Origin of the sequence: Nocardia sp. CA-084685 (genome assembly GCF_050955785.1) — a bacterium.
Taxonomy (GTDB): domain Bacteria; phylum Actinomycetota; class Actinomycetes; order Mycobacteriales; family Mycobacteriaceae; genus Nocardia.
Genome location: NZ_CP192094.1, coordinates 2353323 through 2465316, shown reverse-complemented (window position 1 = coordinate 2465316; position 111994 = coordinate 2353323). Strand labels below are relative to the sequence as shown.

At 64.7% G+C, this 111994-nt stretch carries 108 protein-coding genes and 4 pseudogenes (2 of these 112 only partly in view); 52 read left to right on the top strand and 60 right to left on the bottom strand.

The features are described from left to right. The 6 genes in view from ACQP2U_RS11115 to ACQP2U_RS11090 are tightly spaced (each overlapping or abutting the next) and all read right to left on the bottom strand, a layout consistent with a single transcriptional unit that may run on beyond the window. A protein-coding gene (locus tag ACQP2U_RS11115; protein WP_433714600.1) for an FAD-binding oxidoreductase crosses the window boundary here: on the bottom strand, positions 1-866 show its 5' portion. Its footprint begins 484 nt before the window's first position; only the first 866 of its 1350 coding nucleotides appear in the window; its start codon is at positions 864-866; its stop codon lies off the left edge, out of view. Further along, positions 863-2416, bottom strand: coding sequence for a styrene monooxygenase/indole monooxygenase family protein (locus ACQP2U_RS11110; protein WP_433714599.1), 1554 nt, complete (start codon positions 2414-2416; stop codon positions 863-865). Before ACQP2U_RS11110 ends, ACQP2U_RS11115 begins: the two co-directional genes overlap by 4 nt. Further along, positions 2398-3303, bottom strand: a complete 906-nt coding sequence (locus ACQP2U_RS11105) for an aminotransferase class IV (protein WP_433714598.1) — start codon at positions 3301-3303, stop codon at positions 2398-2400. Before ACQP2U_RS11105 ends, ACQP2U_RS11110 begins: the two co-directional genes overlap by 19 nt. Then, positions 3300-4376 (bottom strand): GNAT family N-acetyltransferase, encoded by a 1077-nt coding sequence (locus ACQP2U_RS11100; RefSeq protein ID WP_433714597.1) that lies wholly within the window; start codon positions 4374-4376, stop codon positions 3300-3302. Before ACQP2U_RS11100 ends, ACQP2U_RS11105 begins: the two co-directional genes overlap by 4 nt. Beyond that, the gene (locus ACQP2U_RS11095; protein WP_433714596.1) at positions 4373-4786 is read right to left on the bottom strand and encodes a DUF4440 domain-containing protein; all 414 of its coding nucleotides are present in this window, start codon (positions 4784-4786) and stop codon (positions 4373-4375) included. The genes ACQP2U_RS11100 and ACQP2U_RS11095 overlap by 4 nt, the downstream gene beginning before the upstream one ends. Then, on the bottom strand, positions 4779-5819 hold the full coding sequence (locus ACQP2U_RS11090) for a cupin domain-containing protein (RefSeq protein ID WP_433714595.1): 1041 nt from the start codon (positions 5817-5819) through the stop codon (positions 4779-4781). The genes ACQP2U_RS11095 and ACQP2U_RS11090 overlap by 8 nt, the downstream gene beginning before the upstream one ends. Positions 5820-6505: 686 nt before the next feature. Here ACQP2U_RS11090 and ACQP2U_RS11085 point away from each other — a divergent pair. The 8 genes from ACQP2U_RS11085 (at position 6506) to ACQP2U_RS11050 (ending at position 14153) form a co-directional block, all read left to right on the top strand. Continuing rightward, positions 6506-7483, top strand: a complete 978-nt coding sequence (locus ACQP2U_RS11085; protein WP_433714594.1) for a transcriptional regulator — start codon at positions 6506-6508, stop codon at positions 7481-7483. A gap of 95 nt (positions 7484-7578) precedes the next feature. After that, complete coding sequence (locus ACQP2U_RS11080) at positions 7579-8517, top strand: LLM class F420-dependent oxidoreductase (protein WP_433716424.1); 939 nt, start codon at positions 7579-7581, stop codon at positions 8515-8517. Positions 8518-8848: 331 nt separating this feature from the next. After that, positions 8849-10051, top strand: coding sequence for a 2-deoxy-scyllo-inosose synthase (locus ACQP2U_RS11075; RefSeq protein WP_433714593.1), 1203 nt, complete (start codon positions 8849-8851; stop codon positions 10049-10051). A gap of 195 nt (positions 10052-10246) precedes the next feature. Continuing rightward, positions 10247-10384 carry a hypothetical protein gene (locus ACQP2U_RS11070; protein ID WP_433714592.1) on the top strand — a complete coding sequence of 46 codons (138 nt, stop codon included), beginning with the start codon at positions 10247-10249 and terminating at the stop codon, positions 10382-10384. Beyond that, entirely contained in the window at positions 10384-11193 is an 810-nt protein-coding gene (locus tag ACQP2U_RS11065) for an SDR family oxidoreductase (RefSeq protein WP_433714591.1), read from the top strand. The genes ACQP2U_RS11070 and ACQP2U_RS11065 overlap by 1 nt, the downstream gene beginning before the upstream one ends. Further along, positions 11190-11810, top strand: coding sequence for an HAD family hydrolase (locus ACQP2U_RS11060; protein ID WP_433714590.1), 621 nt, complete (start codon positions 11190-11192; stop codon positions 11808-11810). The genes ACQP2U_RS11065 and ACQP2U_RS11060 overlap by 4 nt, the downstream gene beginning before the upstream one ends. 54 nt (positions 11811-11864) lie before the next feature. Then, on the top strand, positions 11865-13082 hold the full coding sequence (locus ACQP2U_RS11055; protein WP_433714589.1) for an acyl-CoA dehydrogenase family protein: 1218 nt from the start codon (positions 11865-11867) through the stop codon (positions 13080-13082). A 15-nt stretch (positions 13083-13097) separates the two neighbouring features. Further along, positions 13098-14153 (top strand): phosphotransferase family protein, encoded by a 1056-nt coding sequence (locus ACQP2U_RS11050; protein WP_433714588.1) that lies wholly within the window; start codon positions 13098-13100, stop codon positions 14151-14153. A gap of 108 nt (positions 14154-14261) precedes the next feature. Here the strand turns inward: ACQP2U_RS11050 and ACQP2U_RS11045 are convergent, their stop codons facing one another. From ACQP2U_RS11045 to ACQP2U_RS11025, 5 genes are all read right to left on the bottom strand, one after another. Continuing rightward, positions 14262-14714 (bottom strand): MaoC family dehydratase, encoded by a 453-nt coding sequence (locus ACQP2U_RS11045; RefSeq protein ID WP_433714587.1) that lies wholly within the window; start codon positions 14712-14714, stop codon positions 14262-14264. A 10-nt stretch (positions 14715-14724) separates the two neighbouring features. After that, a complete protein-coding gene (gene fabG / locus ACQP2U_RS11040) occupies positions 14725-15486 on the bottom strand; it encodes a 3-oxoacyl-ACP reductase FabG (protein ID WP_433714586.1) in 762 nt (253 codons plus the stop codon). Between the two features lie 34 nt (positions 15487-15520). After that, positions 15521-16504: an NADPH:quinone oxidoreductase family protein gene (locus ACQP2U_RS11035; RefSeq protein ID WP_433714585.1), complete on the bottom strand. Its 984-nt coding sequence runs from the start codon at positions 16502-16504 to the stop codon at positions 15521-15523. Next, on the bottom strand, positions 16501-17256 hold the full coding sequence (locus tag ACQP2U_RS11030; protein WP_433714584.1) for an SDR family oxidoreductase: 756 nt from the start codon (positions 17254-17256) through the stop codon (positions 16501-16503). Before ACQP2U_RS11030 ends, ACQP2U_RS11035 begins: the two co-directional genes overlap by 4 nt. Positions 17257-17369: 113 nt before the next feature. Continuing rightward, a complete protein-coding gene (locus tag ACQP2U_RS11025; RefSeq protein WP_433714583.1) occupies positions 17370-17948 on the bottom strand; it encodes a TetR/AcrR family transcriptional regulator in 579 nt (192 codons plus the stop codon). Positions 17949-18208: 260 nt separating this feature from the next. Here ACQP2U_RS11025 and ACQP2U_RS11020 point away from each other — a divergent pair, with 260 nt between their 5' ends. The 3 genes and pseudogenes from ACQP2U_RS11020 (at position 18209) to ACQP2U_RS11010 (ending at position 20853) form a co-directional block, all read left to right on the top strand. After that, on the top strand, positions 18209-19750 hold the full coding sequence (locus ACQP2U_RS11020; RefSeq protein ID WP_433714582.1) for a long-chain-fatty-acid--CoA ligase: 1542 nt from the start codon (positions 18209-18211) through the stop codon (positions 19748-19750). Next, positions 19747-19887: pseudogene (locus tag ACQP2U_RS11015) on the top strand (phosphotriesterase-related protein); the annotation flags it as partial. The gene ACQP2U_RS11020 and the pseudogene ACQP2U_RS11015, both read left to right, overlap by 4 nt. 63 nt (positions 19888-19950) lie before the next feature. After that, positions 19951-20853: an SCO6745 family protein gene (locus ACQP2U_RS11010; protein ID WP_433714581.1), complete on the top strand. Its 903-nt coding sequence runs from the start codon at positions 19951-19953 to the stop codon at positions 20851-20853. Here the strand turns inward: ACQP2U_RS11010 and ACQP2U_RS11005 are convergent. The 4 genes from ACQP2U_RS11005 to ACQP2U_RS10990 form a co-directional block, all read right to left on the bottom strand. Beyond that, on the bottom strand, positions 20846-21778 hold the full coding sequence (locus ACQP2U_RS11005) for an alpha/beta fold hydrolase (protein ID WP_433714580.1): 933 nt from the start codon (positions 21776-21778) through the stop codon (positions 20846-20848). The genes ACQP2U_RS11010 and ACQP2U_RS11005 overlap by 8 nt on opposite strands. 190 nt (positions 21779-21968) lie before the next feature. Beyond that, positions 21969-23417, bottom strand: a complete 1449-nt coding sequence (locus ACQP2U_RS11000) for a phytoene desaturase family protein (RefSeq protein WP_433714579.1) — start codon at positions 23415-23417, stop codon at positions 21969-21971. 34 nt (positions 23418-23451) lie between these two features. Next, entirely contained in the window at positions 23452-25263 is a 1812-nt protein-coding gene (locus ACQP2U_RS10995; protein WP_433714578.1) for a DUF3556 domain-containing protein, read from the bottom strand. Between the two features lie 73 nt (positions 25264-25336). Beyond that, positions 25337-26830, bottom strand: coding sequence for a class I adenylate-forming enzyme family protein (locus ACQP2U_RS10990; RefSeq protein ID WP_433714577.1), 1494 nt, complete (start codon positions 26828-26830; stop codon positions 25337-25339). A 129-nt stretch (positions 26831-26959) separates the two neighbouring features. On the opposite strand from ACQP2U_RS10990, the gene ACQP2U_RS10985 reads away from it, so the two are divergent. After that, complete coding sequence (locus ACQP2U_RS10985) at positions 26960-28201, top strand: PucR family transcriptional regulator (RefSeq protein ID WP_433714576.1); 1242 nt, start codon at positions 26960-26962, stop codon at positions 28199-28201. Between the two features lie 569 nt (positions 28202-28770). Here ACQP2U_RS10985 and ACQP2U_RS10980 read toward each other — a convergent pair. The 4 genes and pseudogenes from ACQP2U_RS10980 to ACQP2U_RS10965 all read right to left on the bottom strand — a co-directional run bounded on the left by ACQP2U_RS10980 (position 28771) and on the right by ACQP2U_RS10965 (position 31091). Then, complete coding sequence (locus tag ACQP2U_RS10980) at positions 28771-29214, bottom strand: nitroreductase/quinone reductase family protein (RefSeq protein WP_433714575.1); 444 nt, start codon at positions 29212-29214, stop codon at positions 28771-28773. 171 nt (positions 29215-29385) lie between these two features. Then, the gene (locus tag ACQP2U_RS10975) at positions 29386-29553 is read right to left on the bottom strand and encodes a hypothetical protein (RefSeq protein ID WP_433714574.1); all 168 of its coding nucleotides are present in this window, start codon (positions 29551-29553) and stop codon (positions 29386-29388) included. Between the two features lie 231 nt (positions 29554-29784). Continuing rightward, a complete protein-coding gene (locus ACQP2U_RS10970; protein WP_433716423.1) occupies positions 29785-29988 on the bottom strand; it encodes an ATP-binding cassette domain-containing protein in 204 nt (67 codons plus the stop codon). A 77-nt stretch (positions 29989-30065) separates the two neighbouring features. After that, positions 30066-31091 (bottom strand): annotated as a pseudogene (locus ACQP2U_RS10965) (PLP-dependent transferase). A gap of 193 nt (positions 31092-31284) precedes the next feature. On the opposite strand from ACQP2U_RS10965, the gene ACQP2U_RS10960 reads away from it, so the two are divergent. The 10 genes from ACQP2U_RS10960 to ACQP2U_RS10915 all read left to right on the top strand — a co-directional run bounded on the left by ACQP2U_RS10960 (position 31285) and on the right by ACQP2U_RS10915 (position 40180). Further along, on the top strand, positions 31285-31881 hold the full coding sequence (locus tag ACQP2U_RS10960) for a YbhB/YbcL family Raf kinase inhibitor-like protein (protein ID WP_433714573.1): 597 nt from the start codon (positions 31285-31287) through the stop codon (positions 31879-31881). Between the two features lie 857 nt (positions 31882-32738). Continuing rightward, on the top strand, positions 32739-33560 hold the full coding sequence (locus tag ACQP2U_RS10955; protein WP_433714572.1) for a CoA transferase subunit A: 822 nt from the start codon (positions 32739-32741) through the stop codon (positions 33558-33560). After that, positions 33557-34339: a CoA-transferase subunit beta gene (locus tag ACQP2U_RS10950; RefSeq protein WP_433714571.1), complete on the top strand. Its 783-nt coding sequence runs from the start codon at positions 33557-33559 to the stop codon at positions 34337-34339. Before ACQP2U_RS10955 ends, ACQP2U_RS10950 begins: the two co-directional genes overlap by 4 nt. Continuing rightward, a complete protein-coding gene (locus ACQP2U_RS10945) occupies positions 34336-35517 on the top strand; it encodes a thiolase family protein (RefSeq protein WP_433714570.1) in 1182 nt (393 codons plus the stop codon). The genes ACQP2U_RS10950 and ACQP2U_RS10945 overlap by 4 nt, the downstream gene beginning before the upstream one ends. Then, the gene (gene pcaH / locus ACQP2U_RS10940; protein WP_433714569.1) at positions 35514-36236 is read left to right on the top strand and encodes a protocatechuate 3,4-dioxygenase subunit beta; all 723 of its coding nucleotides are present in this window, start codon (positions 35514-35516) and stop codon (positions 36234-36236) included. The genes ACQP2U_RS10945 and pcaH overlap by 4 nt, the downstream gene beginning before the upstream one ends. After that, positions 36226-36771 carry a protocatechuate 3,4-dioxygenase subunit alpha gene (pcaG, locus tag ACQP2U_RS10935; protein WP_433714568.1) on the top strand — a complete coding sequence of 182 codons (546 nt, stop codon included), beginning with the start codon at positions 36226-36228 and terminating at the stop codon, positions 36769-36771. Before pcaH ends, pcaG begins: the two co-directional genes overlap by 11 nt. A gap of 68 nt (positions 36772-36839) precedes the next feature. Next, positions 36840-38192, top strand: a complete 1353-nt coding sequence (gene pcaB / locus ACQP2U_RS10930; RefSeq protein WP_433714567.1) for a 3-carboxy-cis,cis-muconate cycloisomerase — start codon at positions 36840-36842, stop codon at positions 38190-38192. After that, positions 38189-38965: a 3-oxoadipate enol-lactonase gene (gene pcaD, locus ACQP2U_RS10925; protein WP_433714566.1), complete on the top strand. Its 777-nt coding sequence runs from the start codon at positions 38189-38191 to the stop codon at positions 38963-38965. Before pcaB ends, pcaD begins: the two co-directional genes overlap by 4 nt. Then, on the top strand, positions 38962-39348 hold the full coding sequence (gene pcaC / locus ACQP2U_RS10920; protein WP_397032778.1) for a 4-carboxymuconolactone decarboxylase: 387 nt from the start codon (positions 38962-38964) through the stop codon (positions 39346-39348). Before pcaD ends, pcaC begins: the two co-directional genes overlap by 4 nt. 22 nt (positions 39349-39370) lie before the next feature. Next, positions 39371-40180, top strand: a complete 810-nt coding sequence (locus tag ACQP2U_RS10915) for an IclR family transcriptional regulator domain-containing protein (protein WP_433714565.1) — start codon at positions 39371-39373, stop codon at positions 40178-40180. On the opposite strand, the gene ACQP2U_RS10910 is transcribed toward ACQP2U_RS10915, so the two are convergent. Beyond that, on the bottom strand, positions 40164-41084 hold the full coding sequence (locus tag ACQP2U_RS10910) for a LysR family transcriptional regulator (RefSeq protein WP_433714564.1): 921 nt from the start codon (positions 41082-41084) through the stop codon (positions 40164-40166). The two genes, ACQP2U_RS10915 and ACQP2U_RS10910, sit on opposite strands and share 17 nt — an antisense overlap. A 311-nt stretch (positions 41085-41395) precedes the next feature. Between ACQP2U_RS10910 and ACQP2U_RS10905 the strand changes: the two genes are divergently transcribed. Further along, positions 41396-42571, top strand: a complete 1176-nt coding sequence (locus ACQP2U_RS10905; protein ID WP_433716422.1) for a 4-hydroxybenzoate 3-monooxygenase — start codon at positions 41396-41398, stop codon at positions 42569-42571. Between the two features lie 19 nt (positions 42572-42590). Next, the gene (gene xylA, locus ACQP2U_RS10900; RefSeq protein WP_433714563.1) at positions 42591-43769 is read left to right on the top strand and encodes a xylose isomerase; all 1179 of its coding nucleotides are present in this window, start codon (positions 42591-42593) and stop codon (positions 43767-43769) included. A gap of 77 nt (positions 43770-43846) precedes the next feature. Here xylA and ACQP2U_RS10895 read toward each other — a convergent pair whose 3' ends face one another. Together ACQP2U_RS10895 and ACQP2U_RS10890 are read right to left on the bottom strand one after the other, a co-directional pair. After that, a complete protein-coding gene (locus ACQP2U_RS10895) occupies positions 43847-44380 on the bottom strand; it encodes a DUF3145 domain-containing protein (RefSeq protein WP_397032788.1) in 534 nt (177 codons plus the stop codon). Positions 44381-44500: 120 nt separating this feature from the next. Then, positions 44501-45331 carry a serine hydrolase domain-containing protein gene (locus ACQP2U_RS10890; RefSeq protein ID WP_433714562.1) on the bottom strand — a complete coding sequence of 277 codons (831 nt, stop codon included), beginning with the start codon at positions 45329-45331 and terminating at the stop codon, positions 44501-44503. Between the two features lie 85 nt (positions 45332-45416). On the opposite strand from ACQP2U_RS10890, the gene ACQP2U_RS10885 reads away from it, so the two are divergent. Continuing rightward, on the top strand, positions 45417-46604 hold the full coding sequence (locus ACQP2U_RS10885) for a serine hydrolase domain-containing protein (protein ID WP_433714561.1): 1188 nt from the start codon (positions 45417-45419) through the stop codon (positions 46602-46604). Between the two features lie 112 nt (positions 46605-46716). On the opposite strand, the gene ACQP2U_RS10880 is transcribed toward ACQP2U_RS10885, so the two are convergent. The 3 genes from ACQP2U_RS10880 to ACQP2U_RS10870 all read right to left on the bottom strand — a co-directional run bounded on the left by ACQP2U_RS10880 (position 46717) and on the right by ACQP2U_RS10870 (position 49724). Beyond that, on the bottom strand, positions 46717-47847 hold the full coding sequence (locus ACQP2U_RS10880; RefSeq protein WP_433714560.1) for an NDMA-dependent alcohol dehydrogenase: 1131 nt from the start codon (positions 47845-47847) through the stop codon (positions 46717-46719). A 174-nt stretch (positions 47848-48021) separates the two neighbouring features. Beyond that, positions 48022-48597 (bottom strand): DinB family protein, encoded by a 576-nt coding sequence (locus tag ACQP2U_RS10875; RefSeq protein ID WP_433714559.1) that lies wholly within the window; start codon positions 48595-48597, stop codon positions 48022-48024. A 77-nt stretch (positions 48598-48674) separates the two neighbouring features. Continuing rightward, positions 48675-49724: a phosphotransferase family protein gene (locus ACQP2U_RS10870; protein WP_433714558.1), complete on the bottom strand. Its 1050-nt coding sequence runs from the start codon at positions 49722-49724 to the stop codon at positions 48675-48677. Positions 49725-49804: 80 nt separating this feature from the next. Between ACQP2U_RS10870 and pabB the strand changes: the two genes are divergently transcribed. Then, positions 49805-51889, top strand: a complete 2085-nt coding sequence (gene pabB / locus ACQP2U_RS10865) for an aminodeoxychorismate synthase component I (protein ID WP_433714557.1) — start codon at positions 49805-49807, stop codon at positions 51887-51889. Positions 51890-51921: 32 nt separating this feature from the next. On the opposite strand, the gene ACQP2U_RS10860 is transcribed toward pabB, so the two are convergent. Beyond that, positions 51922-52410, bottom strand: a complete 489-nt coding sequence (locus ACQP2U_RS10860; protein ID WP_433714556.1) for a hypothetical protein — start codon at positions 52408-52410, stop codon at positions 51922-51924. A gap of 148 nt (positions 52411-52558) precedes the next feature. Between ACQP2U_RS10860 and ACQP2U_RS10855 the strand changes: the two genes are divergently transcribed. Both ACQP2U_RS10855 and ACQP2U_RS10850 read left to right on the top strand, forming a co-directional pair. Continuing rightward, positions 52559-54502: a TerD family protein gene (locus ACQP2U_RS10855; protein WP_433714555.1), complete on the top strand. Its 1944-nt coding sequence runs from the start codon at positions 52559-52561 to the stop codon at positions 54500-54502. Between the two features lie 130 nt (positions 54503-54632). After that, entirely contained in the window at positions 54633-55397 is a 765-nt protein-coding gene (locus tag ACQP2U_RS10850; RefSeq protein ID WP_433714554.1) for an SDR family oxidoreductase, read from the top strand. On the opposite strand, the gene ACQP2U_RS10845 is transcribed toward ACQP2U_RS10850, so the two are convergent. Both ACQP2U_RS10845 and ACQP2U_RS10840 read right to left on the bottom strand, forming a co-directional pair. Next, positions 55387-56112, bottom strand: coding sequence for a TetR/AcrR family transcriptional regulator (locus ACQP2U_RS10845; protein WP_397032805.1), 726 nt, complete (start codon positions 56110-56112; stop codon positions 55387-55389). The genes ACQP2U_RS10850 and ACQP2U_RS10845 overlap by 11 nt on opposite strands. Before the next feature lie 8 nt (positions 56113-56120). Further along, complete coding sequence (locus ACQP2U_RS10840) at positions 56121-57350, bottom strand: cytochrome P450 (protein WP_433716421.1); 1230 nt, start codon at positions 57348-57350, stop codon at positions 56121-56123. Positions 57351-57623: 273 nt separating this feature from the next. On the opposite strand from ACQP2U_RS10840, the gene ACQP2U_RS10835 reads away from it, so the two are divergent. Then, positions 57624-58094 (top strand): group II truncated hemoglobin, encoded by a 471-nt coding sequence (locus tag ACQP2U_RS10835; protein ID WP_433714553.1) that lies wholly within the window; start codon positions 57624-57626, stop codon positions 58092-58094. Here ACQP2U_RS10835 and ACQP2U_RS10830 read toward each other — a convergent pair. The 3 genes from ACQP2U_RS10830 to ACQP2U_RS10820 form a co-directional block, all read right to left on the bottom strand. Further along, positions 58075-58794, bottom strand: a complete 720-nt coding sequence (locus ACQP2U_RS10830; protein WP_433714552.1) for a hypothetical protein — start codon at positions 58792-58794, stop codon at positions 58075-58077. The genes ACQP2U_RS10835 and ACQP2U_RS10830 overlap by 20 nt on opposite strands. 213 nt (positions 58795-59007) lie before the next feature. After that, positions 59008-60405 carry a DUF1254 domain-containing protein gene (locus ACQP2U_RS10825; protein ID WP_433714551.1) on the bottom strand — a complete coding sequence of 466 codons (1398 nt, stop codon included), beginning with the start codon at positions 60403-60405 and terminating at the stop codon, positions 59008-59010. Positions 60406-60519: 114 nt separating this feature from the next. After that, on the bottom strand, positions 60520-60816 hold the full coding sequence (locus ACQP2U_RS10820) for a hypothetical protein (RefSeq protein WP_397032813.1): 297 nt from the start codon (positions 60814-60816) through the stop codon (positions 60520-60522). A 157-nt stretch (positions 60817-60973) separates the two neighbouring features. Here ACQP2U_RS10820 and ACQP2U_RS10815 point away from each other — a divergent pair, with 157 nt between their 5' ends. Further along, positions 60974-61249 (top strand): hypothetical protein, encoded by a 276-nt coding sequence (locus ACQP2U_RS10815; RefSeq protein ID WP_397032815.1) that lies wholly within the window; start codon positions 60974-60976, stop codon positions 61247-61249. Between the two features lie 31 nt (positions 61250-61280). Here ACQP2U_RS10815 and ACQP2U_RS10810 read toward each other — a convergent pair whose 3' ends face one another. The 4 genes from ACQP2U_RS10810 to ACQP2U_RS10795 all read right to left on the bottom strand — a co-directional run bounded on the left by ACQP2U_RS10810 (position 61281) and on the right by ACQP2U_RS10795 (position 65844). Further along, positions 61281-62516: a vWA domain-containing protein gene (locus tag ACQP2U_RS10810; protein WP_433714550.1), complete on the bottom strand. Its 1236-nt coding sequence runs from the start codon at positions 62514-62516 to the stop codon at positions 61281-61283. Between the two features lie 46 nt (positions 62517-62562). Next, positions 62563-63447: a DUF5995 family protein gene (locus ACQP2U_RS10805; RefSeq protein WP_433714549.1), complete on the bottom strand. Its 885-nt coding sequence runs from the start codon at positions 63445-63447 to the stop codon at positions 62563-62565. Between the two features lie 77 nt (positions 63448-63524). Next, a complete protein-coding gene (gene glpK / locus ACQP2U_RS10800) occupies positions 63525-65030 on the bottom strand; it encodes a glycerol kinase GlpK (protein WP_433714548.1) in 1506 nt (501 codons plus the stop codon). 49 nt (positions 65031-65079) lie between these two features. Then, complete coding sequence (locus ACQP2U_RS10795; RefSeq protein ID WP_433714547.1) at positions 65080-65844, bottom strand: IclR family transcriptional regulator; 765 nt, start codon at positions 65842-65844, stop codon at positions 65080-65082. A 148-nt stretch (positions 65845-65992) separates the two neighbouring features. On the opposite strand from ACQP2U_RS10795, the gene glpK (ACQP2U_RS10790) reads away from it, so the two are divergent. Both glpK (ACQP2U_RS10790) and glpD read left to right on the top strand, forming a co-directional pair. After that, complete coding sequence (gene glpK, locus ACQP2U_RS10790) at positions 65993-67513, top strand: glycerol kinase GlpK (protein ID WP_433714546.1); 1521 nt, start codon at positions 65993-65995, stop codon at positions 67511-67513. Between the two features lie 41 nt (positions 67514-67554). Beyond that, complete coding sequence (glpD, locus tag ACQP2U_RS10785) at positions 67555-69234, top strand: glycerol-3-phosphate dehydrogenase (RefSeq protein ID WP_433714545.1); 1680 nt, start codon at positions 67555-67557, stop codon at positions 69232-69234. A 46-nt stretch (positions 69235-69280) separates the two neighbouring features. On the opposite strand, the gene ACQP2U_RS10780 is transcribed toward glpD, so the two are convergent. Continuing rightward, positions 69281-69439, bottom strand: a complete 159-nt coding sequence (locus ACQP2U_RS10780; protein ID WP_327096614.1) for a hypothetical protein — start codon at positions 69437-69439, stop codon at positions 69281-69283. A 116-nt stretch (positions 69440-69555) separates the two neighbouring features. On the opposite strand from ACQP2U_RS10780, the gene ACQP2U_RS10775 reads away from it, so the two are divergent. Both ACQP2U_RS10775 and ACQP2U_RS10770 read left to right on the top strand, forming a co-directional pair. After that, positions 69556-70311, top strand: a complete 756-nt coding sequence (locus tag ACQP2U_RS10775; protein ID WP_433714544.1) for a hypothetical protein — start codon at positions 69556-69558, stop codon at positions 70309-70311. 57 nt (positions 70312-70368) lie between these two features. Then, positions 70369-71355 (top strand): potassium channel family protein, encoded by a 987-nt coding sequence (locus ACQP2U_RS10770; protein ID WP_433714543.1) that lies wholly within the window; start codon positions 70369-70371, stop codon positions 71353-71355. 38 nt (positions 71356-71393) lie between these two features. Here ACQP2U_RS10770 and ACQP2U_RS10765 read toward each other — a convergent pair whose 3' ends face one another. The 8 genes from ACQP2U_RS10765 to ACQP2U_RS10730 form a co-directional block, all read right to left on the bottom strand. Further along, the gene (locus ACQP2U_RS10765) at positions 71394-72614 is read right to left on the bottom strand and encodes a cytochrome P450 family protein (protein ID WP_433714542.1); all 1221 of its coding nucleotides are present in this window, start codon (positions 72612-72614) and stop codon (positions 71394-71396) included. Positions 72615-72679: 65 nt separating this feature from the next. After that, the gene (locus tag ACQP2U_RS10760) at positions 72680-73942 is read right to left on the bottom strand and encodes a cytochrome P450 (RefSeq protein ID WP_433714541.1); all 1263 of its coding nucleotides are present in this window, start codon (positions 73940-73942) and stop codon (positions 72680-72682) included. A 489-nt stretch (positions 73943-74431) separates the two neighbouring features. Further along, positions 74432-74779 carry a hypothetical protein gene (locus tag ACQP2U_RS10755; protein WP_433714540.1) on the bottom strand — a complete coding sequence of 116 codons (348 nt, stop codon included), beginning with the start codon at positions 74777-74779 and terminating at the stop codon, positions 74432-74434. 274 nt (positions 74780-75053) lie between these two features. Further along, the gene (gene cyaB, locus ACQP2U_RS10750) at positions 75054-75620 is read right to left on the bottom strand and encodes a class IV adenylate cyclase (RefSeq protein ID WP_433714539.1); all 567 of its coding nucleotides are present in this window, start codon (positions 75618-75620) and stop codon (positions 75054-75056) included. An 8-nt stretch (positions 75621-75628) separates the two neighbouring features. Further along, positions 75629-77008 carry a hypothetical protein gene (locus ACQP2U_RS10745; protein ID WP_433714538.1) on the bottom strand — a complete coding sequence of 460 codons (1380 nt, stop codon included), beginning with the start codon at positions 77006-77008 and terminating at the stop codon, positions 75629-75631. Between the two features lie 51 nt (positions 77009-77059). Further along, positions 77060-77278 (bottom strand): hypothetical protein, encoded by a 219-nt coding sequence (locus ACQP2U_RS10740; protein ID WP_433714537.1) that lies wholly within the window; start codon positions 77276-77278, stop codon positions 77060-77062. Beyond that, positions 77275-77607: a hypothetical protein gene (locus tag ACQP2U_RS10735; RefSeq protein ID WP_433714536.1), complete on the bottom strand. Its 333-nt coding sequence runs from the start codon at positions 77605-77607 to the stop codon at positions 77275-77277. Before ACQP2U_RS10735 ends, ACQP2U_RS10740 begins: the two co-directional genes overlap by 4 nt. A gap of 749 nt (positions 77608-78356) precedes the next feature. Continuing rightward, entirely contained in the window at positions 78357-78533 is a 177-nt protein-coding gene (locus ACQP2U_RS10730) for a hypothetical protein (protein ID WP_433714535.1), read from the bottom strand. Between the two features lie 394 nt (positions 78534-78927). On the opposite strand from ACQP2U_RS10730, the gene ACQP2U_RS10725 reads away from it, so the two are divergent. From ACQP2U_RS10725 to ACQP2U_RS10710, 4 genes are all read left to right on the top strand, one after another. Next, positions 78928-80205, top strand: coding sequence for a hypothetical protein (locus ACQP2U_RS10725; RefSeq protein WP_433714534.1), 1278 nt, complete (start codon positions 78928-78930; stop codon positions 80203-80205). After that, a complete protein-coding gene (locus ACQP2U_RS10720) occupies positions 80202-80759 on the top strand; it encodes a GNAT family N-acetyltransferase (protein ID WP_433714533.1) in 558 nt (185 codons plus the stop codon). Before ACQP2U_RS10725 ends, ACQP2U_RS10720 begins: the two co-directional genes overlap by 4 nt. Before the next feature lie 278 nt (positions 80760-81037). Further along, on the top strand, positions 81038-81379 hold the full coding sequence (locus tag ACQP2U_RS10715) for a hypothetical protein (protein WP_433716420.1): 342 nt from the start codon (positions 81038-81040) through the stop codon (positions 81377-81379). Between the two features lie 619 nt (positions 81380-81998). After that, the gene (locus tag ACQP2U_RS10710) at positions 81999-82886 is read left to right on the top strand and encodes an MHYT domain-containing protein (RefSeq protein WP_433714532.1); all 888 of its coding nucleotides are present in this window, start codon (positions 81999-82001) and stop codon (positions 82884-82886) included. Positions 82887-82893: 7 nt separating this feature from the next. On the opposite strand, the gene ACQP2U_RS10705 is transcribed toward ACQP2U_RS10710, so the two are convergent. From ACQP2U_RS10705 to ACQP2U_RS10675, 7 genes are all read right to left on the bottom strand, one after another. Next, complete coding sequence (locus tag ACQP2U_RS10705) at positions 82894-83631, bottom strand: glutamine amidotransferase (protein WP_433714531.1); 738 nt, start codon at positions 83629-83631, stop codon at positions 82894-82896. Positions 83632-83656: 25 nt separating this feature from the next. Further along, a complete protein-coding gene (ehuA, locus tag ACQP2U_RS10700) occupies positions 83657-84421 on the bottom strand; it encodes an ectoine/hydroxyectoine ABC transporter ATP-binding protein EhuA (protein ID WP_433716418.1) in 765 nt (254 codons plus the stop codon). 4 nt (positions 84422-84425) lie between these two features. Continuing rightward, positions 84426-85094 (bottom strand): ectoine/hydroxyectoine ABC transporter permease subunit EhuD, encoded by a 669-nt coding sequence (gene ehuD, locus ACQP2U_RS10695; RefSeq protein WP_433714530.1) that lies wholly within the window; start codon positions 85092-85094, stop codon positions 84426-84428. Next, positions 85094-85819 (bottom strand): amino acid ABC transporter permease, encoded by a 726-nt coding sequence (locus ACQP2U_RS10690; RefSeq protein ID WP_433714529.1) that lies wholly within the window; start codon positions 85817-85819, stop codon positions 85094-85096. The genes ehuD and ACQP2U_RS10690 overlap by 1 nt, the downstream gene beginning before the upstream one ends. A gap of 4 nt (positions 85820-85823) precedes the next feature. Next, positions 85824-86711 carry an ectoine/hydroxyectoine ABC transporter substrate-binding protein EhuB gene (gene ehuB / locus ACQP2U_RS10685; protein WP_397032848.1) on the bottom strand — a complete coding sequence of 296 codons (888 nt, stop codon included), beginning with the start codon at positions 86709-86711 and terminating at the stop codon, positions 85824-85826. Between the two features lie 98 nt (positions 86712-86809). After that, positions 86810-87934, bottom strand: coding sequence for a tartrate dehydrogenase (locus tag ACQP2U_RS10680; RefSeq protein ID WP_433714528.1), 1125 nt, complete (start codon positions 87932-87934; stop codon positions 86810-86812). After that, positions 87931-89403, bottom strand: a complete 1473-nt coding sequence (locus tag ACQP2U_RS10675) for an NAD-dependent succinate-semialdehyde dehydrogenase (protein ID WP_433714527.1) — start codon at positions 89401-89403, stop codon at positions 87931-87933. Before ACQP2U_RS10675 ends, ACQP2U_RS10680 begins: the two co-directional genes overlap by 4 nt. Positions 89404-89525: 122 nt before the next feature. On the opposite strand from ACQP2U_RS10675, the gene ACQP2U_RS10670 reads away from it, so the two are divergent. The 3 genes from ACQP2U_RS10670 (at position 89526) to ACQP2U_RS10660 (ending at position 92362) form a co-directional block, all read left to right on the top strand. Then, a complete protein-coding gene (locus ACQP2U_RS10670) occupies positions 89526-90773 on the top strand; it encodes an aspartate aminotransferase family protein (RefSeq protein ID WP_433714526.1) in 1248 nt (415 codons plus the stop codon). Between the two features lie 16 nt (positions 90774-90789). Continuing rightward, entirely contained in the window at positions 90790-91284 is a 495-nt protein-coding gene (locus ACQP2U_RS10665) for a DUF3830 family protein (RefSeq protein ID WP_433714525.1), read from the top strand. Positions 91285-91516: 232 nt separating this feature from the next. Further along, on the top strand, positions 91517-92362 hold the full coding sequence (locus tag ACQP2U_RS10660; RefSeq protein WP_433714524.1) for a glycosyltransferase family 2 protein: 846 nt from the start codon (positions 91517-91519) through the stop codon (positions 92360-92362). Here ACQP2U_RS10660 and ACQP2U_RS10655 read toward each other — a convergent pair. From ACQP2U_RS10655 to ACQP2U_RS10635, 5 genes are all read right to left on the bottom strand, one after another. Continuing rightward, positions 92359-93741, bottom strand: coding sequence for a radical SAM protein (locus ACQP2U_RS10655; RefSeq protein ID WP_433714523.1), 1383 nt, complete (start codon positions 93739-93741; stop codon positions 92359-92361). The two genes, ACQP2U_RS10660 and ACQP2U_RS10655, sit on opposite strands and share 4 nt — an antisense overlap. Beyond that, on the bottom strand, positions 93738-94982 hold the full coding sequence (locus ACQP2U_RS10650) for a radical SAM protein (RefSeq protein WP_433714522.1): 1245 nt from the start codon (positions 94980-94982) through the stop codon (positions 93738-93740). Before ACQP2U_RS10650 ends, ACQP2U_RS10655 begins: the two co-directional genes overlap by 4 nt. A 72-nt stretch (positions 94983-95054) precedes the next feature. Further along, positions 95055-95267 (bottom strand): hypothetical protein, encoded by a 213-nt coding sequence (locus ACQP2U_RS10645; protein ID WP_433714521.1) that lies wholly within the window; start codon positions 95265-95267, stop codon positions 95055-95057. Between the two features lie 7 nt (positions 95268-95274). Continuing rightward, the gene (locus tag ACQP2U_RS10640) at positions 95275-95595 is read right to left on the bottom strand and encodes a hypothetical protein (protein ID WP_433714520.1); all 321 of its coding nucleotides are present in this window, start codon (positions 95593-95595) and stop codon (positions 95275-95277) included. Between the two features lie 740 nt (positions 95596-96335). Then, positions 96336-96494 (bottom strand): hypothetical protein, encoded by a 159-nt coding sequence (locus ACQP2U_RS10635; RefSeq protein ID WP_433714519.1) that lies wholly within the window; start codon positions 96492-96494, stop codon positions 96336-96338. Positions 96495-96713: 219 nt separating this feature from the next. Here ACQP2U_RS10635 and ACQP2U_RS10630 point away from each other — a divergent pair, with 219 nt between their 5' ends. Next, complete coding sequence (locus ACQP2U_RS10630; RefSeq protein WP_433714518.1) at positions 96714-97964, top strand: helix-turn-helix domain-containing protein; 1251 nt, start codon at positions 96714-96716, stop codon at positions 97962-97964. Here ACQP2U_RS10630 and ACQP2U_RS10625 read toward each other — a convergent pair. Continuing rightward, entirely contained in the window at positions 97961-98308 is a 348-nt protein-coding gene (locus ACQP2U_RS10625) for a hypothetical protein (protein WP_433714517.1), read from the bottom strand. The genes ACQP2U_RS10630 and ACQP2U_RS10625 overlap by 4 nt on opposite strands. A gap of 292 nt (positions 98309-98600) precedes the next feature. Here ACQP2U_RS10625 and ACQP2U_RS10620 point away from each other — a divergent pair. Together ACQP2U_RS10620 and ACQP2U_RS10615 are read left to right on the top strand one after the other, a co-directional pair. After that, positions 98601-98723: pseudogene (locus ACQP2U_RS10620) on the top strand (aminotransferase class III-fold pyridoxal phosphate-dependent enzyme); the annotation flags it as partial. After that, positions 98714-98989 (top strand): annotated as a pseudogene (locus ACQP2U_RS10615) (DUF3830 family protein); the annotation flags it as partial. The pseudogenes ACQP2U_RS10620 and ACQP2U_RS10615, both read left to right, overlap by 10 nt. A gap of 360 nt (positions 98990-99349) precedes the next feature. Here the strand turns inward: ACQP2U_RS10615 and ACQP2U_RS10610 are convergent. Then, positions 99350-100741 (bottom strand): amidase, encoded by a 1392-nt coding sequence (locus ACQP2U_RS10610; protein ID WP_433714516.1) that lies wholly within the window; start codon positions 100739-100741, stop codon positions 99350-99352. 88 nt (positions 100742-100829) lie between these two features. Continuing rightward, positions 100830-101795: a D-2-hydroxyacid dehydrogenase gene (locus ACQP2U_RS10605; RefSeq protein ID WP_433714515.1), complete on the bottom strand. Its 966-nt coding sequence runs from the start codon at positions 101793-101795 to the stop codon at positions 100830-100832. An 85-nt stretch (positions 101796-101880) separates the two neighbouring features. Here ACQP2U_RS10605 and ACQP2U_RS10600 point away from each other — a divergent pair, with 85 nt between their 5' ends. The 5 genes from ACQP2U_RS10600 to ACQP2U_RS10580 all read left to right on the top strand — a co-directional run bounded on the left by ACQP2U_RS10600 (position 101881) and on the right by ACQP2U_RS10580 (position 107230). Further along, a complete protein-coding gene (locus ACQP2U_RS10600; RefSeq protein WP_397032862.1) occupies positions 101881-102621 on the top strand; it encodes an Asp/Glu/hydantoin racemase in 741 nt (246 codons plus the stop codon). A gap of 10 nt (positions 102622-102631) precedes the next feature. Beyond that, on the top strand, positions 102632-103363 hold the full coding sequence (locus ACQP2U_RS10595; RefSeq protein WP_433714514.1) for a maleate cis-trans isomerase family protein: 732 nt from the start codon (positions 102632-102634) through the stop codon (positions 103361-103363). Next, the gene (locus tag ACQP2U_RS10590; protein ID WP_433714513.1) at positions 103350-104030 is read left to right on the top strand and encodes a GntR family transcriptional regulator; all 681 of its coding nucleotides are present in this window, start codon (positions 103350-103352) and stop codon (positions 104028-104030) included. The genes ACQP2U_RS10595 and ACQP2U_RS10590 overlap by 14 nt, the downstream gene beginning before the upstream one ends. A 705-nt stretch (positions 104031-104735) precedes the next feature. Continuing rightward, positions 104736-106139 (top strand): cellulase family glycosylhydrolase, encoded by a 1404-nt coding sequence (locus ACQP2U_RS10585; protein WP_433714512.1) that lies wholly within the window; start codon positions 104736-104738, stop codon positions 106137-106139. Positions 106140-106339: 200 nt separating this feature from the next. Beyond that, positions 106340-107230, top strand: a complete 891-nt coding sequence (locus ACQP2U_RS10580; protein ID WP_433714511.1) for a MurR/RpiR family transcriptional regulator — start codon at positions 106340-106342, stop codon at positions 107228-107230. Between the two features lie 13 nt (positions 107231-107243). On the opposite strand, the gene ACQP2U_RS10575 is transcribed toward ACQP2U_RS10580, so the two are convergent. After that, entirely contained in the window at positions 107244-108626 is a 1383-nt protein-coding gene (locus tag ACQP2U_RS10575; protein ID WP_433714510.1) for an amino acid permease, read from the bottom strand. A 147-nt stretch (positions 108627-108773) separates the two neighbouring features. Between ACQP2U_RS10575 and ACQP2U_RS10570 the strand changes: the two genes are divergently transcribed. The 3 genes in view from ACQP2U_RS10570 to ACQP2U_RS10560 are tightly spaced (at most 2 nt apart) and all read left to right on the top strand, a layout consistent with a single transcriptional unit that may run on beyond the window. Beyond that, positions 108774-109547, top strand: coding sequence for an enoyl-CoA hydratase/isomerase family protein (locus ACQP2U_RS10570; protein WP_433714509.1), 774 nt, complete (start codon positions 108774-108776; stop codon positions 109545-109547). A 2-nt stretch (positions 109548-109549) separates the two neighbouring features. After that, positions 109550-111718, top strand: coding sequence for an acetate--CoA ligase family protein (locus tag ACQP2U_RS10565; protein ID WP_433714508.1), 2169 nt, complete (start codon positions 109550-109552; stop codon positions 111716-111718). Continuing rightward, positions 111711-111994, top strand: the 5' end (the start) of a protein-coding gene (locus ACQP2U_RS10560; RefSeq protein WP_433714507.1) for a crotonase/enoyl-CoA hydratase family protein. Its footprint extends 517 nt past the window's final position; the window shows 284 of its 801 coding nt (coding positions 1-284); its start codon is at positions 111711-111713; its stop codon lies off the right edge, out of view. The genes ACQP2U_RS10565 and ACQP2U_RS10560 overlap by 8 nt, the downstream gene beginning before the upstream one ends.

Here is a 111994-nt window from a genome sequence, read left to right as displayed (position 1 = left end):
GTCCCCATCTCCCGCACGGAGTCGTGTTGTGGGATTCCGAGCGGCGCGAGCGGCGCCAGGATGTTCGCCATGGCGTCCGCGGCTCCACTGTGGCACAACCCGATTCCGACGCTGTGGCTGCCGTCCGGGTTACCGGAGTAGTAGAAGTGGGTCACCAGTTCGTCGCTGGCGCGGGCGGTGATCTCGCGATAGGCCTGCAGGACGGCGCGGGCCTTCGTGGCCGGGTAGAGCATGACACCGGCCACTACTCGGTCGACCGGGTGCAGCCGCAACGTCAGCGCGGTCACCACGCCGAAATTCGATCCGGCTCCGCGCACCGCCCAGAACAGATCGGGATCGGTATCGGTGTCGACGGTGCGCAGTCGTCCGTCGGCGGTCACCATCTGCACTGCCTGGACGTTGTCGCACGCTGTCCCGTAGCGGCGCATCAACCAACCGAGACCGCCGTGCAGGGCGAATCCGGCGACGCCGACGGTCGCGACCGAGGCGCCGGTGGTGGCCAGCCCATAGCGGGCCGCGGCGGAGACGAGACTGCCCCAGCGCACTCCTGCCCCGACCCGGGCGAGGCGGCGGTCCGGGTCGATGCTGATGCCCGACATAGCCCCGGTGGATGCGACGAGCGCATTGTCGGGCATCGACCGGGCCGCCACATCGTGACCGGCGCCCACGACCGCGAGCGGGATGCCGGCACCGGCGGCGAAGTCGACGACGCAGCGGACATCGGTGGCGTCGGCGCAGTCGGCGATGAGGGCGGGATACCGACTCAACCCCTTCCATATCCGTCGCCTGTCGTTGTAGGCCGGGTGGGTCGGATCGACGATGCGTCCCCGGAAGAATGCGGTCAGTTCGGCCGTAGGGACGGTCATGGGGCCTCCACGGGTGCGGGAGAGCGGTGGTGGACTACTGCCGCCCAGTTGTCGTGTTCGCGATGCCACAGCGTCGAGCAGTACAGCGTGCGGAGCCGATAGGTGATCAGCTGTGCGCTGTCGCTCAGTGGCAAAACCGTTGCCTCGGTCACGCTGGCTGGTGCGCCGGCTGTGTATTGGTCACCCGGCCAGGTGTCCAGGGTGTGGCATCCCTGCGCCGTGACCAGCAGTGCGTCCGGAGCGAGCAAATCGCCGGAATCCGCGCGACCGAGCAGCTCGAGCAGGCGCCGCTCCCGCTCGACGATCATGAGATCCGCGGCGCGCTTGGTGATGCCCGGGGGCTTTCGGCGGATGAACGCGGCCGCCTGCTGCGCCGTGGCCAGCGAACTCCACATCGCTGCCGGGTCATCGAAGTTGTCGAGGAACGCATCGGCGAGGTCCTGGCTGCCCGCGGCCGCCCGGAGCACATCGATGACATGGTCCGGTGGTGGACCGAGCGCCGATCCCGTCCATTCGGTGACATCGCGGGCGAGGTCCCAGAGCCGCTCCTCCCATCGATGACAGAACTGCTCGTCGAATGCGGTGTCGGCGTCGATCATCCGGCCGAGTTCCCACGCCGCGGCCACGGCGAGGTTTGCTCCCTGCCCGGTGACCGGATCATTGAGTACCGCGGCATCACCGACCGCGATCGCGAAGCGGTGGGTGCCCAATCGGGTCCAGGGCCTGCGGACCGTCGGTGTGATCGCCCCTTGCAGCAGATCCAGCGGGCGAGTGAGGGCGAACCTGCGGGTATCAAGGCGTCCGAGAATCTCGGAATCGACCTCGCGCAGTAGCTCTAGTACCACCCGCGCGCACCCCGACGGATCGTCGTAGTACCGCGGGCGCAGGCGGTTCGCCCACGGGCCGTCGCAGACGGCCTCGAAGGTGATACCGGCAACCCGGCCGGCGACGGAGTGCACCGGTGTCTGGAAGATCTCGCCGGCTCCGGGCACGATCTCGAAATGCATACCCAGCGGATCCGTATGCGCCACACCGTGGAACAGCCCGGCGAGGATCAGTCGAGCGGGGTGCTCGGCGGAGCGGGATGCGACACGTGGAAACAGGGAATCCACGCTCCGGTGGCCGGTGGCAACCACCGTCGAGCCATGTTCGGACGCGGAACGGGACACCGCGACCTCTGGGTCCGGAACCGGCACGATCGTGCCGCCGCGTTCCTGATAGTCGGCCAGCAGCCGTGGCAGGTAGAGGCGGAAGTCGACGTAACTGGCCTGGTGGGAAAGGTTCCCGCAGAAGGCGATCGGCGGATCGGTGTGTACGCGCACGTGTGCGCAATTCATGCCGAAGTCGGGAAAGTTCCAATGATCGACGCCGAGCGTCTGCTCGCGGGCCCTGGTCCGGCCGAACCGGCAGACGTTGTTGGGCAGCCGCCCCGCCCGGATCTGTTCGGGGCTCTTGTCGGCATAGAGCGTGGTCGAGATGCCGCGCTGCTGGAGCTGCAGGGCCAGATGCAGCGCGGATATCCCGGTGCCGACTATGCCGATGCCGTACATGGCGACTCCTCCCCCTGCTCGGCACCGACCAGTTGGGTGTAGGCATTCGCCAGCATCCGGGTGAGGATGCCGTCGGCGTGAAAGGCGGTGTCGCGGAACCAGCCGACCGAACGTACGCCGACCGCGGTTCCGGTCACGAACACCTCGTCGGCGATCACCAGATCGTTCGGGGTCAGCCGAATCTCGCGCGTCACGATGCCGTTCCGTGCGGCCAGCCGGAGCACGGTTTGCCGGGTGATTCCGTTGAGGAACGTGTGCGCCGGCGGCGTTACCAGTTCACCTCGGTGCACGAGAAAGATATTGGAACCCGTGGTTTCGGCGATCCCGCCCGTATGATCGAGCAGCAGCGCGTCGTCGAATCCGCCGGCCCGGGCTTCGGCCAGCGCCAGTGATCCGACGAGGTAATTCGCCGAGGTCTTCGCCTGCACCGGCGCCATGGTGGGGGTCGGCCGGGTCCATCGAGACAGGCCGAGCCGCAGCGGTTTTCCGTCGTCCAGCGCCTGCTTCGGCCATGCCAGCACAGCGATGGCGAGATGCACGGTGGTGCCGGTCGGATCGATGCCGATCACTTCGTCCCCACGCCAGACCACGGGCCGGATATACGCCTCGGCGAAGTCGGCAGCAGCGACGGCGGTTTCGATCGCGTCCGCTATCTCCGTCGAGTCCCATGGCAGTGCGATCCCGATCGCCTCGGCCGACGTGCGCAGGCGGTTCACATGGGCCGACAGCGCGAAGGGGCGACCGCCGAAACTCCGGATCCCCTCGAAGACGCAGGCCGCATTGTGCAGACCGAAGCTCAGCACCGGCAGATGCGCCGCGGCGGGGTCTACCAGCGCCCCGTCCATCCAGACAGCGCCGACCCGGCCCGCAGTGGTCAATCCACTCATACCCGTGCCTCACCGACGCTTCCTTGCGCCAACAGCACGCTGCGCACGCCGTGGCGATCGATGGCGGCGCGCAGCATGGCGACGGCCGTGCCGATCGAGGCCCGCGCCGCCGCGCGCACCGCGTCGAATTCCCTTGTCGGTGTTCCAGCAACGGATCCGATGTGGTTGCTGACCACATGGAAGCGGTTGGCGCCCAGCTTCAGCTTCGTCAGCTGCGCACCACGGCCGAGGTTGAACCGGTTGACGCCGTGCGCCGAACCCCAGTGATAAATCCGATACAGCGCCGTGGCATAAAGGTTCTGCGCCGCCGGCAGTGCCGCATGATCGATGCCTTGGACCAGGGCTTCCACGGTATTCGACTCGGGCTGGTGCAGCGCGAGCACGGCCTGTACAGGTGTACCGTCGCGGCGACGGTGCAGGAATACGCACATCCGTTCGCCGAGTGAAGATTTGGCGAGGTGGCGCAGGATCGGTAGGGCGAAGTGATTGCGGGTGTGCCCGTACTTCGCCAGATTCATCCGGTGCAGCCGATCGAAGGCCATCAGGATGTCCTCGTCGATCGCCGAACCGGTCACCACATCCCACTCGAACTGCTCGTCCGCGCGTCGGACCAATCGGCGCAGTTCCCGAAAACGTGTCCCGCCCAGTAGCTTTCGCAGATCGTGATCGATGTCGTCGGCGGCGACGAACTCCGCTTCGATGAACCACGGCAGGTCGACGAAGCCGTGCCGAGCCAGCACCCGGCCGGCGTCGTCATCGCGAACCACCGGGTACAGCAGCCATCGGGCGCCACCGGCGGCGCCCTCGTGACGGGCGGCGTCGAGTTCGGACTCGCTGGGAGCAGACGTATGCGGACGGTAGAAATAGCCACCGGTGAGCAGCGTGGCGTCGGCCGTCGATTCGATGCCCAGTGCCTCGACCACGGCCCGCCAGTGCAGGATCTCTCCCAGCGGGACAACGAGGTTCGGCGTCTCATAGAGCTGGCATGCCGCCTGCCGCCACGGTCGAGTGTCGGCGCAGGGCTGCTCTGTGCTGACCCCTCCTGCCGGACCGCGCACGAGGGAGCGGGTCATGTCGACTCGCCCTGTTCGCTATCGCCAGGCGCCCGTGGCGTTTCGTGATGAAATACCGCCTGCCAACTACCCTGTTCGAGGCGCCACACGCTGCTGCAGTACACGACTCCCGGCAGCGGTTTGCCGTCGAATTCGCCCCATTGCCGCAGGCGATAGGTCAATGCCGCGACGTTCCCACCAGCCGGCACGACCCGAAGCTCGTCGACCATGAAACCTGCGCCATGGTCGAGCGCATCGAGGGCGTCGATGAGATCCCGTTGCCGCACCAGGCCCATCGTGGCGTCGAATCCGAAGCCATCCGGGTGCATCAGCTCGGACAGGGTCGCCTTATCCCGGCCGAATACCGCCGCGAGCACGCGGAGTTCGCGCTCCTCGAACCGGCTGCGCAATTCGTAGTGGGTATCAGACATGGCCGACCAGAGCCGCGCGCTGTGCGCACTCGGCGATCCGTTCGCCCAGCAACTCCATCATCTGCCATCCTTTTCGCAACATCTCGCCGACCTCGTCGGGAGTCCAGTCCCGTTGCTCGGCCAAGGCCCGATAGCCCATGTCCATGTGTTCGGCGTCCGCACCGTCGTGCAGCTGGAAATACCGGCTCTCCGGGAACGACGACAGCCCGGCTGCGTGGAAGACCAGCCCGCTGCCTTCGAGCACCAGATGCGACAGGACCGAGCGCTCCACACTGGATGCCGAGGTCATGCGGTCGAGGAACCAGGAGGAGATTGCGGCAATCACCGGGTCCCAGCTGGCCGGGCGGTTGTCACGCAAGCGCGCCAACAGTCGGTTGTGCCCGATCTCCTCACCGAGATGTTCGTCCGCGAGTGCACGCCCAGGGCCGTCACCCTCGCCGACCACCCGGGCAGCGATCACCCGTTGGAATGCGTCCGACCAGCCCTGCAGATGGTCCAGCAGGCGGTCACGCACCTGCGGCGGGTGCGCGCCGATCTCGCTGATCAGGCGCACCAGCGCATTGTTCTCGAAGGTCCGCAAGTGCGAATCGTTCTCGGCGCGCACGGCCGCGATATCCGGGCGGTCGCCCGCGAACGACACCCGCGCATCGTCCGGATTCTCGTACAAGCCCGCGCCTTCGAATTGGATCGACAACGCCCAGAACCCGGTCGGCGGGGTGCCGATGAAGCCGTGCCGTGCGCCCGAAGGCACCACGACGATATCCCCGGCGCGGATCTCGGCACTGATATCGCCCAGCGTCCGGCCGGTTCCTTCCGCGATGACGATCATGCTCTTGGTCGGGTGCTGGTGCACAGACAGCTCTTCACCCGGCTGCAGCCTGACCCAACTCAGTGACAGCCGGGAGAATTCGGGGACGAATTTCCGAAGTGCGGGATTTCGATGGAAATCCTTGAGCAAGCCTATGTCATGGACCGTGCCGTCGACGACCACGGATGTGATTTCAGGTATCGCCTCACGCGCGACAACTTCCATGTAATTCCTATTCCACACTGCGCGGCGATCCCGGCAGAAACCTGCCGCGGGCGGATGTGCCCGAGTCCGCGACGCCGACTTCCCTCATACTGTGTCGTTGTCGGTCGCACCGGACCGTACCGATTCCGGCTGACGGTGAATTTAGGACAGCTGCTCGCAGGGAACATCCGCCAATCGGTACGAGAATATCCGCATTGGGTGGGTGCACCATCGCGCCGGTTGATGTCCGTGCGGGTGATCGTTTCTCTGCGAGGAACATTTCGTTACAGGGACATTACAGAGCTACGGCTTTCCGTGTCTGTCACAGAGCCGCTGACCCGATGTTCCGGAGCGACTCCCACCAAATCTCGTCTCGAACGGGGTTGGATTCCTCAATTCCGTCCCGAGATTGCGGTCCGCAGCCGAAGGTGCGGATGTTTCTGCTCGAGCTGGCGGATGTTCTGCGGGCGCATCCGCCATAACGTGCCAAGTGTCGGGCGGTGGGCGATACACGCTCTAGAACTGCATGCATCGAAGGTCGTCGAACAGATGCCATCGCCCCAGGGCAGAGTAACGATACATTAAACTGGAGGTTCTTCCGGCATAAGGATAATACACACAGCTTCTCCGGCGGGTCGTTACGGCATCAACTCCGGAGTTGATCTTCCGCGCATACGACAGTCTTCGAACAGGTGCTGGAGCAGAAGATGGGTGTCGAGAAAAGTCAGCGCAAGGGACTTTCGGAAAAGGTTGTCGCAGTCGGTGTCGAGCGAATTCGTATTTCGGGGACCATCCGGGTCGGTGGTGTGAGTTCCCGGCACCTCGGTGTGCTGGCGCAGCTGCCCGGTCCATTGCCGCCGATCGTGGTGCACCGCGCGACGATGGAGGTGATCGACGGCGTCCATCGTCTGGTGGTCGCCCGCCGACGGAAGGCGGTGTCGATCGATGTCGTCTTCTTCGATGGTGCGCCGCAGGAAGCGTTCGTGCTCGCGATCGAACTCAACAGCGCTCGCGGACTCCCGTTGTCGCTTGCGGACCGCAAAGCCGCAGCCGGACGGATGCTCGCGGATTTTCCCGAATGGTCGAACCGGCGGCTGGCCGAGCTGGCCGGATTGTCCGACAAGACCATCGCCGCGCTGCGACGTGGGTCGGGTGCGGAATATCCGCACCCGACCCGGCGGATCGGGCGTGACGGCACGGCATACCCGATGGATGCGAGCGCACGCCGGCGACGGGCCCGAGAATTCTTGGAAGCCGATCCGGCGGCATCGACTCGCGAGATCGCGTCGGCGGCAGGTATCTCGCCGACTACCGCGAAGGATGTCCGGCGGCGTCTGCGGGTGCAGCTCGGTGCCGCATCGCAGTATCGGCGCCATGGCGAGGTGGCACCGGAAGCGTCGCCCGCTGGCCTCGTCAGCGGGTCAGCGAAACCTCTTCATTCGCCCGATCGCACACTGATGGTGCGCCGTCTGCGCGCCGATCCGTCCTTGCGTTTCACCGAGGTCGGCCGAAAGTTGTTGCGGTTGTTGGCGATTGCCGATCCCGCGCCGGAGGAATGGCAATCGATGGCCGACAGTGTGCCGCCACACTGTGCGTCCGCGGTTGCCGAACTTGCGAGGTGCTACGCGGAAAGCTGGCTGTCGCTGGCGGACTCGGTAAGTCGTCACCTCGGCACCGACACCTGACCCACTACGAGGGCAACTGCCGGGCCCGCGCCATCGAGATACTCGACACCTGGATGTGAAACATGAACACGAGCACCGGCGCTTCGTCCGACCGGGTGGACCTACGCATCTTCACCGAGCCCCAACAGGGGGCCGACTACAGTCGGCTGCTCCGCGCTGCGACAGCGGCCGAGGACGCCGGTTTCGACGCATTCTTCCGGTCCGACCACTATCTGAGGATGGGGATGGCGTCCGGGCTCCCGGGATCTAGCGATGCTTGGATCACGCTCGCCGGCTTGGCACGGGAAACGACCCGGATCCGGCTCGGCACCCTGGTCACCTCCGCCACCTTTCGGCATCCATCCGTGCTGGCCATCTCGGTGGCGCAAGTGGATCAAATGTCCGGCGGCCGTATCGAAGTCGGCCTCGGCTCGGGCTGGTACGACGCCGAACACATCGCCTACGGTATCGAACTGCCCGATTTCGGTACGCGCTTCGACCGCTACGCTGAGCAATTGGAGATCGTGACCGGCCTGTGGGAGACCCCCGCGGGTGCGACGTTCAGCTTTCACGGCAAGCACTATCGACTCGAAGACGCTCCAGCCCTGCCCAAGCTGACGCAGCGTCCGCGCCCGCCGGTCATCATCGGCGGTGTCGGCAAGAGACGCACCCCGGCGCTGGCGGCCCGCTTCGCCGACGAATTCAACCTACCCTTCGTCGACTCCGCCACGGCCGCGGCGCAATTCGAGCGAGTGGACGCGGCGGCCAGGAAGTTGGGGCGCGACCCGAAGGAGATCATCCGCTCGGTCGCCCTCACAATGTGTGTGGGCCGTGACGACGCCGAGGTCGCCCGCCGTGCCGATACCATCGGCCGCGAGCTCACCGATCTGACGCGGCGCAACGAGCTGGTCGGCACCCCCGCCGAGGTCGTCGACAAGATCGGCCGATATCGCGAGGCGACCGGTATCACCCGTCTGTACCTGCAGTACTTGGATCTCTCGGACCTGGACCACCTGGACCTGGTCGCCGCAGAGATCGCACCGCAGCTGGACTGATCCCGGCGACACACGGCGGCGATCAACCCTGGCGGGGACCCCGCCGCCGCACTGGCCAAACCAATCTGTGGCCCTTTTCACATAATCGCGCTGGTATCGTGCATTATCGAGATGTCGCACCCGAATTCGCCATTCCTGACGCTGGGAATATCTAGCCCAGCGGCGGAGGCTCTTATATCATCGCGCTGATCTGAAATCACAGGAATTTCCCGGCGTGGCTTTCGGTCGACGATGATCGAGCCGATTTGCGCGCGAAATTCATGGACTATGGGCCGGCCATCGCTCGCTTATCGTGCCGCCGTCCGTCGTAGAGTTAGCAGGAGTAGAACCGATGGTCTCGATCGCACAAGAACTCGTAACGCATCCGCGCATGCAACAGCGCCACATACGGATCGGCGAGTCCTCGTTTCCATATCTGTTCGGCAGCAATTGTCTCGATGCCATCGGCGAGACCCTCGATAAGCTCGACGCGGACAGATTCATAGTCGTTACCGACAACCATGTCTTCGGGCTGCACGGGCAGACATTGCTGCGCGCCCTCGGAACCGAGACACCCGTGACGGTTCTCGGCCATGAGCCAGGCGAATCGATGAAGACCCTTTCCTGCCTGGGTGAGCACATCGAGCAAGCCTTGCGAGATGGCGCCACGCGGAGATCGGTTGTCGTCTCCTTCGGTGGTGGCGTACCGGGAAATCTGGCCGGGCTCATGGCCAGTCTGTTGTTCCGTGGGGTCCGCCTCGTTCATATACCGACCACAACTGTCAGCGCGATGGATTCGGTGCTGTCACTCAAGCAGGCGATAAATAGTCAGGTCGGCAAGAATCATGTGGGAAGTTACTACACGCCGACCGCAGTCCTGACCGACGTCGAACTTTTCACCACGCTATCTGCCCGGGAACTCCGCTCCGGACTCTGCGAGATGACCAAGAATTGTCTGGCCATCAAACCCGCAATCATTTCCGAGCTGCAGGAAATCTTGGCCACAGCGAACCTCGCCGCACCGGAGTCGCTCCTGTGGCTGTTGGATGCCAGCATCAGCGCGAAGGGGCAGGTAACAAAGAACGACACATACGAACGGAAGGACGGCCTCGTTCTCGAATACGGCCATACGGTCGGGCATGCCATCGAATTGCTGGACCATCGGCAACGCGATGCCGATGGGCTCTCACACGGGGAGTCCATCGCACTCGGCATGTTGATTGCCGCGCGAATATCGTTCGCGCGCGGGTGGCTGACGGACACCGACGTCAGCATCCACGACGAACTCGTGACATCCCTCGGCGTGCGGACGACGATCCCGGACGGCGTCACGCCGGATGGCATCATCGACACGATTCGTGACGACAACAAACGGGGATACCTGCCACTGGCGGACGACGCCGCGGCTTTCGTGCTCCTCGAACAGCTCGGCCGCCCCGCACGATCGGGTGGCCTGCCGCTGGTTCCTGTTACCTTCGACGAGGTATATGACGCTTTGGAAGCGTTCGAAGCAGCGGGAACCGAGATGGCAACCCTCGGGGTTACCGGCCGATAGGCTGCCGTCGTGGCCGTCGCCTCAGCCCGGAACTCGCGGCAGGCGGCGGCCAGAAGCAGGCTCTTCCCCGGCTGAGGTATCGGCGACCCAACATTGAATCCGACGTCAACTTCAACTAACCTCTGAGCCATCCGGCAACCGGCGCTCGAACACGGACGCCCCGGTCAGCGCGCATGGACATGGAGGTTTCTTGTCGTGAAGAGCCGAGAGGTGCATCTGGTGGCCCGGCCCACCGGCGAGTCCACACCATCCGATTTCCGGATGGTGACCACGGATGTTCCGGCTCGAGGCAGCGGGCAGTCGCTGGTACGGCTGAATGCCGAGGCGAACTGATGCGCGTGCAGAACGCGGTCGCGATCGTGACCGGCGCCGCGGGCGGCATCGGTGCGGCCATCGCGCAACGCCTACTCGAGCACGGCGCCCGGGTGCTGATCACCGACCGCGACGCGGACCGGCTCGCGGCGACGACCCGACAATTGACCGATGCATTTCCTGGCACAGTGTCAGGACAGGCCGGTGACGCCGCATCCGAGTCCGACCTCCGCAAGCTGATCGAGACGGCTACAACAGAATTCGGCCCGGTCGATATGTTCTTCGCGAACGCCGGTGTCGGTGGCGGCCCCGGCCTCGACGCGACCGACGCGCAGTGGGAGCAGGCACTGGAGGTCAACGCCCTGGCCCACGTGCGGGCAGCGCGCTTGCTGATCCCCGGGTGGCTCGAGCGCGGCAGCGGCTACTTCGTGAGCACCGCATCGGCGGCGGGACTACTCACTCAACTCGGTTCGGCCACCTACACCGTGTCCAAGCACGCGGCCGTCGGCTTCGCCGAATGGCTGGCGGTGACCTACGGGGATCTGGGTGTGCGGGTCAGCTGCCTGTGCCCGATGGGTGTGGATACCGCCCTGCTCACCGGACTCGGCACGGACGGCGGATCCGTCGGCGATCTGGCCACCCGGGCCGTCACCGGAGCCGGGGCCGTGCTGGCGCCACTCGATGTGGCCGATCGGGTGATCGAGGCGATCGAGGCCGAACGGTTCCTCGTGCTGCCACACGAGGAAGTCCGAGAATTCCTGCAACGCAAGGTGTCCGATCACGACCGGTGGATCGCGGGCATGCAGCGCTATCGGGGGTCGCTGTCGTGAGCGGGCGCACTGCCGTGCTGTTCGATTTCGGCGGCGTGCTCACCACCGCCGTGCTCGCCGCCTTCGCCGAGTTCGGCGCGGAGATCGGCGACCCGCGGCTGCCGCTGCGTTTGCTCGCGCGCGATCCGGAAAGCAGTGCGCTGCTGGTGGATCACGAGGAGGGGCGCATCGGCCAGCGTGAATTCGAGATCGGGTTCGCGCGGCGACTGCGCGCGCATGGGGTCGATATTGCCGATGAGGGCCTTATCGATCGCATCCAGTCCCGGCTGCTTCCCGACCCGGCAATGATCGAGTTGGTCGCCGGTGTCCGCGCGGCGGGTTATCGCGTTGGCCTGCTGTCGAATTCGCTCGGCGACGACTGCTATGCGGGCTTCGACCTACCAGCCATGTTCGACGCGGTGACCATCTCCGCGGAGATCGGCACCCGCAAACCGTCCCGCCGGGCCTATCTCATCGGCTGCGAACGGCTCGGCGTCACGCCCGAGCAGACCGTCATGGTCGACGACCTCGAGCAGAACATCACCGCGGCCGAACTGCTCGGACTCGGCGGCATCGTGCACCGCGACGCCGCATCGACGGCCGCCCAGTTATGGCCCGCACTACAAACCCCCAGCTGACCCACTTTGCGGCGCGGTCGCTTTCGACCGCCCGCACCGACGATCGGAGCCTCGATGGACCTGTTCAGCACGTCCGAGCGCACCCAGCAGTACCAACGAGATCTGCGCGCCTTCATGGACGAATGCGTATATCCGGCCGAGTCGGAATACGAAAAGCAGATGGCGGCCTCCGGCGATCCGCACCACCATCCGCAGATCGTCGAGGACCTCAAGACCGAGGCCCGCGCCCGGGGCCTGTGGAATCTCTTCCACCCGCACCCGGAGTGGGGTCCGGGCCTGACCAATCTGGAATACGCCCCACTGGCCGAAATCATGGGCCGCAGTGCGCATCTCGCGCCTGAGGCGTGCAATTGTTCGGCACCCGACACCGGCAATATGGAGGTGCTCACCCTCTTCGGCACCCAGGAGCACAAGGAGCGCTACCTGGAGCCGCTGCTGAACGGCACCATCCGCTCCGCCTTCGCCATGACCGAGCCCGCCGTCGCCAGCTCCGACGCAACCAATATCCAGCTGCGCATGACGCGCGACGGCGACCACTACCTACTCAATGGCCGGAAGTGGTTCGCCTCCAACGCATTACACAAGAACTGCAAGGTGCTCATCGTCATGGGCAAGACCGATCCGGACGCACCCAAGCACCGCCAGCAGTCGATGATGGTCGTGCCCATCGACGCGCCCGGTGTCACGGTCATGCGTAATCTGCCGGTCTTCGGCTACGCCGACCGCGAGGGCCATGCCGAGATCGATTTCACCGATGTACGGGTGCCGGTCACCGATGTGTTGAAGGGCGAGGGTGAGGGTTTCGCGATCAGTCAGGCCCGGCTCGGTCCGGGTCGCATCCACCACTGCATGCGCGCCATCGGCATGGCCGAACGCGCGCTGGAGCTGATGTGCGTCCGCGCCGAATCGCGAATCACGTTCGGGCAGAAGCTGAGTGAGCGCGCCAATATCCAGGACTGGATTGCCGAGGCCCGCATCGATATCGAGCAGGCCCGGCTGCTGACACTCAAGGCCGCCTGGATGATGGACACCGTCGGCAATAAGGCGGCGCAGGTCGAGATCGCCGCGATCAAGATCGCCGCGCCGGAGATGGCGCTGCGGATCGTGGACCGGGCCATCCAGGTGCACGGCGGCGCTGGTGTCACCGATGACTTCCCGCTCGCCAGCATGTACGCGCACCTGCGCACATTGCGTCTGGCCGATGGACCGGACGAAGTGCACAAACGCGCCATCGCGCGCGCCGAACTCGGTAAGTTCAGGGCCGGGGCGTAGGACGGACAGGAATTGATGCAGACAAGTAACGGGCTTATTCAGCCCAACGCGGACGCGACCGGCTTCGATATCGATGCGGCCGCGTTCGCGGACTGGGTGTCCTCGCTCGGCTCGGCCTGTACCACGCCGGTGCGGGCCGAACGGGTGGGGATCGGCCAGTCCAATCTGACCTTCCTGATCACCGACGCGAACGGGCGGCGGTGGGTATTGCGCCGTCCGCCACTCGGCCACCTGCTGGCGTCCGCGCATGATGTGGCGCGGGAAGCTCGCGTCATGTCGGCACTTGCGCCCACCGATGTCCCGGTGCCGCGCGTCCACGATGTCCGGCAGGAGGGCGATATCGCGCTCGTGCTGATGGAATTCGTCGACGGGCTGGTCATCGACGGGATCGAGACCGCCGAAGCACTCAGCCTCGACCTGCGTCGCAGTGCCGGGCTGTCACTGGTACGGACGCTGGCCCGCATCCACGCCGTCGATCTGGAAGCTACCGCGCTGATCGACCTTGCCAGTCACAAACCGTATGCGCAGCGACAGCTCAAACGGTGGTCGGCACAGTGGGAGAAGTCGAAAACGCGGGACCTGCCACTGGTGGACCGTCTCACCGAACGGCTCCGGGCCGCGGTTCCCGAACAGCGCGAACTCGCGCTCGTGCACGGCGATTACAACCTGCGCAATGTGATCACCACACCGGAGACGGGCGCGATCGCCGCCGTACTCGACTGGGAATTGTGCACCCTCGGCGATCCGCTGGCCGATGTCGGCAGTCTGCTCGCCTATTGGCCGATGCCTGGCGAAGCGGCGATTCCGGGTACCGAAATGGTCATGCTCCCTGGTTTTCCGTCCCGCGCCGAACTGGTCGAGGAGTATCTCGCGATCACCGGGCGCGATCGGTGGGCGCTCGGGTTCTGGCATGCGCTCGGTCTGTGGAAGCTCGCGGTCATTGCCGAGGGTGTGTACCGTCGCACGCTCGACGACCCCCGCAATCGTGCGGCCGCGGGTATTCCGACTACCGATATGGTGGACGGACTCGCCGAAACCGCCGATCGGATCGCCACCGAAGCCGGGTTCTGAGACGACAACGGCCTGTTTCGGCGATATCACCGCCGGAGACAGGCCGTTCGCATATTCACTGGAAAGTAGTCACCGCCGGGTACAGGACGTCCGGCGGTCACACTTGACTCAGGGCACGAGTACCGACAGCGCTTCGGCAATGCAGGCGGGCTTGTCCCCGCCCTCGCGTTCGATGGTCACCAGAGCCGTCACCTGGACCCCCGCCTTGGTCGGCTCGAGCTTCACCAGCTCCACTCCCGCCCGCACGCGACTGCCCGACGGCACCGGCGACGGGAAGCGAACCTTATTGCTGCCGTAGTTGATTCCCATCTTCACCCCGTCGACGCGATACACCTGCCAGACCAGCTGCGGCAATAGCGACAGGGTCAGATAGCCGTGGGCGATGGTGGTGCCGAACGGTCCCTGCGCGGCCCGCTCCGGATCCACGTGAATCCACTGATGGTCACCGGTCGCCTCGGCGAACAGGTCGATCTGCTCCTGGGTCACGGTGTGCCATTCGCTGTAGCCGAGATGGGTACCGACGGCCTGCTCGAGTTCGCCGACCCCATTGAATACCTTCATTATTCGCTCCTCAGACCGTCGGCGCACCGGCGACGTAGAGTACCTGTCCGGTCACATACGACGCGCCCTCACTCACGAAGAAAGACACCGTGTGCGCGATATCCTCGGGCTTGCCGACACGTCCCACCGGAATCCGCGCCACCAGGGTCTTGCTGAACTCCTCGAACGAAACACCCATGCGCTCAGCGGTGGCGACGGTCATCTCGGTTTCGATGAAGCCGGGCGCGACGGCGTTCACGGTCACCCCGAATTTGCCGAGCTCGATTGCGAGAGTCTTGGTGAATCCCTGCAATCCGGCCTTGGCGGCGGCGTAGTTGGCCTGACCGCGATTGCCGAGTGCCGAAGTGCTGGAGAGATTGACGATGCGGCCCCAGCCCGCATCGGTCATGTACTTCTGTGCCGCGCGGCTCATCAGGAAGGATCCGCGCAGGTGGACGCCCATGACCGCGTCCCAGTCGTCGACGCTCATCTTGTAGAGCATGTTGTCGCGGATGATGCCCGCATTGTTCACCAAGACGGTCGGCGCGCCCAGTTCGGCGGCGACCCGCTCGACCGCCGCGGCGACGGCCTGTTCATCGGCGACGTTCGCGCCCACCGCGAGCGCCCTGCCACCGGCCGATTCGATCTCGGCGACAACGGTTTTACAGGCCTGCTCATCGAGGTCGAGGACGGCGATCGCGAATCCGTCCGCCGCCAGCCGCTTGGCGACGCCCGCGCCGATGCCGCGGGCGGCGCCGGTCACGATGGCGGTCCGGGTTGTCTCACTGCTCATTCGGTTCTCCCTTGTCGAATTCGGTTGGTACCGCTTACGCTTCGAATACCACGCGGCCGACGGTCTTGCCGTCGGCGAGGCGCTGCAGTCCGGAAGCCACGCTATCCAGTGGCAGCCGCTCGCCGATCAGGGGTTTTACCGAACCGCGCTCGGCCAGCCCGGTCAACTCCAGATGGCAATCGCGGACCGCCTGCGGATCCTTGGCACGGTAGAGGCCCCAGTGCAAGCCGAGGATCGAATAATTCTTCACCAGTGCGTGATTCAGTGCGGTGGATTGGATCTGCCCGCCCGCGAAACCGACGACCAGGATGCGTCCCTCGAAGGCGATGCACTTGGTGGACCGCCGATACACCTCACCGCCGACCGGGTCGTACACCACATCCGCACCGCGACCGTCCGTCGCGTCCCGCACGACCGAGACGAAATCCTGTGCGCTGCGATCGACCACGATGTCCGCGCCGAGCGCCCGTGCGACTTCGGCCTTGGCCGCGCTGCCGACCACGCCGATCACCGTGGCCCCGGCCGCCTTACCCAATTGCACTGCGGCACTCCCGACGCCACCGGCCGCCGCATGTACCAGCAGCGTCTCCCCCGCCCGCAGACCGGCGCGCCGATGCAGACCGAACCAGCCCGTCTGGTAACCGATGAAGAGGGCGGCGGCTTCGGCGTCGTCGAGCGCCGCAGGGGTGGGAAAGACATCCGCGGCATCCATGACCGCCAGTTCCGCGAATCCGCCCCACGGCAGCGCGGTACTGCCCAGGACTCGGTCACCGATCGCGATGCCGTCGACGTCGGCGCCGACCGCGACCACCTCACCGCACAGTTCCACGCCGGGGGTAAACGGGAGTTCGGGCTTGATCTGGTACTCGCCCCGGCACATCAGCACATCCGGGAAGTTCGCGGCCGAGGCGCGGGTCCGCACCACCACCTGGCCTGGACCGGGTTCGGGCTCCGCCAGTTCGACCAGCCGCAGTACCTGCGCCGGTTCGCCTAATTCCGTTACCCGCCAAGCCTTCACGCCACACCTCCGGTAAGAGTCACACCGCCGTCGACGACGATCAGTTGGCCGGTCAACCACGCCGCGTCCTCGGAGAGCAGGAAAGCGGCGACACTGCCGATGTCCTCGGGTACGCCGAGGCGCTTCAGCGGATAGGCCGAGGCGACCTGCTCCTCGCGGCCGTCATAGAGCGCGGTAGCGAATTGGGTCTTGACCACGGCGGGTGCGATCGCGTTCACCCGGATCGACGGGCCGAGTTCGACCGCCAACTCCTGGGTGATGTGCACCAGCATCGCCTTGGTCGCCCCGTAGAACCCGATACCGGGCGCGGGCTTGATTCCGGCCACCGACGCGAGATTGACCACCGAGCCACCGTGTTCACCCAGCCATGCCTTGTGCGCTTGCTGCACCCAGGAGATCGCCGCCAGGCAGTTCACCTCGAAGACTTTACGGGCCGCGGCCAGGTCGAGTTCGACCATTGGGCCATACACCGGGTTGATACCGGCATTGTTGACCAGGAAGTCGACCGAACCGAAGGTCTCCAGGGTGCGTTCGATGGCCTCGGTCTGATGTTCGACGTCATCGGCTCGTCCCGCGACACCGATGGCGCGTTCGGGTCCGCCGAGTTCGGCGACCACCGCGTCCAGCGCGTCCTTTTTGCGGGCGGTCACGCAGACCCGCGCACCATCGGCCACCAGCCGCTGCGCGATGGCCAGCCCGATACCGCGGCTGGCCCCGGTGACAATCGCCGTCTTTCCGTCGAAACGACCCATTACGTAAGCCTCTCCTGATGCCCGATCTGCGTGACCAGACTCACCGAACTTGATTCCGACGTCAAGTTCAAGAGCGGCTCCGCGTCACGTGAGACAGGTCACACGAACGTCGCTCAGTGAGCTTCTTTCAACTGAAGAGCGTTGAACCACAACTGATTCAACGTTTTCACCAACTTCTCGAAGGAGACCTTGCGCCCCTCGACGAATACGAAATACGCCATGCGGCTCACCATGCTCGACAAGGCCAGCGAGGTGACCTCGGCATCCAACTCGGCATCCACCAGCCCACGGTCCTGCAGATTCCGGATCATCACGGCATTGCGATCAACGAATGCCAGCGCGCGTTCGAAGCGCAGGACCCGGAACTTCTCATCAATCTTCGACACCTGCTCGAGCACGGCCATCAACCGAGCATTACGCCGATACGAGAGCAGATACTCGCGATTGGCGGCGGCGATCAGCTCGCGGGGATCGTCGATGCCGACCCGTTCTCGGACGTGCGGGTGCAGCATTTCCTCGCGCACCTGCTCGACAACCGCGGCGAAGACCTCTTCCTTGCTGTCGAAATAGGTGTAGAACGATCCGGAGGCGACCCCGGCCGCCTTGGAGATATCACTGATTCTGGCATCGAGGAAGCCGTCGCGTTCGAACACTTCGCGCGCCGCGGTCACCAGCGCGGACCTGGTGCGCATGCCACGCTTACTCCGTGGGGGCACCCGACCTGGCTGGTCCTCGGCGGCTTGCTCGTTCACTGCCTCACTCGCTGTCGTACGGCTCGCTGACGTGGTGGATCGTAACAGCGCGCGCCGCTCCCGCGACCCTACGACGCCGCAGGACAACCAGGATCGGCACAACATCTATTGAACATGACGCCAAATTCAAGTAGCGTCCGACCCACTGACGTGGCCTGGGTCACATCAGTTCTCGCCTACTCATGGATCTGGAGCAAGCCATGCCTGCGAATCAGGCTTCCCCGACCGCATCGGATCAGTCGAGCAATGTCGCCGACCGATGCTGGCAGCACGCCATCGAACGCCCCGACGCCATCGCGCTGCTCACCGCGGACGCACAGCTGTCCTACGGCGAATTGGCCAGGCGCAGTGCGGCTTACGGCGGCCTGCTGCGCGAATCCGATATCACCGCGGGCGACCGGGTGCTGCTGGTCGCGTCCACCGTCGGTGAATTCGTCATCGCATATCTCGGCGCGCAGCTCATCGGCGCCATCGCCATCACCATGAATACCATGGCCACCGCGCCCGAAATCGGTTATGTACTGGATGATTCCGGCGCCCGGATCGTCATCGTTTGGCACAGTGCGCAGCAAGCCGCACAGGAGGCGGCCGCCGAACGGAATCTGCCGTTGCTCGTACTCGCACCGGGCGCGCACGCCGAGCCGTCGCGGCCCGTGGCCGAACCGGTGCGCCGCCGCACAGACGACACGGCGGTGCTGCTCTATACCTCCGGAACCACGGGCAAACCGAAGGGCGTCGAGCTCACCGTCGCCAATCTGACCGAGACCGCGCGGATCTTCACCGACCAGCTGCAGCTCGGCCCGGACGATCGCTTCGGCACCGGGCTTCCGCTGTTCCATGTCTACGGGCAGGCGGTGTGCCTGCTCACCGCACTGCATGCGGGGGCATCGTTCGCCATGGTGACGCCCTTCGAACCGCAGGCCATGATCGCGATGATCCGCGATCGCCAGCTCACTCACGTCGCCGGTGTACCGACCATGTGGAATGCGATGCTGCACGCGGCTGGTGACTATGGTGCGGCGGATTTCGCGAGCCTGCGGCTTGCGGCATCCGGCGGTGCGTCACTGCCCGGCGAGGTGATCCGGGCCTTCTCGGAACGCTTCGGCTGTACCATCCTCGAGGGTTACGGACTTACCGAATCCACTGGCGCGGCGACCTACAATCCGCTCGACCGCGAACAGCGGGTTGGATCGGTCGGCGCTGTCCTGCCCGGGACATCGATCGAAGTTCGCGATCCCGACGGCAAGGTGTTGCCTGCCGATACCGTCGGCGAGATTTTCCTGCGCGGCCCCAGCATCATGAAGGGCTACTGGAACCGGCCCGACGCCACCGCCACCGATTTGTCCGACGGGTGGTTGAAGAGCGGCGATCTGGGCCGCGTCGACGCCGACGGCTATGTCTATATCGTCGACCGCGCAAAGGACCTCATCATCCGCGGCGGATACAACGTCTACCCGCGTGAGGTCGAGGAAGTGCTCTACCAGCATCCCGACATAGTCGAGGTGGCGGTTGTCGGCATTCCGGACGAGCACTACGGCGAGGAGGTCGGCGCGGTCGTCGCCGCCACGCCGGGGGTCGAACTCGATCCGACCGATCTGCGGTCCTGGGCCAAAGAGCGGCTCTCCGCATACAAGGTGCCGCATCGCTTCGCCTTCACCGACCAGCTCCCCAAGGGGGCCACCGGCAAGATCCTCAAGCGCGCCCTCGACCCGGACCTCTTCACAGACAAGGCTTCCCGATGACCGCGATCCCCACCGCGACCGGAACCGTCGACTCCGCCGAACTCGGCCGCGTCCTAGTGCACGAGCACGTCTTCGTACTCGGCGAGGAATTCCGGCAGAACTACGCCGACACGGACGAGGACGCCCGCGTCGACGAGGACGATATCGATACGATTCTGGTGCGCAATCCGCGCCGGTACTTCGAGAAATGATCCGAATAGATGCCGTTGACTCCCGTCTCCCCGCACAGCGCCCATCTGACATTCCGCGCCCTCGAGCCGATCCACGGAATGATCTACTTCACCCCGCACGGTCCGGATTCCTACCGCGAGTTGGGCATCACGGATCCGCGCATGATGTACTTCGCTTCCCGATCCGCCGCGTTCGGGCCGGTGACCGCCGAGGTCACCATCGCAACGTTCTTCAATTTCAATCCGGCCGCGGTGCGGGCGGTCATCCCCGCCGCCTGGGAAATCGTTTCGCCCGCGGAAATTTTCCGAGCTCGTATGCGTGCCGTCGATCGCTCGCTTCGGCAGGCATGGGGCGATGACCTCACCAGCCCTGAGGTGCGTGAAGCCGCCGAGCTTGCCCGGCGCGCCGCTGAACGTGCTTGCGAACGGCCGCAGGGGCGCGCGTTGTTCGCGGCGCATGCGGCGCTGCCGTGGCCCGATGAACCGCATCTGGTGCTGTGGCATGCGCAGACACTGTTGCGCGAGTTTCGCGGCGACGGACACGTCGCCCTGCTGCTGACGGAGGGGTTGGACGGAATCGAGGCATTGATCACGCACAGTGCGACCGGTGAGATCTCGCCGGAAGTGTTGCGCGCCAGCCGATCCTGGAGCGAGCAGGACTGGGCCGACGGTATGCGACGGCTTCGTGAGCGTGGGTGGTTGTCAGGCGATGGTGTCGCGCTGAGCGAATACGGCTCGCAGCGGCGTGGCGTGATCGAGAGCCGGACGGATGAACTCTCGGTCTACCCGTATGAAGCGATCGGCGAAGCCGGATGTACGCGCCTACGTGCGCTGGCTGCGCCGCTGGCGATCCGGGTTATCGAAGGCGACCTGGGATTCCCGCCGACGCTGTCAGCACGCTACCGGCAGGTGGTCGATAGGCCGGTCAGCTGACGCTGCGGGCGAAATCGATCAGTGCGGCGCTGACTTCGGCGGCGCGTTCCTGTTGAATCCAGTGTCCCGCCCCATCCAGGACAATGGACGCCCGCAGGTCGGACAGTATGGCGGCCATCTTGGTGGTCGGAGTGAAGCGGATGACAGCATCGTCGGACCCGGCGATGAACAGCGCGGGCTGGTGGATCTTCGCATCAGCCAGGTGCGCGCTCTGTTCCCAGTTGCGGTCCAGGTTGCGGTAGTAATTGAGTCCACCGGTGAATCCGGTGGTCGTGAAAGTCGCTATGTAGTAATCGAGTTCGGCCTCAGTCAGCCAGGCCGGAGTCGCTATCTCGGAACCATCACCGCTCGTCAGATCCCGCGCACTGACGACATCATCCTGCAACAGGGTGCGACGTACGTCCGACGCGAGCTCCGCGTCCGCACGACCCGGCTCCTGGAACCAGCACATATAGAAGTCGTCACCCAGCCGGGACCGCAGAATCGGCAACGGCGGCGCGACCGACCGCGGCGTAGCTGGAACACTCAACCCCGCGACGGCCCGTATTCGATCCGGATGCCGAAGCGCCAACTGCCACACCACCGACGCACCCCAGTCATGACCGACGAAGATCGCATCCTCGATACCGACCTCATCAAGCAACCCGACAAGGTCACCACACAGCGCGACCATGTCGTAATCCTCGATCCGGCCCGGCCGAGAACTGCCGCCGTATCCACGCATATCCGGCGTCAACGTCCGAAAACCCGCTTCGGCAAGCGCGAAAACCTGGTGCCGCCAAGAGAATCCGAGCTCGGGAAAGCCATGACAGAACACCACCACGGGGCCCGCACCGTGCTCGACAACCCGCAACTCGATCCCATTGGTCGCGACCTGCCGACTACCCAGCCCCAGCCACTCGTCCAGCAGATTACGTGATTGCATGGGGCACCTCGTCTACCACGGCAATATAGATCGCCACCGTATTCGATTCTGACGTCGAGTTCAACTTCCGGTGACCGATGCGGGCGTGACCAGTCGAAGCCGAGTTGCTACTCATGGCGAGACGGCCGGCCGAGGCTGATCAGAGTGGAGCCGCCGTCGATATCGAATTCCGATCCGGTGTCGAAGCCGCTCAACGGTGTAGGCACCGCAAGGCGCGGTCGGCGGCGTTGGCGCCGCACATGCCGTGAGCGCCGGGGCCGGGTGGGGTGGCCGCGGAGCACAGGTAGTGGCCGGGGATGCCGATATCATAGGGATGCAGCGTTTTTCGGGGTCCGAAGAGGAGTTGGGGTAGGTCTTTGGCACCGGTCATTATGTTGCCGCCGACGTAGTTGGGGTTGTATTCGGCGAGACCGGGGGCGGTGCGAGTGCTGGTGCCGACAATGCGGTCACGGAAGCCCGGGGCGAAGGCTTCGATCCGGGCGCTGATCGCTTCGGTGGCATCGCCGGTAAAGCCGTGCGGGACATGGGCATAGGTCCACACCGGGTGCACGGTCCCGACCGAGCGCTTGGAGTCGGCGAGATATTGCTGTCCGACGAGGACGAACGGTCGCTCGGGCATGCGTCCGGCATGGATTTCTCGTTCGCTCGCCGCGATTTCGGCGAAGCGGCCGCCGAGATGGACCGTTCCCGCCCGGCGGGCGGGTTCGGCGGTCCAGGGAATCCCGCCCTCGACCGCGAAGTCGACCTTGAAAGCCGCCGGTCCGTAGCGGAATCGCCGATATGCCTTGGCAATTCGTGATGGAAGGCGGTCAGCGAGGATTTCGGCGATCGCGGTCGGCGCCAGGTCCCACATGGTGATATCGCTGGGCGGCAACTGCCGCGGCGACCGTACGTGCACACGGGTTTCGATCTTCCCCCCGAGGTCGAGCAGCAGCGCGGCCATCGCGTCGGTGATGCGCTGTGACCCGCCGACGGCAACCGCCCAACCGTACCGATGCCCCGCCGTGAGAATGCCGAGCCCGATACTGGCGCTCAGCGGACGATGCAGCGGGTGGAACGCGTGCGCGGCGACCCCGCCGAACAATGCGCGCCCCTGCTCGGTGCGGAAGATCTCCGCCAGTAGCGACGCCGGTGCCAGCGCGGGAATTCCGAAGCGGGCCAGGCTGATCGGATGGCGAGGCAGCCGCAGTAGCGGGCGCATGATGTCCGCGCCGAACCTGTCATAGGCGGCGACCGGTCGGTCGAACAGCAGCCGCCAGGCCCGCCCATCGGTCCCGAGACCGGCGGCGGTCTCGGCGACCGAGCGATACAGCACCCCGACGGTCCCATCGTCGAGCGGGTGGGCGCAGTCGATCTCCGGCCACGCCCACCGCAGCCCGTAGCGCTCCAGATCCAGGCTGCCCAGAAACGGCGATCCGACCGCCATCGGGTGGATGGCCGAGCAGTGATCGTGCACCAGCCCGGGCACGATCGCCTCGCCCGAGCGGGTCCCGCCGCCGATCTCGTCGGCCGCCTCCAGCACGGTCACCTCGACACCGGCCCGTGCGAGGGTGATCGCGGCGGCCAGGCCATTCGGTCCACTGCCGACGACGATGGCGGTACGCCCCTGCACCGAATCGCTGCGCGATTCTGCACTCATCGATGTCCTCCTGGAGACTATTGGGGCACAGGCACTATGAAACCATTTCCGACTCCGGCTCCGCCCTGCCGGACAAAGCGCGGAACGCTTCCTCCCGCCGCCAGCTGACCTGCAGCGGAATCGGACCGTCCGGCAGCCACGGTTGGGCTGCTACCGCATCGCGGACCCGCCAGGTGCCGCGTTCGATGACGCCGAGCGCGGCGTCGATCACCTGATATTCCTGGGTTCCCCGATGGATCGGCTGTGATTCGACCCAGACGATGATCCATTCGCCGGGTTCGAATCCGACCCTCGCCTGGACGGCATTGACCAGATCCAGGTTGTGCAGGTGGCCATCGCCGAAGTTGAATCCGATCAACGAATTGCAGCCGAACTCGGCCTCGCGCACCGTCCAGCGGTCGATATCGCGAATGTTCTTCAGCAGCAGGGAGAACAGTCCGCGACCCTGGCTGTGCATGGACCGCCACGCGATGGTCTGCTGCATGGTGATCTCGGCGATCGCGGGCGGATAGCCCATTGCCCGCAATTGGTCGATCTGGTTCTCGGTCGGGCGATGCGGCAGTGTGTTCAGCTTCTCCTCGGCACCAGGTGCGAACGCCCACAGCGCCGAGGCCCAGTTTCCGGCGTACTGACGCATCGACGGCAGGAACGACACCAGATCCGGACGCAGATTGCCCAGGATCGGGAAGGCAACCAGCACCGCGACGATCGCGACGGTCAACCAGGGCGAGGACATATCGGTGACCGCGTACCCGTCCCCGGCCGGGAATCCCAGGAACAGGAACACCGTCACATAGGCGAAGATGACATTCCATTCCTGCGGCACCGCCAGCGCGAACATCGAAATGATCGTCAGGTGGAACACCACCATGAGCGCCACCGCTGCCAGGATGACCCACCGATTGGTGGCGAACAGCAGCACCAGCGGGGTGGCGATCTCCACGGCCGAACCGCCGACATGCGCGGTGAGCGAGGCAAGTTTCGAGGGCCGGATATCGCGCGGGAAATCGCGGTAGTACCGCCGCTTGATGTTCTTGAATGGAACACAGGGACCGTTCGAGGCCATCGCCGATACGACGTTGCTGAAGTGATAGCCGTACTTCGAGATTCCGGCCCCGATCCACACCACGCAGATCAGCAGTTTCGCGGCAATGATCATGTCGACGAACGGCAATACCGCGAAGAACACCAGCGCGGGCAGGTACTGCTCACCGCGGGCGCTCAGAAAGATCGTCTTGTCCCGCAACCCGCACAGCACGTACAGCACAATCGGCGCGATCAGCAGTGTGGGCTGCACCAGTCCGGAGGTGTTATCGGGCACCGCGGCGGTCAAAGATGAGCTCGGAACTCCCGGCAGGAGAATCGGCACCAGCAAACTGGCCAGGAAAGCCAGATACAGCAGCACATCCACGCCCGTGCGGTCATCACCGCTGGTGAACGGAACCCGTCGCCACGGTCGCAGCCGGATGGCGCCGCGCCGGGCATAGAACAGGATGCCGCCGATCATCGGCTTGAATTTGCCCGCGATCGGTCCCCATGATCCGGCGATGCCGACGGCCTCGAGCAGCACCGTCCACAGAATCAGCTTCTGATACACGATCGGTTGGTTCCACCAATTCGCCACATCCCAGAACGGGCCGACACCGGACGTCCAGGTCACCAGGGCGGTGCCGCCGATAATGTAGAGGATCAGCACCTTGACCATATAGATGGTGTGGATAATTTTCGGCGTGCCGAAGCCGTATTCCACCCAATGCAGGGCGAGTGTTTTCATGCGCTCCATGAGCGGCTTGTCGAGAAATGTCTCGGGGTCGACGGCCGGGAAGTCCGCCTCTTTGAATCCCATTGTTCGCACCTTTCAATGGCAGGATTTCGGGCATGGGCGAGCCGCGCCCGAATCGGAAAATTAGGAAGATCCGTTATGCAGTCGCCGTGCGGGCGCGGAGTTTTCGTTTATCGATCTTGCCCACCGGATTTCTGGGCAAGCCATCGGCGAGGAAGATCGATACCGGCACCTTGATACGCGCCAGTGACCGCCGACAGTGCTCGATCAGCTCGGCATCGGTGACCACCGAACCGGGCAGCGGCACGATATGGGCGACCGGAACCTCGCCGAGGACCGGATCGGGCGCACCGACCACGGCCGCTTCCAGCACGCCCGGGTGGGCATGCAGGACATTCTCGATCTCCTTGGGATAGATGTTCTCCCCACCGCGGATGATCATGTCCTTGATCCGGTCCACCAGCACCAGATAGCCGTCGGCATCGAAGCGCCCGACGTCCCCGGTACGCAGCCAGCCCTCGACGATCGTGCGCGCTGTCGCCGCCGGCTGGCCGAGATAGCCGCGCATGACATTCGGTCCGCGCACCACCACCTCGCCGGGCGATCCGTCCGTGATCAGGTTGCCGTCAGGATCCATGATCGCGACGGTCTGCCCGGACAGCGGCAGCCCGACCGTACCCGGCTTTCGATGCCCCGCAAGCGGATTCAGCGTCGACGCACAGGTGCCCTCGGACAGCCCATAGCCCTCGACGATCGGCACACCGAACCGGGTTTCGAAGCGTGCGATCAATTCGGCGGGCATCGGTGCCGCGCCGCAGATCGCCCGGCGCAGGGACGAGGTATCCGGGCCCAGCTGGTCCGGTTGGGACACGAGCATGGCGTAGATCGCGGGCACCGCGGAGAAATAGGTCGGCCGGACACGTGCGACGACATCGAAGAATGTCGCCGCGGAGAACCGCCCGGCGATAGTCGCGCGACCGCCCGCCAGCAGCGGCGACAGCACGCTCACCACGATCCCGTTGACATGGAACAGCGGCAGGATCAGCAGACTGTGCTCGGATTCGTCCAGACTCAGCGCGCTGATGATCATCGCGCACATCGCGGCGATATTGCCGTGGTCGAGCATGACGCCCTTGGGCCGCCCGGTGGTGCCACTCGTGTAAATAAGCAGGGCAAGACCATCTCCGACAGCCACTGGATCGAGCATGGCGTCCGGATTTGTCGATGGCCCGGCCACGTCGGCCACATCCAGTGTTCCGATGCCGCGACCGCCCTCGGTAATCACCACCCGCGCCGCGGAATCCTCGATCTGGTAACGCGCTTCGTCGAATGTCAGGTCCGGATTCACCGGCGTTACCGCGGCACCGAGACGCCAGGCGGCGAAAAGAATTGTTACCAATTCCAGTCGATTCGGCAGCACCACCGCAACGACGTCCCCGGAACGAATTCCGTGCCGATACAGAACAGCGGCGGCCGCGCGTACGCGGTTCGCGAAGGCCTGATTATCCAACTGCTCACGATCATCCGCGATACAGGGACCGGTCGGATTCCGTTCGGCTCTGAAATCCGGTAATTCGGCGATATGGTGCACGATTTCCTCACCATCAGACGTGATCGGTATTACATTCATACGGTAAGCGCATCACCGACCCCCGACTACGGGCCGCGATCCCAGAATTCGCCGACGGCTTTGTACTGCGGGCACAACAGGCTTCCGAATACCACCGATTCCGACCGCGCCGTCGGTTACTGTCCGGCTATGAGTGCCGGCGTGGACCCGATCGTGCGCGAGGTCGCGGGACGTATCAAAGCCGATCTGGAGCGGCTGACCGTCGAGATGACCTCGATGTTCGTCGACGTCATCCCGGAGTTCCGGCACGATAGCGAGGTGCGACGGCTGATGGTCGCCAGCACCTCGTCCAATCTCGTCGCCATTATCGACATGCTGGCGCTGAGCATCTCCCTCGACGACATCACCGTGCCACCGGCCGCCGCCGAGTACGCCCGCCGATTCGCTCAGCACGATCTGTCCCTGGAAGGACTCCTGCGTGCCTATCGCCTCGGCGAACACATGTTCCTGCAGCAGGCGATGACGATCCTGCGCACATTGGATCGTTCCGCCGATGAGGCACTGGCGACCATGAGCCGGATCGCCCTGTTGGTCAATAGCTACATCGACCAGATCATCGAGGGCATCATCGACATCTACGAAAGCGAACGCCGCCGCTGGGACACCCGCTCCGATGCCACTCGCGCCGCACAGATCCGCGCGGTACTCGACACCGACGAACTCGATCTGGCCTCGGCCGAACAGATGCTGGCGGCCTCGCTGCGCGGCTGGCACCTCGCCGCCGTCATCTGGATTCCACCGGGCTCCCCCGATCCGGCCGGTCTGCTACGCGCGGGCGCGGCGATGCTATCCGCGGCTACCGGAAAGACCGCACTGACAGTCACTGTCGATGAACAGAACTGCTGGACCTGGATCTCCTCCACCGGCAAACCCGCCCTCGATGCCGACCGGCTCGACAACGAACTGCGCACGCGGCCGACCCTCCGCATGGCGGTCGGGGAACCCGGCACCGGACTCGATGGATTCCGACGCACCTTCCGCGACGCACAGCGCGCCCGCGGCGTAGCCATCGCCACCACCCACCTCGACCGTCAGCTCACGCTGCATTCCCAAATCGCCTTGGCCAGTTTACTGTTCGACCATCCCGCCGATGTCCGAACCTTCGCCGGTCGCGTGCTCGGCGATCTGATGCGCGACGATGAGGCGACCGCCCGATTGCGCGAGACGGTGCAGATCTTCCTCGATACACGCGGCAGTTTCACCGATGCCGCCGCCCGCATGCACGTCCACAAGAACACCGTCCACTACCGCGTCCGCAAGGCCGAGGAAATCCTCGGCCATCCGGTAACCGAGAACCGGCTCGAACTCGAGGTCGCGCTGCTGGCCTGCGCCCAGCTCGGATTGGAGCCACCGCAGCGCCGTCGCAGCTGAGCTCGGTCTTACGCCAACTCCTGCGCGGACTCTTGGCCCGCCAGGCCGGTTCGCCGTAGGAAGTCGGCGATCACCTCGAGTTCGGCTTCGGAGTAGCGGGTACAGAGTTCATCCATGCGGTCATCCATGCCGAAGAATAGCTCGACTAGTTCCGAATTCCACTCGCGCACAGCGTGTAAGGTGACCTGCGGCGGTCCATGGAGTCCGGGTCACGTTCGCGGACGGTCCATCCGCCCTTCTGCAGGCGATCCAGGATTCCGGTCATGGTCGCGGCGCGGCGCGCCAACGCCGTCGGGATATGGGGCCGTGTTGGTTGATCAGGTCGAGGCAGGTCCAGTCGACGCCCTCGAGTTCGACCCGGCCACCGAAACGGCGATTGAGCAGCGGTAACTGAATGTTCGAGTCATGCAACGCTTTCCGCACATCGGCCGTCGATCTCCGACGGCTGCGCGTCGAAGTACGACCGGTTGCTGAATTCATCGTCCGGCAACTCGCCTACGTATATACGGTTTTCATATTTACGTAGGCGAGGAGCAGTTAGGGCTCGGCAACGTGCGCGACCGGCTCGGTCAGACCGGAACGACGCGGAAGATCGCGATTCGATGCGCCGATGCGGCCACGCCGTCGGGCGTGGCGGCCTCGGCCAGTCCGGTGGTGACGAAACGCTTGCCGACGCTCTTCGGACTCGTCGACACCAATTCGTGCAGCAGCGGCGGACGCTCGCCTACCGGCACCTCGACCAGGCGCGCCGTCGATGACTTTCGGCCCCGGGTCAACGTAACCGTCTCGGCGGCACGCGCATTCACGACCCACGCGGCCTTCGGGAACGCCTGGAAGATGAATCGGCCGCCGTCGAGCTTGTTGACCGCGATCGGAAACGTGCGCAACTGCCCGCTGCGCCGACCAGCGACCGTGAGCAGTTGCATCGGACCGAAGGCGATGCCTATCCGCTGCAGCCCGACGATGACCTTGTTGATGGTGTTGGTTGTCCGACGGTAACTATCTGCACTCATGCCCACAATCATAGTGCTAGATTATATGAACCTCATATCTTCTACTCCGCATATCAGCACCCGGCCTCCGAAACCTCCTGAAGGCGGCCGGTTTCGGCGACTATTGCTGCCTGGGCAGCTCGGCCACGCGGACCTCGGCGTATTCGAGGGAACGGCCCCACGGCGAATGTGTCATCTGCTGCCCACCGCCGATTCGTCGCCGACGTAGGCCGACCACAGCCTGCGGTACGGGCCGTCGACTTCGAGAAGTTCGCTGTGGCGGCCGGTTTGGCGCAGGCGGCCCTCACCGACAACGAGAATGAGGTCGGCAGCGGCCGCGGTGGCCAGGCGGTGGGCCACGACGAGGGTGGTGGTGGTGGTGCGGTCCGCGGTTAGCGAGTGGACTTGCCCGCACCGGTTTCGCCGACCACGGCCACCTTCTCACCGGGCGCGATCGTCACATCGATATCCGACAACACCCGCGCACCGGTACCGTCGTAGGCGAAACCTACCCCGCGGAACTCGATTTCGCCCGCGAGCCGGTCGACTGCGCCGGCACCGGATGTGTCGGTGTGGTGACGGGTTCGCGCATCAGCACGCCGATTCGCTCGACACCGACAACCGCCTGCTGATAGCTGTCGAAACCTGCGACAGCTGCTGGATCGGCACGAACAGCAGATCGATGTAGAGCAGTCCGGCGATGATCCGCAGTAGTGTCGATTTCCCACTGCCGGACGGACCGACCAACGCGATCACCTCACCCGGTGCGATCTCCAATTCGATATCGCGTAGCACGGTATGGGCGCCGAAACTGCGGCCGAGGCCGCGCAATGCGACCCCGGCGGCACGACTGGCAGTGGATGACACGTCGACTACTGAGCGGCCGCGAATCCGGCGCGCAGATCGGCGAGGATATCGTCGATCCCCTCGATGCCGACCGCGAGGCGGACCAGGCCCGGGGTAACACCCGCCGCCAACTGCTCTTCCGGAGTCAGCTGGGGAATGGGTAGTCGAGGCCGGATGGATAACCAGCGAACGCACATCGCCGATATTGGCGACGTGGCTGTGCAGCCGCAGCGCCTCGACGAAACGCTGACCAGCATCGACCCCACCGGCCAATTCGAAGCCGATCACCGCGCCGACGCCCTTGGGCGCGAGAGTGCGACCGCGCTCGTACCACGGCGAGGACGGCAGCCCGGCGTAGGACACCGAGGTCACCTCCGGACGTGCCGCGAGGAAGTCCGCGACCGCTTGCGCGTTCTGTACATGCCGTTCGATCCGCAGACTCAGCGTCTCCAGACCCTGGCTGATCAGGAAGGCATTGAACGGTGAGACCGCCGAACCGAGATCGCGCAGCAGTTGCACCCTGGCCTTGAGGGCGTAGGCGGGAGCGCCGAGGTCGGCGTACACCACACCGTGGTAGCTGGGGTCCGGTGTGGTGAAGCCCGGGAACCGGCCGCCGGTCCAATCGAAGGTGCCGCCATCGACGATCACGCCCGCGATGGCCGCGCCGTGGCCGCCCAGGTACTTTGTCGCCGAATGCACGACGATATCGGCGCCGTGGGCCAGCGGCTGGATCAGGTACGGCGTCGCGACGGTGTTGTCGAGGATCAGCGGAACGCCTGCGGCATGGGCGATTTCGGCGATGCCGGAGATGTCGAAGATATGGTTCTGCGGGTTGGAGATCGTTTCGCCGTACAGCGCCTTGGTATTGGGCCGGATCGCCGCCACAGCGCCGCAGCGTGTGCGGTATCCCGGAAGGTGTAGGAAGTGGTCTGGTAGATCGGCAGCGCGCGGGCGTTGGTCGTACCGTCCGGCACCTGTCCGACGTGGATCTGCTTGGTTTCGAAGCTCCAGTCGGCGCTCGGGTCGGCCTGGGTCTCGTCGCTGGTGGTCACAGCAACGGACACTAAGAAGCGCCCGGCATGGTGTCGAGGATTACATTCAACCGGAACCGAATCGGCTCGCCCGCTACCTCGGCGACGCCTTCGATGAACTGGAAAGCCCCGACGACACCGCGATCGCGATCTGCGCCAACCGGCCGGAGATCGGATCACGAGTCCGGGTAGCCACGGTTTAGCGGACGGGCCAATGGCAACCCGCACAGTGATGCTGCTCGGCGAGTACGAGGATCAGCGCGTAGCTCAGCTCTCCGGCCAGCTTCGACTCAGCAAGCCCGTCGAGCGGAGGAACATGATGCCGAATCCCACCAGCCACCAGCACGTGCGCAGGACGCCGGTGCGCGCGGAACTGCACAGTGCCGCATTCACCGACCACTCGACAATTCCGGACCGCTACTCCTACGACGGCGGCAATGTCGCTCCGCCGCTCGAGTGGAGCGGTATCCCCGACGACGCGGCGGAGCTCGTCTTGCTGTGCGAGGACGAGGACGCTCCGGGCGGACCGTTCACCCATTGGCTGCTCACCGGCATCGCGCCGAACGCGACCAGTATCCGGGCGGAGGCGCCACCGCCCAGGGCCGTCGCGGGTCCCAATGACTTCGGTGAAGTCGGCTGGAGCGGTCCGCGACCACCGGTCGGCGACCAAGCGCACCGGTACTTCTTCCGCCTCTACGCCTTGGACCAACCCGCCGGATTCACCAAGGACACCACGGCCGACGTGGTCCGCCAGGCCATCAGGGACCACGTCATCGCGAGCGGCACCCTGGTCGGCCTCTTCGCCGCCTGATCCCCGCACCGCGCATTCCTTACGTCGCGATTGCCTCGGCGCGCAGGCGCGAAAAGTCCTCGCGCGATAGCGGAGTCGCATCCGGTGCGCCGAGGTGTTCGAGGGCTCTCTACGGCGAATGTGCTGATCTCGGCCGAATTCGCCTGATGCTGTGCGGTGCGGTGCTGTTCAACAGGACGCGCACGCCGCCTTTGCTGCCACAGCTGTACCGGCTCTCCGGTGTCGGTAAACCTATGGTGGACAACGTTTCCCCGATCTGACTCCAGTCGCGCCATCGACGCTGAACTCGATGAGGGCGTGGCCGCGTAGCTGTTGCGCGGCGATATCGGCCGCGGGTCCACCGTGTTGATCCTGTACCCCAGCAGTGACCGCATCGCGTCACAGGCGGTACGGACCGGACCGCGGAACACATCATCGAACACTTCGAGCGACATCGGTCCGGCGTCTCCGGCATCGAGGACATAGCCGACGAACGCGGGCAGCTCGAAGGCCCCTCGCCGGGAACAGCCGCTAGTGGCGGCTCCACTGCCGGCACATCCATGGTCAGGCGCCAACAAGCCGCTTTTGCTGGGGACTGCCAATCGCACCCGTTCCACCACGGCATCGATCGATACATGGGACTTGAGTCACCATCGAATGCGTCCTACGATGTTCGCATAACAACCAATTGTACGGAATGCGCACAAAGGAGGCGTGGTGAAGGCGGCTACCTCGAGCGCGCCCGAGCGGGTCCTGGAGATGCAGCTGCCGGAACCGGTACGCAGGACTGGCGGTGTCCCCGGTGCGCATACCCGGCGCGGGACGGATCGGCCAGCGGGTCGCGATCGAGCCGTCCACAATTTCGAATGAGGAGTGATATGGCCAGGATTACCTCCTTGGCGGATGCGGTCGGCGAACTCGTCCGCGACGGCGATACGGTCGCGCTCGAGGGGTTCACGCATCTGATCCCGGTGGCCGCCGGGCAGGAGATCATCCGCCAGCGCAAACGGGATCTGTCGCTGGTCCGGATGACGCCAGATATCGTCTACGACCAGCTCATCGGGGCCGGTTGCGCTCGCAAGCTCATCTTCTCCTGGGGCGGCAATCCCGGCGTCGGCTCGCTGCACCGGTTCCGCGACGCGGTTCAGCAGGCCTGGCCCGCGGCGTTGGAGATCGAGGAGCACAGCCACGCCGGTATGGCCAATCGATATGTCGCGGGAGCATCCGGATTGCCGTTCGCCGTGCTGCGCGGATACGTCGGCACCGATCTGCCGACGGTTACCGACACCATCAAACCGATCACGTGCCCGTTCACCGGTGAACAGCTGACCGCGGTTCCGGCGATCAATCCCGACGTCACGGTCATCCATGCCCAGCGTGCCGATCGGGCCGGAAATGTGCAGCTGTGGGGGCTACTGGGGGTGCAGAAGGAGGCGGTGCTCGCCGCGCGGCGCAGCCTGGTCACGGTCGAGGAGATCGTCGACGAACTGACCCCGGTGCCCGGTGCGATCGTGCTGCCCGCGTGGGCGGTGACCGCGGTCGCGCAGGTGCCCGGTGGCGCGCATCCGTCCTATGCGCAGGGCTATTCCGAACGCGATAACGACTACTACGCGGCCTGGGACGCGATCAGCCGAGACCGAGACGCCTTCACCCACTGGCTCGACGAGAACGTGTACACCGCCACCACGGAGACAGTATGACCATCGCCGAAACCCGCACCGCCACAACAGAAAAGACATATACCGCCGATGAGATGATGACGATCGCCGCGGCCAGGGCACTCGGTGCGGGCAACCGGTGCTTCGTCGGGATCGGGCTGCCGTCGACGGCGGCCAATCTCGCGCGCAATACCCATGCGCCCGATCTGGTGCTCATCTACGAATCCGGCACATTGGGTTCCAAGCCGGATCGGCTGCCCGCGTCCATCGGTGACGGCGTGCTGGCCGAGACCGCCGATGCCGTGATCAGTGTGCCGGAGGTATTCAATTACTGGCTGCAGCCGGGTCGCATCGATATCGGGTTCCTCGGTGCCGCGCAGCTGGACAAGTACGGCAATATCAATACCACCGTCATCGGCGGTGACTACACCGATCCCGAGGTCCGCCTGCCGGGAGCGGGTGGCGCACCCGAGATCGCCGCCTCCTGTGGTGAGGTGTTCGTCGTCATGCGCCAGTCGCGGCGCTCCTTCGTCGACAAGGTCGACTTCATCACCTCCTTCGGGCACGGCCGGGGTAACGGCGAGCGCGCGCGACTCGGCCTGCGCGGCGCGGGCCCGACCCTGGTGATCACCGACCTCGGGGTGATGCGTCCCGACGAGACCGGCGAGTTGATCCTCGTCGCGGTCCATCCGGGAGTGCGCGTCGAGCAGGTCCGCGAGGCCACCGGCTGGCAGCTGCGGGTCGCGCCGGATCTCGAGACCGGCGAGCCGCCGACAGCCATCGAACTCAGCACCCTGCGAGCATTGAAAGCTGCCTCATGACCAGCGCATTTCTGTACGACGGGGTGCGCACCCCGTTCGGCAAGTACGGCGGGGCGCTGAGCGGTATCCGGCCCGATGACCTCGCCGCCGCCGTGCTGCGCTCGGTCGCCGGCCGCAACGATCTGGACCCCGCGACAGTGGACGAGATCGTCTTCGGGGCGGCCAACCAGGCGGGCGAGGATAATCGGAATGTGGCACGCATGGCGGCGCTGCTGGCGGATTGGCCCACCTCGGTACCCGGCACGACCGTGAACCGGCTGTGCGGGTCGAGTATGGACGCCGCGATGCAGGCCGCCCGGATGATCGAAACCGGTGATGCGGCAACGGTTGTCGTCGGCGGCGTCGAATCGATGAGCCGGGCGCCGATGGTTATGCCCAAGCCCACCAGGGCATTTCCCGCAGGGAACGAAACACTGCACTCCACGACGTTGGGTTGGCGGCTGGTGAATCCGGCGATGCCCGCGCAGTGGACGGTGTCCCTGGGTGAAAGCACCGAGATCCTCGCGGGCCGTTACCGAATCGAGCGCGCGGCGCAGGACGAATTCGCCGCGCGCAGTCATCAGCTCACCGCGAAGGCATGGGACAACGGCTTCTACGACGATCATGTCGTCGCCGTCCCTGGCACCGAGCTGGTACGCGACGAGTCGCTGCGGGCGGAAACGACCGTCGAGCGGTTGGCGAGTTTGAAACCGTCGTTCCGGCCGGATGGCACCGTCACCGCCGGAAATGCCTCACCGCTGAACGACGGCGCCTGCGCCCTGCTGCTCGGTGACGAAACCATGGCCGCTCGACTCGGCCGCGCCCCCTTGGCGCGGATCGCGGGACGCGGTGCGGCCGGGGTCGATCCGGATGTGTTCGGCATCGGTCCGGTCGAAGCGGCGCGAATCGCACTGCGACGCGCGGGAATCGGCTGGGACGATCTCGACGTGGTCGAAATGAACGAGGCCTTCGCCGCGCAATCCCTTGCCTGCCTCGCCAATTGGCCGGAACTGGACCCCGATATCGTCAATGTCAACGGTGGCGCGATCGCGATCGGCCACCCGCTCGGCGCGTCCGGGGGACGCGTCATCAACCAACTCGCCCGCGAAATGCGGCGTAGCGGCAGCCGGTGGGGACTGTCCGCATTATGTATCGGCGTCGGCCAGGGGCTGGCCGTTGTTCTGGAGGCGACATCATGAAAACACGTGCGCTGCAAGGTTATCGAAAGGATCCCGCAGGCACCCATCCGTCGCTGGATGCTCCGGACTACCGGTCCACCGCCCTGCGTCATCCGAAAGAGCCGCTGGTACTGCTGCCGCAGCGGCTGACCGAACTCACCGGTCCGGTGCTCGGCGCGGAGCGGCTCGCCGAGACGGATAACGACCTGACCGCGCAGCACCGGGCGCAACCGCTCGGACAGCGCATTATCGTGCACGGCCGACTGCTCGACGGTGACGGCAAGCCGGTCCCGAACTCCCTGGTCGAGATCTGGCAGGCCAATGCCGGTGGCCGGTACCGCCACGACCGGGACCGTTGGGACTGCCCGTTGGATCCCAACTTCGACGGTGTCGGGCGAACCCTCACCGACAGCGCGGGCCGCTACGAGTTCACCACCATCAAGCCCGGCGCCTATCCGTGGCGCAACCACCACAATGCCTGGCGGCCCGCGCACATCCACTTCTCGCTGTTCGGGCGCGCCTTCACCCAGCGGCTGGTCACCCAGATGTATTTTCCGGACGATCCGCTGTTCGCCCACGACCCCATTTTCAACTCGGTGCCCGAGGCCGCTCGCCCACGACTGATCAGCCACTTCGATCTGGACCGCAGCGAACCCGAGCGGGCGCTGGCCTTCGAGTTCGACATCGTATTGCGTGGACGCGATGCCACGCCTTTCGAGGACGACGAGGATGATGACTGATCTGCCCACCACGCCTTCGCAGACCGTCGGCCCCTACCTGCACATCGGACTCACCTGGGACGACGGCCCATACGCCGTGCCGCTGGGGACGCCTGGGGCCACATGGATTCGCGGCCGGGTGCTCGACGGCGTCGGCGCGCCGCTCGATGACGCCATGGTCGAGATCTGGCAGGCCGACCCGGGCGGGCATATCGCCCACCCCGACGACGGTCGCGGTGTCCGGGAAAACTTCCGCGGATTCGCACGCAGTGACACCCGAGCGGGCGAATTCGCGGTCTACACCGTCGTTCCCGGTGCGCTCGGCGATGGGCAGGCCCCGCATATCGACGTCTCGGTATTCGCCCGTGGTCTGCTGCATCGAGTGGTCACCCGCATCTACTTCCCCGAGCACGCCGATCAACACGTAAGCGATCCGGTGCTGGCCGCCGTGCCACCGCAGCGGCGCGGCACCTTGATCGCCGTGCACGGTCCCGATGGATATGTTTTCGACGTGCACCTGCAAGGCGAGCACGAGACGGTGTTCTTCGATGTCTGAAAGCCGCACCCGGCAGCCATGGGCACCGGGACGCTACTGGCCCGGAGCACCCGAGAAAGAAGGTCGGGATGTCTGACGGGTTGTTCGACAGTGTGCTCGCGGCCGGACCGGCCGCAACACAGGTCGGCGACCGGGCCTGGGTGCAGGCAATGCTCGACTTCGAAGGCGCGTTGGCGGCCGCATCGGCCGCGGCCGGAGTCATTCCATCCGACGCCGCTGTTGCGATCCAAAGCTGTTGCGATGCAGATGATTACGACATAGCCGCGCTCGGTGCACAGGCCATCGGCATCGGCAACCCGGCCGGGCCGCTGGTGCGGGCACTCACGGCTCGTGTCGCGGGAGATGCGGCCGGATATGTGCATTTCGGCGCGACCAGCCAGGACGTGATCGATACCGCCGCCATGCTGGTGACGCACCGGGCGCTGACCGTGCTCGATGACGACCTGCGTGCGTGCGCCGCCCGGCTGGCAAACCTCGCCGAAACTCACGCCGACACCGTGCTGGCCGGGCGCAGCCTGCTCCAGCAGGGACCGCCGGTCACCTTCGGGCTCACCGCGGCAGGCTGGCTCAGTGGTATCGCCCCAGCGCGGGATCGGCTCGACGACATCCGGCGACACAGCTTGGCGGTTCAGTTCGGCGGGGCGGTCGGCACGCTGGCGTCATTGGGCGACAACGGGATTGCCATCCTGAACGGACTCGCGCGACACCTCGGATTGGCCGAACCGGCCCTGCCGTGGCATACCGAGCGCGGACGCATCGCCGAGATCGCGGGGGCGCTCGGCCAGACCTGCGCGGCGGTGGCCAAGATCACCCGCGATATCACACTTCTGGCGCAGACCGAGGTCGCGGAGGTCTACGAGGAGGGCCCGGCGGGTACGGGCGGCTCCTCGACCATGCCGCATAAACGCAACCCGGTCGCCGCCATACTGGCCACCGGATCCGCCGGGCAGGCGCCGGGATTGGTTGCGGCACTGCTCGGCGCGGCCACGCACGAACATCAGCGCGCGGCGGGCTCATGGCATGCGGAATGGCGGCCGTACATCGAATTGCTGCGCACCACCGGTTCCGCGGTGCACTGGCTGCGGATCAGCCTCCAGCGGCTTCGAATCGACCCAGCGCGCATGCGCGCCAACCTCGACCTCACCGGCGGCCTGGCGCTCGCGGAAAATGTTGTGACCGAATTGGTTTCGACCTCGCATGGCGAGGTCGGCAGACACACGGCTGGCGAGGTCGTCGCGCAGTGCTGCCAAGCGGCCCTTACCGGCGTTGGGCCTCTCCCTGATCTGCTCGCCGCCGATTCGGTAGTCGGAAAGTATCTGGATCGAGCGCACATCGAGCGGCTGCTCGATCCGGCGCTCTACCTCGGGTCGACGCGCGAGTTCATCGAACGAGCCCTCGATGATTGGCAGGATCGGTCATGAGCGCCGTCGAGGTGAACTGTGTCATAGATGGCCCCGACGACGGCGAACCGGTCGTATTGAGTGGATCTCTCGGCAGCGACGTGCGGATGTGGGATCCACAGATCACCTCGCTGACCACTGCCGGATACCGGGTACTGCGCTACGACCACCGCGGCCACGGAGCATCCCCGGTACCCCCGGGCCCGTACACACTGACGGACCTGGGCTCCGACGCGATCGGGCTGCTCGACCGATTCGGGATCGGACGAGCGCACTTCGTCGGACTCTCACTCGGCGGCATGGTCGGCATGTGGCTCGGCGAACACGCACCGCACCGGCTGCGCACCCTCACCCTGTGCTGCACCTCCGCCGAACTGGGCCCGCCCAGCGGTTGGGCCGAGCGCGCTGCTTTGGTCAGAACCGAAGGGACCCAGGCGGTTTCACACGCGGTTGGACAACGTTGGTTCACCCCGCAATGGCGAGCGGACCATCCCGAGCGCATCCGCTATTACGAGGACATGGTCGCCGCCACCAACCCCGACGGTTACGCATCCTGTTGCGCGGCAATCGAAACGATGAATATCGCCGACCAGCTGTCGTCCATCACCGTACCCACCCTCGTGATCGCCGGTGCCCAGGACCCGGCAACCCCACCGATGCACGGACAGCGCATCGCGCGCACGATCCCGCACGCCCGCCTCGACATAGTCAGCCCAGCTGCTCATCTGGCCAGCGCGGAGGCACCGGAGGCGATCAACGCTCTGATTCTGGCTCACCTGAAGGAGAACGCATGAACGAACGAGCCGATAGCGGCATGGCGGTCCGGCGTGAGGTACTCGGCGATGATCATGTCGATCGTGCCGTCGCCAGGACCACCGAATTCACCAGGCCGTTCCAGGAATACATCACCGAGTCGGTATGGGGCTCGATCTGGACCCGCGATGGCCTGGATCGGCGCACCCGCAGCTGCGTTACCCTTGCGGTGCTCACCGCCCTCGGGCGGCACGAGGAGATCGCGATGCATGTGCGCGCCGCGATCACCAACGGTCTCACCGCCGCCGAGATCGCCGAAGTATTGCTGCACACCGGCGCCTACGCGGGCGTGCCGGCCGCCAATGCGGCCTTCGCGATCGGGCAGCAGGTACTGGCCGAACTCGGGGACGATACCGCCCTGTAGCACCCTGTCGAGGAGGACGACGATGACGACCGGCGGTAACGACGACGACGGCCAGCGCGGCACCCATTATGTACAGTCCCTCGAACGCGGCCTCGCGGTCATCAAGGCATTCGACGCCGAGAACCCGCAGCTGACGCTCTCCGATGTCGCGCGCCTGACCGGACTCACCCGCGCCGCCGCACGCAGGTTCCTGTTGACCCTCGCCGATCTCGGCTATGTCCGCACCGACGGCAAACGCTTCTCGCTCACCGCCAAGGTGCTCGAACTGGGCTATTCGTATCTGTCCAGCATGAGCCTGTCCGAGGTGGCCCAACCGCACCTCGAGCAGCTCTGCGCCGACGTGCACGAATCCAGCTCGGTATCGGTGCTCGACGGTCCGGATGTCGTCTACATCGCCCGTGTCGCCGCATCCCGGATCATGACCGTCAGTATCAATATCGGCACGCGTTTTCCCGCCTACGCCACCTCCATGGGCCATGTCCTGCTTGCCGGACTCCCAGCGGCCGAACTCGATGCCTACCTGGCGCACACGCCACTGACCCGGCTGACCGCCAACACCATCACCGATCCGAACGCGTTGCGTGCCGCCTTGGAAACGGTACGCGCACAGGGCTTTTCCATCGTCGACCAGGAATTGGAGGAAGGTCTTCGGTCGGTCGCGGCCCCCATCCGGGACCGGTCGCGGGTGATCGCCGCGATCAATATTTCCACGCACGCCTCCCGTCGCAGCATCGAATCCATTCGGGCCGAACTGATTCCGCGCCTGCAAACGGCCGCCCACCGAATCGAAGCGGATCTCACCGCCGCGAAACCGGTTACTCGACTGGGCTGACCGACGACAGATTCGCCAGCGCCGCCCGGATCACCTCCAGGAACCAGCCCTGTGCCGCCGTACGGCCGGGTGCGCGCCGGGTATAGGCCGCCACCTCCACCGGCTCGATCGGCCACGGGAGGGTGAACACGCGCACGGGGTGGGTACGCGCCAACGCGTGCGCCACCCGTTCGGGCACGATGGCGACCAGTTCGCTGTCCTGCACCACATAGGGCAGGGTGGCGAATCGGGTGACGCGCACGGCGACGCGATCTCCGAGATGGTGCTCGCGCAGCGCCTCGCGCGGACCCGGATGCCCCGTCACGCCTTCGACGACGATATGCCGCTCACCATCCAATTCGGCTTCAGTGGGTGCATCACCGCGCAACCGAGGGTGCCGCGCCGCGACCAATCCCGCATAGCCCTCGGTGAACAGTGGTGTCCGAGTCAGCCGGGTCGAGTCGAGTATTGGGCTGGCCACCATCGCGTCGACCTCGCCGCGGGCCAGCCGGTCGGTCGCGGTATCCACATCGAAAGCCTCGATCTGCAATGTCACTCGCGGCGCCCGCACCGCAAGTTCCGCGAGCACCAGCGGCAGCACCGTCACCTCGCCGAGATCGGAGAGCCCGAGCCTGAAGCGGGCCGCTCGGCTCGGGTCGAATTCTGCTGCGGCACCGATTGTTTCATCGATATCGGCGATGGCCGCGCGTAGTGGCGGATACAGCCGCTCGGCCTCCGCGCTCGGCACGAGACCACCCGGACCGCGCACGAAGAGTTCATCGCGCAGCCGCCGCCGCAACTTGCCGAGCCCGTAACTCACCGTCGGCTGGGTGACCCCGAGCAGGTCGGCCGCGGCGGTGACACTCCTGGTCTCGTACAGCAGCACAAATGTCCGCACCAGGTTCAGATCGAACTCGGCGGCCATAGATCTCCTCTATGTGAATCGAGAAAAATATCAATTGGATTTCTGATTGCCGGTCATTTTAGCGTGAGAGCCATCACAATCAGGGTCCGCTATGACCGGCCGAATCTGCAGAAGTGAATCATCATGAACAACTGTCCTCGTGGCCGACCGCACTGTGCTGGCTCATCGTCCTGCTCGAGGGCTACGACCTGGTCGTGCTCGGCGCCGTCATTCCCACTCTCATCGAGCATCACCACATCGGATTCACCGCGGCCGGTACGACTTTCGTCGGTAGAACCCGCCACCCTCCACACTTCGAAGAGGCTCGCACTATGAGGAATACACGCACACAGGTCGCCATTGTCGGCGCGGGTCCGGCGGGTCTGCTGCTGTCACATCTGTTGCACCGCTGCGGAATCGACTCGGTCGTCATCGATATCCGCACGCACGAACAGATCGCGACCACCATTCGCGCGGGCATCCTCGAGGCGGGTTCGGTGCGCATGCTGGTGGATTCGGGCGTCTCCGATCGCGTACTCACCGAAGGCGACCGGCACGACGGCGTGGTGCTGCGCTTCGACGGAGACAACCATCGGATCGATTTCCGGGAACTGGTCGGCGAATCGGTGTGGCTGTATCCGCAGACGGAGGTTTTCATCGACCTCGCCGACCGCCGCAAGAACGATGGCGGTGATGTCCGCTATGGGGTCCGGGATACCGAGGTCCGCATCGATCCTGCGGTGGTGACGTTCACCGAGGCGGATGGCCGCCCGGCACGAGTGGAGGCCGAATTGATCGTGGGGGCAGACGGTTCACGTTCGATCTGCCGTCACGCCTATCCGGATGGCCTGCGCACCGAATGGTTTCGCGAATATCCCTTCGCCTGGTTCGGCTTCCTCACCGAGGCGCCGCAATCGCATCCTGAGCTGATCTACGCGCGCTCGGAGCACGGCTTCGCCCTGGTCAGCCAGCGCACATCGACGATGCAGCGCATGTATTTCCAATGCCCGCCCAGCGAGCGACCCGAAGACTGGGATGACGAGCGGATCTGGGCCGAGATGCGCCGCCGCGTCAACGGCAATGGTTTCACCCTGCAAGAGGGCCCGATCAGCGCAAAGACGGTGCTGCCGTTCCGCTCGTTCGTCACCGCGCCGATGCGCCACGGCAGCCTCCTGCTGGCAGGCGATGCCGCCCACACAGTCCCGCCGACTGGTGCGAAAGGCTTGAATCTCGCACTCGCGGACGTACGCGTGCTGCACGAAGTCCTCGTCGCCTACTTCGCCGGCGGTGGCGAGGAATCCTTGGGGCACTACACCGAGCGCGTACTCGACCGAGTGTGGAAGGCACAGCACTTCTCCTACTGGGCGACCACCCTGCTGCACTCGGCCGAGGGGGCATCCCCGTTCGATCTCGAGCGCCAACACGGGGAACTCGCGATGCTCACCGGATCCCAACGCGGCGCGGCATACTTCGCTGAGGCGTACACCGGAAGCTGGGCCCCTTCCTAGACACACCTGGAGGCATCGCGTGACCCGTCAGCCCACCATCGACGACAAATTCTCCTTCGGCCTGTGGACGGTCGGTTGGACGGGTACCGACCCGTTCGGTCTGCCGACCCGACCGACCCTCGCACCGTGGGAGTACGCCGAACGCCTGGCCGAACTCGGCGTCTGGGGAATCACCTTCCACGACAACGACGTATTCCCGTTCGATGCCGACGACGCCACCAAGGAGCGCAACCTCGCACGCCTCAAAGACACAACCGATAGCTGCGGTCTCACCATCGAGATGGTCACGACCAACACCTTTACCCATCCGGTTTTCAAGGACGGCGGGCTGACCGCCAACGACCGCTCGATCCGCCGCTTCGGTCTGCGCAAAATCCTGCGCGCGGTGGATCTGGCCGCACAGGTCGGCGCCACCACCTTCGTGATGTGGGGCGGGCGCGAGGGCAGCGAATACGACGGATCCAAGGACATCTTCGCCGCGTTCGAACGCTACAAGGAGGGGCTGGATACGGTCGCCGGATATATCAAGTCACAGGGTTACGACCTGCGAATCGCATTGGAGCCCAAGCCCAATGAGCCGCGTGGCGATATCTTCCTGCCCACCATCGGCCACGCACTTGCCCTCATCGCCGAATTGGAGCACGGCGATATCGTCGGCCTCAACCCGGAAACCGGCCATGAACAGATGGCCAACCTCAACTACACGCACGCCCTCGGCCAGGCCTTGTGGAGCGGCAAGCTGTTCCATATCGACCTCAACGGTCAACGCGGTCTCAAATACGACCAAGACCTGGTCTTCGGACACGGCGATCTGATCTCCGCATTCTTCACCGTCGATCTGCTGGAAAACGGCTTCCCGGGCTATCCGAACGGCCCGCGCTACATCGGACCACGGCATTTCGACTATAAGCCGTCGCGCACCGAATACCTCACCGGCGTATGGGAATCGGCCAAGGCCTGTATGGCGACCTATCTGATGCTGGCGGACAAGGCACGAGCCTTCCGCGCCGATTCCCGCGTGCAGGAGGCAATGGCCTACTCCGGCGTCCTCGACCTGGCCCAACCCACCCTTGACGACGGCGAGTCGATCGAGGCATTCCTACGTGCGGACGACGGTTTCGACCCGGATAAGGCCGCCGAACGAGACTTCGGTTTCGTCCGACTGCAACAACTCGCACTCGAATACTTGATCGGCTGAGAACCACCCTGCGCCGTCATCCCCGCCGCGAATGCGTCTGCGGCGGTAAACCCGAGAGCCCCTTCACCAGCACTCGATCAACCGACGTCGCGGCGCAGCCAGGTCACCTCCGCACCCGATTCGGTGCCATAGCGATAGACCTCGAGATCTTCATCCCACGCGGTGCCGAGTGCGCGGTCGAGTTCGGTAGCCAGGTCATAGCCGGTGTAGTTGCCGAGTTCCCGGTTGGCCTGCAGCATTGCGCGCAGACGCATTTCGCCGATGGTGACATCGCCGTTGGCGGAGGTGGAGCCGTGCCAGAGGCCGAGGGTCGGGACGAAGCTGTAGCGCTCACCGTCGACGCCATCGCTGGGGTCCTCGGTGACCTCGAAGCGCAGCACCGGCCAAGACCGCAAGGATTGGGCAATTCGCGATGCGGTGCCGACCGGACCGATCCAGTCGGTGGTCGCACGCAGCTGACCATCAGCGGGTTGCGCGGTCCAACGCAATTTCGCGGGTGAGCCGAGGGCCGAGGTGAGTGCCCATTCGATATGTGGGCACAGCGCAGCCGGCGATGAGTGGATATAGACCACACCCGCCGTCGCGTCGGCGAACTGACTCGATGCGCGCACCACTGACACCTCCAGCTTCGACGAGAAACGTCTTCCCCAACGATCCGTCGTACTGGCGTTGCCCGAGTGTACTGGAGTGCCCCGAGTTACACATGTTACTTCGGAGGCGTGTCCGACCTGTTACTTCGCGACCGAGCTCCGAGCCAGGATCACCTCGGCGATCACCGCATCGGAAAAGACGGGCCAAGCCTCCCGTGCCCAGTCGCCGAAATTCTCGTCGCTCAAAGCGATACTCGCCACCCCTAATTCGGGATCGACCCAGAGAAATGTGCCGGACTGCCCGAAATGGCCATAGGTACCTGCGGAATTCGATCCGCCGGTCCAGTGCGGTGATTTCCCGTCGCGAATCTCGAATCCGAGTCCCCAGTCGTTGGGACGCTGCGATCCGTAACCCGGTAGCACACCGTTGAGTCCGGGAAACGCGACCGTGACCGCCTCGGCGTGGGTCGGCGGCGAAAGCAGCTGGGGATCGAGCAGCTCCGCACCGAAGCGCACCAGATCCGTCACGGTCGACCGGCCCGCATGTCCGGCCGGACCCGCCAGCACCGACGCCGTCATGCCGAGTGGCTCGAATACGGCTTCGCGCAAGTACTCCGGGAACGCGATCCCCGTCTGCTCCGCGACGAAGGCCGCGAGAATTTCGAATCCGGCACTGGAGTAAATGCGTCGCGTACCGGGCGCGGCGATCACCTCGGTGGTATCGAAGGCGATGCCGGAAGTGTGCGCGAGCAGATGCCGGACGGTAGCTCCCGGCGGCCCGGCGGGCTGATCGAGTTCGATCGCGCCCTCCTCCACCGCGACGAGCACCGCGTAGGCGACCAGCGGCTTGGTTACCGAGGCGAGTGGAAATACACGCTCGGTGTCACCCGACGTCCGCGCCCCGTCCCGGGTGACGACACCCACCGCCGCATGCCGAACCGGCCAGTCCTTGATCTGCTCGAATGCACGCACGAAATGAGCGTACGAGACGCCCGATCCCGGCGTGTCCGCACCGTCCGCACGGAAATGTCGGTACCGCCGGTACCATCAACCGATCATGAGCGCACCCACCATCCACGGCGATGTGGCGGCCGGTTTCGGCCCCGTTGCCGACGCCTTCCGTCGCAATTTCGTCCAGCATGGCGAAATCGGCGCTGCCGTGGCCGTTTACGCTGGCGATCGCCCGGTCGTCGACCTGTGGGCCGGTTATCGTGACCGCCGCCGGACCCTGCCGTGGGAACGCGACACGATCGTGCCGGTCTTCTCCTCCACCAAGGGCATGGCCGCGTTCGTCGTCGCCACGATGGTGTCGAAGGGACTGCTGGACTACGAAGAGCCGGTCGCGAAGTACTGGCCGGAGTTCGCCGCGCAAGGCAAGGGCGCGGTGACGGTGCGTCAGCTGATCGACCATCAGGCCGGACTGTCCGGCCTCGATACCGTGGTGCGTCTGCGCCAGATCGCCGACCTCGACGGTCTCGCAACGATTCTCGCGGCGCAGCGGCCCGCGTGGCGGCCGGGCACACGGCACGGCTACCACGCCATAACCCTCGGCCTGTATCAAGGCGAACTCGTGCGCCGCGCCGATCCGCAACACCGCACACTCGGCCGGATCTTCGCCGAGGAGATCGCGAAACCGCTGGACTCGGACTTCTTCATCGGCCTACCCGCCGAACAGAGCATGGACCGGATCGCCACCTTGGCCGCCACCGAGGGCATGGACATCCTGCGCTACGAGCGCGACATTCCGGTGCGCATCGGCGCGGGGATCTTCGCCAAACGCGGACTTTCCCATGCGGCACTGACCAATCCACGCATCGGCGCACCGGCGCGGGCGAGCAGGCGCGAGCTGCTCGAGTTGGAGATGCCCGGCTCCAATGGTGTCGGCAATGCCAGGTCACTGGCCAAAACGTACGGCGCGGCGGCGGGCCGAACTGGCGCGCTGCCGATCGAGGACACGGTGCTCGATCGGCTCGCCGCCACCGCCGCCGACGATGTGCCCGCCGACGATCTGGTACTGCACACCAAATCCCGCTACCACCTGGGCTTCCGCAAATCCCGCGGCTCGTTCCGCTTCGGCTCGGATAAACGCGCCTACGGCACCACAGGCCTAGGCGGCTCCTTCGGCTTCGCCGACCCCGCAACCGGCCTAGGCTTCGGCTACTCGATGAACCGCCTTGGCCTCGCCGTCCTCGACGACGTCCGCAGCCGCAACCTCCGCACGGCCCTGCTCCGCTGCACCCGCTGATGCCGCGCATGTCTTGGTACGCCACGCACCGATTCGCCGGGCAAATTCATGCGCGGCATGCGAATTCGTGCGCGGCATGCGAATTCGTGCGCGGCACACCAGCTCGAGCGGGTTACCAGTCGGCCTCGGTGTACTTGATGATGCCGCGGATGTTTTTGCCGTCGAGCATGTCCTGGTAGCCCTCGTTGATTTGTTCGAGGGAGTATTGGCGGGTCACCATATCGTCGAGGTTCAGTTGGCCCGACTTGTACAGCGACAGCAGGTGGGGGGCGTCCTGGCGGGCGTTGCCGCCGCCGAAGATGCAGCCTTTGACGGTCTTCTGCAGCATGGACAGCAGGAAGCTGTTCAGCTTGACGTCGTTCTCGTCCATGCGGCCCATGGAGGTGACGACCAGGGTGCCCGCCTTGGCGGTGAGGATGAGGCCCTCTTCGATGTATTCGCCGTGCATCTCGCCCATGGTCAGGATGACCTTCTGCGCCATCCGGCCCTCGGTGGCCTCCATCAGCGGCATAATAGCGGCGGCCATGCTCTCGTAGGTGTGGGTCGCGCCGAACTTCTGCGCCTGCTCGCGCTTCCACGGATTCGGGTCGATGGCAACGACTTTGGACGCGCCGGAGAGCACCGCACCTTGCAGCGCGCTCATGCCGACGCCGCCGATGCCCGCGATCACCACGGTCTCACCCGGAGCGACCTCGGCAACGTGGGTGGAGGAGCCGAAGCCGGTGGGGACGCCGCAGCCGACGAGGCAGGCAACCTCGAACGGAATACTCGGGTCGATCTTGACCACCGAGGTGTGGTGCACCGTCATATACGGCGAAAAAGTGCCGAGCAGGCACATCGGGATGACATTCTCACCACGCGCCTGGATGCGGTAAGTGCCGTCGCTGATGGCCTGACCCATCAGCAGGCCCGCGCCCAGATCGCACAGCGCCATATTGCCGCTCACGCAGGCCGGACAGCGACCGCAGGCCGGGATGAACGACAGGATCACGTGGTCGCCGACCTGCAGGTCGGCGGGGCAGTTCGGCCCGAGCTTGGTGATCACGCCGGCGCCCTCGTGGCCGCCCATGACCGGGAATGCGGGCATCGGCGTCGCGCCGGTCACGATGTGGTGGTCCGAGTGGCACATACCGGCGGTTTCCATCCGGATTTGCACCTCACCGGATACCGGATCGCCGACCTCGATCTCCTCGACCGACCACGGCTGGTCGGTCCCCCACAGGATCGCGCCTTTCGTCTTCATTCGTGTCGACCTCTCGCATGCACGGGCTTCTATGTGACTGCACCCACACTACGAGAAAACTGGAACGCGTTCTAGTACCGGATCGAAAATTCGTCGACACGGATTGACAGAAACCCCGAACGAGTTCCAGTTCCGCCTGCCCGCCAACCCGTCCCGGAGTGATACTGCCCGACTTCAGCCGCGCACGTCGTGCACATGATGGATTACGTCGTGCAGGAAATAGACGGCCAAGGATTCGAGCGTGAAAACCGAGCCGTCGCTGCGTCTGGCATGGTTGCCGAGTGCGGCTTCGGGGACCGATTCGAAGGCGCGCGCGACGGCCTCGGCCGCCTCGGTCAGCTCCGCGGCGACCTTGCGCGGATCCTGCTTGTCATATTGGTCGATGACAGCGGTGACGTCCTGATCCCAGTTGGAGAACACCGGGACACCATCCGCGGACTCGAGGCCGTTCGCGTCGAACCCGGGAACCTTCGGATCCACCGCATCGGTGCGAGCCGCGATGGCCGCGCGGTAGCTGAAGATTCGGCAGACGTCGCGCACGTGGGCGGCATACTCGAGCGCCGACCAAGTGGATTCGTCCGGCCGTACGGCCGAGTCGGGACGCTCTAGCGTGGCCGCCAGACGGCCCGCGTATTCGCGGGCCAGATCGGGCACCGCCGCGTAGGTGATCGGCTCCGGGTCGAATCCGCATTCGGGACACGAGCGTTCGAGGACCCAGGTCCAGTTCTTGACGTCGGGAACGATCGACATGCGCCTACCCTAGATTGGCTGGATATCCTCAGCGATAGATATTCAGCCAGCTATCGGCAAGATCCCGACAGGCGGTTTCACTCCATCAGCCGATGCGCCCTTTCGAAGAGCTCGAGCGTGATGGCATGCAGGAAGTCACCGACCTGCTTGGGCGCTTTCCCCGCGAAGGCGCGAGCATGCGTGCCCTCCAGCACAATTCCCAGCTTGAAACAGGCGAGCACGGTGTACCAGGTGACATTGCTCAGGTCGCGACCGGAGAACTTGCCGTAGTGCCCGACCATCTCCTCCGGCGTCGGCAGACCCCCGACCGCGCCGAGCTTGCCGATCAGCGCCGCCCCCGTTGTGCCCGGCTCCGGACGAGTCGCGATCTGCCAACCGAGGTCGAGCAGCGGGTCGCCGATGGTCGACATCTCCCAGTCCACCATCGCGGCAACGTCCGGGCCGTCGTAGGAGAACATCATGTTGGCCAGGTGGCAGTCGCCGTGCAGGATGCCGGGCGTCCACTGCGCGGGCCGATTCCGATCCAGCCACTCCCCGACCTGCCGCACGCCAGGAATCTCCGGGCCCGGATACCCCGCATTGGCGGAATAGGACTCGAGTTCGCCGAGCCAGCGCGGCACCTGACGCTCCAGGAAGCCGTCCGGTTTCCCGTAGTCCTGCAGGCCGAGCGCCTGATAGTCGAGCGAGCCGAGACGGGCGATGGCCTCCACCGCCGACAGACCCATCTGCCGCCGGATCTCCGAGTCGCCCGCGTGCAGGCCCGGCAGTTCGTTCTGCGGATTGAAGCCGGTAATGGGCTCCATCAGGTAGAACACCGCGCCGAGAACGGATTCGTCCGGGCAGGCGGCGATCACCTTCGGCGCGCGCACACCGGTTCCGTCGAGCGCGCCGAGCAACCGGGCCTCGCGCCGGATGACGTCATTGCTCTTGGCGCGCAGATGTTTCGGACCGCGACGCAGCACATAGTCGCGACCCCCGCGTGCGAAGCGCAGCATGATGTTCTGCGTGCCGCCGCCGAGCGTGGTCACATCCTCGAACTCACCGGCAGGCAGGCCCTGCTCATCCATCCATTTACCGACGACGGCGAAGTCGACGATCTCGCGGTCCACCTCTGACATGTTCCACATTGTGCACCACGCGCCGAACCCAACTGAAGGCGCGTGACAACAGTTTATGCCGACCGGCGCGGCGTAGGGTTCGTGGCACGATGCGCACGCTCTTGATCGACAATTACGACTCGTTCACCTACAACCTGTATCAGCTGATCAGCGAGGTGAACGGGGAAGAACCGACGGTCGTGCGCAATGACGAGGTCGACGATATCGCCCGGCTGCGACTGGAACGCTTCGACAACGTCGTCATCTCCCCCGGACCGGGTCGCCCGGATGTCGGTCGGGATATCGGCATTTCGGCCGCGGTGATTCGCGAGACCGAACTGCCGCTGCTCGGTGTCTGTCTCGGACATCAGGCCATCGTCGTCGCGGCGGGCGGCATCGTGCGGACCGCGCCCACCGCGCGGCACGGCTATCTCGATCACATCGAGCACGACGGCGACGAACTGTTCGCCGGGCTGCCCGAGGGTTTCACCGCGGTGCGATACCACTCGCTGTGCGCGCAGCGGCCGTTACCGGACAGTCTCGAGATCACCGCCGTCGCGGCCGATGGTGTGATCATGGGAGTGCGGCACCGGAGCAGACCGCAGTGGGGGGTGCAGTTCCATCCCGAATCGATCGCCAGCGAGTACGGTGCGGCATTGCTCGGCAATTTCGCGAAACTTACTGCGGGCCAGCAGATTAGATCGAGCATTATCGCGCCGTTCGAGAATGCCGAGCCGCTCACGGGTAGACACGAGTTCCGCGAATCCCGGCGCTCCTGGCAGCTGCGGCATGCCGTGATCGAGCGGGCGATCGATACCGAGGCAGCGTTCCTGCGGCTATACGGCAACTCCCCCACCGCATTCTGGCTCGACAGCGAACATGTCGAACCGGGACTGGATCGGTTCTCCTTTCTCGGGGATGCCAGCGGGCCGCTGGCCGAGGTGATCCGCTACCGGGTCGGTGAGAACAAGGTGACGGTCGAATCCTCGGACGGGAATCGGCGGACCGTACCCGGCGGAATTCTCGACTATCTCGCCGGACAGCTACACCTGAGACATACCGAACTCCTCGATCTGCCTTTCGATTTCGCGTGTGGTTACGTCGGATACCTGGGCTATGAGGTGAAGGCCGATTGCGGCGCGAATGCCGCGCATCGTGCCTCGACGCCGGACGCGCAGTGGATCTTCGCCGACCGGATCGTGGTCGTGGACCATGTCGGTGGTCGCACCCATCTGCTCGCACTCACCGATCCAACACCGGAAGCCCTTCGGGCCGGCGCGGATTGGTTGCGCGATACCCGCGAGATCCTGGAATCCCTGCCGACGTGGGCCAATCCGCCGACACTCGAGGCGCGCTCCGATACCGCCGCCGTCGCACCGCTGTTCACCCGCGGGCGGGAGCGGTATCTCGCCGATATCGCGGTGTGCCAAGAGCGGCTGCATGCGGGCGAGTCCTACGAAATCTGCATTACCGACACCGCGTCCATGGCGGCCGGCGAATCGGACGGGCTCGACTTCTATCGCACGCTGCGCCGCTGCAATCCCGCGCCGTACGCGGCGTATCTGCGCTTCGACGATCTCGAAATCGCCTGCTCCTCACCGGAACGCTTCCTGAAGGTGGACCGCGCCCGCACCGTGGAGAGCAAGCCGATCAAGGGCACCGCGCCGCGCGGGGACACGGCCGCCGAGGACGAGCGGCTGCGGCGCGAACTGGCCGACAGTCCGAAGACCAGGGCCGAGAATCTGATGATCGTCGACCTGCTGCGCAATGACCTGGGCCGGGTCTGCCAGGTCGGCAGCGTGCACGTGCCGAAATTGATGGCCACCGAGACGTATTCGACCATGCACCAACTGGTTTCCACCGTGCGCGGCACACTGCGTCCGAATGTCGACGTGATCGATTGTCTGCGTGCGTGTTTCCCTGGCGGCTCGATGACCGGGGCGCCCAAATTGCGCACCATGGAGATCATCGACGAACTGGAAACCGAAGCGCGCGGTATCTATTCGGGCACCATCGGCTTCCTCGGACTGGCGGGCACCGCTGACCTCAATATCGTCATCCGCACCGCGGTCCGCCACGACGGGCACTGGCGCATCGGCGCGGGCGGCGCGATCGTCCTGGACTCCGACCCCGCGGACGAATACCACGAAACCCTACTCAAGGCCGCCGCCACCCACCGCGCCGCACCCCACTGAGCACCCGTCATGGCTGCCCGCACCGGGTGCCGCTATTTGCGTCGGCGGCGTTTCGGCGGTTCGGGTGGCGGCGGCGGTTCGGCTGATTTGCCGGTGAACCGGCCGAGGAGGGAGACGCCAGGGAGTTTGGCGAGGGCCATGAAGAGGTCTTCGCCGAGGCCGATCATTGCCTCCAGGCGGGGCAATAGTCGGTCGTAAGCGGCGAAGGCCGGATCCGCCAACGACAGCGTGCGGTCCAGGCGGTCGATGGTGGAGTTGAGCCGGTCGATGGCGATCGAGAGCCTCTCGATCAGATCCGGTAGCTGCGCCGCCAGCTGAGCCGAGGCGGGTGGCAGGCGCACCGCCGCATCGAAGGCCTGGCCAGCTGTGAGTTGTGCGGCATCCAATACTTGACTCGCCGCCGACTGTGCCGCCTCCACCGCCGATTGCGCGGCCGCCAGAACATCGCCGGGACTCGGCACTCGCCCACCCGGCACCTTCGGAGTCGAGGCCTTGCGGCCGCCTCCCTTCGGGGTAGTCATCCCTCCACTCTGCCGCACCCTTGGCGCGCTGGGCCGGATATCCCCGACCGATCGGTTTGTGTCGCGTCGACGGGCACTCGCTCGCATCGCCGAAGGTATGGACCGCCGGATTCGGCGTGTCGGTGGTTCGTGGCATAGTTCGAGCACGATGAAACTGAGTAAAGGGGCCAATGCGGCGGTGCCGACTTCCCTTCTTGCCGTGGTTGTTTCATGGCGGTCGGGGCACGCGGTGGATGCGCATGCGCTGTTGCTGGCGGAGGCCGGGACCGTGCGCACCGATCGGGATCTGGTGTTCTTCAATGCACCCCGACATATGTCGCAGGCGGTAACGCTCGATCAAGAACCGGCACCCGGAACGGCTCGACTGAGCGTGTCGCTACCGCGCACCGAATCGGATGTGGCGCGGATCGTGGTCGCCGGATCGATCGACGACGGCACCTTCGGCGATATCGCGGATCTGACCCTCACCATCGAGGCCGCGCACGGGCCGATCGCCCAATTCGAGATCACCGATCCCGATGCGGTCTCCGCGATGATGTTCGGCGAGTTCTACCGCCGCGACGGCCAGTGGCGCTTCCGCGCGATCGGCCAGGGTTGGGACAGCGGACTCCCCGGCCTGGTCACCGAATTCGGCGTCACCGTCGACGGCCCCGCTGAACCGACATCCGATCGCTCGCACGCGGACCGGATACCCGCTTACCCAGTGCAGCAACGTGTTTCGACTGGCACGGCGCTGACCGGCTCGCCTGGTCCTAACCAGCTCGACACTGCGCCGTGGGACCAGGAGGGCACCCACCCAGCCCCCACCCGACAGCATGATCGGCCCGATGAAGGACCGGCCCGACCACGCACGCTCGGCGCGAACCGCGCAGATCAGGCTTGGCGCCACAGCGCCGCCACAGAGCCCCGCGACCGAGCCGCCCATCGCCCGGACCCGACGGACGAACGGCCTGCTCGGCCGCGGCCCAACAGGCCAGTGGACCTTCAGCGCCAGCGGCACGAGGTGGAACCGCCTATACCAGCACCGCCGAATCCCGAACGCGCCGACTGGCATTCGGACCCCGAGAACCCCGCGCGCATGCGTTGGTGGGATGGGGCCGAATGGACCAGTGCCACATTCGAACAGCTACGGCCTGGTCCGCGCAGTTGTCAACGGTGCGGAAACCCCCGGCGCCGCAAGCTGTTCGGTGGGCTCGCGCCGTGCCAGAGCTGCGACCACGAGATCGAGGAATTCCTCACCCACTGGCATACCCAGGCCTGGCGGGCGCTGACCGCGGCCGGGCCGCGCGGTGCGGAGTGGGATGCGCTGTGGGCGTCGTTGCGGTATCAGCGAATCGACGAGGGTCTGGGCCGGGCGGCGCTACGGGATGTGGCACTGACTTACGTCGAGCGGCTGGTCGCCTTCGCCTTCGCGGATGGCGAGATCGAGCAGCGCGAGTTCGAGGCGTTCGAGTACACGATCGAGGAATTGGCGCTCAGCGGACCTCTGGTCGAGGATCTGCGCAGGCGGATGTATCGCGGGCGCACGCTGTCGCGGTTGCGCGGCGGTGATCTGCCGGTGGTGCGAACGCCGGGCCTGCATCTGGATCCGGAGGAGAAGGTGCATGTCGATCTGCCCGCCGTGCACGTCCGCCAGCTCGCGAAGGGACCGAAACTCACCGACGGCAGACTGATCGCCAGTAATAAGAAATTGAGGTTCGTCGGTACCGATACCGGCACCGAATTGCCATGGAACCGGGTGGTTTCAGTGCATGTCGAGCAGCGTTGGGTGGTCGTCGCGGCGACCTCGTCCCGCGGTGGGGCCACCTTCGATGTCGAGGATCCGGATTACGTCGCGGCCGCCCTGGAAGGGGCGCTTCGGGTCGCCAAACGCCTGGTCCTCACCCCTGGCCAGCGCGACACACGCAGCATCCCCCAGGAGGTCAAGGCCGAGGTGTGGCAACGGGACGGCGGCAAGTGCGTCGAATGCGGCGATGGCCACTACTTGGAATTCGATCACATCATTCCGCTGAGTCGCGGTGGTGCGACCAGTGCGACCAATCTGCAGATTCTCTGTCGCGCCTGCAACCGCGCAAAGGGGGCGCGGATCTGATCCGGATACCGCACGCCATCGCGCACCGGAACACCGATGTGGCGAACAATGCATATGTGATGAAGCACGTTGAGCGCTCCGGCGTGTCACCGTAGCGTCCAATACCGAACAGCGTCGTTTGGGAGGATCAATGCAGGTAGCGGTTATCGGCGGGACCGGGGTACTAGGGGCCTCGGTGGTACGCGAGCTGAATGCGCGCGGACATCGGGTTCGCGTGGTGAGCCGGACCGCCCCGGCAGATCAGACCGTGGAACACCACGCCGCGGATCTCGCCACCGGCTCCGGCCTGGAGCCCGCACTGGAGGGCTGCGACACCGTCGTCGACGCGGTCAGCGCGCGCAGCCGAACCCGTTCGGTGATGGTGGATGGCGTGCGTCGCCTCCTTGCGGCCGAGCAGCAGGCAGGTATCGGCCACCACGTCGAAATCTCCATCGTCGGTTGCGATCTCGTCCCCTTCGGCTATTACAACGCGAAGGTGGAGCAGGAACAGGTGGTCACCACCGGCGAGATTCCCTGGACACTATTGCGCGCCAGCCAATTCCACGAACTCGTCACTGGAATCCTCGCCGCATCGGCACGCTGGCGGATCGCACCGCGCTCGACGGCGAAGATACAGCCGATCGATGTCGACGCTGTCGCGACAAGGCTCGCCGATGCGGTGGACAACGGCCCGGCCGGACGCGTCCCGGATATCGCCGGTCCGACCGTGCATACCCTCACCGAACTCGCCGACATCTACCGCGAACACACCGGCCGCACGTTGCTTGCGCTTCCGGTGCCGATCCCGGGACGCGCTGGCCGCGCCCTTCGGTCCGGCGCCCTCTGCCTGGACGGCAACGGCGACGCGATCGGCATCGGCTACGCCGAATGGCTCTCCCGCCGACCTACTCGCTGATCAACCCTGCCGTGCGTCCCAGATCGGCCAGCATCGCATCGAACAGGATCTCCGGATTCGACAGCGGGATCGGATAATTCCCGAACACCTCGAGTGTGACGTGCCCGTAGAGCCGGGCCCAGATCTGAATCATCAGATACGTCACACCGAGGTCGAGCTTTTCGGCTGGAAATTTCTGTCCGGACTCCGAAAGCGCTGCCAGCAGCTCGGTTTGGAACAGTACGAGGTCCTCGCGCAGCTCCGCCGGAATCACGTCGGTCGGCGGTGTCACGACATCGTAGGTGGCCAGCAGCCGTCCGGCGGCAGCGAGGAAAATCCGCCCGAACGGCTCGTCGAACCGGCGCAGCATGCGCGCGCGGCCCGCACCCGGCGAGGCGAACACCAGGGTGAATTCCCTGGTGTGCGCCAGCGCCCAGCGCCGGAATCCCTTGCAGATGGCGAAGAACTGCACCGCGCCGTCATCGGGCAGCATGGCGATCTGCTCGGACAACTCGGCGGCGAGGTCCTCGCAGAACTCCAGGCGCAGACTCTCCAACAGGTCCTCGCGCGAGTTGTAGTACCGGTACAGCGCGGGCGCGGTAATGCCGAGTTCGCGCGCGATCGCCCGCAGCGTGACCGCATCGGGACCGTGCTCGACCAGCAGTGCGCGGGCCACCCGGCGGATATCCGCATCCGAAACCACCGGTGCCCGCCCGCGCGGCTTGGCGCTGTTCATAGGGGAATTCAAGCGTATTCGACCTCCCAGCGCTTGATTCCGTTCAACCAACCCGAGCGCAGTCGTACCGGATCGGAGACCTGACGCAGGTTCGGCATCACGTCGGCGATGGCATTGAACATCAGATCGATCTGCAGCCGGGCCAGGTTCGCACCGACACAGTAGTGCGTGCCGGTGCCGCCGAAACCGACGTGCGGATTCGGGTTGCGCAGCACGTTGAAGGTGAACGGATCCTCGAATCCGTCCTCGTCGAAATTGGCCGAGCTGTAGAACAGCCCGATGCGCTGTCCCTTCTTGATCTGCTGGCCGCCGACCTCGGTGTCCTGGGTGGCGGTGCGCTGGAATGCGGTCACCGGGGTGGCCCAGCGCACGATCTCATCGGGCGCGGTGCGGGGCCGCTGCTCCTTATAGAGCTCCCATTGGTCCGGATTGTCGACGAAGGCCTTCATGCCGTGGGTGATCGAATTTCGAGTGGTTTCATTGCCCGCGACCGACAGCAGGATCACGAAGAACGCGAATTCGTCCGAGCCGAGCTGCTCACCGTTGATATCGGCATTGATCAGCTGGGTGACGATATCGTCGGCCGGGCATTTGCGCCGCTCTTCGGCCATATTCCAGGCGTAGCCCATCACCTCGGCGGTGGCGGCGTGGTGATTACCGTCGAACTCCGGATCGTCGTAGGAGATCATCTGGTTGGTCCAGTCGAACAGCTTCTTGCGGTCGTCCTGCGGCACCCCGATCAGTTCGGCAATGGCCTGTAGCGGCAGTTCGCAGGCGACTTGTTCGACGAAGTCACCGCGCCCGGTCTGCTTGGCCTCGTGCACAATCCGGGCCGCGCGGTCGGTGAGCGCCGCACGCAGGCTCTCCACCGCACGCGGGGTGAACCCCTTGGAAATGATGCGGCGGGTCTTGGTGTGCTGCGGCGGATCCTGGTTGAGCATCAGCATATTGCCGAGCATGTCGATCTGCTCGCGGGTGGTTTCCTCGTTGAACCGGATGATCGCGGTGTTCTCGTGTGAGGAGAACACCTCCGGGTTCTTCGAGATCTCCTTGATGTGGTCGAGCTTGGAGATGACCCAGTAGCCGCCGTCATCGAAGCCGCTGGCCCGGCCGGACTGCGCGCACCACCAGACCGGGGCGGTCCGGCGCAACTCCGCGAATTCCTGGATGGGCAGGCGGGTGGACAGCAGGTCCGGGTCGGTGAAGTCGAATCCCGCGGGAATCGACGGGGTGGTCACGGTCACGGCTATCTCCTACCGGTCTGGCATGGGCTGCAGACCTCACGACGTTGTGGGGACACGTTCCGAAGCCGATAAAACCACATATCGAGTAGTTTGTGAATACCGTTTAGTAAACCCCGTTAACTTCAGTCGCGACAGCGGTCCGGCCACTCATCGAAGATAGCGATCAGCTATAAATAACTCTGTTGATCGCTTATCCACGAAACCGTGGACGCGACCGAGCGGACCAGCATGTAATGGGACCAACATGTCACCGTTCGGAGGTCCCCCATGCCCAGCCTGTACGAGCACGCCGGTGGCGACGAGGCATTGCATCGCGTCGAAGAAGCCTTCTACGACAAGGTGCTGGCCGATCCGGTGCTGAAAACCCAGTTCACCGAACGCCACCCCACACACGTCGACCATCTCACCTGGTTCACCGCCGAATCCTTCGGCGGCCCGGACCGTTTCACCCGCAACCTCGGATTCGACTACATCATCGCCGTACACCGCGGCCTCGAAATCACCGACGAACAGCGCGAGCGCTTCGCCAAGCTGTATCTGGAGGCGTTCGAGGAGGCGGGGCTGTTCGACGATCCGGCCTTCCGGGACGCGGTGCGCGAGCATGCCGAATTCGGCGCGCGAGTGGCACAACAGAATTCGCATGCCACATCAGATGCCGAACTGCATCCGATCCGCGCGGTGCCGCACTGGACCTGGGACGGCGACGACCGACCCCCGACTATCCCGTCAGGCGCTTGACCAGAGCCAGTAGCAGAAACGGCACGGTGGCGGAGACATCGGCCGTCTGCTCCTCTGGTGTGCCGCGGGTATGGGCCGCGACCGCGAAAGTTTCGCCGAACGATGCCGAGGCCACCTCCAGCGGTCCGCTGTCCGACCAGCCCCATTTGCTGCCCTGGACACCGGGCAGCCGCGCGGTCCCCCAATCCTGTGCGGTGCCGTCGGCCGCCTGCGCACCCGCCGCGGCCATCCAGCCGAAGATCGGCGAACCGGGTTCGGTGCGCTTCTTGGTCGCCAGGAAGGTGGCCACATCCGCGGTGCTGGTGTACGACATGCCCCAGGCCGGGCCCGATTTGGTAGCGGTCAGATGGTATTCCGCGGCGATGGCATCGATCGCCTGTGGGTACTTCGCGCCGAGTGCGTCGGCCGCGGAGTCGTCGGAATAGCGAATCATCCGTTCCGCCAACGCGAGGTCCGTCGCCGAACCGTCACCTCGATGCAGCGCGTAGTCGACCATATAAAGCTTGACCAGTGACAAGCCGGTGCGCATCTCGTATTCGTTGCTGGTGCCCCACTGCACGCCCGGCAGCACCGAACGGAAGGAGAACGCGGTTCGCGACGGCACACCGTCCTCATCACCCACCTCGGCGGCGGCGACGGGCGCGGCGAGTACCAGCACCGCCGCGACGGCGAACGAGATCGGGAAAGTCAAGCGGCCCATGGTTGCTCGCCTCCTACGGCACTACGGTTGGGACAGGCGGTAGCGAATGCCCGTCGATGGCAATATCTTTCGGCGCATACCGCCCAGTGGTCAGCGAGAACTGGCCGGATGCTGGAATAGGCAGCCAGTTGCCCGGTACGCTCACACCCGGATCCTCATGCTGCACAGTGAGTTCGACCGATCGGTTCTGCGCGCGACCTTCATGAATCTCCTTCATCCGACTCGGTTCAGACTGGGCGGCTGCCAGCGACCATCGAGCGCGCGCTCCTCGGGCACATACAGGCGAAGCGCCAGCCGGAAGGTGCCGGTTTCCGGGATCGGCAACCAATTGCCGTACGGCACATCCCTTCCCGGTTCGGCAGCCTGGATAGCGAGTTCCACCGAGCCGTCCGGCAGCGGTACGACGGGACGCTGATGACCGACCGAGTAGATGCCCGCAGGGTTCGGCACCAGAAGGCGCTCGGCCGTGTAGGCGGTCAGCGACCAGAAGGCCCGCGCGGGCGGCGTCTGGCCTGGGGGAAAATGCAACCGGTACGAGCGCGGCGCACCCAACTCCCCCGCATTCGCGCTGATCTCCGGATAGACGATGTCTTCCGGCAGATTCGCTCCGAGTGCGGTCCACGCAGTCGAGGCACGCAGTGCGTAATCGGTGCCGTAGGTGCCGAGATTCGTCGCGAAACCCCAGCCGTTCTCACGTCTGGCTTTGGGATTGGCGTAGTCCGGAATGCGCATCTGGCCAGCCGCCACCGCCGCGTTGAGATCGGCGACCGGAGCATAAGCCGTGCCGCCCGGCTGGATGCCGACCTTCGAAAACCGCTGCAACGCGGGGGCATCGTCGCGGGTCGGCGGGTTGGTGAGCATCAGTGCGCAGAGCCGGTCGAAGAAGGTGCGCCCGTCCATCCGCGCGACCTCCTGCGGAGGTGCGATCGGCGCGGTCATGACTGGGTTGATCACCGGGGTCGGCCGGTCACCGCGCAACCAAGCGCTCAACGGTGCGAGCAGCACCTGCCGCTGCACACTCTCGGCGGTAGCGAAATCGGCCTCGCCGCGCAGTTCGACGCGCCCGATCAGCCATGCGGTCGCGGTGGGCATCGCCAATCTGGTCAGGTTATCCGGCAGCGCACCAGCCCAATTGGGGCCGGTGATCACATAGCCGTACGGCGGATCCTGCCCGGCGCGCACCCCAGGTGCGACGCTGCTGGGATTGTGGGCGGTATTGGTCCAGGCATCCAGTATCTGCATGAGCCAGTACCGGTCACCGTCCATCGGCGGAACCTGCAGCACCACCGGTTCGGTACCCACGTCGAGCCAGGCCGTGGCATAAAGGGTGTCGATATTCGGCATAACCACCGTATTCATCCCGGGATTCACCGGGCTGACGGCCCAGATCCGATTGGCGGGTACGGCGGCGGTATTCGACTGCAGCGTGACATCCATTAACACCAACGGATATCCATAGATATAGGCGTCGGTCGCGATCGAACGCGGATCACTCGGCGGCACACTACTCGAACTCGCCACGTTATCGGAGTCCGTGGATTTGCCGCACGCGACCAAGCCCGCGCCCGTTACGGCACCGGCCAGCAGCACAGATCGCCGCGACATACTCATGCCTTCTCCCTACTTTCCCGATCAGGTCGGACAACTTCGAGAGAGATCAGCCGGAGTATAGCCACATATTTGCCATAAGTCGGTCAAGCGGCGATGCGGCCGGGATTTCGCCGATCAGCCGGTGCCGAGAATCGAATTCATAATGGTGCCCGCACTGGTGGCCACGAGACCGCCGATCATCGCTCCCGCCACCATCTTCGGCGATTGCATCGCACTGCCGCTCCATTTCTCCCAGGCGAACCGGCCGCCCGCATAGATGATGCTGATTATTCCGGACAGCAGGGCAAACCAGGTCAGATAGCGCACCATCTGCAGCAGCTTGTCCGATAGCGGCGGAGCTTGCGGCGTCGGATTCTGGATCTGCGCCAACGTCGCATAGGCATCGCCGATCGACATCAGATCGATGTTCATCGTCTACTCCTCGACTATCACGCCCTTTCCATGATCCGCACAACGAGTGTTCTCGCAAGCGCGCAGGCATCGTGACTGCGCGGTCGCCGAGAAACCGATACCATCGCTCGCAGAGCGCGTTAACCCCCTGTCCCGCATCCAGAATGAGCTACACGAGATGATCCTGGCCACCGTTTTCGACACTTGGGCGCAGATCGGCAACCCCACCCCCGAGGCCCCTCCGGTGTCCGACAAGATTCTTCAACTGGTCCGCTACTTCACTTGGTTCGTGCTGCTCGCCGGCATTTGCGCCATCATCTACGCGGGTGGTCGCTTCGCGTGGGAGAAGTGGAGCGGCGGCGGTCTGGAATCCCCGAAGATGGTGGCCGGGGCCATGATCGGCGGTGTGATCGCCACCAGCGCGGGCACCATCATGAACGCCGTCATCGGCTGAGTCCGCGACTTCGGCTGCGGGCCGGCAGCATTCAGCCCAGAATGCCCGCCTGCCCGGCCGCGCGCAGCCAGTCCGGGAATTCGCCCAGCAACCGGGCATACAGCTGCGCGTCGTCCACCTGGTCTATGTCGTCAAGGGCGAAGAAGCCCGCGTTGTCCACGACCCGGTCCGACATCTCGTCGATGGTGCGCAGCAGGCCATAGTTCGCCCTGCCGAGGCCGACGAACTGCCAGAAGGCGGGCAGTCGGGACGCATCGCGCATGAGTGCGGCGATCTCGCGCTTCTTCGCGAAGCCGCCATCGGTGAAGAACAGCACCAGCGTCGGCGCATCCCGGTGTCGCAGCGAGGCGACGATCTCGCGCATGATCGGCAGTTCGTCATTGCGGCCGCCGATCCTGGCGTAGTCGATGCCCTGGTGAATGCCGGTGAGGTGCAAGAAGGTCTTGGCCCATGCCTCGCCGTGCTCGACGGTGATGTCCGGCAGTTTCGCGAAGGACAGAGCGTAGAGGTAGGCCGCCAAGGTGCCGTCCTCATCGAGCTGGGTGGCCACCGGGATCATCCGCTGCACAACGCGATGCACGACCTGCTTGCTGTATTGCCTGCTCATGCTGAGGGTCTTATCTATGACCAGGATAACGCGGGCGCGAATCCCGAAGGCGTTTTTGTTGATAAGAACCTTGGCTACTTCGCGTTTGCGCAGGTCGAGTTCGGCGCGCTTCTCGAAGGAGAGTCCGGCCTCACCGGGTACGGTGCGAACCTCGGCAGCGGGCTCGTCGTCGACGCTCACCCCATGGTCGGTGACCAGCGCGGCGAACCCGCCCGCATAGCCTTGCCCGACCGCGCGGACCTTCCACTCGGAACTACGGCGATAGAGCTCGAGTGCGATAACAACAGATTCGCTGTCGAGTCCGTCGATCACGTACTCGTAGAGCGCATTTCCGGCTCCATCGGCGATAGTCGCAACCGGCGGCGCGAATTGCCCGAAAGTCGCCCCGGATTCGTCCACAGTGATGACCATCCGGATCTGGGCAATATCGGCCGGTACCTGCGGCATGGAAACGGCCAGCGCCGCAGGCGTTCCCGATCGCAGCTCGACACCGGGTGCCTGTGGCTGATTGAAGAAGACGAAATCAGCGTCGGTGCGAACGCGGCCCGATTCGGTCACCAGCAATGCCGAGACATCGGCTGGGGCGATGGATCGCACCGAGACAACGACATTCGACACCGCGAGCGGACCGTTCTGTCCCTTGACGAGTGAGATGCCCACCGCGACTCCTTGCCGTATCCGATCGAACCCGTACTGACAAGGCGTCTCACAGACCCCGGAGCAGTGTCAATACATCCAATGCCGTTTCGACGGAATCGCTGAGCAGCCGGATCTCGGCCGTGGTCGGATCGTGCAGGAGAGGATCCTCCAGAGCCAGGCCATTGCCGTAGATCACCACGTTGTATCCGAGATCGGCGGCCCTGAGCAGCGGCCCGGTCGCCACGCCCGCACCGAGCAACAGGTCCAGACCCTCGCCGACGAAATAGAACCGCCACAGCGGACCGAGATCACCGTTGTAGATCTGCTTGGTCCAATCAATGATCACCTGGCCGGAGGCTGCGATGGCGTCCACAATCTCGAAGTAGTCGGGCGCGTTCTCCGGCATACTCGCAACCGTCGCGACCGAATACGCGAGATCAACGCTCAAATGGGCGTTGTAGCCCGCCATGGCGACGCGGGCAGGTGATACCTCGCACCGGCCAGCGAGTTCGAAGTACCGCGCCCACTGCGGCTCGACCGGCGCGCCGGTGAATGCCGCATGCACATTGACCAGGAATCGCCGCAGCAATTCCAGGCTGATCGCATGCGCGTACTCGCGATCCTGGAACGCACCGGGGTCGCGCTGCAATGGCATTACCGCCACCTGCTCCACACCGTCGAGTCCGAGCGGAAACAGTCCGCGCCGATCCCGGTGCGCGACCAGAATTTCGGTGATCTCATGGTGGCGCGTGACCGCGGTCTCCAAGCGCTGCGACGCATCTCCGGTCAGCGTGCTGGTATCGGAGAGTTGCGCGATGGTGTCCAGTTCGCCGACCGACAGCGCAGTGCCACAGAACGCCGGATCAACCGGCTGCGCCGTAGCCCTTGGCATCAGCACGACGGTCATCGCGGTAATCAGTCCGAAGACGGCCGTGCGCAAGGAAGCTCGCATCGCCGAAGTCTAAGCGTGATTCAGGTTTCCGCTGAGTCGTGACACGTCACCCCGACGGATTCGCGGTCACCGTAGTACTACCGCCTCGAGCGTGACCAGCCGAAGGTCAGGGCTACGGCGCGTTGCCAGTTGTCGTATTCGTCTTCGCGGTGAATAGGGTCCATGTGCGGGATCCATTGACCGGCGAGGCGCCAATTGCTGCGCAGGCCTTCGAGATCGGGCCAATAGCCGACGGCCAGTCCGGCGGCGTAAGCGGCTCCGAGCGAGACGGTTTCGGCGACGAAGGGGCGCATGACGGGGATATCGAGGACGTCGGCGACGATCTGCATGAGCAGGTTGTCGGAGGTCATGCCGCCGTCGACCCGCAGGTTGCGGGCTTGGAGTCCGGAGTCGGCGTTCATGGCGTCGACGACTTCGCGGGTCTGCCAGGCGGTGGCCTCCAGGACGGCCCGAGCGAGGTGGCCCTTGTTGATGTAGGAGGTCAGGCCGATGACGAGGCCTCTTGCGTCACTGCGCCAATGCGGGGCATACAGGCCGGAGAAAGCGGGCACGATATAGCAACCACCGTTGTCTTCGACTGTGCGAGCGAGAGTTTCGATCTCGGGTGCGCTCGACACCAGACCGATATTGTCGCGCACCCACTGCACCAGCGAGCCGGTGACCGCGATCGGTCCCTCCAGCGCGTACACCGGTTCGGATTCGATCTGATAGCCGATGGTGGTGAGCAAACCGTGCGAGGATTGCACCAGCTCACGCCCGGTATTCATCATCAGAAAGCCACCGGTGCCGTAGGTGCACTTGGTTTCCCCACGGTTGAAACAGGTTTGGCCGAACAGTGCGGCGTGCTGATCGCCGAGCGCGGCGGCGATTCGGATGCCGGGCACCACCCGGCTAGTCGTCCCATAGGACGCGGTCGAGGGCTGAATGCTGGGCAGCATCGCGGCCGGAATTCCGAAGAACTCCAATAGTTCTCGATCCCAGGCGAGTGAGGCGATATTCATCAAGAGCGTGCGGCTGGCATTGGTGACATCCGTGCGATGTACACCGCCGTCCGGTCCGCCGGTCAAATTCCAGATCAGCCAGGTCTCCATGGTGCCGAACAGCACCTCCCCGCGCTCGGCCCGTTCCCGCAGGCCCGCAATGGTATCCAGCAGCCAGCGCAGGCGCGGCGCGGCGAAATAGCCGGCCAGCGGCAGGCCGCACAGTTCACGGATCCGTTCCGCACCAGGCTTGCGCTCGAATTCGCGCACCAGCTCGTCGGTGCGCACGTCCTGCCAGACGACCGCCCGCCGAATCGGCACACCGGTGCGGCGATCCCACACCACCGTGGTCTCGCGCTGATTCGCGATGCCGATGGCGGCAACCTGTGCCGCGGCGATGCCGGAATCCCGCAGCGCCTGCGGCACGATCCGCTCGACATTGCGCCAGATCTCCAGCGCATCCTGTTCGACCCAGCCGGGCCGCGGATAGTGCTGCTGGTGTTCGCGCTGTGCGACGCCGACCAGGCGAGCGCGCTGATCGAACAGGATGCACCTGGTGGAGGTGGTGCCCTGGTCGATCGCCAGCACATAGCGTTGCGACATCGGTTACTTCCTGTCGGAGGGCGATTCGGTTGGTCGAGCCGGGCGAAATTCAGTGTCCCGCACCGAGATCCCGCGATACCGCATGCGCGGCGTCGCGGACGTGCCCGACCAGCGTCGGCCGGTGCCGCAGTTGCGGATCACAGAGCCGATCGACCGGTCCGCTGATCCCGATCGCACCGACCACGAGTCCGCCGTGTGTCCGGATCGGCGCCGCTATACCGGCCACCCCGGACCGGAATTCTTCGGTCTCCCCCGCCCATCCAGCCTGCCGGACCGCGGCAAGCGCCCGGGTGAGGGCCGCCCGATCGACAATGGTGCGTCGGGTGAGCGACGCCAGTTCAGCACCGCGAACAGCGTCGGCGAGCTCGGCATCATAGGCGAGCAGCACCTTGCCGAGCGCGGTCGCATGCGCCGGCAAGAGTTCACCGACCTCGAGCGCCTGTTCGGTGTGGTCCGGCCGGAAGACGTGATGCACGACCACCACGCTTTCGTCCGCCGCGGCACCGATTCGCACCGACTCCCCGGTCCGCGCGGCCAGGGCATCGGCCCAGTTGATCGCCCGCGAGCGCAGTTCATTGTTGTCGAGATAACTCGTGCCGAGATGCAGTACGGCCGCGCCGAGCTGGTACTTGCCGCTGACCTGATCCTGTTCGACGAATCCGACACCATGCAATGTGCGCAGGATGCCGTGCGCGGTCGGCTTGGCAAGCCCGAGCGCACCCGCGATTTCGCCGACCCCGAGACGGCCGGAACCCCGAGCGAGCAGCTGCAGGACGGCCGCCGCTCGTTCGATCGATTGGATCGGACCGGGCATACGCGGAAACCTATCCTCGCGATTCGACGATGTCGAACGCCGTGACCATCACAACCGTTCGGCATTGTCGAACGCACGCTATGTCCGTTTCGGAAATCCGGCCGTAACGTCGCCTCCGGTGGCCGCAACCGCGGCAGAAAGGACGGCGATGAGCCAGTATGTCGGCGCCATCGATCAGGGCACCACGAGCACGCGCTTCATGGTGTTCGACCACGGCGGCAATGAGATCGCCCGGCATCAGCTCGAGCACGAGCAGATCCTGCCGCGAGCGGGGTGGGTGGAGCACAACCCGACCGAGATCTGGGAGCGCACCCGCTCGGTCATCGTGTCCACCCTGAACAAAGCGAATCTCGTCGCGAGCGATCTGGCCGCGGTGGGCGTGACCAATCAGCGCGAAACGACCGTGGTGTGGAATCGCCGGACCGGGCGGCCGTATTGCAATGCCATCGTCTGGCAGGACACCCGTACCGACAAGATCGCCGCCGAAATCGAACGCGCGGGTCACGGCGAAATCATCCGCCGCAAAGCGGGTTTGCCGCCGGCCACCTACTTCTCCGGCGGCAAGTTGCGCTGGATCATGGACAATGTGCCCGGCGTCGCCGCCGACGCGGACAAGGGCGAGGCGGTCTTCGGCACCACCGACACCTGGCTGCTGTGGAATCTCACCGGCGGCATCGACGGCGGCGTGCACGTCACCGATCCGACCAATGCCAGCCGCACCATGCTGATGGATCTGGAAACCTGCGACTGGGACGACGAGCTGTTGTCCCTGTTCGGAATTCCGCGCACCATGCTGCCGACCATCGCACCATCATCGAATCCGGAACTGTTCGGCAGGACCCGCGCCGACGGACCGTTCGGCGGTGCGGTGCCGCTGGCGGGTGTGCTCGGTGACCAGCAGGCGGCCACCGTCGGTCAGGTGTGCTTGCGTCCCGGCGAGGCCAAGAACACCTACGGCACCGGAAACTTCCTGCTGCTCAATACCGGGACCGAACTCGTGCGCTCCCGACACGGACTGCTCACCACCGTCGCCTACCAGTTCGGCGCCGAGAAGCCGGTCTACGCGCTGGAGGGTTCGATCGCGGTCACCGGCTCGGCCGTACAGTGGCTGCGCGATCAGCTCGGCATCATTTCCGGTGCGGCACAAAGCGAATCGCTGGCCAGGCAGGCAGAGGACAACGGCGGAGTCTACTTCGTGCCCGCCTTCTCCGGCCTGTTCGCACCGTATTGGCGTTCGGACGCACGCGGTGTGATCGTCGGGCTGTCGCGCTACAGCACCAATGCCCATCTCGCACGGGCCACGCTGGAGTCGATCTGCTATCAGACCCGCGATGTCGTCGAGGCCATGGAGGCCGATTCCGGTGTGCGCCTCGACACCCTGCGCGTGGATGGTGGCGTCACGGCCAACGAACTGTGCATGCAATTGCAAGCCGACTTCCTCGATGTGCCCGTCTCGCGGCCGGTGGTCGCCGAGACCACCGCACTCGGCGCGGCCTATGCCGCCGGATTGGCCGTCGGATTCTGGAGCGGCACCGACGAACTCGTACAGAACTGGCGCGAGGACAGGCGCTGGACCCCCACCGGGACCCAGGAGCAGCGCGAACGCGGTTACGCCCGTTGGAAAAAAGCGGTCTCGCGCACGCTCGACTGGATCGACGTCGACGACTGAACACTCGCAGACTCAGTAGTACCGAAACAAGGAGACATACCGTGTCCGCACGCTTGGACTCGAACTATCGCACCAATGCATTGAACACATTGGGCGACAACGAAATCGACGTACTTGTTATCGGCGGCGGTGTGGTCGGCGCCGGCGCCGCCCTCGATGCCGCCGCGCGTGGCCTGACCGTCACTCTGGTCGAGGCAAGGGATTTCGCGGCAGGCACCTCGAGCCGCTCGAGCAAGCTCATCCACGGCGGCCTGCGCTATCTGGAGCAACTCGACTTCTGGTTGGTGCGTGAGGCTTTGAAGGAGCGGGGGCTGCTGCTGCACCGACTCGCCCCGCATCTGGTGCGCCCGGTGTCGTTTCTGCTGCCGCTGCAACACCGGGTCTGGGAGCGCGCCTACATCGGCGCGGGAGTCGCGCTGTACGACACCATCGGTGGCGCCAGGGCGCTGCCCATGCACCGGCACCTATCGCACAGTCGCGCAATGGAATTGGCGCCCGCGCTGCGCGATGACGCGATGATCGGCGCGATCCGCTACTTCGACGCACAGGTCGACGACGCGCGCCACACCATGACCATCGCCCGCACCGCCGCCCAGCACGGCGCGACGGTACTGACCCGCACCAAGGTCACCGGTCTGCTACGCGACGGTGAGCGAGTGATCGGCGCGCATGTCACCGATGTGGAGACCGGTCGCGAATACACCGTGCGCGCCCGCCGGGTGATCAGCGCGACCGGCGTCTGGACCGACGAGATGAACAAGATGACCGGCGTGGATTTCCCCTTCCACGTACGCATGTCGAAGGGCGTGCACATCCTGGTCCCGCGCGAGCGGCTCGACCTGGATACCGGCCTGATCATGCGCACCGAGAAGAGCGTGTTGTTCGTTATTCCGTGGGCCCGACACTGGATCATCGGCACCACCGATACCGATTGGGCGCTGGACAAGAATCATCCGGTGGCCAGCGATGCCGATGTGCAGTACATCCTCGACCACATGAATGCGGTGCTGCGAGAGCCATTGACCCGCAACGATATTGTCGGCACCTACGCGGGTCTGCGGCCGCTGCTGTCGGGCGCGTCCGCCGATACTGCGACGCTCTCGCGCGAACACGCGGTCGCGGAACCGGTTCCGGGTCTATTCGTGATCGCGGGCGGTAAGTACACCACCTACCGTGTGATGGCCGCCGATGTGGTGGACGCGGCCGTCGAGGGGCTGGGTCGCGCGGCCGCCCCGTCGGTGACCGAACACCTGCCGCTGCTCGGCGCGGTCGGATACCAGGAGCTGGCGGCCGATGTGAACAGCGTCGCGCAGCGGGCCGGTCTACCCGTGACGACCGTCGAGCATCTGCTCGGTCGCTATGGCTCGGGCATCTGCGACTTGTTCGATCTGATCGCGGCCGAACCGGAGTTGGCCGAGTCGCTGCCCGGTGCCGGTGCATACCTCGGCGCCGAGGTCGTCTACGCGGTGACCCATGAGGGCGCACTGCATCTCGACGATGTCCTGACCCGCCGGACGCGCATCTCGATCGAAACCGCCGACCGCGGCCTGACCGCCGCACCCGCGGTGGCCTACCTCATGGGTGCCCGACTCGGCTGGGATGCCGTGACCATGGATCGGGAGATCGCCCGCTACCGCGAGCGGGTAGAGGCGGAGTTGGCCGCGAACAAGGCGGCCGACGATGAGTCGGCCAATGCCGCGCGCTTGATCGCCGTCGCCTGAGCCCCCTGGGCGCGCGGTATGGATTCCTACCGCGCGCCCGTCGGCGTCAGATGTCCGAGCCGCCGTAACCCTCGGGTGTCGATTCGTCGGTTTCCAACTGCTCCTCCTGCGGATGTTCGTCGGCATGCGTTGGTTTGCTGTGCTCGTCCGCGAAGTCACCCTCGGCGTTCTCGGTCGTCCGCGGATCGATCTTTCGTCCGGTCATGCTCGTCGTATACCCCGGCGCCGGCTCCATAAATTGCCACATCGCAGATTCATCCGGAAGATCGGCTGTTCCGAATGTAGGTAAGTAACAATCCCAAGTTCGGAATGAGGTTATTTATGGGCAAACATCGAGCGCCCGCGCGGATCCGACCCATAGGTCGACGAACCGCTGCACTCACCTTGGCAAGTGCGGCACCGCTATCCGCCATCCTGATCAGCGCCGCACCCGCGACCGCTGACCCGCAACCACTGGGCAATAGGTTCGGCGTCGAGCCATCGGCTCCGGTCGGCGACAACATCGCATTCGCACCCTTGCCGCTGTGGAGCGCCACCGCACTGGTGGCCGATCCGGACTCCGCCGCGCCCGCCCCCACTGACAGCGTGGACGCGACACGACCCGACCAGGACCCACAGACGCCTGTCCTCGACAATCGCATTCATATCGGCAATCTGCAGATGGAGCGCCCAGACTGGCTGCCGCCCGAATACGCCGCCCAGATCAACGATGCGTCCGGTGATGCTAAAACCGCGCTGTCGCAGGGAATTCAGTCGGGTGGTACCGACCGCGCCCGCTCCGACCATGTCGCCGATACGATGATCGGCGACGCCGTCATCGGCGCGTCGGCGGGTGCCACCCTAGCGTCCCCGCTCGCCGCCACCAGTGCGCTCGTCGGCGCGGCCACGGGTTTCATCGCCGGAATCCCCTTCCTCCCCGCGGGACTGGTAGTCGTCCCCGTCATCGGGGCGGCCATCGGCTACGGGGTGATCGCCGTACCGGCGGCGGCGGCCGGCGCAGCCGTCGGTGCGGCGGTCGGCGCGATCGAAGGTGCAGTCACCCCGATACCGCTCCAGGAGCAACCGGCAATCGCATAACGTACGTTGCGCGGCAATTGCCAGGTAGGACCGTTGCCGCGGGTGGACAATCCTCGCGTGAGCCCGTTACGCCGAATCAGCCGAGCCGTGCTGGCGTTCCTGCTGGTATTACTGGCCGGCACCGTCGGCTACCTGATTCTCGGGTTCGGTTTGCTGGATGCGCTCTATCAGACGGTCACCACGATAACGACCGTCGGCTTTCGCGAGGTCCACCCGCTCAACGCCGCAGGTCAGCTATTCACGATGGTGCTCATTCTCGTCGGCGCGGGCACCGCGCTGTACATGTTCGGTGTCCTGCTCGAGGCGCTCATCGAAGGACATCTGCGCGAACACATGGAAAGGCGACGGATGGACCGGCGCATCGACCGGATGTCCGGTCATATCATCGTGTGCGGCTGGGGCCGCGTCGGCCGCGCATGCGTGCAATACCTCAGCGGCCTGGGTAAACAGATCGTCGTCGTAGATCGCGATCCGGCGCGGCTACAGAATCTCGAATATCCCAATGTGCTCGGCGATGTCACCGATGACAGCGTGCTCGAGACCGCGGGTATCCAACGCGCCCACGCTTTGATCGCGGCGCTGGACGCCGATGCCGACAATGTCTACGTGACCTTATCGAGCCGGGCGCTGCGACAGGACCTGGTCATTATCGCCAGGGCGCGCACCGAGAGTTCGAAGTCGAAACTGCTTCGGGCCGGAGCGAATCGGGCGGTGAACCCACAGTTGATCGGCGGTCGCCGAATGGCGGCGTTCGCACTGCAACCCAATGTCGCCGAATTCCTCGACGTGGTCATGCACGACGAAACACTCGACTACCGGGTCGAGGAGTTCGATATCGTCTCGGACTCGCCGTTGGTCGGCCGCACACTGAAGGACATCGCATTGCGCCAGACCACCGGCGCACTCGTGCTGGCCATTCGCACATCCAATGGGCAGTTCATCGCCGACCCCATCGGCGAAACCGTACTCGCGGCGAACTCGATTCTGATCGTGTTGGGCACAGCCGCCCAACTCGATGCGATACGCGGGCTCGGCGACGAATAGTTCGAGGGGGTGCCGCTGTGCGGCACCCCGACAACGCTCTAGTCCAGCAGAACCGGCAGCGTGCGGTGTCCGTTCGAAATGAAGCTGCCGACCGGCGCCAATTCCGATGGATCCACCGCCAACCGCATATTCGGGAAGCGCTCGAATATGGCCGGAAGCGCGATCGTCGCCTCCAGGCGAGCGAGCGGGGCGCCGATGCAGTGGTGCGCGCCGTGCCCGAAGGACAGGTGTTCCTTATTGACCCGCTGCAAGTCGAACGTCGCGGCGGTGGCACCGTGCAGGTTCGGATCGCGCCCCGCCGCGGCGTAGGATGCGAGAATCGCCTCGCCCTTCGGAATTCGGATCTCGCCGAGCTCGATATCCTCGACCGCGTAGCGCAGCGGCAGATGCGCGACCGGCGCCTCGTAGCGCAGCGTCTCCTCCACCAGGTCCGACCACGGGACTCGGCCCTCGATCAGATCGGCGCGCTGCTCCGGATGGGTGAGCAGGATGAAGATCGCCTGGTCGAGCAGATTGACCGTGGTCTCGTGACCGGCATTGATGACCAGCATCAGGGTGTCGACGAGTTCCTTCTCGCTCAGCTGCGAGCCGTCGTCCTCGTCGCGGGTGGCGATGAGGACGCTGGTGACATCGTCGCCCGGAGTCTCGCGCCGGTAGGCCACGAGTTCGCTGACCAGCCGGTACATCTCGAGGTAGTTGGCCTGTGCTTCTTCTGGGCCGAACGAGGTGTCGAAGAAGCCGTCGACGCATGTACGCAGGCCGGGACCGAGATGTTCGGGCACACCCATCATTTCGGTGATGATCTCGATCGGCACCGGATAGGCGTAAGCCTCACGCAGATCGGCGATCTCGCCCTTCGGCGTGGCCGCCAGCGCGTTCAACAGCCCCTCGGTGATCGCCTCGATACGCGGACGCAGCGCCGTGGTACGGCGGTGGGTGAATGCGGGCGAGACCAGTTTGCGCAGGCGACGGTGGTCGCTACCGTACGCGGTGAACATATTGTCGACCGCGACCCACGGCAGCAGCGGCCACTCCTCGGTGATCTCGCCATTGATGAACGAAGCCCAGTGCTGTCGTGCGTCTTTCGATACCCGCGGATCGGCGAGCAGACTCTTGAGCACGGCGGCATCGGTCACCGACCACGCGGGCACCCCACCGGGCAGGGCGACCAGCGCGACCGGCCCGCGCTCCCGGATCCGCTCGTTCTCGCCTTGGATATCGGCGCCGGTCAGATCCAGGACCAGCGGTTCATGCTCCATCGTTATCTCCTTTATGGCAAGGCTCCGGTACGACTGAAGTTTCGGCGAGTTCACAGACGCGCTGCTTAGAAGACGGGCAGCGGAGGGGACTTGGGGAAGACGACCGGCAGTGCCGCAAGTGCCCGGTGGAATGGTCCGGGCCGCCACGTCAATTCGTCCGCGGGCACGGCCAGTTCCATTTCGGGAAGCGCGTCGAGCAGCTGATCGATGGCGTCCTGAACGACGAGGTAGGCAACGGATCTCGCGGGGCAGGCGTGCGGCCCGGCGCCCCAGGCCAGATGCGAGCGGTTGCCGGTGCGATCGCCGCCGCGGATCGCCGGATCGTTATTGCAGCCCGAAAAGCTGATCACTACCGGCTGATGGGCGGGCAGCCAGGTGTTGTCGATGAGGATCGGCTGGCGCGGGTAGGTGATGCTGAAGTTGGCCATCGGCGGGTCGTTGAACAGCACCTCGTCGAGCGCGTCGCGGGTCGAGAGGCTACCGCCGAGCATCTCACCACCGAACCGGTCGTCGGTGAGCATCAGCAGCAAGGTGTTGGTGATCAGATTCTGCATCGGTTCGATGCCCGCACCGTAGAAGCTGATCAGCTGGCATAGCATTTCGGTGTCGTCCAGCTTGGACGGGTGGTGGGCCATTCGCGAGGTGACGTCGTCACCGGGCTCGGCCCTGCGTAGCTGCACCAACTCCAGCAGCGCCTCGCTGAGCATCGCCATACCGGCGGCCGCCTCGATGGTGTCGAAGAGCATCGCCATACCGGTCGCGACCCGCTGCCCCACTTCGGTTGGGCAGCCGACCATCTGGTTGATGACCTCGAAGACAACCGGCAGCGCGTACTGGGTGACCAGGTCGACCTCGCCTGCCTCGCAGAAGCTGTTGATCACCGGGATGGCGATCTTCTCGACCGTCGAATGCAGTTCGTGCAGATCGATTCCGTCGATGCTGACGGAATAGGCCTGCCGGTAGCGGGCATGCGCCGCACCGGTATTGCGCAGTGCGTTCGGGTACCACATCATCATCGGCTTGATCGGCGAGTCGTCGGGAATCGTCTGCTCCCAATGCCGCGGATCCGCCGGAAAGTGTTCCGGATCATTGAGGATTCGCACCGCGGTCTGATACCCGACCACCAGGGTGGCGGGCACACCCGGCGCCAACTCCATCGGCACCAGCGACCCGTACTGGCTGCGTGCCTCCCGATAGGCCCGATGCGGATCGGCCGCGAACTCCGCAGTATGCAACAACACTCGGGGTTCGCCGGGGTCGAGTGGTGAGCCGTGCCCGGCGGGGCATACTCCGGTCGCGGTGGCGCGGGTTGACGATGGCGTGGTCAAAGGCGTGACTCCAGACGTTGGATCAGCAAGGCGGCCAGGATCAATGGAAGCACCGCGGCGATAACACAGCCTGCGGCCACAGCATTCAGTTCAGCCCTCCTTGCGACGCCGACCGTATGTGACCCCGGCCATGAGGTCCGCGTCGAGAACTCGAACCCTGGCGAGGCAACCACAGCCGACTGCGGTCACCCCACAGTCCCTGCAGGACAGGCGATTTCGACGCACAATCACCGGACGCCCTACCAGCCGTCGAGAACTCGACGACTCGCCCACGTTATCAGCATCCGGAAGAACTCTCTCCAGATCCGTCCGCAACGCTCGCACGCCTTGCATAAACCGTCAGCTACCGGCAAATATGTTGAGCTGCTATGGCTCTCGTCGCTCATCGAAGCGCGGCGAACAGTCGTTCCACACTCGCTAGGGCAATTGCACACCGGCTGTACCGGATGTGCAGCTGGTGCGTATCCGAAACATGCTGCTCGGGGCCGCTCAGTCGGCGCTGGGAAGTTTCGCTCGCCTCGCGGGCTGGCGGACCGCGGTTTCGACGAGTTCGGTGAGGTGGGTTGCGGGGACGGGGATGCCGGGGGTTCGTCGGGTCCACTGGAGAAAGGCGTCGACATCCATCGCTGGGATTTCGCCGAGGTAGGGGCGGATATATGCCGGGGTGTTCGGTTCGGTGCGCCAACTGTCGGTCAGCGGACCGATATCCACCACGTCATGGCCGAGAAGGTGCAGAAGGTGGGTGGCCTCGGCTTTGGCTGCCACGTTGTCGCCTGCGATGGGCAGGGCGCTGCGGCGCGAGATCATGTCGGTCCGGCGCGGCTCACCATCGTCCACAGCTCATGCAATGAGGAGTGCAGAGGTGGTATGACTCGATGGGGTCACATGTCGGTTACGCACTCCTTAATGCGGAGGTTGCACCCAGATCCGGCGACGCACCCCGGCAGGCACCTCCGGGGCAGGGCTCCAGATTGGGAGAACCAAATCCGGCACGGCGAACTGCCACATGCTAAGAACCTGGGTATCCAAGGGCGCTGGACTGACACCGGGGGTCTGCCGTTCCCGCACTCGCGGAGAGGGTGCGTGTGCGGGAGATCTCGCCGGGTTGCGGTCAGTGGGCGGCGGCCATGACCAGATCACGGTAGGGCAGGCCGACGACCAAGTAATCGGCTATGCCCAGTTCGGTTTCGACCTCTTGGAGATGGATGGTTGCGGCGTCGGTGTCTGCGGCGGTGACTTCGGTTTCGACGAAGGTTCCGGCGTGGGTGACGGTGTCGATAGCGACGATGATGTCGTCGTGTTCGGGGTGTTCGTAGATGGTGCGAGTTTTCTCGACGCGGACGAGTTCGACCATGCCGATTGCGGCGAGCAGTTGGTTTGCCGCCGAGGCTTGGTCGGGACCACTGAGGGTTACGTTGGTTTCGCGTTTGGCGATCACGTCGGCGTTGCTGTGGGTGCTGGCATTTGACGGTGGCTTGTAAGTGATTTCGGCGAACCCGTCTCTCTGTCGAACGCGGAGGCACTCAACCGTTTTCATGTAGTCGACGTCGGGGCGGCTGTAGTAGGTGTCGACTTCGGTGAGGTGTCCGGCCTCGCGGTAGCCGAGTTCGGTGAGCCGCTGGCGGAGGGTACTGGGGTCGGGGAGTTCGCGTTTACGCTCGACCTCGATCAAGTGCATGGGTTGGATCATCCTCTCGTGTGGATGGCGGTGTGGACGCGGGCAAGGCTGGGTTTGGAGCAATGTTGGCGGATGGTTCCGAGTGCCTGCTGTAGGGCGTCGGAGTCGGTGACGGGGATGTTCTGGAACAACACCATCTGCTTGGCGTCGCTGAGTGCGTTGGCGAGGTTCTTGCCGAGGAACCGGTTGTAGTAGTGGCGTTCTCGGACGAAGACATCGGTGGGGTGGACCGGCATGAGAACGGACGGCATGCCCGTGTCGGTCTCGGCGGAGTGGGCGGCGAATGCCGTCAGTAGCTCGTCGGCGGTGAGGTAGGCGTAGGTTTCGCGGCCTTCGCGCTCGAGCCAGCTACTCCAGATCTGGCCGCAGTCGTTGTTGCCGCGTTCGACGGCTGCGAGGAACAGGTTCAGCGCGACATCGGTGACAGCGTCGAAGATGTCACCGTCGATCACGTGATGGTCGCCGTAGGTTTCGCTGACCGCCTGGATGTTGGCGCGGTCGTTGGTCGACATCCACGCGCTGTCGGTGAATGCGAAGTGCACGCGCTTGTGACCTGTGCGGAAATCTATCCAGTCCCCCGAGAGTTGGCCGTCGAGTATGGGTGTGAATCCCAATATGCCGGAACGCCATACGTGGTCGCGCAGGGTGATGTAGTGGCGTTGTGCTTCACGGAACAGCCCGATCGGGGCGTGGATGACGGCGCAGACGTGCGGGTCGAGTTCCGGGGCGGTGACGATGCGGGAGTTCTGGCGGACGATGACCTCGTCGTCGTGGTGGTGGTAGGGGTGGGTGCCGTGGTGGAGGTAGTGCGGCAGGAACAGGCGCAGGAACTGCAACCATGATGGGGCACTGTAGGACTGGACCGCGGGCTCGTGCAGGGAGGGCGCGTCGACGGCGTACACGTCGCGGTAGACGAAAAACCCATAGGGTTTCAGCACACTCGGGAAGGTCCGGATCATCGTGTGCAGGCCGCTGTAGGCACCGCCGTAGGAGTAGACCTCGTGCAGCAGCGCCGACGCGCTGATGACATCGACGGGTTCATTGACCAACGTCGCGATGTCTTGCGCCCACCCGCGTATCAGTGCGCATGTGCCGACAGTATTGAAACGGTCAATGGCCTGGGTGAGAGTGTGCGACGTTATGCCAGGTGCCTCGATGAGGGTGAGACGAACATCGCGGGGCGCGGCCTCGAGTTGGGATGCCAGGAACGTGACGGCCGCGCCGCCACCGGGGCCGATCTCGACGACGTGCGGGTCGGCATCGGCAATCCGAGCAAGGGCGCGTTGAACGAGTAGCCCCTTCTCCTGGCCGTGGTCGTTGGCGGCCAAGTCGAGGTAGGTTGCTTCGGATTTCTGTTGGTGGGCAAAGGAATTCGATGTACCGATCATTGCGCACCGCTGGCCTTTGGTCGGGGAGTGGGTCGGTCGAGGTGAGGGCGGCTACGGCTCGAGATAGAGGCGTTCATTGGGCAACCTAGATAGTCCAGCGGTGTCGCCAGGGATGACTTGCACCGCATCTGGGTAGTGGTGGGCGCGGAAGTCCTGAATGAACAGGAGTGCGGCGGTGAGGCAGGCGGCGAAGTCGAACCGTGCACCATGCAGGTACACGCTCAGATGAACGTCTGGATCGTCCGGTAGCGGGGAAGCCTGTTCACTCATGACGTCTCCCGCAATCGGTCGGTGCTGGTGCAGACCACGAACTTGGTTGGCGTGATCAGGTCGCACGCCAGAGCGATAGCCCGGACGCGGCTGCTGAAGTGGGCCATGCTCGGCGCGATAACCGCTGCCGCTCCCTTGCCGCGTGCCGTCCCGACAATGAGGGCTGTCGGCATGAACGTGTCGTCACCGATGGTGACCAGTCCAGTCAGGGCGTAGCCGCGGCGCTGTGCCAACTCGGTGATCACTCGTTCGTCCCGCAACGAATGCGGGCCACTGACATCAAGCGATAGAACACCAATTGCCTTGGGAGCAAATGTATTTGTGTTCATGGCTGCTCCTGCATCGGCGGAACTGGTGTGGAGTCATCGGGCATGAAGGCGTCAACGTCATTCACAACCCGAACTCCGATCCATGGACACGGCAACGGTGACAGCATGTCCGTGATGCCGTAATGGTCGCCGATCTTCCCGTCGACCAGCGGGGCCATGGTCATGCAGAACCGGGACGGACACTGCACTGACTCCAAGTCACCGGTCTTGCCGTTGAAGCTCCCAATCCCGCACATCGAGAGTTTGATCCATGGCCCGCAATCACATTCAGACATGTGCAGCCCACCTCTGTACGGGCCGATACCGGCCTGAGCACGCCCGGATCGCATCGACCACCACAAGCCCGGAGGGCCGGAACGTGCAGCAGGGCGGTTCAATCCAGCGTCGGAACTGTGTGCCTTGGTCGGCGGGCGACGGTAACGCCACGGTGCCACCCGCTCGTATTACCTGGACATCGAGGCGGTACATCTCGGCGAACAAGCGCACGTCATCCGGGATATCCGGGCGAACCAAGTAGGTCCACCTGTTCTGGCGTGGATGAGAGCACACCGGGCCGAGGTTCGAACCACGCTGCTGCATATGGGTTTTCACGGACTGGCCAAGGTGGGCGGGCATGGTCAGCGCCCCCACATGTTCGACCTTCATGACGATTCGGCCGAGTTGAGGCGGGTCGATGTTCGCGGGCAGATCACACACCCGCCGGTAAAAGGAGCAGCGGGACACGGGAGTGTCGCCGAAAGGTATGTGGTTCATGGGGTTACAGCCTCTTGGTCGCGTTGCTCGGCACGATTCGGCGCGGTCGTATCCCACTCGCGTAGGGCGTCTGCGAAACGCTCGACCACGTCGGCGGGGAAGTCGACAGCAACGAGGGCGGGCGGACCGACGAGCGGTGTCCGGCGCGGTAGTTGTTGTTCCGGGTTCAACATCGTGACCCTTTCGCGTTCGCTTCCTTGCGCAATTCGATTCATGTGCACTCGACGCTGGAGGCTTTCGGCACTGCCATCGATGCTGCCGGGTCCAGGTGCCGGGACGAGGGTCCGGTATCGCTCGGCGTCGAGTGCTCTGTCAGACTCCGCCCTGGCGCGATGGTCTGGGAACGCCGGGAAGGGGGAGGTTTGAGGGAGATTCGAGGGAGAGCGCACGAGTTCGCGGTGGTCGCGCGGTCAAGGTGGAATGATTCGACGATGTTGCCGAACGAGGGGACGGCGAGACGTGTCCGAACCGAATCACCAGCTGAGCGCCGCGCGGACTCGGATCCGCTCCGCGACGACCGGGCATCCACTGAACCGGGCAGAACTCGCGGACGCGGTGAATGCGTGGGTGTATCGCCAGACCGGACGGGTGATCCAGCTCTCCGGCAATTACGTGGGCAAGCTGGAACGCGGTGTCTTCCGCTGGCCGAATGCTGATTTCCGCGCGGGGCTGCGGGCAGTCCCGGGCGTCGCGACGGATGCTGAACTCGGTTTTCGGCCCGCCGAGCGCGGCAGCGGCGTGGTTAGCATGGGGGCAGATACGAATGACCCGTCGATGTTCCTGCCGAGCGCAGGGAAAGAGGTTGATGACGTGCTCCGCCGGACCTTCCTACTCAGCGCGTCAGCTGCTGGCGTGGGCGCGGTGCTCGGCTTGGAATCGGCGCGGCATGGACTCAACCGCGCGATGTCGGATGGGGTGTCGGTTGATCTGGACGACTGGCGTGAGGTGGTACGCGAATACGGATCCGCATACGTCACGCACACTGCGGCCGAACTGCACGAAATGCTCTTGGTAGATGTGCTGGGCCTCCAGATGGCGCTGAGCATGTCAGCGGGTGACGGAGCGCGGCGGGAGTTGTATAAAATCGGCGCGTTGCTGAGTCAGTACATGGCGCAAGCGATCGGTGACTGTGGACAGCGGCGTGAGGCCATGCGCTGGTGGCGTACCGCGCGCAAGGCAGCTGACCTTTCAGGAGACCTGCACGCGATGGCATACGTCCGGGGTCGCAAGGCAATCCGCGCCATCTACGACGGCGAGTCCCCGCACGTCATCATCGAGAACATCGCAGAAGCTGACCATCTCATTGCCAACGGTCCAATTATCGGGCGGCCGAGTCTGCTCGCTGCTCGCGCGCAGTCGCACGCACTACTCGGCAACGCTGACGATGCCGAGGTGTCGTTGACTGCGTTACGGGAGACGTTTGCCGAGTTGCCAACCACAGTGGCGAACGATCACGGCTGGCACTGCTGGGCTTATCCTGAGGAACGAGTCAGGTTCGCGGAAAGCTTCGTGTACTCCCATCTCGGTGAGACCGAAAAGGCCGAGAAAGCACAGTCAGCGGCACTAGCCCTGTACCCGCCGAATAGTCGTCGCGGACCTGTGCAGATTGAGTTGCAGCGCGCGCTATGTCAGGTGCGTAGCGGCGACCCGAGCGCGGGAACGGCTTACGCGACAACCACTTTGGATGAACTCCCGATGGAGCACCGTACGCGTTTCGTCATGGGTTTGGGAGAGCAGGTGCTTGCCGCCGTGCCACCTGACCAACGGCGCATACCCACAGCACGCGAGCTCTATGAACTCCTGCGTGACGATGCGTTCAATGCACAGCGGGCAATCGAACAATGAAGGACGACGCCGCTAATGGCCGGTTGAGTACTGAGCGACACGACGCTGCCGCGACGATGGCACTGGCTGACGAACTCAAGGCGGTGTATCTCGCCTCACACCGCGACCAGCAAGCCGACCCGTGGTACAGCCCGGCGAAGTTCTGGGAGCGGTTGGAAGAACTGTACGCACCCATCCCAAGTTTCGAGCTTGTCGCCGGACGAGTTGGCGGCCGGATGGTCGGTTACGCATTCGGTAGCCTATACGGCCGACCACAAGCGGTCTGGGACAAGGCCCTACGCGTTTACCCCGAACTCGCGCATGAAACATCTGGGCCGGTGTACATCTTCCGAGAGTTCGCCGTTCACCCCGACTATCAGGGACATGGATATGCACGAATCATCCACGATGCGTTGTTATCCGGACGCCCGGAGCCGTTGGCCTATCTACTCGTCCGGGTCGGCAATCCAGCTAAAGCCGCGTACGAGTCCTGGGGCTGGCGAGTGATCGGGCAAGACCAGCCGTTTCCCGATTCTCCAATGATGGACGAGATGGCAAAGACGAGTTCCGTCTGACAGCGTGAAGCCACCACGGCCGCCCAAGCAGACCCGGTGTCGCGCACTTACGGCGCGATCACCCAATTCGCCACGGCGGCAAGGACATGGACGCCAGGCATAGGGTTGTCGAGTGGACGACCGAACCGAGCTCAGCGGATTCCTCAAATCGCGCCGAGTTCGCCTGCGCCCGCAGGACGCCGGGCTGCGCGATCACGGCGGAGCACGCCGAGTCGCAGGGCTGCGGCGCGAAGAGTTGGCCCAGATCGCGGGGGTGAGCATCGTTCACCGAGCCGCACCTGCTCGAACTGCTCGGCACCGGTTGGGATCAGGCGGCACTCGCCCAGGTGGCGCATCTGCGCGTGCTGCTCGGACGCTATCGCGGACACTCCGAACTCGCGGCGCATATCGACACGATGCGCGAGCTGAGCCCGGAGTTCGCACGAATGTGGGCCGAGCGCTCGGTCGCGCAGATCCGGAGCCGGACTTACGCGCTGCACCACCCGCTCGTCGGCGAGCTGACGCTGCACGGCGAACTCATCGCCCTCCCCGACGCGCCGTCGTGCTGCGGCCTGGACCTATTCGCCGCCGAGCCGGGTTCGGCATCCGAACAGGCGCTGCGGGAACTCGGCAGTCCGTAGCCCGGCTCGGTTGGTTCGTCGGGCATGAGATCGCGGCCCGGCTGCCCGACGAGCGAGCCGGTGCAGCTTCGACAACACCCCGGCGGTGCAAACAGCTCGCGCCGCCCGACGCTCACCTCGGGTGAGGAGCACCAGAGATTCGGCCCGCACGCGCTCAGCGCCCGTCGGGCTGCCGCGCTGCGCGGCAGCCCGACGGGCGCGCTCGGCGTCACCAACGTCGACCCGGAACGTTGGCCGACTAGGCGTCGAACGCGGTCGAGGCTATGCGTATTCGAACGGTGCAACGGCCGCCGACACCTGATCACACCCTCCGAATCGCGCGGCGCGGCGCCCGGCTCCCAGAACCGAACGCTGGCCGATTGCTCCGCTGCGGCTCAGCAGGAAACCATGCGTTAGCTGTGAATCCGAGACCGCGACTGGCCATGAGCGGCCGACCTGGCTATTGTCAGCGCCTGGCGGAAATGCCAGTGTAAATTTCCGCAGATCGTGAGGTTCCACCCGATGTTCATTGGTTTACTGCCGTTGCGCTCGACAGGTAGCTGTTCGCCGCCGATCGATAGCGGGTCGCCCCTACCGACCAGCATTCGGCCATGGCACAACTGGTGAACGCGGAGTACACATGCTAGAGCTCGATCATTTCAGCCACGGCTGGTTGACCCCGGTCATGGCCTACCTGGTGTCCTTTATCGGATCCGCGCTCGCCCTGCGCTGTGTGGTGCACGCTCGGTCTTCCGATTGGCCGGCCGGATGGCTCGCCACCGCCGCCGTCTCCCTCGGCGGCGCGGGCATCTGGGTCATGCACTTCACCGCCATGCTCGGCTTCTCCATCCATGGCGCCACGATTCGCTACGACGTGCCGATGACGCTGCTCAGCGCGGTCATCGCGATCTTGGTCGTCTGGGTCGGGCTATCCATCGTGGTCCGCGGTCGGAACGAATTCGTGGCACTGCCGATTGGCGGCGCGGTCACCGGCATCGGCGTGGCCGCCATGCACTACCTGGGCATGTACGCGATGAAAACCAATGCCCATGTCGAATACGACCGCAAAACAGTCGTGGTGTCGGTGGTAATCGCGGTGGTCGCGGCCACGGCCGCACTGTGGTTCATGCAGCATGTTCGCGGTCTGTTCGCCACCATCGGCGCCGCGCTGATCATGGGTGTCGCGGTGTGCGGAATGCACTACGTCGGGATGACCTCGATGCGTGCCAGCCATGCCGACCACCAGATCGGCGGCGGCATCGATCCGCTCCAACTCGTGACACCGCTGATCGTGACCGTCACGCTGGTCATGATGATGCTGATGGTGGTTGTCGGACTCGCCGAGATCGACGAGCGCAGCACCCGCGAAGCGCTGCCCGTCCGGCGCGAACCACGCGGACCATCGGCGACGACAACCGGAGCCTGGCCGGTAATCACCGACGTACGCCACGAATCCCCGAGCTGGGGGCTGCGTAGCAGTTCGCAGACCGAACACCGAAATCGCCATCGCCTCGACTCCGATCGGTAATCGGTTCCTACCCTCGGCAATAACGCGCGATGAACCGGTTCAGAATCACACTGGGCACCGTGATCGATTCGCGATGACCGAGTTCGATCAGGTCATCGGCCTCATCCGGCTCGAAATAGCCCGCATGCCGGTAGACCTCGATGCGCAACGCCAGTCCATCGCTGTCCAGTTCGGGATGGAATTGGGTCGCGTACACGTGCTGACCGACGCGAATCATCTGCACCGGACAATCGGTCGATCCGGCCAGCAGCACCGCACCGGGCGGCACATCCTGACAGGCTTCCTTATGGCCGACGAACGCTCGAAACGTTCGTGGAACACCCACTAGCAGCGGGTCCGCGCGGCCGTGCTCGGTCACATCGATGGTCTGCGCGCCGACCGGTTCGCTGTATTGCTGGACGCTCACCTCGCCACCGAGTACGTCCGCGAGGATGCCCAATCCGTAGCAGGCGCCCAGATACGGAAAATCCCGGCCGATGATCTCGGTCATCAGCTTCTTCAGCTTGGGTTCGAATGTCCGCTGGTATCCGTATTTCTCGGCGTCCGGGCTGCTGACATTGCTCGGCCCGCCGCCGACGATGACCGCCGAGTAATCGTCGAGGTCGATATCCGGGAATTCCTGATCCATCTGCACCCGGACCGTGTCACCCACATCTAGGTCGGCCATGCGCAGGACGGCGCGGTATTCGTCATCCGCGGCGGGGCGCTCCGGCCGCAACTGCAGGACTAGACACGGCTTGGTCATGCTTCAGATTGTGGAAGATCGGCGGTCAGTTTTCATCCAAGACCGCCTTTAAGAATTCACGAGTCCGATCATGACGGGGATCGGTGAAGATCTGTTCCGGATCACCGTCCTCGAGCACCCGTCCGGCGTCGAACATCATTACGCGATCGGAAACCTTTCGGGCGAACTGCATTTCGTGGGTGACGCACAGGAACGTGATCTCGGTATCGGCCGCGATATCGGCCAGCAGATGCAGTACGCCGGTCACCAGCTCCGGGTCGAGCGCCGAGGTCACCTCGTCGAGCAGCAGCACTTCCGGTTCCATGGCCAGGGCCCTGGCAATGGCGACTCGCTGCTGCTGGCCGCCGGAAAGATGGGCCGGACGAGCGTTGATTTTGTCGGTGAGCCCGACTAGTTCGAGCAGCTTTCGCGCCCGCTCCTCGGCGGCGTCCTTGGATTGGCCGAGACCGCGGATCGGCCCCTCGGTGACATTGCGCAGGACCGTCATATTCGGGAACAGATTGAACTGCTGGAACACCATGCCGATCTTGCGTCGCATCCGACGAAGGTGCGCGGGACCGGCGGGCACCAGTGTGTCGCCGCGTCGCTGATGGCTGAGCAACTCGCCGCCGACCTCGATGGTGCCCGCGTCTATCCGTTCCAGCCCCATGAGCAGCCGCAAAATGGTGGTCTTGCCGGAACCGGATGGCCCGATCAAGGTGACGAATTCACCTGGTGCGATGGCGAAATCGAGTTCGTCCAGGCAGACCGTGGCACCGTAGCGCTTTTCCACACCGGCGAACCGGATCATCGGTTCAGACACGTCGTTCCAACTTTCGTACCAGGATCGAGCACGGATAGCTCAGCGCGAGGAAGGTCAGACCGGCCGCGAGCCAGGCCTCGGGTCCCGCACCACCGGTATCGGCCGCGTATTCGGTTTTGACCTGATAGACCATGTCGAGAATGACGATCGAGGACAGCAGCGGCACCTCTTTGAACATCGCGATCGTGTAATTGCCCAGCGCTGGCAGCACGCGCGGTACCGCCTGCGGCAGAATCACATCGACCCAGGTTCGCGTGCGCGGCAGATTCAACGCCGTGGCCGCCTCCCACTGCGCCACGGGTACCGCGTCGATGCCCGCGCGGAACACCTCCGAGGTGTAGCAGGCGTAGTGGACGCCGAGTGCGGCAACGCCGACGATCAGACGTTGCGTGTCGATGGAAAACCCACTGAGTAGATCCGGGCGCACCACCCAGTAGAGAAAGAAAATCTGGACCAAAAGCGGTGTACTGCGGATGAATTCGATGAATGCCCAGAGCAGCTGATCGACCACCGGGATCCGCAATCGTCGAATCACCGCGAAGATCAGACCGAGCACATAGGCGACCAGCGATCCGAGCAGGGTGTACTGGATCGTGACGAGCAGCCCGTCCCAGATGAAGGGAAAGGCGTCGAAGAAGCGGTCCCACCGCCATTTCTCCATCAGACCCCCACATGTGCCGAGAGTCGAATACTCGATCGCTTCGGCCGCCGCCCCACCCGCCGGGCCGCCAACCGCTCGAGCACCCGCATGATCACCGTGATGACCACCGCGATGAGCAAGTACACGACCAGCTGGATCCCGTAGATCAGACCGAGTTCGCGAGAGAATGCGGGAACCGCGCGCAGTTCATCGGCCTTCTTGAATACCTCCGGCACTGCGATAAAGCTCAGCACCGCAGTGGCTTTCACGAGTTGGATGAACAGATTGTTGAACGACGGCAGCATCTCGACCACGGCCTGCGGTAGGACCACCCGCCACATGCGTTGCGCCGGTGAAAGATTCAGTGCGATCGCGGCCTCGACCTGTGCCTGCGGCACCGATCTGATCGCACCGCGGACGATTTCGGCACCGTAGGCGCCGTGATTGAGACCGAGCACGATGATGCCGATAACCAACAGCCCCTTCGCCGTCGCCCCCAGCGATACGCCGAAGAAGATCGGTATCGCCACCGCGAAGAAGAACAGCTGCACCACCTCCGAGCTGCCGCGGAACCCCTCCACATAGATGCGAGTGACGAACCGCACCGGCAGATACGGCGACAGCATGGCAATCCCAGCGACCAAGGACAGCACGACGGTCAGCGCGATGCCGCCGACCGCCGCCCACAGCGTGAAGGGCAGACCCTGCGCTACCCGCTCCAGGTAGGTCGAGAAATGTGACGACACGAGGTCAAGCCGTGCAGTACTGCTCGGCGGTGGCCGCCGGATCCGCCTCGTTCGCCTTGGTCAGGCCGAACGGCTCCACCAGCTTCAACCACTCCCCGCTTTCGTGCAGTGCGCGCAGCTCGCGATTGAAGTCCTCGCGGAACTTATCGTCGCCGATGCGGAAGTTGAAGGTGCCGACATCCGGCTTATTGCCGAAGCGGAAGGACGGGCCCACCGTCAGTTTCGCGTCCGGATTGTTCTTCACCAGCCATGCGGCGGTGACATCGAGCATTGCGGCGCCGTAGACGTCCTTGTTGCGCACCGCACGCAGGATATCGTCCTGTTTGGCCATCGGCTCGATGAGTTGGGATGGCACACCCGAGGATTGCGCGTAGCCGTTCTCGACCGCGCCACCCAATGTGGCGATCCGGACGTTCTCCCGGGTGATGTCCTCGAAACGGTTGATATTGCGTGGATTGCCTTCCGGCACAAGGAATGACGAACCGACCTGGTAGTCGGGAGTGGCGAATGCGGAACTCTCACATCGCTTCGGATTGATGAACATGCCCGCCGCGACGAATGCGTAGTTCTTCGCCCGAACGCCGTCGATCAGTCCGTCGAAATCGGTGACCACGCCTTCGATTTCATTGATACCGAGCCGTTTCAATACCGCGCGGGCGACGGTCGGCGCATATCCGGTCAGCTGGCCGTCCGCACCGAGGAATGCCCACGGCGCCTCATTGGCGAAACCGACCTTGATCTTGCCCGATGATTTCGCATCCTCGTAGGTCACCGCCGCCGCATCGTCGCCGCCCAATCCACAGCCGGCTACCACCACGAGGCTGGCCGCGGCGATCGCGGCGGCCACGGCGCGACGCAATCGTTTGCGCGCACCTCCGAATTCGAACTTCATGACCCCGTCCTTCCGCAGACACGCGAGTCGCCTCATGGTTGCGGATGAACTTTGCGATCGACCTGCCGAATTCTTTGCGATTACATGACGATACGGATCTATGGTTGCGCGAATATCGAACCGGTCTCCACCAATTCGGCCGCACGGCTCGCAATGGCGCTGCCGAGCTCACCGGTCGTCGCGGTGCCACCGAGATCAGGTGTGCGAATTCGACCTTCGCGCAGGACATCGCAGACGGCGCGGTCGACCGCCGCGGCGGCGGGACGTTCGCCCAAATGCTCCAACAGCATTGCTCCGGCGAGAATCTGCGCGACCGGATTCGCGATGCCCTGTCCGGCGATATCGGGCGCACTACCGTGTACCGCCTCGAACATCGATGGTGCGGTGCGCTCGGGATTGATATTGCCCGATGGTGCCAAACCGAGTCCACCGGTGACCGCGGCGGCGAGGTCGGACAGGATGTCGCCGAATAGATTCGATGCGACGATCACATCGAGCCGATCCGGATGCAACACGATTTCGGCGGCTAGTGCGTCGACATGCAGCTGCCGGGTCTGGACCTGCGGAAATTCCGTGGAAATGCGCTCGAAGATGCTGTCCCAGTACGGCATCGAGTGCAGCAGTCCATTCGATTTGGTGGCCGAGCACAGGCGCCCGTCGCGTTCGAGGGCTCGTTCGAAGGCGTAGCGGATGATCCGTTCGCAGCCGACCCGGGTGAAGATCGATTCCTGCCGGACGAATTCGTCGGTGCGGCCCGGATGGTGCATGCCGCCGATCGCGGAATATTCGCCTTCGGAATTCTCCCGCACGACCAGGATGTCCAGATCCTCGGCGGTACGGTCGCGCAAGGCCGATTCGGTGCCGGGCAGCAGTCGGACCGGGCGCAGATTCACGTACTGGCCGAAGGCGCGACGCAGGGGAATCAGCAAACCCCACAGCGAAATATGATCGGGCACACCGGGAAAGCCGACCGCGCCCAGCAAGATCGCATCGAATCCGGCCAGCTGACCGGATGCGTCGGGCGGCATCATCGCTCCGGTGCGCAGGTAATTCTCACAGGACCAGTCGAATTCGGTCCATTCGATGCCGGGCAGCACCGCATCGAGTACCGCGACGGCCTCGGCGGTGACATCGACACCGATGCCGTCGCCGGGGATGGTCGCTATCCGGTAGTTGGGCCCACCGGTCCCCCTCACGAAATCGCTTCGCGATGCTGTACTCATATCCGCACTCCGATGTATTTGGTCTCCAGGAATTCATCTATGCCGGTGAGTCCACCCTCACGGCCGAGCCCGGATTCTTTCACGCCGCCGAACGGTGCGGCGGGATTGGAGACTACTCCCTGATTCAGACCGACCATGCCGGTTTCCAGTGCCTCGCATACGCGCAGTCCACGTCGCAGATTTTCGGTGAAAACATAACCCACCAACCCGTACGGGGTGTTATTCGCGCGCGCGACGACCTCGGCTTCGGTATCGAATGCCGCGATCGCCGCGACCGGTCCGAAGATTTCGGTGTGGCACATCTCGGCGTCATCGGGTACATCGGTCAATACCGTTGCGGGATAGAAGTTTCCGAGACCCGCCAGCGCCGCGCCGCCGGTGCGCACGGTGGCCCCGCGGCCGACCGCATCGGCAACCAGACTGGTCACCTTTGCCACCGCATCGGCGTCGATCAGCGGACCGACGACGACTCCCGGCTCGGTCCCGCGCCCCATCGGCAGCGCCGCGAGCCGGTCCGCCAGCCGAGTAGCGAACTCGTCAACGACACTGCGCTGCACAAAGATTCGGTTCGCGGCAGTACACGCCTGCCCGATATTGCGCATCTTCGCCGCCAGTGCACCTTCGACCGCCTCATCGAGATCCGCATCGTCGAAGACGATGAACGGCGCATTGCCACCGAGCTCCATCGAGGTGCGCATTACCGTCCGCGCACACTGCTCGAGCAGTTGCTTTCCGACGGCGGTCGAGCCGGTGAAGGACAGCTTGCGCGAGCGGGTGTCCAGAATCATCGGCGTCATCACCGCTCCCGGGTCGGATGTGGTGATCACGTTGACCACACCCGCCGGAACACCCACTCGGTCCAGAATGTCGGCCAGCGCCAGCATCGAAAGTGGGGTCTGCTCAGCGGGCTTCACGACGCAGGTGCATCCCGCGGCAAGTGCCGGACCGATCTTGCGGGTCCCCATGGCCATTGGGAAGTTCCACGGCGTGATGAGCAGGCTGGGGCCGACCGGCTGTCTGGTCACCAGGAAGCGCGAACCACCCGCCGGTGCCGGCATATACCCGCCGTCCAGACGCACAGCCTCTTCGGCGAACCATCGGAAGAACTCTGCGGCATATGCGATTTCACCGCGCGCCTCGGCCAGCGGCTTACCCATTTCCAACGTCATGATCAGCGCGAGTCGTTCGGTATCGGCGAGCAGCGCCCGGTGCGCGTCCATGAGGATGTCACTGCGCTGTCTCGGCGTCGTTCGCGCCCACTGCGCCTGTGCCCGGTCAGCCGCGGCAAGGGCGTCCAGCCCGGCGGTCGAATCGGCGTCGGCCACCTCACACAGCGACTGGCCGGTCGCCGGATCGGTGACCGGAAGCGTCGCAGCTGTCGCGCGCCACCCGCCGTCGATGAACAGTCCAGTAGGAACCGTGTCGATCGCGGCGCGTTCGGCTGTGGTCAGGGCGGTTTCGGTGAGCATGTGGGCTCCTTTTCTTCCCGACGCGGCCTTCGGCCATTGCTGCGAACCCCGTGCCCATGTTATGCATATTGTCAACAATCCGACAATAGACAATCACCGGATACGCGCCCGGGAGGCGGATCATGACCGAGCTATCCCCTGTTCTCAAACAAGCCACCCCGGTAACCGTCGATCACGGATCCGGCTGCTACCTCTACGGCACCGACGGCCGCCGCTATCTCGACTTCACCGCGGGCATCGGCGTCACCAGCACCGGCCACTGCCACCCGCACGTCGTCGCCGCGGCCCAAGCCCAGGTCGCCAGCCTGATCCACGGCCAATACACCACCGTGATGCACCGGCCGCTGCTCGAACTCATCGAGCGACTCGGCACCGTGCTGCCCGAAGGTCTGGACACACTGTTCTTCGCCAACTCCGGCAGCGAGGCGGTCGAGGCCGCGCTACGCCTGGCCCGCCAGGCCACCGGACGGCCGAATATCGTTGTCTTCCAAGGCGGTTTCCACGGTCGCACGGTCGCGGCGGCGACCATGACGACCTCGGGCACCCGCTTCTCGGCCGGGTTCAGCCCGCTGATGTCCGGTGTGCACGTGGCGCCATTCCCCACCGCCTTCCGCTACGGCTGGACCGAGGCCGAGGCCACCGACTTCGCGCTGCGCGAACTCGACTACATCTTCGCCACCGTCACCTCCCCGGCCGAAACCGCCGCATTCGTGGTCGAACCGATGCTCGGCGAGGGCGGCTATATCCCCGGCAACACCACGTTCTTCCGCGGGCTGCGCGAACGCGCGGACCGGCACGGCATTCTGCTCATCTTCGACGAGATCCAAACCGGCTTCGGCCGGACCGGAAAGTTCTTCGGACATCAGCACTTCGACGTCCGTCCCGATGTCATCACCATCGCGAAGGGCCTCGCCAGTGGGTTCCCGCTGTCCGGAATCGCGGCCCCGCGCGAGCTGATGGCCAAGGCCTGGCCCGGCTCACAGGGCGGCACCTACGGTGGCAATGCGGTGGCCTGCGCGGCCGCGATCGCCACACTCGAGGTGATCGAATCGGAGGGGTTGGTGGACAACGCCGCCGCGCGTGGCGCACAACTGCTGGGCGGATTGCGCGACAGCGCCACCAAGGCCATCGGCGATGTGCGCGGCCTCGGACTGCTCTGTGGCACCGAATTCACCACCGCCACAGGCGAACCCGACACCGCGACAGCCGCCGCGGCCCAGCGGCTCGCGGTCGAGAAGGGGCTGCTGCTACTCACCTGCGGTGCGTATATGAATGTCGTGCGGATGATCCCGCCCTTGATCGTGACCGATACCCAGATCGACGACGCGCTCGCGATCTGGTCGACCGTGCTCGCCGAACTCCCCGCGTGACCAGGAGGCAGAACCCATGGCCCGCTACATCTCGATCACACTGACCAAGGCGGGCGTGACCTGCCGAGCCCGACTGCTCGACGCGGAGGCACCCCGAACCTGCGCGGCGGTGTGGGCCGCGCTACCCCAGGAAGGCGACGCATTCCACGCCAAGTACGCCCGCAACGAGGTCTACACCCTGCTGCCCCGGATCGCGGCGGCACCGCATCGGGAGAATCCGACCGTCACCCCCATTCCGGGTGATGTGTGCCTGTTCGACTTCGAAGCGTGGGAGATCGGCAACCCGGCCTACGGCTACGAACCCGGTACGGCCGCGCACCACGAACAGGGCGCCACCGACCTGGCAATGTTCTACGGCCGCAACAACTTACTGATCAACGGCGACATGGGCTGGGTCCCCGGCAACGTCTTCGCCACCATCGAAGAAGGCCTCACCGATATCGCGACGGCCTGCAACGCACTCTGGCTACACGGCGTCCAAGGCGAAACCCTGGCGTTCACCCGCGGCTGAGAATCTGGCTGCGCCTCTGGTGGCCGGTGTAGCGGGGCAGCCAGCACGACCGGGCACTGAGCCTTTCCCGGTAGCCGATCGGCCGGCATCCTGACCTGGCGACACACCGGAAGTGGTTGGGGTGCAACGAGAAAGCGCGTAACCCCGGCTATGAAGGTGGTCGTCGGCGCGGCACGGGCCGACGGGTGATAGTTTCGACGGCATGTCCAGCTCGGATGAGAAGACTGTCGGCTTGGCCTTGGTCACCTACCAGAGCGCTGAGGATTTACCAGGATTCCTGGAGTCGCTTCCGGCGGCGGTGCATCCGTACGCGGTTGATGTGATCGGCATCGACAATGTCTCTACCGACGGCAGCGCAGACATCGTCGAAGGATTCGGCGGCCGAGTTATCCGCAACACGCGCAATGTCGGCTTGGCCACAGCGATCAATCAGGGCGCCGCTGCGACCCACGCAGAGTGGATTCTCGTTGCCAATCCCGACACCAATCTCGCGCCTGGCTCAATCGCGGCTCTGGTCGAGACTGCGAAGACGGATAAACGGATCGGGATGATCGGTCCGCGTATCGCGCGGTTGGACGGCGCACCGTACCCAAGCGGACGGCGGTTCCCGTCGCTGGCGGTCGGTATCACGCACGCGTTGCTGGGTGGGATCTGGCCGGGCAATCCGGCGACTCGTCGCTATTTTGGTGCGCCCGTCACCGAGGTGAGTGATGTGGACTGGATTTCTGGTTGTTGCATGTTGTTTCGGCGCGAGGCGTTCGAAGCGGTGGGTGGATTCGACGACCGCTACTTCCTCTACTTCGAGGAAACCAAGATGGCTCTTGATATGCACCGTGGTGGATGGCGGGTCGTCCTGGACCCGAACGTGGAGATCCGCCACCGCGAGGGCGGCAGTATGCGGTCCGCGCCGTTCCGAAAAGTCCGCTCTCACCATCGCAGTGCCCTGCGGTTCTACTGCGATTACCACAAGGGATCACCTTGGATCGTGTTCGCGCCGCTGGTCGCGGCCGGACTGATCGTTCGTGGTTTGGCGGCGGTGACCCGGACCGCGCTGCTCCAGCGGATGAAGAACCGCTAGACGAACGGCTGTTCGTCTAGGCCGACACCGGCCCGTAGATCGTCAAGGAGCTTGTGGACCACAGCGTTGCCAGTACGGGAGCTGGGCATGCACTGGGCGCAGTCGTCATCGATCCGCCGCCCGTTCGAAGTAGCGACCACGTCGAGGATGCGGGACCGCTTGACATTGCCTAGATCGTAGCCGGTGGCCGCGAAGCGCGGTTCAGCCTTTAGATCGCAAGGGGTCAGGTGCCCGAACGCGCCGATCGTCGGGCGAAACCAGCGACCCAGGCATTCCGCAGTGCGCGACTGGTCTCGAGTCAGTCCGTTTGCGATCGCGACCAACTCGTCACCGATATCGATTCTGGTTGTGCCACCTACGCGGGCACGAACGGCCCTCAGCTGCTCCCTGACCTTCGTGAGCCGTGCACCGTCAAGCCCTTCGGTCACATCGACCTCATCCTTGCGGAGGTCCAGCCAATCCACGCCACACTCGTCAGCGAAGTCGGCCATCGCCTCGATCTGGTCGTGGTTCTCGGGCTGGATCACCATGCCGATCCCGACCGCAGGAAATTCGCCCCGGTCATCGAGCAGCGCGGTGAGGTTACCGGTCACTCGTTCCAGCGCCCGCTGCCGGGGCCTCGTGCCTGCGATGTGGTCGTAGGTGACTGGGTCGGGCGAGTGTATAGAGAACCGAATCCGTTGGCAGCGCAGCAGTGCGGCGAACAGTCTGCTGCCGCGCCGGGCGCTGAATCCTGTGGTGTAGACGTGGATTTCGAACCCGAGACCAGCGGCATGGTTGAGAATGTCGGGCAGTTCTGGGTTGATCAGTGCTTCGCCACCGCCGGAGACGACCAGTCGCCGGACCCCAGCGGCGGCGAGTTCATCGACGACGCAGATCCAGTCGTCGCCGCTCATGAGGCCGCCGGCGTCGAGTTGCTTTGTGGCATAGGTGAGTTCCGCCTGGTCGGACCATAGGCACATGCGGCAGCTGTAGTTGCAGGTGCCGCGAGTGGGGTGAACCTCCACGGTCTCGGCCAACACCGGTTTGCGGGCGAGAATCCGTTGCGGGATCTCCGGACGCCGCCGCCATTCAGCGACTGTGGCCGCTGCGAACCCGCACCGCAACCGATGCGGATAATACAACGACCCGATCAGCTCCCGTAACTGGTGATTCGTTCGCGCGAAGCCGTACATCTCGCGGACCTCCTCGATGTCCAGTCCTGCGTTCACGGCGAGCGTCGTCGCCGGGGTGTGTGGTGCGGCGAGATGGCAGACCAGCGCCGCCCGGATCGCGGTATCTGCCGGAGCACGATTGAGCACTTCGGTTGCGAGTACGGCTAATCCGGCGTCGCAGTGGAGGAACTGGTGAGCCTGATCGAGCAAAGTGGCGGTTGTCATGACATCACCCGCGCAGTCGAGGTGGTGGGAATCTGTTCCCATTCCGCAGGTTTCAGCAGCGTCACCAGCGAACGGGGACGGTCGAAGATCAACACTGTGCCGCTGGGATGTCTCACCACGCGGTGGTCATCTGGCCGGGAGTCGAGCTGCGCGGCGACATCAGCGATATCGACTGGATTGTCCAGCAACCAGTGCTCGTCGACGCTGCCGATAGGGATCAGGTCGACACTGGGGGCGGGACTGTCGGTGCGGCCTATTAGCTGCTCGGTCGTATTCCGGTCCGCGGCGGTGCCGAGCTGAAACTTGTGCTGAGCCTCTAGCTCTCGGGGTAGCTGGCGCGCTGTTCCTTCCTCCAGCAATGATTCCGCGTAGGCGAGCAGGTCGGCAGCCGATTGTGTGTGCAGTGAGCCGAGAGCGGCGTTGCCGACCATCTCCCGCCCCCACGTGGCGGCCTGCAACCGGAACTCTCCGTTTGGGCGGATATTGCAGAGCGTGTCTTTGACCTGCTCGGATAGCTGCTGCAAAGTCATCGTCCGCTCCGGGTTGACGGCCAACGGCCGCGCACCTGTCGCCGGCCAGATTGAGTTGAACGTCAGATACAGTCCCGCGTCGGCCAACTCCTGGTGATGGCGGTCCACTAATTCCTGGACGCCATGGAACTCGTACTGCCGTAGCCCGAGCTTTGGATAATGGGCTCGGGCCTGCCCGGAAAAGCTCGGCGCGCACAGATGATGTTGAGACGCGATCCCGTTGACAGCAAGGAAAGCGCTGAGTTCGATCACCCGTCTCCAGTTGCGTTGGTGCACAACGGTTATCACCGTGATTGGTTTGCCGGTATCGTTCAGGCTCCGCAAGCCGTCGAGGACCTTCGGTAGGTTCTTGCCGCGTGCAGATCCGTGGAGGTCGTTGGTGGCACCGTCCACACTGGTGCAGATGCGGGTCAAGTTCGACCTCGCCAGCCCGTCGACTATCTCGGGGGTGAGCTGAGTGGCGTTCGTGATCAGCGTCGATGCTGTTCGCCGGAGCAGGTGTGTGGCCGCCAGGAGTGCGGGCAGGCTGTGATGCATGGTGATCTCCCCACCAGTCAGCACTACCTCGAGCACACCTGCGGCCTCAGCCGATTCGATCGCCGACGAGAAGGCCGGCAGTGTGAGTTGCTGCTGTCTCCACACCTCCCCGGGATGGCAATAAAGGCAGCGGAGATTGCATTCGTTGACTGCGTCGATCACCAGCCGCAGCACCCGGCCGACCTGTTCGGGCGCCTGGGTGCCCGGCTGACCTATTTTGCTGATCATGATCTCTCCCATTTGGGGTTAGAGGTAGAGGCGTTCGTTTGGCAGCCGCGGCAAGCCGACCGCGCCACCGGGGATGACGGTCACCGCATCGGGGTAGTGGTGACTGCGCCAGTCCGCCACGAAGATCAACGCGGCGGTGCGGCAAGCGGCAAAGTCGAACCGCGCACCATGCAGGAACACCGACAGGTGCACATCCGGATCACTTGGTCGTGGAGAAGCCTGCTCACTCATGACCCGGCTACCATCTGTCCGTGCTCGTGCACGCCACGAACTTGGTTGGCGTGATCAGGTCACATGCCAGAGTGATAGCCCGCACGCGGCTGTTGAAGTGGGCCATGCTGGGTGCGATGACAGCCGTCGCACCTTTGCGATTGGCGGTGACGACAATGAGCGTGGTCGGCATAAATGTGTCATCAGCGATGGTGACCAGCCCGGCAAGGGTGTACCCGCGTCGCTGCGCCAACTCGTTGATGACTCGTTCATCTCGCAACAGATGCGGGCCAGTCACATCGAGCGAGAGGACACCAATTGCCCTCGGAGCCAAGGTATTCGTGTTCATGGTCGCTGCATCTCTCTCGATATGCGCGTGTAGAAGTCGGCCGTGTCATCGACAACCCGAACGCCGATCCACGGACACCGCAAGGCCGAGGGCAGAATGCCGTCGCGGTCGGCGATACGACCATCGACGAGCGGGAACAAGCCCGCGCACAGCCGATCCGGACACCTGACCGCCCGCAATTCGCTGGTTTCGGGGTCGAATGTCCCAATCCCGCACATCGACAACTTGATCCACGGTTCGCCATCACATTCAGACATGAGCGGCCCACCGCCTCGCCGGGCGATACAGACCCGAGCACGCCCGGATCGCTTCGACCACCACAAGACCGGAGGGTCGGAAGGTACAGCGTGGCGGTTCGACCCAGCGCCGGAACCGCGTACCTTGGTCGGCTGGCGACGGTAATGCCACCGTGCCGCCTGTCCGTACGACCTGGACATCGAGGCGAAACATCTCGGCGAACAGACGATCGTCGTCGGGAATATCCGGCCTGATAAGGAATGTCCATCGGTTCTCGCGTGGATGAGACGACACCGGGCCGAGGTCCGAACCACGCTGCTGCATGTGGATTTTCACGGATTGACCAAGGTGGGCGGGCATGGTCAGCGCCCCCACATGCTCGACCTTCATCACGATTCGCCCCAACTGAGGCGGGTCGACGTTCGCGGGCAGATCACACACCCGCCTGTAGAAATGACAGCGCGACTGGGGTGTTTCCCCGAAAGGTATGTGCTCCATGGATTTTAGACCTCTTGGTCAGGGTGTTCGGCGTGGGTTTGCTCGGGTTGCCACTCGTGTAGGGCGTTCAAGTACCGCTCGACAACATCGACCGGGACATCGACCGCCAGTGCGGCAGGCGGGCCGACGAACGGGTTTCGGTGCGGAAGCTCGTTATTCGGCATTTGCCGACCTCCTGGACCGTTTGTTGATGCTCCCCATGCCCGTACCTCCATCGCAGCGGCCTTCGCCTTGTTGAGTCGGACAGTCGCCGCCAAAAACAGCATGTCGACGGCCCGGCGCGTGTCCTCCAAAAGAGTCGGCGTGCCGATTCGTGTTGCGCTAGCGTTGCGGCGTTGGCAATCCTGCAACGCAGGTAGACCGGCTCGTGGGAGGGTTGAGCCATGGAGCAATGGCGTCTGTTCGGTGATGAATTGCGCAGACTTCGCGGCCAGGAATCGCTGCGCAGCCTAGCTCGCCGGATCGGTTACAACGCAGGGGATCTGTCGCGATTCGAACGCGGTCTCCGCAAGCCAGCCCCGGATGTCGTTCGGCTACTCGATCGAGAACTGGCGGCGTCCGGGCGGTTGATCGAGATCGCCGCAGCGGCCTTGTTCCGTCTCGACAACGGATCTGTCGACAGGCACGATGAGTCGGGCCACGACGATCTTTACGAGAGCGGGGAGCTTGCCCCCATGCCGATTTCCAGGCGGGACTTCATTGCAACAGCGACTCTGGGGGCATCCGTCCCGCAGATCGTTTTCAACCGCAACTCCTCTATCGATTACCTCGATCACTTCCGTCAGCTCAAACGTGTCCTTGTCGACCAGGACAGTCTTCTGGGGCCGACGACCGTGATCCCGATCGTGCAACAGCAGATCCAGGTAATCGGTCAGTTGCGAAAATTGAACGGCATGGACACTGTCGGGTTGCTGAATATGCAAACCAATTATGCTGAATTCGCGGGCTGGCTTCATCAAGACTTGGGGGATTTCGCCGCAGCGGAATATTGGACAGATCGAGCATTCCAATGGTCCATGGCAGCCGGGAACGATGTCATGTCCTCCTACATCCTGAATCGGAAGGCGCATCTGTCCGGTGACGTGGGTGACGGCGGCGAAACGGTCGCTCTCGCTGCCGCCGCGATACGCACAGCCCCAGGTGATGCGCCGATCGAAGCTCTCGCAAATATGCGGGCCGGACATGGTCATGCGCTGCTGGGTGACTACAAAGCGGCAGAGAGCGCATACGACCAGGCATTGGAATCGCTCGATGCCCCCGACATGGACCCAGACCTTCCGTGGATCGGATGGTTCGACGCCTCCTACATTAACGTCCACCGAGCGCGAAGCCTGTCCACACTGGGCAAATTCGACAGGGCGGTACAGCAATTCACGCATGTACTCGACACGCTGCCTCCGCACTACGCCAGGGATAGGACCGTATACATGGTGCGCGCTGCGATAGCGCACGCGGGCAATGATGATGTCCAACATGCCGCCGGGATGGGGCTGGAAGCCATCACGGCAGGGCAGGGCTCGGGCTCAGGACGGTTGGCGATGGAGCTTAAACGCCTGGATAAAGCACTCACTCCGTGGCAAGGCCAGTCGGTTGTCGCGGAATTTCGGGAAGCCCGCAAGTCTCTGCCGGTTTAACGGGCAAGTTGCAGATCAAGGCGGAATCCCTCGCCTGCGGGTTCAGCTTCTGGGCTGGAAGATATCCGCACGCGCACGGTCACCTCATGGGCATATTGCCGGTTGACTGGGCTGAAGTTGCAGTACAAACCCTCCACGGACGCTCGAGCGTCACCCTCCGCAATAGCTTTCGTAATGGAGCGGCTGGTCGAAGGCTCGACGGTCGTGATAAACGCAACGTCAAAAACGCCTGAGGGGAGGCGTTGTACCCGGATATCGGCGACCTGTTCCTGTTCGTGCGTCGCTTCAACTATGGAGCCGTCAGCGGCTACGACGACAGATATATTCACGTACTCGTCAGGCATGGTCTCAAGGATAGGTGCGCAGCAGGTAGGCGGCCGATTTCCGGGCGTACAAGCCGAGCGGGAGGGGTGCTTGTGGAGATTGTGGGCGATAGGGAATTCGTCCCGCTACAGGTGGCGGCCCGTCTCGGGCTGGATGGACGCGCAGCCACGTCGATTCTGCATCGTCGCCTGCCCGCTGTTGTCCGTCCTGGTCCTCGGCGAACTTCCACGACGCCCCGCAGATCCTCAGCGTGTGGCGGTCCGGCAGCGAGGCGATCGAGGCCGCACTGCGCCTGGCCCGCCAGGCCACCGGCACGGCATTCTGCTCATCTTCGATGAGATCCAAACCGGCTTCGGCCGGACCGGAAAGTTCTTCGGACATCAGCACTTCGACGTCCGTCCCGATGTCATCACCATCGCGAAGGGCCTGGCCAGTGCCTGTTCGACTTCGAAGCGTGGGAGATCGGCAACCCGGCCTACGGCTACGAACCCGGTACGGCCGCGCACCACGAACAGGGCGCCACCGACCTGGCAATGTTCTACGGCCGCAACAACTTACTGATCAACGGCGACATGGGCTGGGTCCCCGGCAACGTCTTCGCCACCATCGAAGAAGGCCTCACCGATATCGCGACGGCCTGCAACGCACTCTGGCTACACGGCGTCCAAGGCGAAACCCTGGCGTTCACCCGCAGTGTTTGATTTGCCGCGCCTGCGGCGCGGCGTGTGCTGTGTTTTTGGCCGCGCGGGCGCGGCGTGTTCGCGGCCCCCTTGGTCTCGCGTCCGAGCCGTCGAGACTCGCGCCTGCGGCGCATGCGCTTCGACGGCTCGGACGCGAGACGGGCCGCGAACGGTCGCTCGTATGACTCGCTCCGTGGTGGTCCGTAGTGACGGGACGTTCGGCACCTGATGCACGCGTGCCGCAAGGTCGAGGCTCGCGACTTCGTCGCATGCGCTTCGACGGCTCCGCTGAGTCGATGGCCGCGCCTTCGCGCGGACGCGAGACGGGCCGCGAACCTCGCTCGTAATCTCGCTCTATCGGGGCTGGGAAATGGGAAGTGGCTAACCCAGCACGTATTCGGCGTAGCGGGCGACCGCGAGGACGAGATCATCGGAGTGGCGCGGTCCGATGATCTGCAGGCCGACCGGCAGTCCTGCCGCGGTGGTACCCGCGGGGATGCTGATCGCGGGTTGCTGGGTCATGTTGAACGGATAGGTGAACGGCGTCCACTGCGGCCAGCTATCGAGCCCGCTGCCCGGCGGGACATCGTGACCCGCCTCGAATGCGGTGATCGGCATCGTCGGGGTGATCAACAGGTCATAGGTGGTGTGGAAGGCACCCATGGTGATACCGAGTTGGGCAGCCACCGCGCGGGCGTCGAGATAGTCGACGGCACTGACGGTTTCGCCACGTTCCCAGACCGCGCGCAGCCCTTGATCCACATTTTCGCGCGCACCATCGGGGAATTTCGCCAACATGGTGGCCGCACCGGCGGCCCACAGCACTTCGAATGCGTCGCGCGGATCTTCGAAGCCCGGATCGGTCGTGATGACCCGCAGTTCGGCATCGGCGAGCCGCCGCACCGCCGCATCCACGATCGCGGCGACCTCCGGATCGACCTGCGCATAACCGAGCGTCGGCGAGTAGGCGACGGTGAGTCCGCGCACCTCACGCGAAATCTGGCCGCGGAAGGTCGTCACCGTGGGCGGCAGCGCGGTCGGATCGCGCGGATCGGGCAGGGACAGGATGTCCATGAGCAGCGCGGCATCCTCGACGGTCCTGGTCATCGGCCCGGCGTGCGCCAGTGGACCGAACGGGCTCGCCGGATACAGCGGAATCCGGCCGTGCGTCGGCTTGAAACCGACAATCCCGCAGAACGCGGCCGGAATGCGAATGCTGCCGCCGCCGTCCGTGCCGACCGACACCGGACCCATCCCGGCCGCCACCGCCGCCGCACTGCCGCCGGAGGAGCCGCCCGACGTCGTCGTGGGATCGACCGGATTGCGGGTGATGCCGGTCAGTGGGCTATCGGTGACCGCCTTCCAAGCGATTTCGGGTGTTGTCGTCTTCCCGAGGAACACCATGCCGTCCTCGCGCAGCCGGGCCGCGACCGGGCTGTCGACCTGCCAGGGACCACTCGGGTCGATCGAGGTGCTGCCGCGCCGGGTGGGCCAACCCTCGGTCAGGAAGATGTCCTTGATCGAGATCGGCACGCCGTCGAGCAGTCCGCGGGCATAACCCGAATGCCATCGCGCCTCCGAATCTTTGGCCTGCACCAGCGCACGATCCGGGTCGACCAGGCAGTAGGCGTTCACCGCCCCGTCGCGTGCCGTAATGGCTTCCAGAATCGCCTCGGTCGCCTCGACCGGCGACAGGGTGCCCGCCGCGTAGGCCGAGACCAATTCGACGGCGGTCATCGCGGCCGGTTGAGTGTTGATGTCCGGGTAGCTCATGCCTGCGCCTCGCTGACGCTCGGCTCCGGCATACGCACGGCGCGCTGGCTCATGATTCGCTCACTTCGTTCGCTCATGGCAGGCTCCTTCAGCCGGGCACGTACCCCAGCTCTTTATCGACCACGTTGTCCAAAGTCCGGCCGGCGATCCAATTATCGAAATTGCGGGTGAACGCCGTGACGACCTCGGCTCGCCAGCCGCTGAAATCACCCGAATTGTGCGGAGTAATAAGCACATTCGGCAGATCCCACAGCGGATGCCGCGCCGGTAGCGGTTCCGGATCCACCACATCGAGTGCCGCCCCGGCTATCGATCCGGTGCTGACTGCGGCGAGAAGGTCGTCGGTCACAACGAGTTCCCCACGACCGACATTGACAAACCTGGCATGTGGTTTCATCGCGGCGAATGCCTTGGCATCGAACATTTCCCGGGTCTGCGGCGTCAGCGGTGCGACCGCGACGACATAATCGGCAATGGGAAGTTCAGCGTGCAGGTCGGTGCTCACGGTGCCGAAATCCGGGTCGGAGGCCCGCGCACGACGGCCCACCGCGCGCACGGTCATCCCGGCAGCGCGCAATAGCCGCGCGATAGCGCGGCCGATCGAACCCGTTCCGACTATCAGGACGCAGGCGCCCGCAATGCGTTCGGATTCGCGATGCCGCCATTCGTGCCGCTGCTGCAACCGCAGCGATCCGGACAGATCCTTCGCGAAACCGAGAATCTGTCCCAAGACGTATTCCGCGATGGCCGTATCGAATACGCCACGTGTATTGGTGATCACGACCTCGCTTTCCCGCAGTTCCCGAAACATCGCCGGATCCACCCCGGTCGAACCCATATGCAGCCAGCGCAAACGATCGGCCGCATGCCAGGCGCCGGGGAGCGCACGAGTCAGGAAGTCGTAGACGAATAACGCGTCGGCGCCGCGCAATGCGTCGGCGAGTCCGGGCGCTTGCGTGTACCGCACTTCTGCTCGATCGGCCACCGGGGCCATGAGGTCCGCCTCGGGCACACTGTCACTGTGCAGGACGGTGACAATCGGGCCCTGTTCCACATTGACACACTAAAATCGCATCGTATGATTGTCAACAATCCGATCGTTCTCGGAGGTCTAACGGCTGAGCGCGAGAGGGGCCGCATTGGAACTCGGCTTTCCTGATATCGAAGGGCCCGTAGCACAGCGGGGAATCGGGATCATCGCACCGTTCGACCTCGCGCTCGAACGCGAACTCTGGCGCTGGGCGCCGCTGGATGTCAGCCTGCACCTAGCCCGCACGCCGTATGAACCCGTCCCGGTTTCGATGGCGATGGCCGAGCTGGTCTCCAATCCCGTACATCTGACGGCGGCGACGCGCGATGTGATGCACGTCGAGCCGGAAGTCGTTGCCTACCTGTGCACTTCGGGCAGTTTCATCAGGGGCCTCGCCTACGAGAAGTCGCTGCGAGACACCATTTGTCAGGCCGGAGCGCTGGACGCCGTCACCACCTCCGGCGCACTGGTGGAGGCGATCCGGCATCTGGATATCAGCAGAGTCTCGGTGCTCACCCCATACGACGAAATCCTCACCCACAAACTGCACGACTTCCTAGCCGAGGCGGGCTGCACCGTAATCCGTTCGGACCACTTGGGTTTGGGCGGTGGCATCTGGAAGGTCAACTACCGCACCATCGCCGAACGCATCATCGGCGCGGACGACCCGCAGGCGCAGGCCATCTTCGTCAGCTGTACCAACTTGCCCACCTACGACGTCATCGAGCCACTCGAACAGGCGCTCGGCAAACCCGTACTCACCGCGAACCAGCTCACTATGTGGGCCTGCCTGGGCCGGATGAAGCTGCCGATGACCGGTCCGGGAAAGTGGCTACTCAACGTTTTCTGATTGGAAGAACATGCAGGCACCAACCGTCGGTTTCATCTACCCGGACCACGCGGCCGAGGACGACTACCCGCTCGCCGCATCGCTGCTCGGCGTGCGGTTTCCGGTGGCGCACATCTACGGCACCGATCTGCACGCCATTGCTGAGCTGCTCGATCTGGGCAGTCCGGACAAGCTGCGCCACGGTGCCTCCTTACTCGCACCGGACAAGCCCGAGGCCGTCGTCTGGGCCTGCACCTCAGGGAGTTTCGTATACGGACCGCAGGGTGCGCGCGAGCAGGTGCGAGCGCTGGCTTCGGCAGCTGAGGTACCGGCCTCGAGCACCAGCCTGGCCTTCGTCGCGGCCGCGCAGACGCTCGACGTGCGCCGCGTCGCGGTAGCCGCAAGCTACCCGGACGATGTCGCGCAGCTGTTCGTGGAATTCCTGGCCGATGCCGGAATCGAAGTGGTCGCCTTCTCCAGCGCCGGTATAGACACCGCAGCGGAGGTCGGCACTTTGACCGCCGCACAGGTGCGCGAACTGGCTGTGGCGAATGACCATCCCGACGCGCAGGCGCTGCTGATTCCGGATACCGCCATGCACACCCTCGGGGTGTTGCCGGAACTCGAGGCGCGCTTGGGCAAGATCGTTTTGACGGCCAATCAGGTCACCATCTGGGAGGGCCTGCGGCTCACCGGCACCGCTGTGGCATCCGCTGTGCTCGGTTCCCTCTTCTCGGAAAGGTATATCCATGTCGGTCGTTGACTTCGAGCCGGTGAATCGGCAGTCGACCGCGGAAATGATCGCCGACCGGCTGCGCGATGCGATCATGCACGGCAACATGGCCCCCGGCGCCCAACTCGGCGAAGCCGACCTCGCAACCCGATTCGGCGTATCGCGCGGCCCGGTCCGCGAGGCTTTGCAACGCCTGCTCACCGAGGGCCTGCTGTACAGCATCCGCAACCGTGGCATCTTCGTCGTCGAACTGACCATCGACGACGTCATCGACATCTACCGCGCCAGAACCGCTATCGAAGGCGGCGCCCTCGCACTCGTCCTCGACGGCCGCCGAGATATCGCCTACGCGGCTTTGGAACCCAGCGTCACCGCCATGTGCGCGTGCGCCGAAAACGGTGATGCCGCAGGCGTTTCCGATGCCGACCAAGCTTTCCACGAGGCGCTGGTCGACAGCGCGGGCAGCCCCCGCTTGGTCCGAGCGGCCCGCACCTTGTTGATCGAAACCCGAATGTGCTTGGGGGCGCTGCAAACAACGTATCCCGACCTGCGCGAGCAGGCCCGAGAGCATGTCGAACTGCGCGATGCGATCGGATCGGGACCGGTGCGCCGGGCGCGCACGTTGCTCGTCGAGCACATGGACGACGCGGTCCAGCGGCTGCACCGCCAGTACAGCCTCGGCGAACAGGCGACCTGACACGCTGCGTCGCTCACCGCTCGCGACAGTCGATCACCCCTCGGCAGCAGGGATTCGCCCAGCTCGCCGTCTGGAGAATCGACGACGAGAGGTCATGCAGCACAACGATTCCCGATCCGCCGATGCATGAATCACATCAACCTCTGGGTGCCTGCCCGATGGCGCGCGAAGGAGGTGGTTCTCGCATGCGTACATCTAAACGCATGCACCCGAAGAATTCAGGCCTGGCCAGTCCCAAGTCAATGGCGGCCCCCACCTCCTGGTCGCGTACGCCGAAGCAGTCTGTCCGACCGGCAGATTAATGCTATCAACTGGCTCGACCTGCGTTCCCCAAGAGTGGGGAGTACACCTGGCGGCTCTCCGACGGCCAACGACACGTCGCTCGGATGCATTGCGACACTTCACCATCGACAAGGCGGGCGAACAGTTCCGGTTCCCGGCCGCCCAGGACTCGATACACCAGTGGAACGCATCCAATCGAATGATGAGGCGGGCGATCACCTGCGACAACCGAAGCTCCGTCGGGCCGGGAGCCCCGTGCCGTCCCGGATGTGCCACGGAGTGTCGTGATCGAATCCGGTCAGCGATATATAGCATTTCCACATCAGAGCCCTCGTCTCGCCCATCTCGTGTACGGATCGATCCACCGCAGTCGTCAGCGCCGTAACAATGCCGTCGGCGCACACTCATCGAAAGGTTTGCGCGATGACCATCATGGCCTCGACAGCGCGGTGTCTCGGATTGGTCGTGTTGCTGCTGGGACTGACCACACCGGCCGCTGCGGTACCGACGGCTCCCGAGCTCGGGCACGCTGGCCGCTGGCTCACCGACGACCAGGGCCGGGTGGTCACCTTGCACGGGGTGAATCTGGTCTACAAGTACCCGCCGTACTTCCCGGCAGCGGGAGGTTTCGGCGAGAACGACGCCCAGTTCCTGGCGGACAACGGCTTCAACGCGGTGCGGCTGGGTTTCGCATGGAACGCGGTCGAACCACAGCCCGGCGTTTACAACGACAACTACATCGCGCAAATCGAGCAGACCCAGCAGTTGCTGGCCCGGTACAACATCTACAGCCTTATCGATTCCCATCAGGACGGGTTCAACGAATCGGTGGGCGCGAGTTGGAGCGGGTTCCCCGACTGGGCGACGTTCACCGACGGGTTCCCATTGCAGCCGGATCCGGGCTTTCCGCTGGTCTACTTTCTCAGCCCCGCACAAAACCAAACGTGGGCGAACTTGTGGCACAACCACTCTGCCGCTGATGGCGTCGGGCTGCAGGAACACTATGCGGCCATGTGGGCGCATGTCGCGCAACGCTTCGCGGACGAGCCGTACGTGCTCGGCTACGACCTGATCAATGAGCCGTGGCCCGGTTGGGACTACCCCACATGCTTTCCCCAGGGCTGCCCCCACTTCGAGAGCAGCGTGCTCGCGCCGTTCGAGGCAAAAGCAATGAACGCCATCCGCCGAGTCGACCCGACACACCTGCTGTTCTTCGAGCCGTCGGTAACCAATGACCTCGGTACGCCCGACTGGATGCCGAATCCAACCGGCGATCCGAACGCGGGGCTGAGCTTTCACGACTACTGCATCGGCCCGGTCGACACCTGTGTGAGCAACGGGCTGGATCGCGCCGAGGCCGATGGCGTTGTCGGGCTGATTACCGAGTTCGGCGCGACCAAAGATTCGGCGAGGCTGACTCGTCTCGCCGATCGATTCGACGACAACATGGCTCCTTGGCTGTTCTGGTCCCAAGCGCAGAACCAGACACCTGGTCATCCCCAGGAGCCGCCGACTGGCCCGAACCTGATGGACCCAACGCTCGTCCGCCCGTATCCACGGGCAATCGCAGGAACCCCCCAACAGTGGCACTACGACAGCGCGACCGGGACGTTCACCATCCAGTACAGCGCCCGCCGAGTCGATTCCGGTCAACCGTTCCCCCGCGAGGCCCGCACCGAGGTATATCTGCCGCAGACCAACTACCCCAACGGCTACCAGGTCCAGATACAGGGCGCCGACATCGTGTCAGCACCCGACGCCCGGCTACTTCAACTCACCACCACCCCGGGACAGGACACCGTGCAGGTAACCGTGACGCGACGGTAATCCCAGCACCAACCTCGAGATGGGCACGTGGCTTACCGAACGACCAGCAGTCTCGCGGGTAGATCAGCCACGAGAAATGAACGCGCCGTAGTCGCTACCCCAACCGCCATCGCACTGGTGATCGGCTATCAGCGGGATCGGCTAGTTTGGCAGAGAACCGTACGGCAAGGCACGCGGTGCGAGGTTGCGGAGGAGGTTCGGTGGATACGAACGCTGAGACGACGAGTACCGCGAGTTTCGACGAGCTGGCCGTCGAGATACGTCGCAGGATGGATTCGCTGTCCACGGCGCATAAGAAGCTGGCTCAGCGAGTGCTGTCGGATCCCGAAGCGGTGGCGTTCATGACTGTTTCCGAGCTCGCCGGCGCGGTCAATGTCAATGAGGCCACGGTCGTGCGCTTTGCCAATGGTCTGGGTCTGAAGGGGTATCCGGGGCTGACACGACTGTGCCGCGAACGGTTGCAGGAACAAGCGCAACTGTTGCGCCGCTTCGACAATCTCGAGCACCTGATGGCCGAGGGGGTCGGGGTGCGCGAACAGACCGTGGGGCTCGACCAAGCGAATATCGCCCGCACGTTCGCGCGTATCGACGACGCTATGTGGGATTCGGCCGTCGATCGGCTGGCCCATGCTCCACGGGTGCATGTGATGGGTCTGCGCAAATGCCACGCCCCGGCGTATCTGCTCACCTACCTGCTGCGGATGCTGCGCGAGGATGTGTCGGCGATCGAGGCCGGTGTGGGAACGCTGACCGATGAACTGCGTCGGGTGCGTGCGGGCGATTGTTTCGTGGCGATGTCGATCCATCGATATAGCCTCGACACCGTGCGTGCCGCGCAGTGGGCTCGACAGCGCGGTGCCCACGTCATCGCATTGACCGATACCGCCGTATCGCCGCTGGCGGTGTCGGCGCACGATACTTTTTACGTCGATGCGTCCAGCGCCAGCATCCTGCGCTCGATGACCGCCTTCACCTCCCTCGCCCAGGCAATGACGGGTGCCGTCGCACAACTCCTGGGGCATGAAGTGCGCTCGACGCTGCTCGAGGAGGAAAAGCTATTGAGCGAGTTCGGCGTCTACGCACCCGATTGACCCGCGCCGTCGGCTACTCCGCCGTAGCCAGTTGTGCCGCACCGGCAACCCGGCGCTGATGAACCAGGCCGGCAGTGACCGCGGTCGCGGTGACCAGCAGGGTCAGCGCGAGCGGTGTACGGGTACCGGAGTTCAGAGCCATTCCCCCGACGATGGCCAGCAGGACGATTCCGACCGCGTAGGACAGATACGGGGCGCCCCACATCTTCACCGGCAGTGCGGTGATCTGCGCCGCGGTCTTGCGGCGACGCCCGACGATCTGGGTGGCACAGATACACAGGTAGACCACGACGGCGACCGCACCCGAGGAGCTGAGCAGGAAGGTGAAAACCGCTCCGGTGGGCAAGAAGTAGTTCGCGACGACCGCCAGGAATCCGGCGCTCGAGGCGGCGAGAACACCGGCGACAGGCACCCCGGAGCCGGCGGTCCTACCCAGCATGCGAGGGCCTTCGCCGCGCCGCGAGAGCGAGAACAGCATCCGCGATGACGAGTAGAGACCCGAGTTCAGGCACGAAAGCACCGCCGTGAGTACGACGAGGTTCATGGTGGTCTGCGCACCGGGAACGCCGAGCAGGTTCAACACCGCTGTGTACGGGCTCTGCGTGACTTGCGTTGCGTTCCAGGGCAATAGGGTGACGACAACAAGTATCGAGCCGACGTAGAAGATCAGGATGCGTCCCGCGACGCTGCGCATGCTCGCGCGCACCGCACTGACCGGATCTTGCGCCTCGCCGGCGGCGATCGTTACCAGCTCGGTGCCGAAGTAGGAGAAGAACACCGTCAACGACGCCACGAGCAGGGGCGTCAATCCATTCGGGAACAGGCCACCGTGCCCGAGCAGATTGGCCGTCCCGGGCGCCCGGTAATGCGGAAGCAGGCCACAGATGGCGGCGATGCCGATTGCGATGAAGGCGACGATCGCGACGACCTTGATCATGGCGAACCAGAACTCGAAACGCGCGAAAGACGTTACCGCCGCGAGGTTTACGCCCGTCAATGCGCTCATGAAGATCAGCGAATACAGCCAGGTCGGCACCGACGGCAGGAGCTGATTGGCGACCGCCGCGCCGGCAATGGCCTCGAAAGCGACTGTGACACACCAGTGATAGGCATAGACCCAGCCCACCGAGAGTCCGGCCCAGGTCCCGAGTTCACGGGAAGCGTAGCTCGAGAACGATCCCGTTTCGGGGCTGGCCGTCGCCAGCTCCGCAAGCATGCGCATTACCAGGATGATCACCAGGCCGGTGAGTAGGTAGACGATGACGATGCCCGGACCCGCTGCGGAGATCGCCTTGCCGCTGCCGACGAACAGCCCGGCGCCGATCACTCCGCCGATGCCGATCATCGTCAGCTGCCGAGTGTTGATGGTGTGCTTCAGATTTCCCGAGCTGGGCACGATGCCTTCTTCCATGAACCGATGGCCGTAGTAGTGACATGAAACACGCCAAGCCGAATCGATGCAATAGCGATTGCAGAAGATTTATATACTGCAAAATCTATGGCATAGTGCAGAGGTCGAACCGCCGAAGAAGAAGTGAGGCCCATGTCCACTGTGCTGGTGAGCAGATCCGGTTCCATCGCAACGCTCGTTCTCAACAGGCCCGAACGACTCAACGCCGTCAGTACAGAGCTGTACCGGACCCTGGTCGAGGAGCTGACTGCCGCCGACTCCGATCCAGGTATCCGCTGTGTTGTCCTCACCGGTGCCGGACGGGCGTTCTGCGTGGGTGCCGACCTGAAAGCGCACAAGTCCGGCACCAGGACTCCCGCGGAGCAGGCGCGCTACGTCGAGCTGGGCCAGCGCGCCTGTGAACAGATCCAGACGATGGGCACCCCAGTAGTGGCGGCGGTCAACGGATATGCGCTCGGTGCCGGTGCGGAGCTGGCCGTCAGCGCGGACTTCCTGGTCATGGCCGAGGACGCGCAGATGGGGTTTCCCGAGGTGAGCATCGGCACCTTCGTCGGGGGTGGCGTAACCAACCGGCTCCCACGTCTGGTCGGCCTGCGCAGAGCCACGGACATGCTGATCCTCGGCGAACGATTCACCGGGCGGCAGGCACTCGATTGGGGATTGGCCCATTCCGCGGTAACCAGCAATCTTCTGCTCGGGTCGGCCAAAGCGCTCGCCGAAACCCTCGCGGCGAAGGCGCCACTCGCGCTGGCCCGGATGAAGGCGGCACTGCACCGCGATGATCCCCTCGACGTCGCGTTCGCGACTGAGCCGCGCGAGCTCCTGGCATTGATGGCCACCCGGGATTGGGCCGAGGGCGTCGCCGCATTCGCCGAACGCCGCACCCCCGTCTTCCAAGGAGAGTAGAGATGACCAGCATCGACGACCGCACGGTCAGCCGCGGCGCTCCCACCCGCACCGCACTCGAGCGGTTGTTCGACCCGCATTCGGTCGCCATCGTCGGCGCGTCCGCCAACCCGGCCAAGCGCGGATTCCAGGCCATCCGCGCCCTGCAGCAGTCCGGCTACGCCTATCCCATCTACCCGGTCCACCCAACAGCGCCACAGATCCTCGGACTCGGCGTGCACTCCTCGATCGATCGCCTCCCTCACGGCATCGACGTCGCGCTGATCGCCCTGCCCGCCGCTGCCGTCCCCGACATGCTGCGTCGCTGCGCCGCCGCCGGTATCGCCGGAGCCGTCGTGCTCGCCAATGGTTTCGGAGAGATCGGGGAAACCGGCGCCGAACTCGCCGCCGCGCTCGCAGCGGCGATCGCCGAGACCGGCATTCGGGTCATCGGACCCAACACCTCAGGCCTGCTCAACGTCGCCTCGGGCGCGAATCTCGTTGGCCTCGAGGGTGTTCCGTGTGGCCCGATCAGTGTGATCACGCAGAGCGGGAATATGCTGCTATCGCTGGTCAACGATAATCAGGCGTTCAAAGGTCCCGGTTTCCACATCTGTGTGGGGCTGGGTAACCAGGCCGATATCCGGTACGACGAATGCCTCGCCGAATTCGTCCGCGATCCGGGTACGGGCGTCGTGGCCATACATTCCGAGGGGTTTACCGACGGACGATCGTTCCTGATCGCGGCCGCTCGTACCGTGCCGGACACACCGGTTGCCGTGCTGCGTGGTGGGCGCTCGGAGACGGGGCGCCGCGCCGCGCGGTCGCACACCGGCTCAATCGCCGGATCGGATGCCGTGGCGGCGGCCGTGCTGCGGCAGGCCGGGGTGGAGCTGGTCGACCGCTCCGATGAGCTCGCGGTCGTCGCCGGAGCCCTTGCCGACTGCGCCCCGATCGCACCGGGACGTAAAGTCGCGATCCTCAGCGACGGGGGCGGCCACGCCACGCTGGCCGCCGACGCCCTCGCCGCGCGCGGCATCGAACTGGCCCGACTCGGCGAGCGAACCCAGAAGCGGCTGCGACACCTACTCGGCGCCAATGCGGCCGTAGCTGGTCCGGTCGACGTGGCCGGTGCCACCGACACCGATCCATTGGTGTTCGCCGAGGCCGCCGAGATCCTCATGTGCGATCCCGAAGTCGGTCTCGTGCTGGTCATCGGCCTCTATGGCGGCTATCATCTGCGCTTCGACCCGCGGCTGCGCGCGATCGAGGATGCCGCCGCCGGAGTGTTGCTCACACTCGTCGCCGAACATGGTGTCCCCCTGGTGATCCAGAGCTGCTACGCCGGTCTCGACATCGCCAACCACGACCGCCTGCGAGCCGGTGGCGTACCAGTGATCAGCTCCATCGATAACGCCGTGCGTGTCGTGGCGGCTCTGGATCGGCGTGGTCACCTGCTGGCGACTACCCCGCAACGTTCTACACTCGCACTTCCACCGCCGGCCCCCGCTATCCCCGGATCGGGACTTCTCGATGAACCGACCGCACGGCGAGTGGTCGCCGCCGCCGGAATCGACCTGGGCGCATGGACTTTCGCACGCAACGTCGAGGATACGGCGGCGGCTGTCGCCGACTACCAGCGACCGTGTGCGCTGAAAGTCGTTTCGCCACAAGTCATCCACAAATCCGACGTGGGTGGGGTCCGAGTCAACGTGATGGCCGACCGAGCAGCTCAGCACGCACAGGCGATCATCGACTCTGTCCGTGGACATGTGCCCGATGCCCGCATCGACGGGATGATCGTCGCCCCGATGGCCGATACCGGAATCGAACTGCTGGTCGGCGCCACTCGCGATCCGATTTTCGGGCCAGTGGTTGCCTTCGGTAGCGGCGGAGTGCTGGTCGAGGCTTTACGCGACATCACATTTCGCGCCGCGCCCTTCACCGAGTTCGAGGCCAGCGAAATGGTCGACGAGACGATCGCCGCCCGCATGCTCGACGGCTACCGCCATCTCCCCGCAGTCGACCGGCACCAGCTTGCCCGATTTCTGGTCCGCGTCGGCGATTTCGTAGCCGCGCACCCGGAGATATCCGAACTCGACCTCAATCCGGTGATCGCATCCGGTTCCGACATAGTCCCGGTCGATATTCGAATTGTGTTACGCGAGAATCCCGGAGAAGACAATGACTGAGCCGGTTCACATCGACCGTGTCGGCCATGTGGTCGTCTGGACACTGAACCGCCCGGCAGCGCGCAACCCGATATCCGCGGTCGACACGATTACCGCCCTGGAGGACGCGGTGGCGGCGGCCAATCGAGACCACAGCGTACGGGCGGCGATTCTCACCGGTGCGGGGACGGCCTTCTCCTCCGGCGGCGACGTGAAGCAGATGCGCGATCGTGCCGGAATGTTCGGTGGCGCACCGGCGGAGCTGCGCCAAGGGTATCGGCACGGCATTCAACGTAT

What these genes read in the sequence shown, in the direction of transcription:
- glpK (WP_433714546.1), top strand. Translation starts at nt 65,993, where the DNA reads ATGAGCCAGTATGTCGGCGCCATCGATCAGGGCACCACGAGCACGCGC.
- ACQP2U_RS10745 (WP_433714538.1), bottom strand. Translation starts at nt 77,008, where the DNA reads ATGATCGGTACATCGAATTCCTTTGCCCACCAACAGAAATCCGAAGCA.
- ACQP2U_RS10740 (WP_433714537.1), bottom strand. Translation starts at nt 77,278, where the DNA reads ATGAGTGAACAGGCTTCCCCGCTACCGGACGATCCAGACGTTCATCTG.
- ACQP2U_RS10780 (WP_327096614.1), bottom strand. Translation starts at nt 69,439, where the DNA reads ATGACCGGACGAAAGATCGATCCGCGGACGACCGAGAACGCCGAGGGT.
- ACQP2U_RS10985 (WP_433714576.1), top strand. Translation starts at nt 26,960, where the DNA reads ATGAGTGCCGGCGTGGACCCGATCGTGCGCGAGGTCGCGGGACGTATC.
- pcaD (WP_433714566.1), top strand. Translation starts at nt 38,189, where the DNA reads ATGAGCGCCGTCGAGGTGAACTGTGTCATAGATGGCCCCGACGACGGC.
- ACQP2U_RS10830 (WP_433714552.1), bottom strand. Translation starts at nt 58,794, where the DNA reads ATGGGCCGCTTGACTTTCCCGATCTCGTTCGCCGTCGCGGCGGTGCTG.
- ACQP2U_RS10625 (WP_433714517.1), bottom strand. Translation starts at nt 98,308, where the DNA reads ATGCCTGACGAGTACGTGAATATATCTGTCGTCGTAGCCGCTGACGGC.
- ACQP2U_RS10910 (WP_433714564.1), bottom strand. Translation starts at nt 41,084, where the DNA reads ATGGCCGCCGAGTTCGATCTGAACCTGGTGCGGACATTTGTGCTGCTG.
- ACQP2U_RS10635 (WP_433714519.1), bottom strand. Translation starts at nt 96,494, where the DNA reads ATGCCGAATAACGAGCTTCCGCACCGAAACCCGTTCGTCGGCCCGCCT.
- ACQP2U_RS10675 (WP_433714527.1), bottom strand. Translation starts at nt 89,403, where the DNA reads ATGCTCACCGAAACCGCCCTGACCACAGCCGAACGCGCCGCGATCGAC.
- ACQP2U_RS10585 (WP_433714512.1), top strand. Translation starts at nt 104,736, where the DNA reads ATGACCATCATGGCCTCGACAGCGCGGTGTCTCGGATTGGTCGTGTTG.
- ACQP2U_RS10630 (WP_433714518.1), top strand. Translation starts at nt 96,714, where the DNA reads ATGGAGCAATGGCGTCTGTTCGGTGATGAATTGCGCAGACTTCGCGGC.
- ACQP2U_RS11045 (WP_433714587.1), bottom strand. Translation starts at nt 14,714, where the DNA reads ATGAAGGTATTCAATGGGGTCGGCGAACTCGAGCAGGCCGTCGGTACC.
- ACQP2U_RS10565 (WP_433714508.1), top strand. Translation starts at nt 109,550, where the DNA reads ATGACCAGCATCGACGACCGCACGGTCAGCCGCGGCGCTCCCACCCGC.
- ACQP2U_RS10655 (WP_433714523.1), bottom strand. Translation starts at nt 93,741, where the DNA reads ATGACAACCGCCACTTTGCTCGATCAGGCTCACCAGTTCCTCCACTGC.
- ACQP2U_RS11100 (WP_433714597.1), bottom strand. Translation starts at nt 4,376, where the DNA reads ATGACCCGCTCCCTCGTGCGCGGTCCGGCAGGAGGGGTCAGCACAGAG.
- ACQP2U_RS11095 (WP_433714596.1), bottom strand. Translation starts at nt 4,786, where the DNA reads ATGTCTGATACCCACTACGAATTGCGCAGCCGGTTCGAGGAGCGCGAA.
- ACQP2U_RS11025 (WP_433714583.1), bottom strand. Translation starts at nt 17,948, where the DNA reads ATGCGCACCAGGTCCGCGCTGGTGACCGCGGCGCGCGAAGTGTTCGAA.
- ACQP2U_RS10845 (WP_397032805.1), bottom strand. Translation starts at nt 56,112, where the DNA reads ATGAACAGCGCCAAGCCGCGCGGGCGGGCACCGGTGGTTTCGGATGCG.
- ACQP2U_RS10950 (WP_433714571.1), top strand. Translation starts at nt 33,557, where the DNA reads ATGACCATCGCCGAAACCCGCACCGCCACAACAGAAAAGACATATACC.
- ACQP2U_RS10990 (WP_433714577.1), bottom strand. Translation starts at nt 26,830, where the DNA reads ATGAATGTAATACCGATCACGTCTGATGGTGAGGAAATCGTGCACCAT.
- pcaB (WP_433714567.1), top strand. Translation starts at nt 36,840, where the DNA reads ATGTCTGACGGGTTGTTCGACAGTGTGCTCGCGGCCGGACCGGCCGCA.
- pcaG (WP_433714568.1), top strand. Translation starts at nt 36,226, where the DNA reads ATGATGACTGATCTGCCCACCACGCCTTCGCAGACCGTCGGCCCCTAC.
- ACQP2U_RS10735 (WP_433714536.1), bottom strand. Translation starts at nt 77,607, where the DNA reads ATGAACACAAATACATTTGCTCCCAAGGCAATTGGTGTTCTATCGCTT.
- ACQP2U_RS10570 (WP_433714509.1), top strand. Translation starts at nt 108,774, where the DNA reads ATGTCCACTGTGCTGGTGAGCAGATCCGGTTCCATCGCAACGCTCGTT.
- ACQP2U_RS10825 (WP_433714551.1), bottom strand. Translation starts at nt 60,405, where the DNA reads ATGAGTATGTCGCGGCGATCTGTGCTGCTGGCCGGTGCCGTAACGGGC.
- ACQP2U_RS11050 (WP_433714588.1), top strand. Translation starts at nt 13,098, where the DNA reads ATGCAGACAAGTAACGGGCTTATTCAGCCCAACGCGGACGCGACCGGC.
- ACQP2U_RS10805 (WP_433714549.1), bottom strand. Translation starts at nt 63,447, where the DNA reads ATGCGAGCTTCCTTGCGCACGGCCGTCTTCGGACTGATTACCGCGATG.
- ACQP2U_RS10720 (WP_433714533.1), top strand. Translation starts at nt 80,202, where the DNA reads ATGAAGGACGACGCCGCTAATGGCCGGTTGAGTACTGAGCGACACGAC.
- ACQP2U_RS10815 (WP_397032815.1), top strand. Translation starts at nt 60,974, where the DNA reads ATGATCCTGGCCACCGTTTTCGACACTTGGGCGCAGATCGGCAACCCC.
- ACQP2U_RS11085 (WP_433714594.1), top strand. Translation starts at nt 6,506, where the DNA reads ATGGGTGTCGAGAAAAGTCAGCGCAAGGGACTTTCGGAAAAGGTTGTC.
- ACQP2U_RS10995 (WP_433714578.1), bottom strand. Translation starts at nt 25,263, where the DNA reads ATGGGATTCAAAGAGGCGGACTTCCCGGCCGTCGACCCCGAGACATTT.
- ACQP2U_RS10820 (WP_397032813.1), bottom strand. Translation starts at nt 60,816, where the DNA reads ATGAACATCGATCTGATGTCGATCGGCGATGCCTATGCGACGTTGGCG.
- ACQP2U_RS11010 (WP_433714581.1), top strand. Translation starts at nt 19,951, where the DNA reads ATGCCGTTGACTCCCGTCTCCCCGCACAGCGCCCATCTGACATTCCGC.
- ACQP2U_RS11000 (WP_433714579.1), bottom strand. Translation starts at nt 23,417, where the DNA reads ATGAGTGCAGAATCGCGCAGCGATTCGGTGCAGGGGCGTACCGCCATC.
- ACQP2U_RS10875 (WP_433714559.1), bottom strand. Translation starts at nt 48,597, where the DNA reads ATGTCGATCGTTCCCGACGTCAAGAACTGGACCTGGGTCCTCGAACGC.
- ACQP2U_RS10905 (WP_433716422.1), top strand. Translation starts at nt 41,396, where the DNA reads ATGAGGAATACACGCACACAGGTCGCCATTGTCGGCGCGGGTCCGGCG.
- glpK (WP_433714548.1), bottom strand. Translation starts at nt 65,030, where the DNA reads ATGTCGCAACGCTATGTGCTGGCGATCGACCAGGGCACCACCTCCACC.
- ACQP2U_RS10665 (WP_433714525.1), top strand. Translation starts at nt 90,790, where the DNA reads ATGGCCCGCTACATCTCGATCACACTGACCAAGGCGGGCGTGACCTGC.
- ACQP2U_RS10850 (WP_433714554.1), top strand. Translation starts at nt 54,633, where the DNA reads ATGCAGGTAGCGGTTATCGGCGGGACCGGGGTACTAGGGGCCTCGGTG.
- fabG (WP_433714586.1), bottom strand. Translation starts at nt 15,486, where the DNA reads ATGAGCAGTGAGACAACCCGGACCGCCATCGTGACCGGCGCCGCCCGC.
- ACQP2U_RS10775 (WP_433714544.1), top strand. Translation starts at nt 69,556, where the DNA reads ATGGGCAAACATCGAGCGCCCGCGCGGATCCGACCCATAGGTCGACGA.
- ACQP2U_RS10835 (WP_433714553.1), top strand. Translation starts at nt 57,624, where the DNA reads ATGCCCAGCCTGTACGAGCACGCCGGTGGCGACGAGGCATTGCATCGC.
- ACQP2U_RS10705 (WP_433714531.1), bottom strand. Translation starts at nt 83,631, where the DNA reads ATGACCAAGCCGTGTCTAGTCCTGCAGTTGCGGCCGGAGCGCCCCGCC.
- ACQP2U_RS10945 (WP_433714570.1), top strand. Translation starts at nt 34,336, where the DNA reads ATGACCAGCGCATTTCTGTACGACGGGGTGCGCACCCCGTTCGGCAAG.
- ACQP2U_RS11110 (WP_433714599.1), bottom strand. Translation starts at nt 2,416, where the DNA reads ATGTACGGCATCGGCATAGTCGGCACCGGGATATCCGCGCTGCATCTG.
- ACQP2U_RS11030 (WP_433714584.1), bottom strand. Translation starts at nt 17,256, where the DNA reads ATGGGTCGTTTCGACGGAAAGACGGCGATTGTCACCGGGGCCAGCCGC.
- ACQP2U_RS10590 (WP_433714513.1), top strand. Translation starts at nt 103,350, where the DNA reads ATGTCGGTCGTTGACTTCGAGCCGGTGAATCGGCAGTCGACCGCGGAA.
- ACQP2U_RS10670 (WP_433714526.1), top strand. Translation starts at nt 89,526, where the DNA reads ATGACCGAGCTATCCCCTGTTCTCAAACAAGCCACCCCGGTAACCGTC.
- pcaH (WP_433714569.1), top strand. Translation starts at nt 35,514, where the DNA reads ATGAAAACACGTGCGCTGCAAGGTTATCGAAAGGATCCCGCAGGCACC.
- ACQP2U_RS11065 (WP_433714591.1), top strand. Translation starts at nt 10,384, where the DNA reads ATGCGCGTGCAGAACGCGGTCGCGATCGTGACCGGCGCCGCGGGCGGC.
- cyaB (WP_433714539.1), bottom strand. Translation starts at nt 75,620, where the DNA reads ATGCACTTGATCGAGGTCGAGCGTAAACGCGAACTCCCCGACCCCAGT.
- ACQP2U_RS10915 (WP_433714565.1), top strand. Translation starts at nt 39,371, where the DNA reads ATGACGACCGGCGGTAACGACGACGACGGCCAGCGCGGCACCCATTAT.
- ACQP2U_RS10680 (WP_433714528.1), bottom strand. Translation starts at nt 87,934, where the DNA reads ATGAGTACAGCATCGCGAAGCGATTTCGTGAGGGGGACCGGTGGGCCC.
- ACQP2U_RS10795 (WP_433714547.1), bottom strand. Translation starts at nt 65,844, where the DNA reads ATGCCCGGTCCGATCCAATCGATCGAACGAGCGGCGGCCGTCCTGCAG.
- ACQP2U_RS10595 (WP_433714514.1), top strand. Translation starts at nt 102,632, where the DNA reads ATGCAGGCACCAACCGTCGGTTTCATCTACCCGGACCACGCGGCCGAG.
- pabB (WP_433714557.1), top strand. Translation starts at nt 49,805, where the DNA reads ATGCGCACGCTCTTGATCGACAATTACGACTCGTTCACCTACAACCTG.
- ACQP2U_RS10645 (WP_433714521.1), bottom strand. Translation starts at nt 95,267, where the DNA reads ATGAGTGAGCAGGCTTCTCCACGACCAAGTGATCCGGATGTGCACCTG.
- pcaC (WP_397032778.1), top strand. Translation starts at nt 38,962, where the DNA reads ATGAACGAACGAGCCGATAGCGGCATGGCGGTCCGGCGTGAGGTACTC.
- ACQP2U_RS10880 (WP_433714560.1), bottom strand. Translation starts at nt 47,847, where the DNA reads ATGAAGACGAAAGGCGCGATCCTGTGGGGGACCGACCAGCCGTGGTCG.
- ACQP2U_RS11105 (WP_433714598.1), bottom strand. Translation starts at nt 3,303, where the DNA reads ATGAGTGGATTGACCACTGCGGGCCGGGTCGGCGCTGTCTGGATGGAC.
- ACQP2U_RS10955 (WP_433714572.1), top strand. Translation starts at nt 32,739, where the DNA reads ATGGCCAGGATTACCTCCTTGGCGGATGCGGTCGGCGAACTCGTCCGC.
- ACQP2U_RS10885 (WP_433714561.1), top strand. Translation starts at nt 45,417, where the DNA reads ATGAGCGCACCCACCATCCACGGCGATGTGGCGGCCGGTTTCGGCCCC.
- ACQP2U_RS10730 (WP_433714535.1), bottom strand. Translation starts at nt 78,533, where the DNA reads ATGTTGAACCCGGAACAACAACTACCGCGCCGGACACCGCTCGTCGGT.
- ACQP2U_RS11090 (WP_433714595.1), bottom strand. Translation starts at nt 5,819, where the DNA reads ATGGAAGTTGTCGCGCGTGAGGCGATACCTGAAATCACATCCGTGGTC.
- ehuD (WP_433714530.1), bottom strand. Translation starts at nt 85,094, where the DNA reads ATGGAGAAATGGCGGTGGGACCGCTTCTTCGACGCCTTTCCCTTCATC.
- ACQP2U_RS11075 (WP_433714593.1), top strand. Translation starts at nt 8,849, where the DNA reads ATGGTCTCGATCGCACAAGAACTCGTAACGCATCCGCGCATGCAACAG.
- ACQP2U_RS10710 (WP_433714532.1), top strand. Translation starts at nt 81,999, where the DNA reads ATGCTAGAGCTCGATCATTTCAGCCACGGCTGGTTGACCCCGGTCATG.
- ACQP2U_RS10855 (WP_433714555.1), top strand. Translation starts at nt 52,559, where the DNA reads ATGAAACTGAGTAAAGGGGCCAATGCGGCGGTGCCGACTTCCCTTCTT.
- ACQP2U_RS10860 (WP_433714556.1), bottom strand. Translation starts at nt 52,410, where the DNA reads ATGACTACCCCGAAGGGAGGCGGCCGCAAGGCCTCGACTCCGAAGGTG.
- ehuB (WP_397032848.1), bottom strand. Translation starts at nt 86,711, where the DNA reads ATGAAGTTCGAATTCGGAGGTGCGCGCAAACGATTGCGTCGCGCCGTG.
- ACQP2U_RS11005 (WP_433714580.1), bottom strand. Translation starts at nt 21,778, where the DNA reads ATGCAATCACGTAATCTGCTGGACGAGTGGCTGGGGCTGGGTAGTCGG.
- ACQP2U_RS10610 (WP_433714516.1), bottom strand. Translation starts at nt 100,741, where the DNA reads ATGAGCTACCCGGACATCAACACTCAACCGGCCGCGATGACCGCCGTC.
- ACQP2U_RS10765 (WP_433714542.1), bottom strand. Translation starts at nt 72,614, where the DNA reads ATGGAGCATGAACCGCTGGTCCTGGATCTGACCGGCGCCGATATCCAA.
- ACQP2U_RS10870 (WP_433714558.1), bottom strand. Translation starts at nt 49,724, where the DNA reads ATGTGGAACATGTCAGAGGTGGACCGCGAGATCGTCGACTTCGCCGTC.
- ACQP2U_RS10980 (WP_433714575.1), bottom strand. Translation starts at nt 29,214, where the DNA reads ATGAGTGCAGATAGTTACCGTCGGACAACCAACACCATCAACAAGGTC.
- ACQP2U_RS11020 (WP_433714582.1), top strand. Translation starts at nt 18,209, where the DNA reads ATGCCTGCGAATCAGGCTTCCCCGACCGCATCGGATCAGTCGAGCAAT.
- ehuA (WP_433716418.1), bottom strand. Translation starts at nt 84,421, where the DNA reads ATGATCCGGTTCGCCGGTGTGGAAAAGCGCTACGGTGCCACGGTCTGC.
- ACQP2U_RS10960 (WP_433714573.1), top strand. Translation starts at nt 31,285, where the DNA reads ATGGCAACCCGCACAGTGATGCTGCTCGGCGAGTACGAGGATCAGCGC.
- ACQP2U_RS10640 (WP_433714520.1), bottom strand. Translation starts at nt 95,595, where the DNA reads ATGAACACGAATACCTTGGCTCCGAGGGCAATTGGTGTCCTCTCGCTC.
- ACQP2U_RS11055 (WP_433714589.1), top strand. Translation starts at nt 11,865, where the DNA reads ATGGACCTGTTCAGCACGTCCGAGCGCACCCAGCAGTACCAACGAGAT.